The sequence below is a fragment of the Citrobacter sp. Cpo090 genome (assembly GCF_030332665.1).
GTDB lineage: Bacteria > Pseudomonadota > Gammaproteobacteria > Enterobacterales > Enterobacteriaceae > Citrobacter > Citrobacter portucalensis.
Genome location: NZ_JAOWHK010000035.1, coordinates 1 through 115,343 on the forward strand (window position 1 = coordinate 1; position 115,343 = coordinate 115,343).

Annotated in this window: 106 protein-coding genes, 3 tRNA genes and 1 rRNA gene (1 of these 110 running past the window's edge); 60 read left to right on the forward strand and 50 right to left on the reverse strand. The window is 52.3% G+C overall.

The window, feature by feature from the left end; genetic code table 11:
* The first annotated feature begins 86 nt into the window (after nt 1-86).
* Together OGY83_RS18160 and rrf are read left to right on the forward strand one after the other, a co-directional pair.
* Nucleotides 87-162: transfer RNA gene (locus OGY83_RS18160), tRNA-Thr, on the forward strand.
* A 38-nt stretch (nt 163-200) separates the two neighbouring features.
* A 5S ribosomal RNA gene (rrf, locus tag OGY83_RS18165) occupies nt 201-316 on the forward strand.
* A gap of 258 nt (nt 317-574) precedes the next feature.
* Here the strand turns inward: rrf and OGY83_RS18170 are convergent.
* The 7 genes from OGY83_RS18170 to OGY83_RS18200 all read right to left on the reverse strand — a co-directional run bounded on the left by OGY83_RS18170 (nt 575) and on the right by OGY83_RS18200 (nt 9,969).
* On the reverse strand, nt 575-1,333 hold the full coding sequence (locus tag OGY83_RS18170) for an amino acid ABC transporter ATP-binding protein (RefSeq protein ID WP_079938209.1): 759 nt from the start codon (nt 1,331-1,333) through the stop codon (nt 575-577).
* 7 nt (nt 1,334-1,340) lie between these two features.
* Complete coding sequence (locus OGY83_RS18175; protein WP_191235375.1) at nt 1,341-2,444, reverse strand: amino acid ABC transporter permease; 1,104 nt, start codon at nt 2,442-2,444, stop codon at nt 1,341-1,343.
* Between the two features lie 9 nt (nt 2,445-2,453).
* A complete protein-coding gene (locus OGY83_RS18180; RefSeq protein WP_191234598.1) occupies nt 2,454-3,635 on the reverse strand; it encodes an amino acid ABC transporter permease in 1,182 nt (393 codons plus the stop codon).
* A gap of 69 nt (nt 3,636-3,704) precedes the next feature.
* The gene (locus tag OGY83_RS18185) at nt 3,705-4,730 is read right to left on the reverse strand and encodes an amino acid ABC transporter substrate-binding protein (RefSeq protein WP_008785976.1); all 1,026 of its coding nucleotides are present in this window, start codon (nt 4,728-4,730) and stop codon (nt 3,705-3,707) included.
* 461 nt (nt 4,731-5,191) lie between these two features.
* The gene (locus tag OGY83_RS18190) at nt 5,192-5,413 is read right to left on the reverse strand and encodes a lipoprotein (RefSeq protein ID WP_003025292.1); all 222 of its coding nucleotides are present in this window, start codon (nt 5,411-5,413) and stop codon (nt 5,192-5,194) included.
* A 270-nt stretch (nt 5,414-5,683) separates the two neighbouring features.
* The gene (locus OGY83_RS18195) at nt 5,684-8,797 is read right to left on the reverse strand and encodes an efflux RND transporter permease subunit (protein ID WP_123267804.1); all 3,114 of its coding nucleotides are present in this window, start codon (nt 8,795-8,797) and stop codon (nt 5,684-5,686) included.
* 11 nt (nt 8,798-8,808) lie between these two features.
* The gene (locus tag OGY83_RS18200) at nt 8,809-9,969 is read right to left on the reverse strand and encodes an efflux RND transporter periplasmic adaptor subunit (protein ID WP_286636574.1); all 1,161 of its coding nucleotides are present in this window, start codon (nt 9,967-9,969) and stop codon (nt 8,809-8,811) included.
* Nucleotides 9,970-10,384: 415 nt separating this feature from the next.
* Between OGY83_RS18200 and envR the strand changes: the two genes are divergently transcribed.
* The gene (gene envR, locus OGY83_RS18205) at nt 10,385-11,041 is read left to right on the forward strand and encodes an acrEF/envCD operon transcriptional regulator (protein ID WP_126317323.1); all 657 of its coding nucleotides are present in this window, start codon (nt 10,385-10,387) and stop codon (nt 11,039-11,041) included.
* 46 nt (nt 11,042-11,087) lie between these two features.
* On the opposite strand, the gene OGY83_RS18210 is transcribed toward envR, so the two are convergent.
* The 14 genes from OGY83_RS18210 to acuI all read right to left on the reverse strand — a co-directional run bounded on the left by OGY83_RS18210 (nt 11,088) and on the right by acuI (nt 23,283).
* The gene (locus OGY83_RS18210) at nt 11,088-11,252 is read right to left on the reverse strand and encodes a DUF2556 family protein (protein ID WP_003025279.1); all 165 of its coding nucleotides are present in this window, start codon (nt 11,250-11,252) and stop codon (nt 11,088-11,090) included.
* 82 nt (nt 11,253-11,334) lie between these two features.
* On the reverse strand, nt 11,335-12,219 hold the full coding sequence (gene yhdJ, locus OGY83_RS18215; RefSeq protein ID WP_286636764.1) for an adenine-specific DNA-methyltransferase: 885 nt from the start codon (nt 12,217-12,219) through the stop codon (nt 11,335-11,337).
* 88 nt (nt 12,220-12,307) lie between these two features.
* Nucleotides 12,308-12,604: a DNA-binding transcriptional regulator Fis gene (fis, locus tag OGY83_RS18220; protein WP_000462905.1), complete on the reverse strand. Its 297-nt coding sequence runs from the start codon at nt 12,602-12,604 to the stop codon at nt 12,308-12,310.
* A gap of 25 nt (nt 12,605-12,629) precedes the next feature.
* On the reverse strand, nt 12,630-13,595 hold the full coding sequence (gene dusB / locus OGY83_RS18225; RefSeq protein WP_286636575.1) for a tRNA dihydrouridine synthase DusB: 966 nt from the start codon (nt 13,593-13,595) through the stop codon (nt 12,630-12,632).
* 298 nt (nt 13,596-13,893) lie between these two features.
* Nucleotides 13,894-14,670 (reverse strand): carbonic anhydrase, encoded by a 777-nt coding sequence (locus tag OGY83_RS18230; protein WP_286636576.1) that lies wholly within the window; start codon nt 14,668-14,670, stop codon nt 13,894-13,896.
* A 127-nt stretch (nt 14,671-14,797) separates the two neighbouring features.
* The gene (locus OGY83_RS18235) at nt 14,798-15,541 is read right to left on the reverse strand and encodes a carbonic anhydrase (RefSeq protein ID WP_286636577.1); all 744 of its coding nucleotides are present in this window, start codon (nt 15,539-15,541) and stop codon (nt 14,798-14,800) included.
* Nucleotides 15,542-15,678: 137 nt separating this feature from the next.
* Complete coding sequence (gene prmA, locus OGY83_RS18240) at nt 15,679-16,560, reverse strand: 50S ribosomal protein L11 methyltransferase (protein ID WP_079938237.1); 882 nt, start codon at nt 16,558-16,560, stop codon at nt 15,679-15,681.
* A gap of 11 nt (nt 16,561-16,571) precedes the next feature.
* Nucleotides 16,572-18,023, reverse strand: a complete 1,452-nt coding sequence (gene panF, locus OGY83_RS18245; RefSeq protein ID WP_079938238.1) for a sodium/pantothenate symporter — start codon at nt 18,021-18,023, stop codon at nt 16,572-16,574.
* Nucleotides 18,013-18,255, reverse strand: a complete 243-nt coding sequence (locus tag OGY83_RS18250; RefSeq protein ID WP_079938239.1) for a YhdT family protein — start codon at nt 18,253-18,255, stop codon at nt 18,013-18,015. The genes panF and OGY83_RS18250 overlap by 11 nt, the downstream gene beginning before the upstream one ends.
* 106 nt (nt 18,256-18,361) lie before the next feature.
* Complete coding sequence (accC, locus tag OGY83_RS18255; protein ID WP_003828838.1) at nt 18,362-19,711, reverse strand: acetyl-CoA carboxylase biotin carboxylase subunit; 1,350 nt, start codon at nt 19,709-19,711, stop codon at nt 18,362-18,364.
* Nucleotides 19,712-19,721: 10 nt separating this feature from the next.
* Entirely contained in the window at nt 19,722-20,192 is a 471-nt protein-coding gene (accB, locus tag OGY83_RS18260; RefSeq protein WP_003025210.1) for an acetyl-CoA carboxylase biotin carboxyl carrier protein, read from the reverse strand.
* 392 nt (nt 20,193-20,584) lie between these two features.
* Nucleotides 20,585-21,184 (reverse strand): protein-methionine-sulfoxide reductase heme-binding subunit MsrQ, encoded by a 600-nt coding sequence (gene msrQ / locus OGY83_RS18265; protein ID WP_079938240.1) that lies wholly within the window; start codon nt 21,182-21,184, stop codon nt 20,585-20,587.
* Nucleotides 21,185-22,189, reverse strand: a complete 1,005-nt coding sequence (gene msrP / locus OGY83_RS18270; RefSeq protein WP_048236875.1) for a protein-methionine-sulfoxide reductase catalytic subunit MsrP — start codon at nt 22,187-22,189, stop codon at nt 21,185-21,187.
* A 119-nt stretch (nt 22,190-22,308) separates the two neighbouring features.
* Nucleotides 22,309-23,283, reverse strand: coding sequence for an acrylyl-CoA reductase (NADPH) (acuI, locus tag OGY83_RS18275; protein ID WP_123267811.1), 975 nt, complete (start codon nt 23,281-23,283; stop codon nt 22,309-22,311).
* 225 nt (nt 23,284-23,508) lie between these two features.
* Between acuI and csrD the strand changes: the two genes are divergently transcribed.
* From csrD to tldD, 8 genes are all read left to right on the forward strand, one after another.
* The gene (gene csrD, locus OGY83_RS18280; RefSeq protein ID WP_191213838.1) at nt 23,509-25,449 is read left to right on the forward strand and encodes an RNase E specificity factor CsrD; all 1,941 of its coding nucleotides are present in this window, start codon (nt 23,509-23,511) and stop codon (nt 25,447-25,449) included.
* Nucleotides 25,450-25,755: 306 nt separating this feature from the next.
* Entirely contained in the window at nt 25,756-26,799 is a 1,044-nt protein-coding gene (gene mreB / locus OGY83_RS18285; protein ID WP_000913396.1) for a rod shape-determining protein MreB, read from the forward strand.
* A gap of 66 nt (nt 26,800-26,865) precedes the next feature.
* Entirely contained in the window at nt 26,866-27,888 is a 1,023-nt protein-coding gene (gene mreC / locus OGY83_RS18290; protein ID WP_286636579.1) for a rod shape-determining protein MreC, read from the forward strand.
* The gene (mreD, locus tag OGY83_RS18295; RefSeq protein ID WP_003025196.1) at nt 27,889-28,377 is read left to right on the forward strand and encodes a rod shape-determining protein MreD; all 489 of its coding nucleotides are present in this window, start codon (nt 27,889-27,891) and stop codon (nt 28,375-28,377) included.
* A 7-nt stretch (nt 28,378-28,384) separates the two neighbouring features.
* Nucleotides 28,385-28,978, forward strand: coding sequence for a Maf family protein (locus OGY83_RS18300; RefSeq protein WP_079938244.1), 594 nt, complete (start codon nt 28,385-28,387; stop codon nt 28,976-28,978).
* On the forward strand, nt 28,968-30,437 hold the full coding sequence (gene rng, locus OGY83_RS18305) for a ribonuclease G (protein WP_003828822.1): 1,470 nt from the start codon (nt 28,968-28,970) through the stop codon (nt 30,435-30,437). Before OGY83_RS18300 ends, rng begins: the two co-directional genes overlap by 11 nt.
* 111 nt (nt 30,438-30,548) lie before the next feature.
* The gene (gene yhdP / locus OGY83_RS18310; protein ID WP_286636582.1) at nt 30,549-34,364 is read left to right on the forward strand and encodes an AsmA2 domain-containing protein YhdP; all 3,816 of its coding nucleotides are present in this window, start codon (nt 30,549-30,551) and stop codon (nt 34,362-34,364) included.
* A 163-nt stretch (nt 34,365-34,527) separates the two neighbouring features.
* Nucleotides 34,528-35,973, forward strand: coding sequence for a metalloprotease TldD (tldD, locus tag OGY83_RS18315; protein ID WP_003025183.1), 1,446 nt, complete (start codon nt 34,528-34,530; stop codon nt 35,971-35,973).
* 85 nt (nt 35,974-36,058) lie between these two features.
* On the opposite strand, the gene aaeR is transcribed toward tldD, so the two are convergent.
* Nucleotides 36,059-36,988, reverse strand: coding sequence for an HTH-type transcriptional activator AaeR (gene aaeR / locus OGY83_RS18320; RefSeq protein ID WP_003828817.1), 930 nt, complete (start codon nt 36,986-36,988; stop codon nt 36,059-36,061).
* 184 nt (nt 36,989-37,172) lie between these two features.
* On the opposite strand from aaeR, the gene aaeX reads away from it, so the two are divergent.
* From aaeX to OGY83_RS18340, 4 genes are all read left to right on the forward strand, one after another.
* A complete protein-coding gene (gene aaeX / locus OGY83_RS18325; RefSeq protein ID WP_003828816.1) occupies nt 37,173-37,376 on the forward strand; it encodes a p-hydroxybenzoic acid efflux pump operon protein AaeX in 204 nt (67 codons plus the stop codon).
* Nucleotides 37,377-37,383: 7 nt separating this feature from the next.
* Nucleotides 37,384-38,316 carry a p-hydroxybenzoic acid efflux pump subunit AaeA gene (gene aaeA, locus OGY83_RS18330; RefSeq protein ID WP_267448721.1) on the forward strand — a complete coding sequence of 311 codons (933 nt, stop codon included), beginning with the start codon at nt 37,384-37,386 and terminating at the stop codon, nt 38,314-38,316.
* 5 nt (nt 38,317-38,321) lie between these two features.
* Nucleotides 38,322-40,289: a p-hydroxybenzoic acid efflux pump subunit AaeB gene (gene aaeB / locus OGY83_RS18335; protein ID WP_003828813.1), complete on the forward strand. Its 1,968-nt coding sequence runs from the start codon at nt 38,322-38,324 to the stop codon at nt 40,287-40,289.
* 119 nt (nt 40,290-40,408) lie between these two features.
* The gene (locus OGY83_RS18340; protein ID WP_003025168.1) at nt 40,409-40,687 is read left to right on the forward strand and encodes a barstar family protein; all 279 of its coding nucleotides are present in this window, start codon (nt 40,409-40,411) and stop codon (nt 40,685-40,687) included.
* Nucleotides 40,688-40,744: 57 nt separating this feature from the next.
* Here the strand turns inward: OGY83_RS18340 and yhcN are convergent, their stop codons facing one another.
* Both yhcN and argR read right to left on the reverse strand, forming a co-directional pair.
* A complete protein-coding gene (gene yhcN, locus OGY83_RS18345; RefSeq protein WP_003828812.1) occupies nt 40,745-41,011 on the reverse strand; it encodes a peroxide/acid stress response protein YhcN in 267 nt (88 codons plus the stop codon).
* Between the two features lie 376 nt (nt 41,012-41,387).
* The gene (gene argR, locus OGY83_RS18350; RefSeq protein ID WP_003025162.1) at nt 41,388-41,858 is read right to left on the reverse strand and encodes a transcriptional regulator ArgR; all 471 of its coding nucleotides are present in this window, start codon (nt 41,856-41,858) and stop codon (nt 41,388-41,390) included.
* A 436-nt stretch (nt 41,859-42,294) separates the two neighbouring features.
* Here argR and mdh point away from each other — a divergent pair, with 436 nt between their 5' ends.
* A complete protein-coding gene (gene mdh / locus OGY83_RS18355; protein ID WP_008785953.1) occupies nt 42,295-43,230 on the forward strand; it encodes a malate dehydrogenase in 936 nt (311 codons plus the stop codon).
* Between the two features lie 147 nt (nt 43,231-43,377).
* Here mdh and degS read toward each other — a convergent pair whose 3' ends face one another.
* The 3 genes from degS to zapG form a co-directional block, all read right to left on the reverse strand.
* Nucleotides 43,378-44,445 (reverse strand): outer membrane-stress sensor serine endopeptidase DegS, encoded by a 1,068-nt coding sequence (gene degS / locus OGY83_RS18360; RefSeq protein ID WP_123267815.1) that lies wholly within the window; start codon nt 44,443-44,445, stop codon nt 43,378-43,380.
* 89 nt (nt 44,446-44,534) lie between these two features.
* Nucleotides 44,535-45,902, reverse strand: a complete 1,368-nt coding sequence (gene degQ, locus OGY83_RS18365) for a serine endoprotease DegQ (RefSeq protein WP_008785951.1) — start codon at nt 45,900-45,902, stop codon at nt 44,535-44,537.
* A 168-nt stretch (nt 45,903-46,070) separates the two neighbouring features.
* A complete protein-coding gene (zapG, locus tag OGY83_RS18370; RefSeq protein ID WP_003025147.1) occupies nt 46,071-46,469 on the reverse strand; it encodes a Z-ring associated protein ZapG in 399 nt (132 codons plus the stop codon).
* 192 nt (nt 46,470-46,661) lie between these two features.
* Here zapG and zapE point away from each other — a divergent pair, with 192 nt between their 5' ends.
* From zapE to sspB, 5 genes are all read left to right on the forward strand, one after another.
* Nucleotides 46,662-47,789 (forward strand): cell division protein ZapE, encoded by a 1,128-nt coding sequence (zapE, locus tag OGY83_RS18375; RefSeq protein ID WP_032945144.1) that lies wholly within the window; start codon nt 46,662-46,664, stop codon nt 47,787-47,789.
* A gap of 218 nt (nt 47,790-48,007) precedes the next feature.
* A complete protein-coding gene (rplM, locus tag OGY83_RS18380; RefSeq protein ID WP_003025141.1) occupies nt 48,008-48,436 on the forward strand; it encodes a 50S ribosomal protein L13 in 429 nt (142 codons plus the stop codon).
* A gap of 15 nt (nt 48,437-48,451) precedes the next feature.
* A complete protein-coding gene (gene rpsI, locus OGY83_RS18385; protein WP_003025138.1) occupies nt 48,452-48,844 on the forward strand; it encodes a 30S ribosomal protein S9 in 393 nt (130 codons plus the stop codon).
* A gap of 316 nt (nt 48,845-49,160) precedes the next feature.
* On the forward strand, nt 49,161-49,799 hold the full coding sequence (gene sspA / locus OGY83_RS18390; RefSeq protein WP_003025132.1) for a stringent starvation protein SspA: 639 nt from the start codon (nt 49,161-49,163) through the stop codon (nt 49,797-49,799).
* A gap of 5 nt (nt 49,800-49,804) precedes the next feature.
* Nucleotides 49,805-50,308, forward strand: coding sequence for a ClpXP protease specificity-enhancing factor (gene sspB / locus OGY83_RS18395; protein WP_003025130.1), 504 nt, complete (start codon nt 49,805-49,807; stop codon nt 50,306-50,308).
* 55 nt (nt 50,309-50,363) lie between these two features.
* On the opposite strand, the gene dcuC (OGY83_RS18400) is transcribed toward sspB, so the two are convergent.
* Nucleotides 50,364-51,731, reverse strand: a complete 1,368-nt coding sequence (dcuC, locus tag OGY83_RS18400) for an anaerobic C4-dicarboxylate transporter DcuC (RefSeq protein WP_003828798.1) — start codon at nt 51,729-51,731, stop codon at nt 50,364-50,366.
* A gap of 360 nt (nt 51,732-52,091) precedes the next feature.
* Here dcuC (OGY83_RS18400) and nanR point away from each other — a divergent pair, with 360 nt between their 5' ends.
* The 5 genes from nanR to nanQ all read left to right on the forward strand — a co-directional run bounded on the left by nanR (nt 52,092) and on the right by nanQ (nt 56,948).
* Nucleotides 52,092-52,883: a transcriptional regulator NanR gene (gene nanR / locus OGY83_RS18405; protein WP_079938250.1), complete on the forward strand. Its 792-nt coding sequence runs from the start codon at nt 52,092-52,094 to the stop codon at nt 52,881-52,883.
* Nucleotides 52,884-53,017: 134 nt separating this feature from the next.
* On the forward strand, nt 53,018-53,911 hold the full coding sequence (gene nanA / locus OGY83_RS18410) for an N-acetylneuraminate lyase (RefSeq protein ID WP_032945137.1): 894 nt from the start codon (nt 53,018-53,020) through the stop codon (nt 53,909-53,911).
* Nucleotides 53,912-54,020: 109 nt separating this feature from the next.
* The gene (gene nanT / locus OGY83_RS18415) at nt 54,021-55,511 is read left to right on the forward strand and encodes a sialic acid transporter NanT (RefSeq protein ID WP_286636584.1); all 1,491 of its coding nucleotides are present in this window, start codon (nt 54,021-54,023) and stop codon (nt 55,509-55,511) included.
* 97 nt (nt 55,512-55,608) lie between these two features.
* Nucleotides 55,609-56,478: an N-acetylmannosamine kinase gene (gene nanK / locus OGY83_RS18420; RefSeq protein ID WP_286636585.1), complete on the forward strand. Its 870-nt coding sequence runs from the start codon at nt 55,609-55,611 to the stop codon at nt 56,476-56,478.
* A 2-nt stretch (nt 56,479-56,480) separates the two neighbouring features.
* On the forward strand, nt 56,481-56,948 hold the full coding sequence (gene nanQ / locus OGY83_RS18425; RefSeq protein WP_079938313.1) for an N-acetylneuraminate anomerase: 468 nt from the start codon (nt 56,481-56,483) through the stop codon (nt 56,946-56,948).
* A 49-nt stretch (nt 56,949-56,997) separates the two neighbouring features.
* Here the strand turns inward: nanQ and OGY83_RS18430 are convergent, their stop codons facing one another.
* From OGY83_RS18430 to gltB, 4 genes are all read right to left on the reverse strand, one after another.
* Nucleotides 56,998-58,278 carry a cytosine deaminase gene (locus OGY83_RS18430; protein ID WP_079938252.1) on the reverse strand — a complete coding sequence of 427 codons (1,281 nt, stop codon included), beginning with the start codon at nt 58,276-58,278 and terminating at the stop codon, nt 56,998-57,000.
* Nucleotides 58,268-59,518 carry a cytosine permease gene (gene codB / locus OGY83_RS18435; protein ID WP_286636587.1) on the reverse strand — a complete coding sequence of 417 codons (1,251 nt, stop codon included), beginning with the start codon at nt 59,516-59,518 and terminating at the stop codon, nt 58,268-58,270. Before codB ends, OGY83_RS18430 begins: the two co-directional genes overlap by 11 nt.
* 271 nt (nt 59,519-59,789) lie before the next feature.
* Nucleotides 59,790-61,208, reverse strand: coding sequence for a glutamate synthase small subunit (locus OGY83_RS18440; protein ID WP_191213849.1), 1,419 nt, complete (start codon nt 61,206-61,208; stop codon nt 59,790-59,792).
* A gap of 12 nt (nt 61,209-61,220) precedes the next feature.
* A complete protein-coding gene (gene gltB, locus OGY83_RS18445) occupies nt 61,221-65,681 on the reverse strand; it encodes a glutamate synthase large subunit (RefSeq protein WP_286636588.1) in 4,461 nt (1,486 codons plus the stop codon).
* Nucleotides 65,682-66,365: 684 nt separating this feature from the next.
* On the opposite strand from gltB, the gene mnmL reads away from it, so the two are divergent.
* From mnmL to mtgA, 4 genes are all read left to right on the forward strand, one after another.
* A complete protein-coding gene (gene mnmL / locus OGY83_RS18450) occupies nt 66,366-67,295 on the forward strand; it encodes a tRNA modification radical SAM protein MnmL/YtqA (protein ID WP_286636766.1) in 930 nt (309 codons plus the stop codon).
* 195 nt (nt 67,296-67,490) lie between these two features.
* The gene (arcB, locus tag OGY83_RS18455) at nt 67,491-69,827 is read left to right on the forward strand and encodes an aerobic respiration two-component sensor histidine kinase ArcB (RefSeq protein WP_286636590.1); all 2,337 of its coding nucleotides are present in this window, start codon (nt 67,491-67,493) and stop codon (nt 69,825-69,827) included.
* 229 nt (nt 69,828-70,056) lie between these two features.
* The gene (gene elbB / locus OGY83_RS18460; RefSeq protein ID WP_123267823.1) at nt 70,057-70,710 is read left to right on the forward strand and encodes an isoprenoid biosynthesis glyoxalase ElbB; all 654 of its coding nucleotides are present in this window, start codon (nt 70,057-70,059) and stop codon (nt 70,708-70,710) included.
* The gene (gene mtgA, locus OGY83_RS18465) at nt 70,707-71,426 is read left to right on the forward strand and encodes a monofunctional biosynthetic peptidoglycan transglycosylase (RefSeq protein WP_123267824.1); all 720 of its coding nucleotides are present in this window, start codon (nt 70,707-70,709) and stop codon (nt 71,424-71,426) included. Before elbB ends, mtgA begins: the two co-directional genes overlap by 4 nt.
* Before the next feature lie 66 nt (nt 71,427-71,492).
* Here mtgA and npr read toward each other — a convergent pair whose 3' ends face one another.
* From npr to OGY83_RS18520, 11 genes are all read right to left on the reverse strand, one after another.
* A complete protein-coding gene (npr, locus tag OGY83_RS18470) occupies nt 71,493-71,765 on the reverse strand; it encodes a PTS phosphocarrier protein NPr (RefSeq protein WP_003828770.1) in 273 nt (90 codons plus the stop codon).
* A complete protein-coding gene (gene rapZ / locus OGY83_RS18475; RefSeq protein ID WP_003025085.1) occupies nt 71,762-72,616 on the reverse strand; it encodes an RNase adapter RapZ in 855 nt (284 codons plus the stop codon). The genes npr and rapZ overlap by 4 nt, the downstream gene beginning before the upstream one ends.
* Before the next feature lie 45 nt (nt 72,617-72,661).
* Complete coding sequence (gene ptsN / locus OGY83_RS18480; protein ID WP_003025083.1) at nt 72,662-73,153, reverse strand: PTS IIA-like nitrogen regulatory protein PtsN; 492 nt, start codon at nt 73,151-73,153, stop codon at nt 72,662-72,664.
* Nucleotides 73,154-73,236: 83 nt separating this feature from the next.
* Nucleotides 73,237-73,524: a ribosome hibernation promoting factor gene (gene hpf / locus OGY83_RS18485; RefSeq protein WP_003025078.1), complete on the reverse strand. Its 288-nt coding sequence runs from the start codon at nt 73,522-73,524 to the stop codon at nt 73,237-73,239.
* A 22-nt stretch (nt 73,525-73,546) separates the two neighbouring features.
* Entirely contained in the window at nt 73,547-74,980 is a 1,434-nt protein-coding gene (gene rpoN / locus OGY83_RS18490) for an RNA polymerase factor sigma-54 (protein ID WP_286636593.1), read from the reverse strand.
* 46 nt (nt 74,981-75,026) lie between these two features.
* Nucleotides 75,027-75,752, reverse strand: coding sequence for an LPS export ABC transporter ATP-binding protein (gene lptB / locus OGY83_RS18495; RefSeq protein WP_286636595.1), 726 nt, complete (start codon nt 75,750-75,752; stop codon nt 75,027-75,029).
* A 6-nt stretch (nt 75,753-75,758) separates the two neighbouring features.
* Nucleotides 75,759-76,307, reverse strand: a complete 549-nt coding sequence (lptA, locus tag OGY83_RS18500) for a lipopolysaccharide ABC transporter substrate-binding protein LptA (RefSeq protein ID WP_003828759.1) — start codon at nt 76,305-76,307, stop codon at nt 75,759-75,761.
* Complete coding sequence (gene lptC, locus OGY83_RS18505) at nt 76,276-76,851, reverse strand: LPS export ABC transporter periplasmic protein LptC (RefSeq protein WP_191228101.1); 576 nt, start codon at nt 76,849-76,851, stop codon at nt 76,276-76,278. The genes lptA and lptC overlap by 32 nt, the downstream gene beginning before the upstream one ends.
* Entirely contained in the window at nt 76,848-77,414 is a 567-nt protein-coding gene (kdsC, locus tag OGY83_RS18510; protein WP_079938264.1) for a 3-deoxy-manno-octulosonate-8-phosphatase KdsC, read from the reverse strand. Before kdsC ends, lptC begins: the two co-directional genes overlap by 4 nt.
* 20 nt (nt 77,415-77,434) lie before the next feature.
* Complete coding sequence (kdsD, locus tag OGY83_RS18515) at nt 77,435-78,421, reverse strand: arabinose-5-phosphate isomerase KdsD (RefSeq protein WP_199400242.1); 987 nt, start codon at nt 78,419-78,421, stop codon at nt 77,435-77,437.
* A gap of 13 nt (nt 78,422-78,434) precedes the next feature.
* A complete protein-coding gene (locus OGY83_RS18520) occupies nt 78,435-79,412 on the reverse strand; it encodes a calcium/sodium antiporter (protein WP_016154684.1) in 978 nt (325 codons plus the stop codon).
* A 215-nt stretch (nt 79,413-79,627) separates the two neighbouring features.
* Between OGY83_RS18520 and mlaF the strand changes: the two genes are divergently transcribed.
* The 7 genes from mlaF (at nt 79,628) to murA (ending at nt 84,476) form a co-directional block, all read left to right on the forward strand.
* On the forward strand, nt 79,628-80,440 hold the full coding sequence (mlaF, locus tag OGY83_RS18525; RefSeq protein ID WP_003828749.1) for a phospholipid ABC transporter ATP-binding protein MlaF: 813 nt from the start codon (nt 79,628-79,630) through the stop codon (nt 80,438-80,440).
* 7 nt (nt 80,441-80,447) lie between these two features.
* Nucleotides 80,448-81,230, forward strand: coding sequence for a lipid asymmetry maintenance ABC transporter permease subunit MlaE (mlaE, locus tag OGY83_RS18530; RefSeq protein ID WP_003025053.1), 783 nt, complete (start codon nt 80,448-80,450; stop codon nt 81,228-81,230).
* Nucleotides 81,231-81,234: 4 nt separating this feature from the next.
* Nucleotides 81,235-81,792 (forward strand): outer membrane lipid asymmetry maintenance protein MlaD, encoded by a 558-nt coding sequence (mlaD, locus tag OGY83_RS18535; protein WP_003025050.1) that lies wholly within the window; start codon nt 81,235-81,237, stop codon nt 81,790-81,792.
* A gap of 18 nt (nt 81,793-81,810) precedes the next feature.
* Nucleotides 81,811-82,446 (forward strand): phospholipid-binding protein MlaC, encoded by a 636-nt coding sequence (mlaC, locus tag OGY83_RS18540; RefSeq protein ID WP_003025047.1) that lies wholly within the window; start codon nt 81,811-81,813, stop codon nt 82,444-82,446.
* Nucleotides 82,446-82,739 carry a lipid asymmetry maintenance protein MlaB gene (mlaB, locus tag OGY83_RS18545; RefSeq protein WP_003025045.1) on the forward strand — a complete coding sequence of 98 codons (294 nt, stop codon included), beginning with the start codon at nt 82,446-82,448 and terminating at the stop codon, nt 82,737-82,739. The genes mlaC and mlaB overlap by 1 nt, the downstream gene beginning before the upstream one ends.
* 169 nt (nt 82,740-82,908) lie before the next feature.
* Nucleotides 82,909-83,163 carry a BolA family iron metabolism protein IbaG gene (gene ibaG / locus OGY83_RS18550; RefSeq protein WP_003025040.1) on the forward strand — a complete coding sequence of 85 codons (255 nt, stop codon included), beginning with the start codon at nt 82,909-82,911 and terminating at the stop codon, nt 83,161-83,163.
* 53 nt (nt 83,164-83,216) lie between these two features.
* A complete protein-coding gene (murA, locus tag OGY83_RS18555) occupies nt 83,217-84,476 on the forward strand; it encodes a UDP-N-acetylglucosamine 1-carboxyvinyltransferase (protein ID WP_003828741.1) in 1,260 nt (419 codons plus the stop codon).
* 56 nt (nt 84,477-84,532) lie between these two features.
* On the opposite strand, the gene sfsB is transcribed toward murA, so the two are convergent.
* Together sfsB and ispB are read right to left on the reverse strand one after the other, a co-directional pair.
* Complete coding sequence (gene sfsB / locus OGY83_RS18560; protein ID WP_079938265.1) at nt 84,533-84,817, reverse strand: DNA-binding transcriptional regulator SfsB; 285 nt, start codon at nt 84,815-84,817, stop codon at nt 84,533-84,535.
* Nucleotides 84,818-85,038: 221 nt separating this feature from the next.
* Nucleotides 85,039-86,010 carry an octaprenyl diphosphate synthase gene (gene ispB / locus OGY83_RS18565; protein ID WP_286636597.1) on the reverse strand — a complete coding sequence of 324 codons (972 nt, stop codon included), beginning with the start codon at nt 86,008-86,010 and terminating at the stop codon, nt 85,039-85,041.
* Between the two features lie 258 nt (nt 86,011-86,268).
* Between ispB and rplU the strand changes: the two genes are divergently transcribed.
* From rplU to cgtA, 4 genes are all read left to right on the forward strand, one after another.
* Nucleotides 86,269-86,580, forward strand: coding sequence for a 50S ribosomal protein L21 (gene rplU / locus OGY83_RS18570; protein ID WP_003025032.1), 312 nt, complete (start codon nt 86,269-86,271; stop codon nt 86,578-86,580).
* Between the two features lie 19 nt (nt 86,581-86,599).
* Nucleotides 86,600-86,857 (forward strand): 50S ribosomal protein L27, encoded by a 258-nt coding sequence (gene rpmA, locus OGY83_RS18575; RefSeq protein ID WP_003025030.1) that lies wholly within the window; start codon nt 86,600-86,602, stop codon nt 86,855-86,857.
* Nucleotides 86,858-86,984: 127 nt separating this feature from the next.
* Complete coding sequence (locus OGY83_RS18580; protein WP_032945110.1) at nt 86,985-87,950, forward strand: DMT family transporter; 966 nt, start codon at nt 86,985-86,987, stop codon at nt 87,948-87,950.
* A gap of 15 nt (nt 87,951-87,965) precedes the next feature.
* Complete coding sequence (cgtA, locus tag OGY83_RS18585) at nt 87,966-89,138, forward strand: Obg family GTPase CgtA (protein WP_003025024.1); 1,173 nt, start codon at nt 87,966-87,968, stop codon at nt 89,136-89,138.
* Between the two features lie 105 nt (nt 89,139-89,243).
* On the opposite strand, the gene dacB is transcribed toward cgtA, so the two are convergent.
* On the reverse strand, nt 89,244-90,677 hold the full coding sequence (dacB, locus tag OGY83_RS18590; RefSeq protein WP_032945109.1) for a serine-type D-Ala-D-Ala carboxypeptidase: 1,434 nt from the start codon (nt 90,675-90,677) through the stop codon (nt 89,244-89,246).
* A gap of 248 nt (nt 90,678-90,925) precedes the next feature.
* Here dacB and greA point away from each other — a divergent pair, with 248 nt between their 5' ends.
* Nucleotides 90,926-91,402 carry a transcription elongation factor GreA gene (gene greA, locus OGY83_RS18595; protein WP_003025019.1) on the forward strand — a complete coding sequence of 159 codons (477 nt, stop codon included), beginning with the start codon at nt 90,926-90,928 and terminating at the stop codon, nt 91,400-91,402.
* 153 nt (nt 91,403-91,555) lie between these two features.
* Here greA and yhbY read toward each other — a convergent pair whose 3' ends face one another.
* Nucleotides 91,556-91,849, reverse strand: a complete 294-nt coding sequence (yhbY, locus tag OGY83_RS18600) for a ribosome assembly RNA-binding protein YhbY (RefSeq protein WP_003025016.1) — start codon at nt 91,847-91,849, stop codon at nt 91,556-91,558.
* A gap of 125 nt (nt 91,850-91,974) precedes the next feature.
* Between yhbY and rlmE the strand changes: the two genes are divergently transcribed.
* The 4 genes from rlmE (at nt 91,975) to glmM (ending at nt 96,915) form a co-directional block, all read left to right on the forward strand.
* Entirely contained in the window at nt 91,975-92,604 is a 630-nt protein-coding gene (rlmE, locus tag OGY83_RS18605; RefSeq protein ID WP_003025015.1) for a 23S rRNA (uridine(2552)-2'-O)-methyltransferase RlmE, read from the forward strand.
* A 99-nt stretch (nt 92,605-92,703) separates the two neighbouring features.
* Nucleotides 92,704-94,638 (forward strand): ATP-dependent zinc metalloprotease FtsH, encoded by a 1,935-nt coding sequence (ftsH, locus tag OGY83_RS18610; protein WP_003025013.1) that lies wholly within the window; start codon nt 92,704-92,706, stop codon nt 94,636-94,638.
* A gap of 98 nt (nt 94,639-94,736) precedes the next feature.
* Nucleotides 94,737-95,585, forward strand: coding sequence for a dihydropteroate synthase (gene folP, locus OGY83_RS18615; RefSeq protein ID WP_286636599.1), 849 nt, complete (start codon nt 94,737-94,739; stop codon nt 95,583-95,585).
* Nucleotides 95,578-96,915 carry a phosphoglucosamine mutase gene (glmM, locus tag OGY83_RS18620; protein WP_003025008.1) on the forward strand — a complete coding sequence of 446 codons (1,338 nt, stop codon included), beginning with the start codon at nt 95,578-95,580 and terminating at the stop codon, nt 96,913-96,915. The genes folP and glmM overlap by 8 nt, the downstream gene beginning before the upstream one ends.
* A gap of 44 nt (nt 96,916-96,959) precedes the next feature.
* Here the strand turns inward: glmM and dcuC (OGY83_RS18625) are convergent, their stop codons facing one another.
* Both dcuC (OGY83_RS18625) and iadA read right to left on the reverse strand, forming a co-directional pair.
* Nucleotides 96,960-98,426, reverse strand: coding sequence for a C4-dicarboxylate transporter DcuC (gene dcuC / locus OGY83_RS18625; protein WP_194211469.1), 1,467 nt, complete (start codon nt 98,424-98,426; stop codon nt 96,960-96,962).
* A 10-nt stretch (nt 98,427-98,436) separates the two neighbouring features.
* The gene (gene iadA / locus OGY83_RS18630) at nt 98,437-99,570 is read right to left on the reverse strand and encodes a beta-aspartyl-peptidase (protein ID WP_286636601.1); all 1,134 of its coding nucleotides are present in this window, start codon (nt 99,568-99,570) and stop codon (nt 98,437-98,439) included.
* Nucleotides 99,571-99,718: 148 nt separating this feature from the next.
* Between iadA and OGY83_RS18635 the strand changes: the two genes are divergently transcribed.
* The 3 genes from OGY83_RS18635 (at nt 99,719) to OGY83_RS18645 (ending at nt 101,208) form a co-directional block, all read left to right on the forward strand.
* The gene (locus OGY83_RS18635) at nt 99,719-100,612 is read left to right on the forward strand and encodes a LysR family transcriptional regulator (protein WP_286636602.1); all 894 of its coding nucleotides are present in this window, start codon (nt 99,719-99,721) and stop codon (nt 100,610-100,612) included.
* A gap of 167 nt (nt 100,613-100,779) precedes the next feature.
* A complete protein-coding gene (gene secG / locus OGY83_RS18640; protein ID WP_003025000.1) occupies nt 100,780-101,112 on the forward strand; it encodes a preprotein translocase subunit SecG in 333 nt (110 codons plus the stop codon).
* Nucleotides 101,113-101,121: 9 nt separating this feature from the next.
* Nucleotides 101,122-101,208: transfer RNA gene (locus tag OGY83_RS18645), tRNA-Leu, on the forward strand.
* A 197-nt stretch (nt 101,209-101,405) separates the two neighbouring features.
* On the opposite strand, the gene argG is transcribed toward OGY83_RS18645, so the two are convergent.
* Nucleotides 101,406-102,749: an argininosuccinate synthase gene (gene argG, locus OGY83_RS18650; RefSeq protein ID WP_005131837.1), complete on the reverse strand. Its 1,344-nt coding sequence runs from the start codon at nt 102,747-102,749 to the stop codon at nt 101,406-101,408.
* A 334-nt stretch (nt 102,750-103,083) separates the two neighbouring features.
* Between argG and OGY83_RS18655 the strand changes: the two genes are divergently transcribed.
* The 11 genes from OGY83_RS18655 to OGY83_RS18705 all read left to right on the forward strand — a co-directional run.
* A tRNA-Met gene (locus tag OGY83_RS18655) sits at nt 103,084-103,160 on the forward strand.
* 207 nt (nt 103,161-103,367) lie between these two features.
* Nucleotides 103,368-103,820, forward strand: coding sequence for a ribosome maturation factor RimP (gene rimP / locus OGY83_RS18660; protein WP_003024996.1), 453 nt, complete (start codon nt 103,368-103,370; stop codon nt 103,818-103,820).
* Nucleotides 103,821-103,848: 28 nt separating this feature from the next.
* Nucleotides 103,849-105,336, forward strand: a complete 1,488-nt coding sequence (gene nusA, locus OGY83_RS18665) for a transcription termination factor NusA (protein WP_003024992.1) — start codon at nt 103,849-103,851, stop codon at nt 105,334-105,336.
* A 24-nt stretch (nt 105,337-105,360) separates the two neighbouring features.
* Entirely contained in the window at nt 105,361-108,051 is a 2,691-nt protein-coding gene (infB, locus tag OGY83_RS18670; RefSeq protein ID WP_003828710.1) for a translation initiation factor IF-2, read from the forward strand.
* Between the two features lie 149 nt (nt 108,052-108,200).
* Complete coding sequence (rbfA, locus tag OGY83_RS18675) at nt 108,201-108,605, forward strand: 30S ribosome-binding factor RbfA (protein ID WP_003024988.1); 405 nt, start codon at nt 108,201-108,203, stop codon at nt 108,603-108,605.
* Entirely contained in the window at nt 108,605-109,549 is a 945-nt protein-coding gene (gene truB / locus OGY83_RS18680) for a tRNA pseudouridine(55) synthase TruB (RefSeq protein WP_079938270.1), read from the forward strand. Before rbfA ends, truB begins: the two co-directional genes overlap by 1 nt.
* 273 nt (nt 109,550-109,822) lie before the next feature.
* Nucleotides 109,823-110,092, forward strand: coding sequence for a 30S ribosomal protein S15 (gene rpsO, locus OGY83_RS18685; protein WP_000059465.1), 270 nt, complete (start codon nt 109,823-109,825; stop codon nt 110,090-110,092).
* A gap of 246 nt (nt 110,093-110,338) precedes the next feature.
* Nucleotides 110,339-112,471, forward strand: coding sequence for a polyribonucleotide nucleotidyltransferase (pnp, locus tag OGY83_RS18690; RefSeq protein ID WP_008785911.1), 2,133 nt, complete (start codon nt 110,339-110,341; stop codon nt 112,469-112,471).
* Nucleotides 112,472-112,580: 109 nt separating this feature from the next.
* On the forward strand, nt 112,581-113,465 hold the full coding sequence (nlpI, locus tag OGY83_RS18695; RefSeq protein WP_003024982.1) for a lipoprotein NlpI: 885 nt from the start codon (nt 112,581-112,583) through the stop codon (nt 113,463-113,465).
* Between the two features lie 106 nt (nt 113,466-113,571).
* Nucleotides 113,572-113,652, forward strand: coding sequence for a protein YrbN (gene yrbN, locus OGY83_RS18700; protein ID WP_010723222.1), 81 nt, complete (start codon nt 113,572-113,574; stop codon nt 113,650-113,652).
* On the forward strand, nt 113,645-115,343 hold the 5' portion of the coding sequence (locus OGY83_RS18705) for a DEAD/DEAH family ATP-dependent RNA helicase (protein ID WP_079938271.1). Its footprint extends 236 nt past the window's final position; the window shows 1,699 of its 1,935 coding nt (coding positions 1-1,699); it begins with the start codon at nt 113,645-113,647; the stop codon falls past the right edge of the window. Before yrbN ends, OGY83_RS18705 begins: the two co-directional genes overlap by 8 nt.

Here is a 115,343-nt window from a genome sequence, read left to right on the forward strand (position 1 = left end):
CTCAGAAGTGAAACGCCGTAGCGCCGATGGTAGTGTGGGGTCTCCCCATGCGAGAGTAGGGAACTGCCAGGCATCAAATTTAGTGTGCTGATATGGCTCAGTTGGTAGAGCGCACCCTTGGTAAGGGTGAGGTCCCCAGTTCGACTCTGGGTATCAGCACCAGTTTTTCGATTAAAGTTCGGCACTTAGAAAAGAATTTGTCTGGCGGCTGTAGCGCGGTGGTCCCACCTGACCCCATGCCGAACTCAGAAGTGAAACGCCGTAGCGCCGATGGTAGTGTGGGGTCTCCCCATGCGAGAGTAGGGAACTGCCAGACATCAAATAAAAGCGAAAGGCTCAGTCGAAAGACTGGGCCTTTTGTTTTATCTGTTGTTTATCGGTGAGCGCTCTCCGGAGTAGGACAAATCCGCCGGGAGCGGATTTGAACGTTGCGCAGCAACGGCCCGGAGGGTGGCGGGCAGGACGCCCGCCATAAACTGCCAGACACCAAATAAGTGAAAAGGCCATCCGAAAGGATGGCCTTTTTGCGTTTTTATACGGAAAAAAATGCCGGATCTGTATCCGGCATATGGCTTTAATGAATAACCTGCGATAAAAACGCGCGAGTGCGTTCCGATTTGGGGTGAGCAAAAAACTCATCTGGTGGTGCCTGTTCCACAATCTCGCCAAGATCCATAAAGATCACCCGGTCAGCTACTGTGCGGGCAAAGCCCATTTCATGGGTTACACATAGCATGGTCATGCCCGATTGTGCCAGACCTATCATGGTATCCAGCACTTCTTTTACCATTTCAGGATCCAACGCTGATGTGGGTTCATCAAATAACATGATTTTGGGTTTCATACACAGTGAGCGTGCAATGGCCACGCGCTGTTGTTGTCCACCAGAGATTTGCCCGGGATATTTATGCGCATGTTCGGCAATGCGGACCCGCTCAAGGTAGTGCATTGCCAGTACTTCAGCCTCTTTTTTCGGCATCTTTTGCACCCAGATAGGCGCCAGTGTGCAGTTTTGCAAGACAGTTAAATGAGGAAAGAGATTAAAGTGCTGAAAGACCATGCCGACTTCTTGTCGGACGCGCTCAATATTGCGGATGTCTTCATTGAGTTCAATCCCATCCACCACAATGCGTCCTTGCTGATGTTCTTCCAGATGGTTAATACAGCGGATAGTTGTCGATTTACCCGAACCGGAAGGTCCGCATAATACGATGCGCTCTCCCGGTTTTACCTTCAGGTTGATGTTTTTCAGGACATGAAACTGTCCGTACCATTTGTTGACGTTTTCCAGCGTAATCATCGAGTCGGTAGACGGCATTAATAATTGGCTCATAAATTCCTCAGTGCGGTGTACGCCCGGTGTTAAAACGTTTTTCCAGATGCTGGCTGTAACGCGACATGCTGAAACAGAAGATCCAGTAAATCAGTGCGGCAAAAACATACCCTTCCGTCGACATACCCAGCCACGCAGGGTCCACAGTTGCCTGCTGTACGCTACTGAAGAGATCAAACAGACCGATGATGATGACCAGGCTGGTATCCTTGAACAGGGCGATAATCGTGTTAACCAGGCCAGGGATAACCAGCTTGAGGGCTTGCGGAAGAATGACCAGCCCCTGAGTTTTCCAGTAACCTAGCGCCAGTGATTCCGCGGCTTCATACTGACCTTTTGGTAGGGCCTGTAGCCCTCCACGAACCACTTCTGCGACATAGGCCGACTGGAAAAGAATAACGCCGACCAGCGCCCGGATAAGCTTGTCGATACTGGTTCCTTCGGACATAAACAGAGGAAGCATGACCGAGGACATAAACAGAACGGTAATCAACGGTACACCGCGCCAGAACTCAATGAAAATGACGGATAAAACCCGCACGACTGGCATATGGGAACGACGTCCCAACGCCAGTAAAATGCCCCATGGAAGCGCGCCTGCAATCCCCACGGATGCAATAATAAGCGTCAGTGTTAATCCACCCCACTGCCGGGTTTCTACGCGTTCAAGCCCGAAAAAACCCCCGTACATCAGCCACCAGACAACAATCGGATAAATGACTGCCCAGATGGCGATATAACGGCCACGGTGGGGAATGGTTTTCCAGAACATCGGAACAATAGAAACCAGACCAATCATCAGGGCCAGATTTACGCGCCAACGCTGATCGTGTGGATAAAGCCCATACATGAATTGCCCGAAGCGTTCATGGATGAACACCCAGCAGGCTCCCGCTTTGGTACAGTCTGCCCGGGTAGAACCGACCCAGTTGGCCTGAAAGAATACCCAGTTCAACAGTGGCGGGAGAAATGACCAAATCAGCCATACGCATAGCAGGGTGAGCAGGCTATTTGACCAACTGGAGAACAGGTTTTTACGCACCCAGAGTAGGCAGCGGCTTGCCGGGTTACTGCGCTGGCGCGAGGGGTGAGACAGCAGTGCTTTTGTCATCATGGCTCCTTAGCGCTCAATCAGTGCAATACGGCGGTTATAAATATTCATCAGCAAAGAAATACTCAGACTGATGATCAGGTACACCGACATGGTGATGGCGATCGTTTCAATGGCTTGCCCTGTTTGATTGAGTACCGTACCGGCAAACAGTGAAACCATGTCCGGGTAGCCAATGGCGGCCGCAAGAGAAGAGTTCTTGACGATATTCAGGTACTGGCTGGTCAGTGGGGGAATGATGACGCGTAGCGCCTGTGGGATGATTACCTGGCGTAGCGTCACCGGATTTGGCAGACCCAGCGAGCGTGCGGCTTCATGTTGGCCATAAGGAACGGCCTGAATGCCCGCCCGAATAATTTCTGCAATAAATGCCGAGGTATATACCGAAAGCGCCAGAGTCAGTGCTGCCAGTTCGGGAATAAGCACCATACCGCCACGGAAGTTAAAACCACGAAGCGCGGGAATATCCCAGTGAAGCGCAGCGCCAAACATCCACTGTGAAATTACCGGTAAAAGTACGATCAACACCAGAGCCGTGGGCCAGGTCCGACGTAGCTGACCGGTTTTGGTCTGATGCATTCTGTTGAAGCGAAATAATCCGATGGTGACGACGATAGCGATAACGACAGCGGTGCAAAAGGCAAAAAAACCTTCTCCCATTTGCGGGGCCGGAATATAGAGCCCCCGGTTACTCAGGAACATCAAATCCAGCGCGTTAACAGCCTGGCGTGGGCCGGGCAGGTTACGTAATACGGCGAAATACCAGAAAAAGATCTGCAGCAGCGGCGGTATATTGCGGAACGTTTCGATGTAGATCGTCGAGAGTTTTCTCAATAACCAGTTATCTGACAGGCGTGCCAGTCCGAGAAAGAAACCGAGAATTGATGCGAAAACAATACACAATGCAGAAACTAACAGCGTATTGAGCAGACCGACCACAAAGACACGACCATACGTATCGCCTTGCTCGTAATCGATCAAATGCTGGACAATACCAAATCCGGCGCTGCGATCGAGAAAAGAAAACCCCGAGGTAATACCGCTATTGTTCAGGTTATTTATCGTGTTATGAATGAGATAGACCGCAATGCTGATAACCGCAATGACGGCGAGTATTTGAAATAACCAGGCGCGGACCGCAGGGTTAGAAAAGGATAATGATCCTTTTACGGTTGAGCGGCGATGGAACATAAGAAAACCTCAGTAACTATGACTCTGGGCTGAGCGCCGCAGTTGCGGCGCCCGTTACATCACTACGCATTAGCGCACCGGTGGCGCATATTGAATGCCACCGTTATTCCAGAGGTTGTTCTGTCCACGTTTGATCTTCAGCGGACTTTCCGATCCAACGTTACGTTCAAAGATCTCCGAATAGTTACCAACTTGCTTGATAATGTTGTAGGCCCACTTGTTATCAAGCTTCAGATCCTTGCCATAATCCCCTTCTTTACCCAACAGGTGTGCCATATCCGGTGTTGCTGGATTAGCCGCTTTTTCATCGACGTTTTTCGAGTTAACACCCATTTCTTCCGCATTTAGCATGGCGAATAGCGTCCAGCGAACAATGGAGAACCACTCATCGTCCCCACGACGTACGACAGGTCCCAGCGGTTCTTTCGAAATAACTTCTGGCAGGACGATCCACTCCGCAGGATTGCTCAGCTTGATGCGTAGGGCATATAGCTGAGACTGGTCGGAAGCCAGCGTATCGCAACGTCCAGATTCCAGAGCTTTGGCTGATTCATCCGAGCGGTCAAAGGTGACGGGGGTGTACTTCATCTTGTTGGCTTTAAAGTAGTCGGCTACGTTCAGTTCGGTATCGGTTCCCGCCTGAATACAGACTGTCGCGCCATCCAGTTCTTTAGCGCTCTTCAGACCTGCTTTATTGTGGGTAAGAAAGCCAATACCGTCGTAATACGTTACGCCAGTGAAGGACATACCCATACCGGCATCACGAGAAGAGGTCCACGTGGTATTACGAGAGAGCATGTCGACTTCACCAGACTGTAATGCGGTAAAGCGTTCCTTGGCGGTGAGCGGGGTATATTTTACTTTGCTATCATCGCCAAATACGGCGGAGGCCACGCCACGACATACATCAACATCAATACCCGAGAACTTGCCGCTTGCATCGGCGTAAGAAAAGCCAGGCAAGCCGTCGCTGATCCCACATTGCACAAACCCTTTTTTCTTTACGGCATCAAGTGTTGCGCCGGCATGTGCCTGATTTGCAACAGCAAGCAGTACACCGGCCGCAGCCAGGCTGGCGATTATCATCTTTTTCATAGAGCATCCTGTGTGGAGGAATTATTGTTATGGAAACGTTCTGAAAACGTCTTTTACCTGTCTGTGGCTTTGGCCATACTCTTTTAAGCAAAGGTAGTGCCAGTTTTTTTGCGCCTGATTATTCGACGCAATATGCAGAGTGTAGACAGGAAAAAATAAATGCAGCGCCCTGAAGTGGTGCAAAATTGAAACGTAAGCCACATTTCGGCGCAAAAAATTTAAAAATCATACAGGACGCGTGATAACGATTTCTGGCGTTAATATTAATGGCGTGAGAATAATGAATAGAAAATATGGTGTTACGAAAAACAGAAAAAATGCTAATTTCAAATCGTGGATGTGTGAGGGAACTCTATAATAATTTTATTATATGCCTGCTGCTATTAAGCAACGTTTTGTCTTATATGTAGATTTTATGCTTATTGCTAAAAGCGCGGTAATAACCGCGCTTTTAAGATGATTTATTTGGTCAGGGCGACAATCCCAAGCGTCAGTCCGGCAACGGCTGCAGCACCTCCGGCGATGGCTCCGGCTGTTTCCCAGTTATCCTGGGTGGTGCCTTTCATACAGGTATTGGTATGAACCAGGCGCCCCTGATCGTCGTATACAGGTACGCAAGGAGAATCGTGTGCACAGCCAGCCAGGAATGCGGTAAGCAATGCAACTGATATTAATCTTTTCATGGTGTTACCTCAAAATAAGCGTTTCGCTAATTAAGCAAAGACAAACGCTAAGCCATCTGCGAACTCGGTGATTATTTTACCACTTCTTAAAAAAGGACTGACATGAGGAATAATCTCAATTCATGTGGATTGTAAAAATAATGGATAAAAAGAAAGGTTGCAGGTGAGTTTAGAGGGATAGTTTAAATGAAATAAATGGCTATCTTACTAATAAATAAAGAGGAGCATCGTAGGTGAAAAAGGCGTCCGTAGACGCCTTTATTTTACAAATTAATCGTTGTGCCGACTAAAACGCCGTCTTACGACAACAAAGAACACGGGGACGAAGAAGATAGCCAACAATGTTGCGGTCAGCATTCCTCCCATAACACCTGTACCGACCGCATTCTGCGCACCACTACCTGCTCCGTGACTGATAACCAGAGGCATAACCCCCAGAATAAAGGCCAGGGATGTCATCAGGATAGGACGAAGACGCATACGCGATGCCTCCAGCGTCGCTTCAATCAACCCCTTGCCTTCTTTATCCATCAGGTCTTTGGCAAACTCGACGATCAGGATGGCGTTCTTAGCCGAGAGGCCGATAGTGGTTAGTAAGCCAACCTGGAAATACACATCGTTATTCATCCCACGCAGTGATGCAGCTAACAATGCGCCCACAACACCGAGCGGTACAACCAGCATCACTGAGAAAGGTATAGACCAGCTTTCATACAATGCGGCAAGGCAAAGGAAGACAACGATTAGCGAGATGGCATACAGCGCAGGCGCCTGGTTACCCGACAGCCTTTCCTGATAGGACATCCCCGTCCAGTCATGACCAATACCGTTTGGCAGTTTTTCCGCCAGACTTTCCATCAGCGCCATTGCTTCACCGGTGCTTCGCCCTGGTGCCGCTTCGCCCAGTATTTCCATGGATGGCATACCGTTGTAACGTTCCAGACGCGGTGAACCATAAATCCAATGTGATGCACTGAACGCAGAGAACGGAACCATTTCGCCATTGGCACTGCGGATATACAGATTATTGATGTCCGCTGGCAGCATGCGGTATTTTGCATCCCCCTGGACGTAAACTTTCTTCACACGGCCACGGTCAATAAAGTCGTTAACGTAGTAACCGCCCAGCGATGCGGAGATAGTTTCGTTGATATCCGACAGCGATACCCCCAGTGCCTGTGCTTTCTCCTGATCAACATCCAGCTTAAACTGCGGAGTATCTTCCAGCCCGTTAGGACGAACGCGAACCAACAGATCGGGGTGTTTAGCCACCATCCCCAACAGTTGGTTACGTGCTTGCGTCAACGCTGTATGTCCCAGACCGCCCTGATCGATCAGCTCGAAATCGAAGCCGGTTGCGGTACCCAATTCAACAATAGCGGGCATATTGAAGGGGAAGACCAACCCATCGCGGATCTGGCTGAACGCGCGTGTGGCGCGTGCAATGACCGCTTCAACACTATTTTCCTCGCCGCTGCGTTCATCCCAGGGCTTGAGGCTAACGAATGCCAGACCTGAGTTTTGCCCCTGGCCGCTGAAGCTAAAACCGTTAACCGTGAAGACGCTTTCGACGTTAGCTTTCTCATTGGTCAGGTAGTACTGAGTAACCTGATCCAGTACTTTCTGGGTGCGTTCTTGCGTAGCGCCTGCCGGAAGTTGAATCATTGTCATAAATACACCCTGATCCTCCTCAGGCAGGAAGGAGGTCGGCAGGCGCATAAACAGAACTGCCATTCCGATGACGATTACCAGGTAGACGACCAGATAACGCCCGGTTTTACGCACAATACCGCTGACGCTATTGGTGTAGTGATTGACGCTGTGATCGAATTTGGCATTAAACCAGCCAAAGAAACCGCTTTTTTTCTCGTGATGCTCAGCCGATACCGGCTTCAGCAGCGTTGCACAAAGCGCAGGAGTCAGGATCAGCGCGACCAGTACAGAAAGCGCCATGGCGGAAACGATGGTGATGGAGAACTGCCGATAGATAGCCCCGGTTGAACCGCCAAAGAAGGCCATCGGGATAAATACCGCAGACAGCACCATGGCAATACCAACCAGCGCCCCCTGTATTTGCGACATGGATTTTTCCGTCGCCTCTTTGGGCGGCAGATTATCTTCCATCATCACGCGTTCTACGTTTTCCACCACCACTATCGCATCATCGACCAATAGGCCGATGGCGAGCACCATGCCGAACATCGTCAGGGTGTTTATCGAGTAGCCAAACGCGGCAAGTACGGCAAATGTGCCCAACAATACGACAGGTACGGCGATGGTTGGAATGAGCGTTGCCCGGATGTTTTGCAGGAACAAATACATGACCAGGAACACCAGTACGATCGCTTCAAACAGCGTTTTTACCACTTCATGAATGGAGATAGTCACAAATGGCGTCGTGTCGTACGGGTAGACCACCTTCATTCCCTGCGGGAAGAATGGTTGCAGTTCAACCAGCTTGGCTTTAATAGCGTTAGCGGTATCCAGCGCGTTTGCCCCGGTTGCCAGCTTGATCCCAAGACCGGATGCAGGTTTACCGTTAATACGTGCCACGACGTTGTAGTTTTCCCCACCCAACTCGATGCGCGCGACGTCTTTCAGGTGAACAACCGAACCATCGCTGTTCACGCGTAAAGTCACTTTTCCGAACTCTTCAGGGTCTTTCAGTCGCGTTTGCGCAATGATAGAAGCGTTAAGCTGCTGGTTAGGTAATGCAGGCGTCCCCCCTAACTGACCTGCGGCAATCTGATCGTTCTGTACCTTCAACTGATTGATCACATCAACCGGCGTGAGCTGATATTTGTTCAATAAGTTTGCATCCAGCCAGATGCGCATGGCGTACTGTGCACCAAACAGCTGCACGTCACCCACGCCATTCAGACGGCTGATTGAGTCTTTAACGTTCGAAGCGACGTAGTCGGAAATGTCATCCTGCGTGGTTTGTGGGTTGTCAGAAACAAAACCCGCGACCATCAAAAAGCTGCTACTCGATTTCTCGACGCTGATCCCTTGCTGCTGAACTTCTTGCGGCAGTAACGGAGTGGCGAGCTGCAGTTTATTTTGTACCTGCACTTGTGCGATATCGGGATCGGTACCGGACTGGAAAGTCAGCGTAATAGTCACACTTCCGGCCGAGTCGCTGGTGGAAGACATATACATCAGGTTATCGATACCATTCATATTCTGTTCGATAACCTGTGTGACTGTATCCTGAACCGTCTGCGCATCTGCACCAGGGTAGGTGGCAGAAATGGCGACCGCAGGAGGCGCAATGGTCGGGTACTGCGCCACGGGCAGTTGCATGATTGCCAGAGCCCCCGCCATCATCAGAATGATGGCCAGTACCCAGGCAAAGATAGGACGCCTGATAAAAAAGTTAGCCATGTCCGGTTACCTTATTGGGCTTTCGTGGCAGGGGTTTCGGTATCGGCGGTTGCTTTAACCTGAACGCCTGGACGTGCTTTCTGTAAGCCGCTCACGATAACTTTGTCACCCGGTTGCAGGCCTTCGCTGATGAGCCATTTGTCGCCAATGGCTTGTGCGGCAACGACTGCGCGAGACTCAACCTGACTCTTGTCATTGACGACCATTACGGTGGCATCGCCGCGAGGCGTACGCGTTACCCCCTGCTGCGGAACAAGAATGGCATTCGGCTGGACGCCTTCATCAATGCGTGCGCGCACAAACATGCCTGGCAACAGCGTGTGCTGCGGGTTAGGGAACACGGCTCTTAGGGTGATTGATCCAGTGCTTTCATCAACCGTCACATCGGAAAACTGCAAAGAGCCTTTTAGCGGGTATGACTGACCATTTTCCATCACCAGTTCGACAGTACTGCTGGCGCTGTCTTTATGCAGACTCCCTTGTTCAACGGACTGTTTGAGGCGCATAAAGTCGTTACTGGACTGTGTTACGTCGACGTAAATGGGATCGAGCTGTTGAACGGTAGCAAGCTCAGTGGCCTGGCCATTCGTGACTAATGCACCTTCGGTGACGTAAGATTTACCGATGCGTCCGCTAATCGGCGATGTCACTTTGGTGTAGGCCAGATTGATACGCGCGCTTTCGACCGCCGCTTTTGCCGCGATCACGGAGGCATCGGCCTGGCGAGCATCAGCAATTGCCTGATCGTACTCTTGCTGGCTGATGTACTTGGTGCCAACCAATGGCACATAGCGTTTTACCGTTAAATGCGCGATTGCAGCCGCCGCTTCACTCTTCGCCAGTTCACCTTTGGCGCTGTCATAGTCAGCCTGATAAGTCGCGGGATCGATCTGATAAAGTGACTGTCCGGCTTCAATATCGCTTCCCTCAGTGAAATTCCGTTTAAGCACTATCCCGCTGACCTGGGGACGGACTTCTGCAATTCGGAATGCCGTTGTGCGCCCGGGTAATTCGGTCGTTACGGCTAAAGGAGCCTTTTCGACGACATGGACAGTCACCTGCGGCTCTGCGGGATGAGCTTGTGTTTCTCCCTGATCGTTACAACCGGCGAGTAATGCAGCGGAGACGATGATGAATGAGGGCAGGAGTGAAAACCTGGCATTTTTCGTCATTTCTATTCCTTAAAAAACCGAACGCTCGTTATTAACCGGGTAATGCAGGGGCGATAACGCGCACAAGAAAAAAATAATAGTTGGCTATCCTACAAATTATTAGCTTGCGATGTAAGCAATACTTATTTATGGGCGCGATGCACGGCACGTAAAAGCAAAAAAAAGATTAATCGATAGCTGTTTCATTGTGGTGTTAATCGCAATACTATGATGCGCATAAACACAAATTGAAATAAGTATTTGGTTTGTGAATATATTGGTTGTTGATATTTGTTTTGTTTATTCGTGTGCAAAGTCCGTAATAATATTTTTTAGAACTCGTTTAAATAAATGCTAAGTGATACATTTGTTCCGTATCGCAAATATTAGATAAGAAAGTTAATCATTCTCTACTCTACCTCAGACAGTCGGAACCATGGCCAGAAAAACGAAAGCTGATGCCCTCAAAACGCGGCAGCACCTGATAGAAACGGCAATTGTACAGTTCGCCGCACGCGGCGTAAGCAATACGACGCTAAACGACATTGCGGATGCCGCCAGCGTGACGCGTGGCGCGCTCTATTGGCATTTCGAAAATAAAACTCAATTGTTTAATGAGCTATGGTTACAACAACCACCTTTACGCGATCTTATTCAGGAAAAGCTAATTTGTCGTTGGGGTGATAACCCTTTACAGCGATTGCGAGAAAAGTTTGTGGTGGGGTTGCAATATATTGCAGAGAACCCTCGTCAGCAGGCATTAATGCAGATTTTATATCATAAGTGTGAATTTCATAACGAGATGATATCTGAGCAGGCTATTCGCGATAAAATAGGTATCAGTCATCAAAGCATTCGTGATTCCCTACAAAAGTGTGTAGATGACAATCTGATTGCCACCACTCTTGATTTAGATGTCATCATCATTATTTTGCACGGTAGCTTTAGCGGAATTATAAAAAACTGGCTAATGAATCCAGTGAGTTATGATCTATATGGGCAAGCTCCAGTATTAGTTGATAATGTATTAAAAATGTTAAGCCCAGACGGTAGCGTCATGCAATTAATGCAGAGTGAGAACCAGGTCGGATAGTTTTTACAGCCAGAGGCTGAAGGCTGTTGAAGCGTTACCTACAGTGCTATTCGAGGTCGACGCAGTTGACCAGCTTAAGGGGATTCACTGAGTTCATATTCCGGCACTTGTCGTGCTCTGTTGTCATCAGCTCTATCCATTGGATGAGCAGCGCATCAAAAAGAAAAACGAATACCGCAAAAACAACCAGCCACCAATACTTGCGAATCATTCCTAAACCCTGTGTATTCATGCCCAAGCGTGCAGGGAATATACACGAAATTTTTTAGCTGAAAAGCAGACTTACAATGCCTTTACTTTGTTGAAAGATCGCCACTCTTTGCCGTCAATCGACTCTTTTTAGACAGGTTTTTTGTCTTACGTTTTTTCACCTTGGCAAGCTCAATTTCTGAAAAATGAGAACCGATACTCAGTCTTCTGAGCCCCATTTTTACGTATTCAGTATTGATCTCAATCCCGATGAACTTGCGACCCAATTCCACGGCGGTGGCACCGGTGGTGAAGCTGCCGGCAAACGGATCCAACACCCAGTCATCTGGGTTCGAGGATGCCAGAATTATACGCTCCAGGAGGGCTTTGGGTTTCTGGGTGGGGTGGTTTTCGTATTCGTCCATCAGATAGCGAACGCGTGGGAATTCCCAGACATTGCCCGGCACTTTTTTTTGATTGTATGGCTGCGGTGGGTTTTTTCTGTAGTCTATTAGCGCGCGTTTAGCGCCAGTTTTGGCTTCAACCAGAATATCGTCACGATTAAATGTGTAATTTTTCTGATCTTTTACCATCATCAGGATCGGTTCATACATCGAACCAAAGTAATTTTTGGCCTGTACCCCTGAGCTATCGTATGACCACACGATGCGGCTCTTGATAGTAAAAAGCGGGCGGCATTTGAGGTCGATGTACGGCATGTTCTCCGTACTGTTCATGATGTACATGGTGCCGTGCGGTTTGAGAATGCGATGGCACTCGTCGATGCACTCAAACAACCACGCGAGAAAGGTCTCTTCGTCCCAGGATTCCACCATCCCATCAAAGTCTTTCCCGATGTTATAAGGAGGGTCGGCAAAAATGAGTTCGACGCTTTCAGACGGCAGTTTTTTTAGTTCAGTTAGCGCATCACCCAGGATTATCTTTTTAGATTCATCGCCAAAATAGACAGGTTCACATCTCGCGTTCATCGCCAAAGCCTCCCGTGTGACGTCAATAAAAAAGGCGCTTCCCCATGCCGAGTAGCGCCTTTTAAAACAAACATTTAACTGATTAGTATCAGTTCATGCCGTATTTTTTCAGTTTTTTACGCAGCGTACCACGGTTGATGCCCATCATCAGGGCAGCACGGGTCTGGTTACCGCGGGTGTATTGCATCACCATGTCCAACAGGGGCTGTTCTACTTCAGCCAGTACCAGCTCATAGAGATCATTAACATCCTGACCATTCAATTGAGCAAAATAGTTCTTCAGTGCCTGTTTAACCGAGTCACGCAGGGGCTTTTGAGTTACCTGGTCCTGAGAGTTAACGGTAGAAACGGTCAGTACGTCAGAATTTACGCGTTGTTCGAACATAGTTCTGTCAGCTCTTTATTTCTGTTTACGCAAAATTTTCGAAGTATGCCTCCAACGCCGCCAGCTGTTCGCTGGAATCTTCAATGGCGTTGAATGTGCGCCGAAACTGGTCATCCGGAGCGTGTTCCTGGAGATACCAGGATACGTGTTTACGCGCAATTCGGTACCCTTTTGCCTGACCATAAAAGTCGTGCAGTTCCCGAATGTGCGCACAAAGCAAGCGCTTCACCTCTGCCAGAGGCAGCGGGGGCAGCAGCTCCCCAGTGTCCAGATAATGCTGGATTTCCCGAAAGATCCAGGGTCTTCCCTGAGCTGCACGTCCTATCATCAGGGCATCCGCCCCCGTATAGTCAAGTACAGCTCTGGCTTTATGCGGGTCAGTAATGTCGCCATTCGCGATAATCGGAATGGAAACTTTCTGCTTAACTGCCCGAATACTGTCGTACTCAGCATCTCCATTGAACAAACAGGCGCGGGTGCGTCCATGAATGGTCAGAGCCTGAATGCCACAGTCTTCAGCCAGTTGGGCAATCTCTACGCAGTTACGGTGTTCCGGAGCCCAGCCGGTGCGAATCTTGAGTGTGACAGGAACGTCCACCGCATTGACGACCTCGGTTAGTATCGATTTCACTAAATCCGGGTACTGCAAGAGGGCTGAACCTGCGAGCTTACGATTCACTTTTTTAGCCGGACACCCCATATTGATATCAATAATCTGGGCGCCGCTTTCCACGTTAATACGTGCGGCATCGGCCATCTCAACAGGGGCGCTACCGGCAATTTGCACCGTGCGAATTCCTGGCTCATCAACGTGCACCATCCGTAAACGAGACTTGTCACTTTCCCAAACCTGCGGGTTAGAAGACATCATCTCGGATACCGTCAATCCGGCTCCCATCTCATAGCACAGCGTCCTGAATGGTCTGTCAGTGATGCCAGCCATAGGTGCTGCGATCAGGCGATTTCTGAGCTGGTATTGTCCGATGCGCATGAGTTAAGAAATGACCATACTGTGACTGCAAGGCGGCGTATATTACGCATTTTTCGCACGAGATGAAAGGCCAAACTTTGACCAATCCACTGAGGTGGATCAATGAATTGCCGTAAATGTGAACGCATAAAAATATTTAATCATATAAATCATCGCATTATAAAAATGCGTCGATTTTATATACACATATAATTTTGCGTAACTTCTCATTTTTTCTTCAGCAGCAGAAGGTACTGGCAAGATATTCTGCTGAATTAATCAGCAAATTACCTCGCCATTGTGTGATCACTGCCTCATTTTAGTACAGGATCTCGGTATCCACTGAATGGCTGTCCGTGATCTCGCGTTCATTCAACGGCTGCAGCGGGCGATTGTTCGCTGGCCCAACAATGGAGTGAAATTTATCCAACTGTTCGGCTGAAAGAGCAACAGGCGTTTTCAGGATAGCCCATGTGACGCCTTCGGTGCAGGGAGGCGTTGTTAACGAACCACGATACCGCCAGTAGGTTTTATTGTCGGGTAAAAGCTGATTGATATTAACTGGTGAGAAGATGGGCATACTGCTGTCCTCCATGGTTGGAAAGGACTCCCACAAATTTTGAATCGCCTGGTTCGGTTCGCCGACCTCAAACATAACCGCTACGATAGCGATGTCTCCGGATTGATTTTTGTGGAGCAGCTGCAGCTCCAGCGGGTAGGTTTTACCATCGAGGGTATGTTCGCTCGGGGCATGAAAATCAAATTGTTTTAAATAATAAAGCGTTTCATCAATTTCAATAGAATTAGAAGCATAGCTACTCATCGTTGCCTGCAACGTATGGTTAATGCTCCGAAATCTGGTTGGGCCATCGACGTACTGTATGTTGAGCGCGGGAAGACCGAGTTTACTGGCAGTGGTGGTCTGGATGTCTATGGGGGATTGGTTTATGCCTGTCTGGCACGTTGCATACTCGTTGCTAATTTCTCCCCACTGAGCAGGGCCGGTTTCTCCGGTATAGCCCCATGGTGCGGCCAGCGTGGTCAGGGGCATCAGGCATGTTGCCAGTAAAGTTGTGGTAAAACGGTTGAAACGCATGCATACACTCAACGAAAGGCAATATAAAATTAACAAAATCAATTAAATATTATATCTCGATGGGGTGTGTTGCTGTGCTGGTCAATTGTCTGAAAATAGCGTGGTCAGGTAACCACGCCGGAAGGTGTTACTCCACGATCGCGCGACCATTAAGCTGTTGTGTTGGCCGGTTGTTGTTGTTGTGATGCATTGCCTGAGTGAATTTTTTAAGCTGCGCTTCGGAAAGCGTCATTGGGTGTTGCAGGACAATCCAGGTTACGCCTTCGGTGCAGGGTGGTGTCGTCAGGGAGCCGCTGAAGCGCCAGTAGGTTTTATTGGTCGGTAGCAGTGCGTTAAGATCCATCTGAGTGGTTACTTTGACCTCCTGATCCGCTTTTTCAGGCATTGTTGTCCATAGCTTATTCAGTTCTGCATTTTCTCCTCCAACATCGAACATTACCGCGACGACGGCTACATCCCCTTTCGCATCTTTGTGTACCAGATGTGCTTCCATAGCGTAATGTTTGCCATGAACGGTATTTTCACTCGGTGCGTGAAAGTGGAACTGCTGCAGGGTGAATGGCGTTCCATCGAGGGTAACGGTGTTTTTGGTCGAGGTCGTCAGACCCGCCTGGAGGGTATGACCATTGTTGATGAATGTAGTGGGTCCATCAATGTAGTGAACGTTCAGCGGTGGGAGATGCGCTTTAAGCGTAGTGTCGATGTTAATGGGGGATTGGTTCATCCCAGTCTGGCAAGTTTTATACTCCTCGCTGAGTGCGCCCCAGTGTTCAGGAGCGCCTTCCCCCTCATAGCCCCAGTGAGAGGCAAATACCGTTACGGGCATGATGCTTAGGGCCAGTAGCCCTGCCTTACCAAAAGTTGCTTTCATGTAATTCGTCCAATGAATGATAAATTCTTTTTTATATTTTAACTTCAATGAGTTAAGCGTTTATCTTAGCATTGTGACGTTGGCTGGGAGAGACAAAAAAGGGGAAACGTGGCCTACAGAGAGGCCACGAGAAGGGATTATTTTTTCTGGCCGGTAATGCGACACCACTCTTCTTTCTCGATAACCGGATCGAGCGTAAAGAGATCGGCATAGGCTTCACAGACGCTTTCTGCCTGGCTGGCAAGAATACCAGAAAGCCCCAGCAAACCGCCCTCAACGGGCAGCACGCTGATTAACGGAGCCAGTTCACGTAATGGGCCAGCAAGGATGTTGGCGACCACCACGTCGGCTTTCATCGCCTCTGGCTGGTCTTTCGGCAGATAAAGCTCCAGACGCTCAGAAACACCATTACGCTGGGCGTTATCACGGCTGGCCTGAATCGCTTGCGGATCGATATCCACGCCAATGGCTTTCGCCGCACCCAGCTTCAGTGCCGCAATGGCAAGAATGCCGGAGCCGCAGCCAAAGTCGATAACCGTTTTACCGTTAAGATCAAGACCGTCCAGCCATTGCAGGCACAGAGAGGTAGTGGGGTGCGTGCCTGTACCAAACGCCAGACCTGGGTCCAGCATCACGTTGACAGCATTCTCATCCGGGACATCGCGCCAGCTTGGGCAAATCCACAGACGTTCACCAAAGCGCATCGGGTGGAAGTTATCCATCCATTCGCGTTCCCAGTCTTTGTCTTCGAGCTGTTCGATTTTATGCGCGAAGCCTTCACCCAGCAGCGGGTGCTGTTCCAGGGTGGCAACCACTTCTTTCATGTCGGTTTCTGCATCGAACAAGCCGATAACGTCGGTATCACCCCACAGGCGAGTCTCGCCCGGCAGAGGTTCAAATACCGGCGTATCATGCGTATCCTGGAAAGTAATGGAAACGGAGCCCGCTTCCATCAGCGCATCGCTCAACTCTTCAGCGTTGGCACCGGTTGTGTTCAGTTTCAGTTGGATCCATGGCATGGCAAAACTCTTTATTTATCAGTAGTCAATATGGCGACTTGCGGGACGGCAGAACCGAAACGGTTGCCGATCAGGAAAGCCAGCAAGCTTATCAGTAACGAAGGCACAATCGGATGGAAGCCCAGGTACTGAACGTTAAAGGTAGCGAGTACGGCATACAACACGCCGCCGACAATCATCGCGCTCAACGCGCCTGCTGCGTTCGCCCGCTCCCAGTACAGGCCCAGCACCAGCGGCCACAGGAAGACCGCTTCCAGCCCGCCAAACGCCAGCAGGTTAAGCCAGATAATCATCTCTGGCGGTTTCCAGGCGGCCAACAGCAGTAACGCGCCCAGCAGCAGGGTAATCACTGCAGACATGCGCTTGAGTCGGGTTTCGTTTTCCAGCTGTTCCGGGCGAAGGTTCAGGTACAGATCCTTAATGATCGTAGCGGAACTTTGCAGCAATTGGGCATTGATCGTCGACATAATCGCAGCCATCGGTGCGGCGAGGAAAATCCCGGCAGCGACCGGCGGCAGGACTTTGACCATCAGCGTAGGGATAACCAGATCCGGTACCGTCAGGTCAGGGATTACCGCCCGTCCCAGGGCGCCCGCCAGATGCATACCAAACATCAGGATCGCCACTACGATGGTACCGATGATAATACCGCGGTGTACCGCTTTACTGTCTTTATAAGAGATGCAGCGTACCGCCGTATGCGGCAGGCCAATCACGCCAAAGCATACCAGCACCCAGAATGAGGTCATAAACGTGGGTGACAAAATGTCATCAGCGCCCTGCGGCGAGACCAGTTTTGGGTCGATAGTCTGCAGGGTTACCACCGCATTGCTAAGGCCACCGGCAGCATGAACGACGCCGACCAGCAAAACGATAGTACCAATCAGCATCACCATGCCCTGCATGGTGTCGTTCAGTACGCTGGCGCGAAATCCGCCGAACGCCGTATACAATGCGATACTGACGCCAAAAATCAGCAGTCCAGTTTCGTAAGGAATGCCCGCTGCGGTTTCAAGCAAACGTGCGCCGCCAATAAACTGTACGGTCATTGCTCCGACAAAGGCGACTAACAGACTGAGGCTCGCCAGCCAGACCAGCAAACGGCTCTGATAGCGGGCAAACAGCATATCGTTGAGGGTGACGGCGTTGTAACGTCGCGCCAGAATCGCGAATTTCTTGCCGAGAATCCCCAGCGACAGCCAGACGGCAGGCAGCTGGATCATCGCCAACAGAACCCATCCCAGCCCGTATTTGTAAGCGGCGCCAGGACCGCCTATAAACGAGCTGGCGCTAATGTAGGTTGCCGTTAGCGTCATCGCTAACACGACCCCGCCCATGGAGCGGCTGCCAAGGAAATATTCATTCAGGAAGGTACCGGTAACTCTCTTACGCATGGCATAAACTGAGAGACCGAAGACCACCAGAAGATAGGCGACCAGCGGTAAAATAACTTCAAGCTGCATCGTCATCCTCCAACGGAATGTCGCGATAGATAAACTTCACCATCGCCCAGCACAGCACGATAAAAGCCAGCGGCGTTAGCAGGCAGGCCATTTCGAACCAGTGTGGTAAGCCGGTAAAACCCAGCGTTGAATCAGGTAAGTAAGCGGCCACTAACCATGTGACCAGATATAAAAGGGTTAGCCACAGCGCCCAGCGCGCCTCTTTATGGGCCTGAACAAAACGAGCGTCCATTTTTTGTCCCTTGTGGATAAAGAAAGCGGGGATTGTACCTTATGGCACGTGCGGGAGGGGAGAAAAACAAAAGGCCGGAATTTCCGGCCTTTCGGTTAACGCACGCTTACTTTTCCTGAAGTCCGAGTTTTTTCTCCAGGTAGTGGATATTGGTTCCACCGTGCTGGAAGTGCTCGTCATTCATGATACGGATCTGCAGGTCAACGTTGGTTTTGATACCGTCGATGATCAGTTCCTGCAATGCGTTTTTCATACGGGCGATAGCGACGTCGCGGTTTTCACCATAGCAGATCAGCTTACCGATCATTGAGTCATAGTACGGAGGTACGGTGTAGCCTGCGTAAATATGAGACTCCCAACGCACACCAAAACCACCCGGCGCGTGGAAACGCGTGATTTTACCCGGGCTTGGCAGGAAGGTGTTCGGGTCTTCGGCGTTGATACGGCATTCTACCGCATGGCCTTTAACCACAACTTCGTCCTGCTTGATGGACAGCGGTTGACCCGCTGCGATGCGCAGTTGCTCTTTGATCAGGTCAACGCCGGTGATCATTTCGGTTACCGGGTGTTCAACCTGAATACGGGTGTTCATTTCAATGAAGTAGAACTCGCCGTTTTCGAACAGGAACTCGAAAGTACCTGCCCCGCGATAGCCGATATCAACACAGGCTTTGGCGCAACGCTCGCCGATGTAGCGACGCAGTTCCGGGGTAATGCCCGGCGCTGGTGCTTCTTCGACAACTTTCTGGTGACGACGCTGCATGGAGCAGTCACGTTCTGCCAGATAAATCGCGTTACCCTGACCGTCTGCCAGCACCTGAATTTCGATGTGGCGTGGGTTTTCCAGGTATTTCTCCATGTAGACCATGTCGTTATTGAAAGCGGCTTTCGCTTCCGCTTTGGTCATGGAGATGGATTGTGCCAGTTCGGCATCGCTGCGCACGACGCGCATACCGCGACCGCCGCCGCCGCCGGAGGCTTTGATGATAACCGGGTAGCCGATGCGTTTAGCATGGGCGCGGTTAGCGTCCATGTCATCGCCCAGTGGGCCGTCAGAGCCTGGGACGGTTGGTACGCCCGCTTTCTTCATCGCGGTGATTGCAGACACTTTGTCACCCATCAGGCGGATAGTGTCGGCTTTCGGGCCGATGAAGATAAAGCCAGAACGCTCTACCTGCTCAGCAAAGTTGGCGTTCTCAGAGAGGAAGCCATAGCCCGGGTGAATTGCCACCGCGCCGGTGATTTCAGCGGCGCTGATGATAGCCGGGATGTTCAGATAGCTTTTTACGGACGGAGCCGGGCCGATACAGACCGTCTCATCCGCCAGCAATACGTGTTTTAAATCGCGGTCCGCACTTGAATGCACAGCGACAGTCTTGATGCCCAGTTCTTTACAGGCACGAAGAATACGCAGGGCAATCTCGCCGCGGTTGGCGATAACAATTTTATCCAACATGTTCGCCTCGTTATTCGATGACGACCAGCGGCTCGTCAAATTCTACCGGTTGACCACTTTCTACCAGAATCGCTTTAACTACGCCGGATTTGTCGGCTTCGATCTGGTTCATCATTTTCATGGCTTCAACGATGCACAGGGTATCGCCCGCATTCACTTTCTGTCCGATTTCGATGAACGCTTTAGCATCCGGGCTCGGGGTGCGGTAGAACGTACCAACCATTGGGGAGCGTACGATGTGACCACTGATTTCCGCTGCTGCCGGAGCTTCCATACTTGGAGAGGCAGTTTGTGCGACAGCGTTAGACAGAGCTGGTTGCTGCATCACTGGTGCAGCATAAGCCTGTTGCATCATCGGGAAACTTGCAGCTGGCGCTGCACGGCTGATGCGTACAGATTCTTCGCCTTCAGAAATTTCCAGTTCGGAGATGCCTGATTCTTCAACCAGCTCGATCAGTTTTTTAATCTTACGAATATCCATGAGTGGGTTCCGTACTCTTTGTTTAGTGAGATTGTGACAGGCGTTTTACCGCCGTCTGTATAGCATTTTTATAACAGTGAGTGACAAGATGCCACGCATCTCAGGCGCTGCACTGGGTGCTGCTGCCATTAAGTGAGATTGCCAGACTTGTTAGTCATTGTGCGGCTATCTTCTGCCATTTTCGGGTAAAAGACAAAATATACCTTCAATATGCGATTGTCACCCTTTCAGCGCCGTAAAAACGCTACCGGGGATAGCAAAGTCGCACATTATAACTATTTCGTAGCAATTGGCAGCTAAATACTGGTCTTATCAGGGAAGATAATCAACCGTTAACATGTAAAGAAAATCGGATCGTCCGTGTTTTGCAACGCACTGCACATATCGTGAAACTACCGCCACCACTGGCGAAACTTCTTGTAACGGCACGCTAACAGCACCGCAGCGAGCGCTGCATAAATAATCGGTTGAGGGGAGATAATTTTTACCGACCACAGATAATGTATGGGGGCCAGGATCGCCACAAGATAGACGAAGTTGTGCAAATACTGCCAGTTTTTACCCAGCTTTCGCTGTGCAGCCTGCGTAGACGTTAAGGTGAGGGCGAATAATATGACCCAACTGACAATGCCCAATGTTAAATAAGGTCGCGTAATTAATTCCCGCCCTAACAACGCCAGATTATTAATGCCCAGCTCCAGTAACGCGTAGCTGGTTAAATGCAGCGTTGCCCAGGCGAAACACCATAGCCCTAACAGGCGACGTGTGCGTATCAATAATGGCTGTTTAGCGTAGCGCGCGAGTGGAGAGACCAGCAAGGTCGCCAGCAAGAATTTCAGAGCTGTCCTACCGGTAAAGTGCTGGATATCTTTGACCGGATCGGCGCTCAGGCCGCCGTGATTTACCGCCCAAAATAGCCAGATAAACGGCAAAAAACCGGCAAGATGCAAGCAAACTTTTAGCCCGGTAATGTGCTTTGCGGTCAGACGCACTTAAAAATTCTCCTGCAAATTGAGTCCGCGATACAGTGACGCAACCTCTTCGGCATAGCCGTTAAACATCAGCGTGGGCTGACGCTGTACGTCCAGAATACCGCCAGCGCCAATAAAACGCTCAGTGGCCTGGGACCAGCGGGGATGATCGACATGCGGATTCACGTTGGCATAAAATCCGTATTCATTGGGCGCGGCCAGATTCCAGGTTGTCGGAGGGCGTTCGCGCGTGAGTTTGATACTCACGATCGACTTAATGCCTTTAAATCCATATTTCCACGGCACAATTAGGCGGATGGGCGCGCCATTTTGTGGCGGAAGGGCTTTTCCATAAACCCCCACGGTAAGCAGTGTGAGTGGGTGCATCGCTTCATCCAGACGCAGTCCTTCAACATAGGGATACTTCAGCCCGCCGCCAATAAAGCGATCTTTTTGTCCTGGCATTTCCTCCGGTGCGTACAGCGTTTCGAACGCGACATATTTCGCATTGCTGGTGGGTTCCACCTGTGCCAACAGTTTATGTAACGGAAAGCCAATCCATGGGACAACCATTGACCAGGCTTCCACGCAGCGCATGCGGTAAATCCGTTGCTCCAGCGGGAAACGGGTGGTCAAGGTGTCGTGATCGAGAGTGAGTGGTTTGGCGACCTCACCACTGATTTTTAATGTCCATGGATCGGTTTTCAGGCTACCCGCGTTGGCTGCCGGATCCGCTTTGTCGAGACCGAATTCATAGAAGTTGTTGTAGCCAGAAACTTTATCCGCTGGGGTTAAAGGAAGCGAATTTTGCCAGGCGGCGGGCTTGCTGAAATCAAGCGGCTTACCCGCGGGCGCGGGCGGGCGGTCATTGCCCTTAAACCAACTCAGAAGGTCAGCCTGCGCAGAGTGGGGTAAAGACAACGCGGCAGCGCTGATCCCCAATGCTTTCAGCACCTGGCGACGCTGCATAAAAAAAGCCGACTCGTCAGTGACGTCGGCTTCTGTAAATGGACGTAATTTCTTCATAACAGACTCCCGGCTTACGCGTCATAACTGACAGGGGACGCGTAGTTAATATGGCAGGGAGTCTGTAGATGTGCCGCGAAATTTCGTTAATTAAGTGTAAATTTCTGCACCAGTGTCTGTTACTTCACCTTCACCAGCGTACGGCCTTGCACCTGGTTATTGATGATGGCATCGGCGAACTTCGGCGCATCCGCTAGCGTAATTTCTGTTGCCGCCTGAGCATAGAAAGATTCTGGCAGATCCTTAACCAGACGCGCCCAAGCCTCTGCACGGCGTGCCGGCGGGGTCATCACCGAGTCAACCCCTTGCAAACGAACGTTACGCAAAATGAATGGCATCACCGTGGTCGGCAGAGCGAAACCGCCCGCCAGACCGCAGGCGGCAACACAGCCGCCGTAGTTCATCTGCGCGAGGACTTTCGCCAGAACTTTGTCGCCAACGGTATCCACCGCGCCAGCCCACAACTGTTTTTCCAGCGGGCGAGACTCGGCAAACTCATCCCGGCCAAGAATACGGTTAGCGCCCAGGCTCTTCAGATAGTCGTGGGTACTTTCACGGCCCGAAACCGCCGCAACCTGATAACCCAGCTTATGCAGTAACGCAACGGCCGTGCTGCCCACGCCTCCGCTGGCGCCAGTGACAACAATCTCACCGTCTTGTGGACGAATTCCTGCATCTTCAAGCGCCATGACGCAAAGCATGGCGGTAAAGCCAGCGGTACCGATGACCATAGCTTTACGTCCGTCCAGCCCTTGCGGCAAGGCAACCAGCCAGTCGCCTTTCACGCGTGCGCGTTCTGCCAGTCCACCCCAATGATTTTCACCTACGCCCCAGCCGGTCAGTAAAACTTCCTGACCCGCATGAAAACGGGGATCTTCGCTTGCGTGCACGGTACCGGCGAAATCGATACCAGGAATCATCGGAAAGTTACGAATGATTTTTCCCTTGCCGGTGATAGCCAGGGCGTCTTTATAGTTCAGGCTTGACCAGTGGACATCCACCGTCACATCGCCTTCCGGTAGCTGATTTTCGTCGAGGGGTTGAACGGATGCGAGGGTTTTTCCGTCCTGCTGTTCTAAGATCAAAGCCTGCATAACCTGTCCTCAATTCGTATAGTGGATTGGAAAATTAATAATGAAGACTATACTCGCTAATCAAAACATGATGCCGATTCTGCGCAATAAATTGCCAGATATACCTGATTTGGTAGTATGCCCTCACAGTTTGTATAAATTGACGGATTTTGCCTTCAGTTTTGCATTTTAGAGTCGATTTATTACTTTCAGGCCTGTTTCATAACTGTCGGAGTTAACACAAGGATGCGATTAACGACGAAATTTTCAGCTTTTGTCACGCTGCTTACTGGGTTAACGATCTTCGTGACTCTGATCGGCTGTTCGCTGAGTTTCTACAACGCTATTCAATATAAGTTCACCACGCGCGTTCATGCGGTCGCGACGGCGATTGATACGCATCTGGTCTCCAGAGATGTCGTTGCGTTAACCCCGCAAATCGATGAACTGATGGTTTCTGTTGATATCGTGCGCATCGAACTGTTGCAGGGCGAAAACGTGGTGTATGACCACTCACGTACCAGCAGCTACCGACCGGCAGGGACGAACAATCTTTACCGCGAGATTACCGTACCGTTGGTCAAGCATCCGGGCATGTCATTGCGTCTGGTTTATCAGGATCCGATGGGTAACTATTTCCATTCGCTACTGACCACCGCACCGCTCACGATAGCCATTGCTTTCATTATTCTGATGCTCTTTTTGTCTGTGCGCTGGCTTCAGCGCCAGCTTTCGGGTCAGGAGCTGCTGGAGATTCGTTCCACACGTATTTTGAACGGCGAACGTGGGCCGAACGTGCGGGGAACGGTCTATGAATGGCCTGCGCGCACCAGCAGTGCGCTCGATATGCTGCTGACTGAAATTCAAAATGCCCGCGAGCAACGCAGCCGCCTGGATACGCTGATTCGTTCCTATGTCGCACAGGATACAAAAACCGGGCTAAGCAACCGCTTGTTCTTTGATAACCAACTGGCCACACTGCTGGAAGATCAGGAAAAAGTAGGCTCGCATGGCGTCGTGATGATGGTGCGCCTGCCGGACTTTACGCTGCTGCGCGATAGCTGGGGAATCACCCTCGCGGAAGAACAAATCTCGACGCTGATCAATTTGTTGTCGACTTTTATGACTCGCTATCCGGGCGCGTTGCTGGCGCGCTACCACCGTAGCGATTTTGCAATCCTGCTGCCACACCGCACGTTGAAAGAGGCGGAAAGCATCGCTGGGCAATTATTAAAAGCGGTAGATGCGCTTCCGGCTAATAAAATGATCGATCGTGCCGATATGGTTCATATTGGCATTTGCGTTTGCCGTAGTGGTCAGTCGCCAGAGCAAGTGATGGATCATGCTGAAGCCGCCACCCGGAATTCGGTATTGCAGGGCGGAAACAGCTGGTCGGTCTATGATGACTCGCTGCCGGAAAAAGGTCGGGGCAACGTACGCTGGCGAACGCTGATCGAACAGATGCTCAGCCGGGGCGGGCCGAGAATTTATCAAAAGCCTGCGGTAACGCGTGAAGGCCGGGTGCACCATCGGGAGTTGATGTGCCGTATTTTTGATGGCAACGAAGAGGTCATTTCGGCGGAATATATGCCGATGGTCCTGCAATTTGGCCTGGCTGAAGAGTATGACCGTTTGCAGATAAGCCGTCTGATCCTGCTTTTGGGTTACTGGCCGCAGGAAAATCTGGCGATGCAGACAACGGTCGAATCGCTCATTCGCCCACGTTTTCAGCGCTGGCTGCGTGATACGCTGATGCAGTGCGAAAAATCATTACGTAAACGCATAATTATTGAACTTGCTGAGGCAGATGTCTGTCAACATATCAGCCGGTTACAGCCCGTCATCAGATTGATGAATGCGCTGGGCGTGCGTATTGCCGTTACGCAGGCGGGGTTAACACTGGTGAGCACCAGTTGGATCAAAGAGATTAACGTTGAGTTATTGAAGCTGCATCCAAGTCTGGTGAGGAACATTGATAAGCGAACGGAAAATCAGCTTCTGGTTCAAAGCCTGGTGGAAGCCTGTTCGGGAACACCCACGCAGGTTTACGCCACGGGCGTACGTTCGCGTAGTGAGTGGCATACGCTGACAGAACGCGGAGTTGCGGGTGGGCAAGGGGATTTTTTTGCCGCATCACAACCACTTGACACTAACGTGAAAAAATATTCGCAAAGATACTCGGTTTAACCTGCCGTTTAATTTGTTTTCACGTAGAATAACGCGCGCTGTGCCTTCTGGGGGTGTGCTTGCCTGCTCGCCAGGTTGTAACAGCAAACATGCAGGTGAATGACCTTTGACAGGTTGCAAACAAAAGCGAGGAGTGCTGCTGATTTATTCAGCCCTGATGGACTCAGGCCGGTTTTGTAACAAAGGAAACGAACTGCACTAATTTTCACCGTAGCAGATGATTTTTGCGCCTTGTCGCTGCTGCGTGTGGTTGGTAAAGTAAGCGGATTTTGTTTTCCGCCCCAGCTTTCAGGATTATCCCTTAGTATGTTGAAAAAATTTCGTGGCATGTTTTCCAATGACCTGTCCATTGACCTGGGTACCGCGAATACCCTTATTTATGTAAAAGGACAAGGCATCGTATTGAATGAGCCTTCTGTTGTGGCCATTCGTCAGGATCGTGCCGGTTCGCCGAAAAGCGTGGCTGCAGTAGGTCATGATGCGAAGCAGATGCTGGGTCGTACGCCGGGCAATATCGCTGCAATTCGCCCAATGAAAGACGGCGTTATCGCTGACTTCTTCGTGACTGAAAAAATGCTCCAGCACTTTATTAAGCAAGTGCACAGCAATAGCTTCATGCGCCCAAGCCCGCGCGTACTGGTGTGTGTACCGGTTGGAGCAACTCAGGTTGAACGCCGTGCGATCCGTGAATCAGCTCAGGGCGCAGGTGCTCGTGAAGTGTTCCTGATCGAAGAGCCGATGGCGGCCGCGATCGGTGCGGGTCTGCCAGTTTCTGAAGCAACCGGTTCAATGGTTGTGGATATCGGTGGTGGTACCACTGAAGTTGCCGTTATCTCCCTGAACGGCGTGGTTTACTCCTCTTCTGTCCGTATTGGCGGCGACCGCTTCGATGAAGCCATCATTAATTATGTTCGTCGTAACTACGGTTCTCTGATCGGTGAAGCGACCGCAGAACGTATTAAACACGAGATCGGTTCCGCTTATCCGGGCGACGAAGTGCGCGAGATCGAAGTTCGCGGTCGTAACCTGGCTGAAGGCGTTCCGCGCGGCTTTACCCTGAACTCTAACGAGATTCTGGAAGCCCTGCAGGAACCGCTGACCGGTATCGTGAGCGCAGTAATGGTTGCACTGGAACAGTGCCCGCCGGAACTGGCGTCTGACATCTCCGAACGCGGTATGGTGCTGACCGGTGGCGGTGCGCTGCTGCGTAACCTTGACCGTCTGTTAATGGAAGAAACCGGTATTCCAGTTGTTGTTGCTGAAGATCCGCTGACCTGCGTGGCGCGCGGCGGCGGAAAGGCGCTGGAAATGATCGACATGCACGGCGGCGACCTGTTCAGCGAAGAGTAATCGGATGCAGGTTGGGTAGCCCCCGCGGGTTGCCCTTCCGCTCTGATACGAGAATACGCATAGACTATGAAGCCAATTTTTAGCCGTGGCCCGTCGCTACAGATTCGCCTTATTCTGGCGGTGCTGGTGGCGCTCGGCGTTATTATTGCCGACAGCCGCCTGGGTACGTTTAGTCAAATCCGAACGTACATGGATACCGCCGTCAGTCCTTTCTACTTTATCTCAAATGGTCCTCGTGAATTACTCGACGGCGTGTCGCAAACGCTGGCTTCGCGTGATCAACTCGAACTTGAAAACCGGGCGTTGCGTCAGGAGCTGTTGCTGAAAAACAGCGAATTGCTGATGCTGGGGCAATACAAACAGGAGAACGCGCGTTTGCGTGAGCTGCTGGGATCGCCATTGCGTCAGGACGAACAAAAGATGGTGACGCAGGTTATCTCAACGGTTAATGACCCTTACAGCGATCAGGTCGTGATCGACAAAGGGAGCGTTAACGGCGTCTACGAAGGTCAGCCGGTTATTAGCGACAAAGGCGTAGTAGGCCAGGTCGTGGCGGTGGCTAAACTGACCAGCCGCGTGCTGCTGATTTGCGATGCGACGCATGCGCTGCCCATTCAGGTACTGCGTAACGATATTCGCGTGATCGCTGCCGGTAACGGCTGCACAGACGATCTTCAGCTCGAACATCTGCCGGCCAATACCGACATTCGTGTTGGCGATGTGCTGGTCACCTCGGGTCTGGGCGGACGTTTCCCTGAAGGTTATCCGGTTGCTGTTGTTTCTTCCGTTAAGCTGGACACTCAGCGTGCTTATACCGTGATTCAGGCTCGCCCGACCGCGGGTCTGCAGCGTCTGCGCTATCTGCTGCTGTTGTGGGGTGCCGATCGTAATGGCGCAAACCCGATGACGCCGGAAGAAGTTCACCGCGTTGCTAATGAACGTCTGATGCAAATGATGCCGCAAGTGCTGCCTGCGCCAGATGCCATGGGGCCGCCTGCGCCAGTGCCAGCTCCCGCAACAGGTGTGACTCCTGCGCCTGTGGATACCATGCCGCCACAACCTGCTCCGCGTAAGCCGGGAGGACAGTAAGTGGCAAGCTATCGTAGCCAGGGACGTTGGGTGATTTGGCTCTCGTTCCTTATTGCACTGTTGCTGCAAGTCATGCCCTGGCCGGATGACATTCTGGTTTTCCGGCCAAACTGGGTGCTGCTCATCTTGTTGTATTGGATCCTGGCGCTGCCGCATCGCGTAAATGTGGGCACGGGATTTGTGGTGGGTGCCATACTGGATCTCATCAGCGGCTCCACGCTTGGCGTGCGCGCATTGTCGATGAGTATCATTGCTTATCTGGTCGCGCTGAAATTCCAGCTATTCCGAAACCTCGCGCTCTGGCAACAAGCGCTGGTGGTCATGTTGTTATCACTGGTCGTGGATATTATTGTTTTCTGGGCCGAGTTTTTAGTGATCAACGTCTCTTTCAGACCTGAAGTGTTCTGGAGTAGTGTAGTGAATGGTGTGCTTTGGCCATGGCTATTCTTACTGATGCGTAAAGTCCGTCAGCAGTTTGCGGTGCAATAAGGTTGATATGAATACTCTGTATCTTGCTTCAGGTTCTCCACGTCGTCAGGAGTTGCTCGCTCAGCTTGGTGTTACGTTTGAACGACTGGTCCCTGGGATTGAAGAACAGCGACACCCGCAGGAAAGCGCGCAGCAGTATGTTTCCCGTCTGGCGCGCGAAAAAGCGCAGGCAGGCGTAGCGCTGGCACAGCGCGATTTGCCGGTATTGGGTGCGGATACCATCGTTATCCTTAATGGCGAAGTGTTGGAAAAACCGCACGACGCCGCCCATGCCGCAGCAATGCTGCGCAAACTGTCGGGCAAAACGCATCAAGTTATGACGGCCGTGGCACTGGCCGATCGCCAGCACAGTCTGGACTGCCTGGTAGTGACGGAAGTGACATTCAGAGCACTAACCGATGAGGACATCGCAGGCTACGTTGCCAGCGGTGAACCAATGGATAAAGCAGGTGCATACGGTATTCAAGGGTTGGGTGGCTGTTTTGTCAGGAAGATAAATGGCAGCTATCACGCCGTAGTCGGCTTACCGCTGGTAGAAACGTATGAGTTGCTGACCAATTTTAACGCACTGCGTGAGAAAAGGGATAAACATGACGGCTGAATTGTTGGTAAACGTAACGCCATCGGAAACTCGGGTGGCTTACATTGATGGCGGTATTCTGCAGGAAATTCATATTGAACGTGAGGCGCGACGCGGAATCGTAGGCAATATCTACAAAGGTCGTGTAAGTCGTGTACTTCCGGGTATGCAGGCGGCTTTTGTAGATATTGGACTGGATAAAGCCGCATTTCTTCACGCTTCTGACATCATGCCGCACACCGAATGCGTGGCGGGTGAAGAACAAAAACAGTTCACAGTACGCGACATTTCTGAACTGGTGCGCCAGGGTCAGGATCTGATGGTGCAGGTGGTAAAAGATCCGCTGGGAACTAAAGGCGCACGCCTGACGACGGACATCACGCTGCCTTCCCGTTATCTCGTCTTTATGCCGGGTGCTTCGCACGTTGGCGTATCCCAACGTATCGAAAGCGAAACCGAACGCGAACGCCTGAAAAAAGTGGTAGCGGATTACTGCGATGAGCAGGGGGGCTTCATCATTCGCACGGCGGCGGAAGGCGTATGCGAAGAGGATCTGGCTTCGGATGCTGCCTACCTGAAGCGCGTCTGGACGAAAGTCATGGAGCGTAAAAAGCGCCCGCAAACGCGCTACCAGATGTATGGTGAACTGGCACTGGCACAGCGCGTGTTGCGTGACTTTGCCGATGCGCAGCTTGACCGCATCCGCGTCGACTCCCGTCTGACCTATGAGGCGTTACTGGAATTTACGGCGGAATATATCCCCGAGATGACCAGCAAGCTGGAACATTACAGCGGGCGCCAGCCTATTTTTGATCTCTTTGACGTAGAGAATGAAATTCAGCGCGCGCTGGAACGCAAAGTTGAGCTGAAGTCCGGCGGTTATCTGATCATCGATCAAACCGAAGCGATGACCACCGTCGATATCAATACCGGCGCGTTTGTTGGGCATCGTAATCTCGACGACACTATCTTTAATACTAATATTGAAGCAACGCAGGCCATTGCTCGTCAGCTGCGTCTGCGTAACCTCGGCGGCATTATCATTATCGATTTTATCGACATGAATAATGAAGATCACCGCCGCCGGGTGCTGCACTCTCTGGAGCAGGCTCTGAGCAAGGATCGCGTAAAAACCAGCATTAACGGTTTTTCACAGCTGGGCCTGGTGGAGATGACGCGCAAGCGTACACGTGAAAGCGTGGAACATGTACTGTGCAACGAGTGTCCGACCTGCCATGGGCGTGGTACGGTGAAAACGGTGGAAACCGTATGCTATGAAATCATGCGCGAAATCGTGCGGGTACACCATGCATATGACTCCGATCGTTTCCTGGTTTATGCCTCTCCGGCAGTGGCTGAAACCCTGAAAGGTGAAGAGTCACATGCGCTGGCGGAAGTTGAGATCTTTGTCGGCAAACAGGTCAAAGTACAAGTCGAACCGCTGTATAACCAGGAGCAGTTCGACGTCGTCATGATGTAAATCGTGTAGTGGCACCCGCGCATGTAGGCCGGATAAGGCGCAAGCGCCGTCATCCGGCAATATTCACTCAAGGGGTGTGAGTCATATTTTTTGGTAGACAAGGAGAGGCGCGTGAGGCGATTGCCGGGGATATTACTGCTCACTGGAGCCGCATTCGTTGTCATCGCAGCGCTGCTGGTCAGTGGACTGCGCCTTGCGTTACCTCATCTTGATAGCTGGCGTCCGGCCATTCTTGGCAAGATTGAATCCGCCACAGGTCTACCTGTTTCCGCCAGTCAGCTTTCTGCCAGCTGGCAAAATTTCGGCCCTACGCTTGAAGCGCGCAATATCCATGCGCAGCTGAAAGACGGGGGCGAATTTTCGGTAAAACGCGTCACGCTGGCGCTGGATGTCTGGCAAAGTTTGCTGCACATGCGCTGGCAGTTTCGCGATCTCACCTTCTGGCAGCTGCAGTTGCGCACCAATACTCCTATCCAGCGCAGCGAAGGCGGAGATGGAATTGAAACTGACCATCTCAGCGATCTCTTCCTGCGCCAGTTTGATCATTTCGATCTACGCGACAGCCATATCAGCTTTATAACCCTCTCAGGTCAACGTGCTGAACTGGCGATCCCACAGCTAACCTGGCTGAACGGTAAAAATCGGCATCGCGCTGAGGGTCAGGTCAGCCTCTCCAGCCTGACCGGACAGCATGGCGTTATGCAGGTGCGTATGGATCTGCGTGACGACAACGGGCTGTTGAATAACGGTCGGGTCTGGCTGCAGGCCGACGATATCGACGTCAAGCCGTGGCTGGGTAAATGGATGCAGGATAATGTCGCGCTGCAAACCGCGCGTTTTAGCCTGGAAGCATGGATGACGATCAGCAAAGGCGTCGTTTCTGGTGGCGATGTCTGGCTAAAAAAAGGCGGGGCAAGTTGGCTGGGTGAAAATCGTACGCACACGCTCTCCGTCGATAATCTGACGGCGCACATCAGCCATGAAGGGCCGGGCTGGCAATTCTCTATTCCCGATACCCGTATCACCATGGATGATAAACCCTGGCCGAGCGGTGCATTAACGCTGGCCTGGATCCCTGAGCAGGAGGTCGGTGGCGAGAATAACAAACGCAGCGACGAGCTACGCATTCGCGCCAGCAATCTGGAACTGGCCGGGTTAGAAGGGCTACGTCCGATGGCGTCCAGGTTATCGCCTGCGTTGGGTGATATTTGGCGGGCCACGCAACCAAGTGGCAAGATCGATGTGTTGGCACTGGATATCCCGTTACAGGCGACAGAAAAAACCCGCTTCCTGTCCTCGTGGACCGATTTGGCCTGGAAACAGTGGAAGCTGCTGCCGGGGGCAGAACATTTCTCCGGTACGCTTGCTGGCAGCGTTGAAAATGGGGCACTCACCGCCTCGATGAAGCAAGCCAAAATGCCGTATGAAACCGTCTTTCGCGCGCCGCTAGAAATAGAGAACGGTGTGGCGACGCTAAGCTGGCTGAAGAATGATAAAGGCTTCCAGCTAGATGGGCGCAACATCGATGTTAAAGCGAAAGCGGTACGCGCGCGCGGTGGTTTTCGCTATCTGCAGCCCGCCGGTGATGAGCCATGGTTGGGCATTCTGGCAGGCATCAGCACCGACGATGGCTCTCAGGCCTGGCGCTATTTCCCGGAAAACCTGATGGGCAAAGAGCTGGTTGACTACCTCAGCGGCGCTATTCAGGGCGGGGAAGCGGATAACGCCACGCTGGTGTATGGCGGCAACCCGCATCTGTTCCCGTATCTGCACAATGAAGGGCAGTTTCAGGTTCTGGTGCCGCTACGCAATGCGAAATTTGCTTTCCAGCCCGACTGGCCTGCGCTGACCGATCTCAATATCGAACTGAACTTCATTAACGATGGCCTGTGGATGAAGACGGATAGCGTCAATTTAGGCGGCGTGAAGGCCAGTAACCTGACGGCCAATATTCCCGACTATGCAAAAGAAAAGCTGCTGATTGATGCCGATATCAACGGGCCAGGCAAGGCGGTTGGACCTTATTTTGATGAGACTCCATTGAAGGATTCTCTCGGCGCCACTCTGGAACAGTTGCAAATTGATGGTGATGTGAATGCTCGCTTACATCTTGATATTCCGCTAGACGGCTCGCTGGTTACCGCCAAAGGCGACGTCAACCTGCGTAATAACAGCCTGTTTATTAAACCGCTCGACAGCACGCTGAAGAATTTGAATGGTAAATTTAGCTTTATCAACGGCGATCTGAAGAGCGAGCCGATGACGGCGAACTGGTTTAATCAGCCGCTGAACGTTGACTTCTCCACCACCGAAGGGGCGAAAGCCTATCAGGTAGCCGTGAACCTGCAAGGCGACTGGCAGCCAACCCGCATGGGGATTTTACCGGCGCAGGTCAACGATGCGTTAAGCGGCAGCATGGCGTGGAATGGCAAGGTGGGTATCGATCTTCCGTATCATGCCGGACCGACCTACGACATTGAGCTAAAAGGCGACCTGAAGAATGTAAGTAGTCACTTACCTGCTCCGCTAAATAAGGCGGCCGGTGAAGCGTTGCCGGTGAATGTTAAGGCCAATGGTAATCTGCGCAGCTTTGATCTGACCGGTAATGCTGGCAGTAAGAACCACTTTAACAGCCGCTGGTTGCTGAATCAGAAACTGACGCTTGACCGCGCAATCTGGACGTCGGAAAGCCGTACTGTGCCCGCGTTACCCGAGCAGCAAGGCATTGAGCTTAATCTTCCCCCTATGGATGGCGCGCAATGGCTGGCGTTGTTCCAAAAAGGCGCGGCGGATAACGTTGGCACTAATGCCAACTTCCCACAGCGCATCACCGTGCGTACGCCATCGTTATCCCTAGGTGGTCAGCAGTGGAATAATTTGAGTATTGTGTCCGAGCCTGCGAGCAATGGCTCCATCGTGCAGGCGCAGGGCCGTGAAATTAACGCCACGCTGGCGATGCGCAATAATGCGCCATGGCTGGCCAATATTAAGTATCTTTATTACAACCCCAGCACGGCGAAAGCTTCACCGACGAAAGCTGCACTGAATAGTACTCCAGCCTCGCCGTTTTCCGCCGTGGACAACTTCAGCTTCCGCGGCTGGCCGGATCTTCAGTTACGCTGTGCTGAGTGCTGGATGTGGGGGCAGAAATATGGGCGCATTGATGCCGATGTAGCGATTAAAGGCGACACGCTAACGCTGAGCAACGGTCTGTTGGATACAGGCTTTGCCAGACTGACCACCGATGGCGTGTGGGTGAATACGCCGGGCAAAGAGCGAACGTCACTGAAGGGTAAACTGAGCGGTAATAAAATTGACTCCGCTGCCAGTTTCTTTGGCGTATCGACCCCGATTCGTAACTCTTCGTTCAACGTGGAGTATGACCTGCACTGGCGTAACCCGCCATGGGATCCGGATGAAGCTTCGCTGAATGGGATTTTGCGTACCCGGTTGGGCAAAGGTGAGATAACCGAACTCAGCACCGGACATGCGGGGCAACTATTGCGACTGCTGAGCTTTGATGCGTTGCTACGTAAACTGCGTTTTGATTTTAGCGATACCTTCAGTGAAGGTTTCTATTTCGACTCGATTCGCAGTACGGCGTGGATCAAAGATGGTGTGATGCATACCGACGACACGCTGGTGGATGGTCTGGAGGCAGACATTGCGATGAAAGGCTCAGTGAACCTGGTCCGTCGGGAGCTGGATATGGAAGCCATTGTCGCGCCTGAAATTTCTGCCACCGTAGGGGTTGCCGCTGCGTTTGCTGTCAACCCGATTGTCGGCGCGGCGGTGTTTGCTGCCAGTAAGGTTCTGGGACCATTGTGGAGCAAAGTTTCGATTCTGCGCTATCGCATCACCGGTCCGGTCGATAAACCGCAGATTAACGAAGTTCTGCGTCAGCCGCGCAAAGAAAGCCAGCAATGATTTGACGGGGGCGAGTAATTGCCCCAATCTCAGTACAGTGATCTTCTACCGCAGTCCGTAGGCCGGAAAAGGCGTTCACGCCGCCATCCGGCATTGAAGTGCCTGATGGCGACGCTGGCGCGTCTTATCAGGCCTACAACAGAAACTAATGAGTACCAAAACGATGAGTCTGAACCTGGTAAGTGAACAATTGCTAGCGGCGAATGGCCTGAAACATCAGGATCTGTTTGCCATTCTGGGCCAACTGGCCGAACGCCGTCTTGACTACGGCGATCTCTATTTTCAGTCGAGCTATCACGAATCCTGGGTTTTAGAAGACCGCATCATTAAAGACGGTTCTTACAATATCGATCAGGGTGTTGGCGTGCGCGCCATCAGCGGCGAAAAAACAGGGTTTGCCTATGCAGACCAGATTAGCCTGCTGGCGTTGGAGCAAAGTGCTCATGCTGCCCGTACTATCGTGCGTGACAGCGGTGACGGCAAAGTAAAAACGCTGGGAGCGGTTGAGCATCAGGCGCTTTACACCTCGGTTGATCCGTTACAGAGCATGAGCCGCGAAGAGAAACTGGATATTCTGCGTCGCGTTGATAGCGTGGCCCGTGCCGCTGACAAACGCGTCCAGGAAGTCACCGCCAGCCTGACCGGTGTTTATGAACTGATCCTGGTAGCTGCGACCGACGGCACGTTGGCCGCTGACGTTCGTCCGCTGGTACGCCTGTCCGTAAGCGTACAGGTTGAAGAGGATGGTAAGCGCGAGCGAGGTGCCAGCGGTGGTGGCGGTCGTTTTGGCTATGACTATTTCCTCGGCGACCTCGATGGTGAAGTTCGTGCTGACGCCTGGGCGAAAGAGGCCGTACGCATGGCGTTGGTTAATCTGTCCGCGGTAGCGGCGCCTGCTGGTACGCTGCCGGTAGTACTCGGCGCTGGCTGGCCTGGCGTCCTGTTGCATGAAGCGGTCGGTCATGGTCTGGAAGGTGACTTTAACCGCCGCGGTACCTCGGTATTCAGCGGTCACATGGGTGAACTGGTGGCGTCGGAACTGTGTACCGTTGTGGATGATGGCACAATGGCGGACCGTCGTGGCTCTGTGGCTATTGATGATGAAGGCACACCGGGTCAGTACAACGTGCTGATTGAAAACGGTATTCTGAAAGGCTACATGCAGGACAAACTGAACGCGCGCCTGATGGGCGTCGCGCCAACGGGTAACGGTCGCCGTGAATCTTACGCGCACCTGCCGATGCCACGTATGACCAACACCTACATGCTGCCTGGGAAATCCACGCCGCAAGAAATCATCGAATCCGTTGAATACGGTATTTATGCGCCTAACTTCGGCGGCGGCCAGGTGGATATCACCTCCGGGAAATTTGTGTTCTCGACGTCTGAAGCGTATCTGATTGAAAACGGTAAAGTAACCAAACCGGTGAAAGGCGCGACGCTGATTGGGTCTGGTATCGAAGCGATGCAGCAGATTTCGATGGTAGGTAACGACCTGAAGCTGGATAACGGGGTTGGTGTGTGCGGTAAAGAAGGGCAGAGCCTGCCGGTGGGCGTGGGCCAGCCGACGCTGAAGGTGGATAACCTGACGGTGGGTGGTACTGCATAACATCATGATGTATGCCCGATAAGCACCAGTGCCATCGGGCATCTTTTCGGATGCGGCGTCAACGCCTTATCCGGTCGACACTCTTTTATTTCTCTTTTCCCCGGCCGTACATCCCCTGAAAAAGCTGCGCCACATCGACAAAATAATCCGTCAGATAGTTAATCACTACCTGGACCTTGAGCGGCAGTTTGTCTTTTTCGGTATACAGCGCATAGACCGGACGCGGATCCGACTGGTAGCGGGGGAGCAGGATCTCTACTTCACCGCGATTGATCTCATTGATAACCCACATTAGCGGCACATAGGCAATACCCGCGCCCGCGGCCAGCCAGCGCACCAATGTCATCGGATCGTTAGTCACAAAACGACCTTCTGGGATCAGGCGGGTGGAAATTCCTTCCGGAGCGATAAGCTCGAATTCATTATCCGGGCGCACGCTGTATTCCAGCCACGAGTGGTTGCTGAGATCGGCGGGTTTCTCCGGGGCGCCAAACTGTGCGAGATAGCTTTTAGCCGCGCAGACCACCATCGGCATAGCGCCCAGGCGACGTGAAAACAGACTGGAGTCCTGCAACGCACCGACGCGGATAACCACGTCCAGACCATCGGCGATTAAATCCGGTGCCGGGATGCCTGTTACCAGATTTACCGTCAGACCGGGGTATTCCTTCAGCATTGTCGCGGTCAATCCGGCGAGGACATTTTGTGCCATGGTTGAAGAACAACCAATGCGCAGTGTACCGATGGGCGTGTTGTTAAAGGCATAAAGCTGCTCGTGAACATCCTGCGCTTCGTGCAGCATTCTCCGGCAGCCCTGATAGTAAATTTTACCAGCTTCGGTCAGCCCAATGCTGCGTGTACTGCGGTTTAACAGCTTGACCTGTAGCTCATCTTCCAGTTTAGAGACCGTCTGGCTTATCGATGAAACGCTCATTTGTAGCTGTCTTGCTGCGGCGGTGAAGGAGCCCAGTTCGACGACTTTGGCGAACACCGACATACGTTTTAATCGTTCCATTGTTCACTCTGGCTTAAAAGTGATTTAGATCACATAATATAGATAACAGCATAACAGTTACGTTAATATATTATTATTCAAATAACAGCTATGTCGCTCTCGCCTGGCTCACCCTTGCCCTTCTCTGCGGTGACATACGCTAGAAAATCTATCACCTGCACTCTCTTAAGTTACCAAGGTCAACATGAGTCTGTTTCCCGTTATCGTGGTGTTTGGCTTGTCCTTCCCACCGATTTTTTTCGAATTACTTTTGTCACTGGCGATTTTCTGGCTGGTGCGCCGGATGCTGGTTCCAACCGGCATCTATGACTTTGTCTGGCATCCGGCTCTGTTTAACACCGCGCTGTATTGCTGCCTGTTCTATTTAATAACGCGCCTGTTCGTTTGAGGTTGAAGTGAAAACACTAACAAAAAAACTCTCCCGTACGGCCACGACTCTCGTACTGGTCATTCTGGCCTTCATCGCTATTTTTCGCGCATGGGTGTATTACACCGAGTCGCCATGGACACGTGATGCGCGTTTCAGCGCAGATGTCGTCGCTATTGCGCCAGATGTTGCGGGGCTTATTTCCAACGTTAACGTCCATGATAACCAACTGGTGAAAAAGGATCAGATCCTGTTCACCATCGATCAGCCACGCTATAAAAAAGCCCTTGAGCAGGCCGAAGCTGATGTTTCTTATTATCAGGTTCTGGCCCAGGAAAAACGCCAGGAGGCTGGTCGTCGTAACCGCCTGGGCGTGCAGGCCATGTCTCGTGAAGAGATTGACCAGTCAAACAACGTCCTGCAAACCGTATTACACCAGCTTGCGAAAGCACAAGCGACCCGCGACCTGGCAAAATTAGATCTGGAACGTACCGTCATTCGCGCACCAGCTGACGGTTGGGTCACTAACCTGAACGTCTATAGCGGCGAATTTATTACGCGTGGTTCCACAGCGGTGGCGCTGGTCAAGCAGCATTCTTTCTATGTGCTGGCCTATATGGAAGAAACCAAACTGGAAGGCGTTCGCCCTGGATATCGTGCTGAGATCACCCCGCTTGGCAGTAATAATGTCTTAAAAGGCACCGTTGATAGCGTGGCGGCGGGGGTCACGAATGCCAGCAGTACGCAGGATGCAAAAGGTATGGCGACCATTGATTCCAATCTGGAATGGGTGCGTCTGGCGCAGCGTGTCCCGGTGCGAATCCGCCTTGATGAGCAGCAGGGAACTCTGTGGCCTGCCGGGACAACGGCTACCGTTGTCATTACCGGTAAGCAGGACCGTGATGCAAGCCAGGAGTCCTTTTTCCGTAAAATAGCGCACCGCCTGCGCGAGTTTGGTTAATTGCGATGGGTATTTTCTCCATTGCCAACCAGCATATCCGCTTTGCGGTAAAACTGGCATGCGCGATTGTACTGGCGCTGTTCGTTGGCTTTCACTTCCAACTTGAGACCCCGCGTTGGGCTGTGCTGACCGCGGCCATTGTGGCGGCAGGTCCGGCCTTTGCTGCGGGTGGGGAACCCTATTCAGGGGCTATCCGCTATCGCGGCATGCTACGTATTGTCGGGACATTTATCGGTTGTATTGCCGGACTGATCATTATCATCAGCATGATCCGCGCTCCGTTATTGATGATCCTGGTGTGCTGTATCTGGGCCGGTTTTTGTACCTGGATCTCGTCACTGGTGAAGATCGAGAACTCCTATGCCTGGGGGCTTTCGGGCTATACGGCGCTGATCATCGTCATTACCATTCAGGCCGAACCGCTGCTGACGCCGCAATTTGCGCTCGAACGTTGCAGTGAAATTGTGATGGGGATTGTCTGCGCCATTGTGGCCGATCTGCTTTTCTCTCCCCGTTCGATAAAACAAGAGATTGATGTTGAGCTGGACAGCCTGCTGGTGGCGCAATATCAACTGATGCAGTTGTGCATTAAGCACGGCGACAGCGAGGTCGTGGATAAAGCCTGGGGCGATTTAGTCCGTCGTACTGCAGCGCTGGAAGGCATGCGCAGTAACCTGAATATGGAGTCTTCACGCTGGGGGCGTGCTAACCGCAGGCTTAAAGCATTGAACACGCTGTCTCTCACGCTCATCACGCAGTCCTGTGAAACCTACCTTATTCAGAACACCCGACCAGAACTGATCACTGATACTTTCCGCGAGTTGTTCGATACGTCGGTTGAAACGGCGCAGGATGTCCACAAACAGCTGAAGCGGATGCGTCGGGTGATTGCCTGGACCGGCGAGCGCGAAACGCCGGTCACCATATACAGCTGGGCGGGAGCCGCGACGCGCTACCTGCTGCTCAAACGCGGTGTGGTGAGTAATACCAAGATTAGCGCTACGGAAGAAGAGATCCTGCAAGGTGAGCCGGTGGTGAAAGTGGAGTCTGCCGAGCGTCATCATGCGATGGTTAACTTCTGGCGTACCACGCTTTCTTGTGTGCTGGGAACCTTATTCTGGCTATGGACCGGATGGACCTCCGGCAGCGGTGCAATGGTGATGATTGCGGTCGTCACCTCGCTGGCAATGCGTTTGCCAAATCCCCGCATGGTGGCGATAGACTTTATCTATGGGACGTTGGCAGCGTTACCGCTCGGAGCGCTCTATTTCCTGGTGATTATCCCCAATACGCAACAAAGTATGTTCCTACTGTGCCTGAGCCTGGCGGTGCTGGGATTCTTTCTGGGGATTGAGGTACAGAAACGACGGCTGGGATCGATGGGGGCGCTGGCCAGCACCATTAATATCATTGTGCTGGATAACCCGATGACCTTCCACTTTAGCCAGTTCCTCGACAGCGCGTTGGGGCAAATTGTTGGCTGCGTGTTGGCGTTTATCGTTATTCTGCTGGTGCGTGATAACTCTCGTGACAGAACGGGCCGCGTGTTGCTCAACCAGTTCGTGTCGGCGGCGGTTTCTGCGATGACCACCAACGTGGTACGTCGCAAAGAAAACCACCTCCCGGCGCTTTATCAGCAGCTGTTTTTGCTGATGAACAAGTTTCCCGGAGATCTGGCGAAGTTTCGCCTGGCGCTGACGATGATCATCGCGCACCAGCGCCTGCGTGATGCGCCGGTACCGGTAAACGAGGATCTATCCGCATTCCATCGCCAGCTTCGTCGAACTGCCGATCACGTAATTTCAGCAGGAAATGACGACAAGCGCCGACGCTACTTTAGCCAGTTACTGGAGGAGCTTGATATCTACCAGGAAAAATTAATTATCTGGCAAGCACCACCGCAGGTGACCGAGCCAGTAAAACGACTCAGCGGGATGCTGCACAAATACCAGCATGCGCTGGTCAGTAATTAAGAGTTGAAAACCGATGCTAAAAGCGTCGGTTTTTTTATGGCTATACTTACCTGAAAATGCGAGAGACCCTTACATATTGGCGGTCTGTAGAGTGGCTGGCGTCGGGATGGTGGCTATAGATGAACATCTATACATTTGATTTTGACGAGATAGAAGATCAGGGTGATTTCTACCGCGAGTTTACGCGCACGTTCGGTCTGGCGCGGGAAAAGGTGGTTGATTTGGATTCTCTGTGGGAGGTGGTGATCGGCGAAGTCTTGCCGCTGCCGCTGGAAATTGAATTTGTCCATTTGCCTGACAAACTACGCAGGCGATACGGCGCGTTGATTTTACTGTTCGATGAAGCGGAAGAAGAGCTGGAAGGGCAGTTGCGTTTTAACGTTCGCCACTCAATGTAAGACATAAAAAAGCCCCCGGCAGGCGGGGGCAAGTCGTCGGACTTAGACGACGAGGGTTTATTTGTAGAGTTCTGCAGTAGCGTGCCAGTGAGCACCTTCACGGAGTTCGGTGACGCGATAGCTGCTTGCGCCTGCTTTTTCAGCTTTAGCGGCGATGGCCTGACGCATGTCCATTGGTGAACTACCGATCTGAGAGACGGAGACGCTACCGATGGATTGCAGATTCTGTGCTTCTTGTGAGTTCACCTGAGTAACCGCGGCGCTTGCACCGAAGGAGAGAACAGAAAGAAGGCTTAAGGTTGCAATAGTAGTTTTGATTTTCATGATATTTACCTCGTCGAATTCTTTTATAGGGGTCTGCGTTTCGTGATCCTCATCACAAAATCAAGTATACACTAATAACTCGATAAATTAATACCACGCTAATTGTTTCGTTAGGTATTAAGTGTTAAGAAAAATGTTTTTTATAACTAAATGGAATTAAAAATGGAGTTAAAAACACCAGTTGTTAGATAAATATAATAAAATCATGAGCATACAAAATTTTGCAAAATGTGCGTTTTTAAAACTACGTATTCACCACGTGAATGTGTTTTGATGGTTAAACGCACCATTTGTTAAATCAATAGCAGTGAAAAATAGAAGGAAGGGGATGGAAAGAGAGTGTTTTCCCCCGCCGCGAGGCGACGGGGAGGCGGTATTACAGTTCTTGTTCGAACAGTTCCAGAATGGCTTCGTACAGATCTTTTACCGTAAAACCCTTAGCTGGGGTGGTGAAGATGGTATCGTCACCGGCAATCGTACCCAGGATACCTTCCGCTTTCCCCAATGAGTCCAGCAGACGTGCAATCAACTGAGCAGCGCCAGGGCTGGTATGAATAACCACGACCGCATCGTTATAGTCGATATCCAGCACCAGATTTTTCAGCGGACTGGAGGTCGTGGGTACGCCCAGCTCAGCCGGAAGGCAGTACACCATTTCCATTTTCGCATTGCGGGTACGCACGGCGCCAAATTTGGTCAGCATGCGTGAAACCTTGGACTGATTGATATTATCAAAGCCCTGATCCTGCAACGCGAGGACGATTTCGCCTTGAGAGCTGAACTTTTCTTCTTTAAGTAGCGCTTTAAACGCCTTTACTAATTCTTCTTGTTTTGCCGAGCTTCGCATAAGTCACCCGTAATATGGCGGTAGAAACAACATTATTGTGCATACAGATGAATTTTTATGCAAACAGTCTGCCTTGTTCAAGGCTGAAATAATGTTATGAAAGAGCGGAATTTTATCAAATTTCGTTATCAAGAAACATGCCTGTGTCACGGCTCGCAAATAAGGTTAAAAGTAAATTAAATGTTATCAAATTGATGTTGTTTTGAGAGGTGGGTAGGGTATATTGTCAGCACCTGTTGGAAAGTTGCTCTACTGTGTGGGTGGTTTTGAATTACGTAACTTAGGTTTTATTTTACGTAAGTTAAATGCATAAAAGCCAAATTTGCGTGACTACGCATTCTTGACGCGTGGTTGTTGTATTCATTGGATTTGTGAATTAAGGTCGCCGCCGCGGAGCAATAGACATTTTGCTTATCAATATAATAAGGAGTTTAGGATGAAAGTTGCAGTCCTCGGCGCTGCTGGTGGTATCGGTCAGGCGCTAGCATTACTGTTAAAAACCCAACTGCCTTCAGGTTCAGAACTCTCCCTGTACGACATCGCTCCAGTAACACCTGGTGTGGCCGTTGATTTGAGCCATATCCCTACTGCTGTGAAAATCAAAGGCTTCAGCGGCGAAGACGCTACCCCTGCACTGGAAGGTGCTGATGTGGTACTGATCTCTGCGGGCGTCGCACGTAAACCGGGTATGGATCGTTCCGACCTGTTCAACGTCAACGCCGGTATCGTGAAGAACCTGGTGCAGCAAGTTGCTAAAACCTGCCCGAAAGCGTGTATCGGTATCATCACCAACCCGGTGAATACTACCGTTGCTATCGCTGCAGAAGTGCTGAAAAAAGCAGGCGTATACGATAAGAACAAACTGTTTGGCGTGACCACGCTGGACATCATCCGCTCCAACACCTTTGTTGCGGAACTGAAAGGCAAACAACCTGGCGACGTTGAAGTTCCGGTTATTGGCGGCCACTCTGGCGTGACCATCCTGCCACTGCTGTCACAAATTCCTGGCGTAAGCTTCACCGAACAAGAAGCCGCTGACCTGACTAAACGTATCCAGAATGCGGGTACTGAAGTTGTGGAAGCTAAAGCCGGTGGCGGTTCTGCAACCCTGTCTATGGGTCAGGCTGCTGCACGTTTCGGCCTGTCCCTGGTTCGCGCATTGAGCGGCGAAAAAGGTGTGGTTGAATGTGCTTACGTTGAAGGCGACGGCCAGTATGCTCGCTTCTTCTCTCAGCCGCTGCTGCTGGGCAAAAACGGCGTAGAAGAGCGTCAGTCTATCGGCAAGCTGAGCGCGTTTGAACAAAGCTCGCTGGAAGGTATGTTGGATACGCTGAAGAAAGATATCACTCTGGGCGAAGAGTTCGTTAAGTAACGCGAAGAGAGGCCTGCGTGTATTTGTAGGCCTGATAAGCGTAGTACCATCAGGTATTACGAGTTAACGCCCTACGATATGCCTAATAAAAACCGGAGCTAATTGTGCTCCGGTTTTTTTATGGTAAGTGGTCTGCCAGACGTGACGTTAGTTGGTGGCTGGGTATTCCTGGATCGTTACCTGCAGCGTCAACTGTTTGTCATCACGCATCACGACAACGGAGATAACTGAACCTGGTCGAATCTCTGCCACCTGGTCCATCGTTTCCAGCGCAGACACCGCCGGTTTGTTATTGACCGAGATAATCAGATCGTTAACCTGAATGCCTGCCTGCGCTGCCGGACCATCCGGGGCTACTTCGTTAACCACAATGCCCTGAATTTGATCCATCCCGCCGCCCTGAGCATGCAGTGGCGCAATTTCGCGACCGCTGATGCCGATGTAGCCACGAATCACGCGCCCGTCACGAATCAGCTTATCCATGATTTTCGTTGCCAACTGAAAAGGAATGGCAAAGCCGATCCCTTCCGGGGTTTCGCCATCGTTGCTCTTATCAAACGACAGCGTGTTAATCCCCATCAATTCACCCAGTGAGTTGACCAGCGCACCGCCGGAGTTTCCGTGGTTGATGGAGGCATCCGTTTGCAGGAAGTTTTGCCGCCCTGTCGGGTTCAGGCCAATTCGACCGGTGGCGCTGATGATCCCCTGAGTGATGGTTTGTCCAAGGTTGTACGGGTTACCGATGGCGAGTACCACGTCACCAATGTGCGGTACGCGTTTGTTATTAATTGGGATTGTTGGCAGCCCGCCAGTGGCGTTGATTTTTAGCACCGCAAGGTCGGTTAACGTATCAGACCCCACAAGCAGCGCTTCAAATACGCGACCGTCCTGCAATGCGACGATGATTTGGTCGGCATCGTTAATGACGTGCTTATTGGTAATGATATAACCGCGCTGATCCATGATAACGCCTGAGCCGAGCGTGCGGATCTCAAGCTGGTTGTGCGTGGTACTGTTCATACTGCGGTTATAAACGTTCACGACGGCAGGCGCTGCGCGGCGAACGGCCGGGTTATAGCTAGCGGGCGTTTCATCTGCACTGTCGAACTGCGGTGCGCTAAGCGTATTAATTTTTCGCAGAGAGGGCATCGCGGCCAGCAGGATGGCGCCGACGATTAAACCAATCGCGACCGAACGTAAAAGCTTCACAAACATGATGGCGGCGTCATTAATAAAGGGAACGGCAGCAGCATATCACGAGTTTACCGGACATCACACGAGGGGCTGATGTCCGGTTGCATGCGTTAACGCAGGAGCAGGTAAATACTCTCGTTACCGCGCACCACCTGCAGAGCGATAATTGACGGTTTTGCTTCCAGCACTTTGCGCATTTCGGCGATCGAGTTTACGCGATCGCGGTTAACGCCAATAATAACGTCATCTTTATGCAGACCGGCCTGTGCGGCAGGGCTGCTTTTTTCTACGTTATCAATTCTGATGCCTTTGGTGCCGTCTTTTAACTGACCGTCGCTGAGCGTGGCCCCTTGCAACGCAGGCGCAATCATCTCTGCGCTGGCGGACGATGATGTGCTGGTATCGAGGGTGACTTCAACCTCCAGCGGTTTACCGTTACGCAGCAGGCCCAGTTTGACCTTGGTCCCAGGTTCAGTTGTCGCAATGCGTGAACGCAGTTCGGCGAAGCTGTTAAGCGGTTTACCGTTGAGGCTGGTAATGACGTCACCTGATTTCACCCCTGCTTTTGCGGAGCCGGAGTTAGGCAGAACCTCACTGACAAACGCGCCACGCTGTACGTCCAGTTTGAACGCTTTGGCGATGTCGGAAGTCATTTCGGTGCCTTTAATGCCCAACAGACCGCGTTTGATTTCACCAAACTGCATCAGCTGCTGTGCCAGCGTGCGCGCCATGTTGCTCGGGATTGCAAAACCAATTCCGATGCTGCCGCCGCCGGGGGCCAGAATCGCGGTGTTAATACCGATCAGCTCACCGTTCAGGTTGAGCAATGCGCCGCCGGAGTTACCGCGGTTGATAGAGGCGTCAGTCTGAATAAAGTTTTCCAGACCTTCCAGATTCAACCCACTGCGACCCAAAGCCGATACAATGCCGGAGGTGGCTGTTTGACCCAAACCGAACGGGTTACCCACAGCCACCGCGAAATCACCCACGCGGAGTTTGTCCGAGTCAGCAATGGCAATTTGTGTCAGGTTGCTGGGGTGTTGAATTTGTAGCAGTGCGATATCGCTCTGATCGTCGCTGCCAATAAGCTTTGCGTCGAACTCACGCCCATCATTAAGCTGGACGCTGATTTTTTGCGCCTGGTTAATGACGTGGTTATTGGTCAGGACGTAGCCTTTGGCGGCATCAATAATGACCCCTGAACCCAGCCCTTCAAAAGGTTGCGAAGGTTGATCGGGAAGTTCATCACCAAAAAACTTTTTGAACTCTTCCGGGACTTTCTGCCCCTGAGTGGCGGTGCCTTCAACCCTTACGCTCACCACGGCAGGTAACACTTTCTCCAGCATCGGGGCGAGGCTGGGGAGCGCAGCCTGACCGGGAACCTGGCCGGGAATCGACGCTGCGGCCGGGAATGGCGCCGAGAGAGTTAACCCGACACTTAACGCTAATGCACTCAACAGCTGGGTTTGTTTTTTCATGGATCCTGCTCTCGTACCTTGAGTAAACGGAAGATGATTCAAAACAGGTTGATGTTATTGAATTTTCGGTTTGGTCACAATGCGGCTAACGACTAAATAATAGCTGGGACAGGAAGAGAAGCGGAGGGCGCAATTGCTGCGCCCAATAAATTTCTTAACGATGTGCGGTTAGTCGCGCTTTGCGCCGCTACGCAGCAGGCCAGATGCCCCTTCAGAATAGTCACGTGGCATCTGAACCGGCGCCTGATCGTTGCCTGCTTCAGACTCTGCCAGACGGTTACGGAACGGGTTGTTTTCCGGCGACATACCCGGCAGCAGGTTGCTGGAGCTTTTCGCCATGTGCTGGTAAATCTGACGATAATCGTCCGCCATGTTATCCAGCAATTCAGCGCTGCGGGCAAAGTGGCTCACCAGCTCTTCGCGGTACTCTTCCAGCTCAGCTTTATTTTTTTCCAGTTCGTACTGCAATGCCTGCTGTTGGCGTAATTTACGATTACCAAAACGCATGGCTACAGCACCAATAATGATACCGACGACTAACCCAATTAGCGCATATTCCCAGGTCATGAACATCTCCCGTTGTCTTGTGTTTCCGTAGGGTGTTGGCTTTAGGCTCCATGCCTGCGCCTGATTATGCCACTATAACCGCTAATCCCGTAGAAGTGGAATCCCGTGTTTATATCACGTAATGTAGAACGGCCTTTTTTTCGTCAACCGTGAGCGACGGCACATCGATTCTCAAGGAATAACAATAACATCATGCAAAGCTTTTCCCCGACATCGCGTTACCAGCAAGCTCTCAACGACGGCAGTCATCAGCCCGACAATGTACAACTCGAAGCCGTGAATCGACTGGAAACAATTTTCCAGGCGCTTACGACGCCAGCACGTCCTGCGCCGCAGGAGAGTGGACTGATGGCGCGTTTTGGAAAATTGCTGGGCAAGCGTGAGTCGCCGATCAACGCACCGGTGCGTGGCTTGTATATGTGGGGCGGAGTTGGGCGCGGAAAAACCTGGCTGATGGATCTGTTCTACCATAGCCTGCCGGGCGAACGTAAACAGCGTTTGCACTTTCACCGTTTTATGCTGCGCGTGCATGAAGAACTTACTGCCTTACAGGGGCAGAGCGATCCGCTGGAAATCATCGCCGACCGCTTTAAGGCCGAAACGGACGTGCTGTGCTTCGACGAATTTTTTGTTTCTGATATCACCGACGCCATGCTGCTCGGCGGCCTGATGAAGGCGCTGTTTGCCCGTGGCATTACGCTGGTGGCGACCTCCAATATTCCGCCAGATGAGCTGTATCGCAACGGTTTGCAACGCACGCGTTTTCTTCCTGCCATTGATGCCATCAAACAGCATTGTGACATCATGAATGTCGATGCCGGCGTCGATTATCGTCTGCGCACCTTAACGCAGGCGCATTTGTGGTTGTCGCCATTGAATGAGGAAACCCGCCAGCAGATGGATAAGCTCTGGCTGGCATTAGCGGGAACCAAAGGTGAACATGCCCCAACGCTGGAGATTAACCATCGTCCTATGCAAACCCTGGCTGTAGAAAATCAGACGCTGGCAGTGTCGTTCACCACGCTCTGCGTCGATGCCCGGAGTCAGCATGACTACATTGCGCTGTCGCGTCTGTTTCACACGGTGCTGTTGTCTGATGTGCCGGTCATGACTCCGCTGATGGAGAGTGAAGCGCGACGCTTTATCGCATTGGTGGATGAGTTCTACGAACGCCACGTCAAGCTGGTGGTCAGTGCGGCATCACCCCTCTATGAAATTTATCAGGGCGAGCGTCTGAAGTTTGAATTTCAGCGCTGTTTGTCGCGTTTGCAGGAGATGCAAAGCGAAGAGTATCTGAAGCGGGAACATTTAGCCGGTTAAACCTGCCGCAAATCACATAAAGGGGTCGATCTTTGACCCTGACTTCTCTATAATCTTGCGACCCCACGTTACGAGAGAGTTTTTTTCCCAAAACTTTCTATGTGCCGGCATAGGCTATTCGAAGGGGTAGGTTTGCTGGACAATGTCGTGTGAACCTCAACTGACAAAACGTTTGGGTGTTCACCAACGTGTAACTTATTTATTTGGGTAAGCTTTTAATGAAAACTTTTACAGCTAAACCAGAAACCGTAAAACGCGACTGGTATGTTGTTGACGCGACCGGTAAAACTCTGGGCCGTCTGGCTTCCGAACTGGCTCTGCGCCTGCGCGGTAAGCACAAAGCGGAATACACTCCGCACGTAGATACCGGTGATTACATCATCGTTCTGAACGCTGACAAAGTTGCTGTAACCGGCAACAAGCGTACTGACAAAGTGTACTATCACCACACCGGCCACATCGGTGGTATCAAACAAGCGACCTTTGAAGAGATGATTGCTCGCCGTCCTGAGCGTGTGCTTGAAATCGCGGTTAAAGGCATGCTGCCAAAAGGCCCGCTGGGTCGTGCTATGTTCCGTAAACTGAAAGTTTACGCTGGCAACGAGCACAACCACGCGGCACAGCAACCGCAAGTTCTTGACATCTAATCGGGATTATAGGCAATGGCTGAAAATCAATACTACGGCACTGGTCGCCGCAAAAGTTCCGCAGCTCGCGTTTTCATCAAACCGGGCAGTGGTAAAATCGTAATCAACCAACGTTCTCTGGAACAGTACTTCGGTCGTGAAACTGCCCGCATGGTAGTTCGTCAGCCGCTGGAACTGGTCGACATGGTTGAGAAACTGGATCTGTACATCACTGTTAAAGGTGGTGGTATCTCTGGTCAGGCTGGTGCGATCCGTCACGGTATCACCCGCGCTCTGATGGAGTACGACGAATCCCTGCGTGGCGAACTGCGTAAAGCTGGCTTCGTTACCCGTGATGCTCGTCAGGTTGAACGTAAGAAAGTCGGTCTGCGTAAAGCACGTCGTCGTCCTCAGTTCTCCAAACGTTAATTGTACTCTGCTTCGGCAGACGACAATTTGCGAAAAAACCCGCTTCGGCGGGTTTTTTTATCGTTATTTCTCGCCTCAGATCCACGGTAATCCGCTGATTGCCACCTCTTTTTCCCCATTTCAAGAATCGACTCACCACAAAGGTCACAAAATCTGGTAAACTATCATCCAATTTTCTGCCCAAATGTCCGGTATCGTTCATTTTTTGTTTGTATTTTGAACAGTAATGACTTTCCCGAGCCTGGGTGACATCACTTCTGGCTGGCCACTGAGTGGCTGGTAGCAGTAAAAATTCTGAATATACCTGGAGGTTTTCATGGCTGTCGCTGCCAACAAACGTTCGGTAATGACGCTGTTTTCTGGTCCTACTGACATCTATAGCCATCAGGTCCGCATTGTGCTGGCTGAGAAAGGTGTTAGTTTCGAGATTGAGCATGTGGAGAAGGACAATCCACCTCAGGATCTGATCGACCTCAACCCGAATCAGAGCGTACCGACACTGGTGGATCGTGAGCTGACCCTGTGGGAATCTCGCATCATTATGGAATACCTGGATGAGCGCTTCCCGCATCCGCCGCTGATGCCGGTTTACCCGGTTGCGCGTGGTGAAAGCCGCCTGTACATGCAGCGTATTGAAAAAGACTGGTACACGCTGATGAACGTCATCGTGAACGGTTCTGCATCTGAAGCCGAAGTCGCGCGTAAGCGTCTGCGCGAAGAACTGCTGGCAATCGCGCCAGTATTTGGCCAGAAACCTTACTTCCTGAGCGATGAGTTCAGCCTGGTAGACTGCTACCTGGCGCCGCTGCTGTGGCGTTTACCGCAGCTGGGCATTGAATTCAACGGTGCAGGTTCGAAAGAACTGAAAGGGTACATGACTCGCGTCTTCGAACGTGACTCTTTCCTGGCTTCTCTGACTGAGCCTGAACGTGAAATGCGTCTGGGCCGGGGTTAACCTGTATGGATTTGCCACAGCTAACACCACGCCGTCCGTATCTGCTGCGCGCGTTCTATGAATGGTTGCTAGACAACCAGCTCACGCCGCATCTGGTGGTGGATGTGACGCTCCAGGACGTGCAGGTTCCAATGGAATATGCGCGTGACGGGCAAATTGTTCTGAATATTGCACCGCGTGCGGTGGGCAACCTGGAACTGGCTAACGATGAAGTGCGTTTTAACGCGCGCTTCGGTGGTGTGCCGCGTCAGGTGTCTGTGCCGTTGGCTGCCGTTCTGGCAATTTATGCACGTGAAAATGGCGCCGGTACGATGTTCGAACCGGAAGCCGCCTACGACGAAGATGTTGCCAGCTTAAATGATGACGACAACGACGCGTCTGGTTTTGAGAGTGAAACGGTCATGTCGGTCATTGATGGCGATAAGCCTGACAATGGCGATGACAACGATCCGGACGATACTCCGCCACCGCCTCGCGGTGGGCGTCCAGCGCTGCGCGTAGTGAAATAAATAGTGAAATAAAAAACAGGCCCTTTGGGGCCTGTTCTGTTTTCTGGCTTTGGCATCAATAAAACAGCGCGATGGTGGCTACCATATTCACCACAAATCCTACTGCCATCGGGATTGCTGTACGTTTTACCACTTCAAAGGGCGATACGCCGGCAATACCCGATGTCACGACAATTACAGCGGTTATGGGTGACACCGCGCGGGCAAGCGTAGTGGCAAAATGCATCGGCATAATCATTACTACGGCAGGAATATGCAGCCCGGCGGCAATATCCGGAATGAGGCTGGCAAAAGACATAAACGGCGCGTTGCCTGACCCCATGACGATCGCACAGGCGGCAATGACTACAGCCATGATGATCATCACGCCGATGCCGCCAAGACCGGAATGCTCTGCGCCTTTTATTACGGCGTCGACAGTCCCGATAGTCGTCAACCCTTTCGCGAAGATTTCACCGGCGACCACCAGGGTGACAACGTTGGCAAACTGCGTCCCCATGCCGTCAAAAAAAGCCTGCACATCATCCATCGTTTCGCGCAGATTATGTTTATGCAGGAATTCAACAAACATAGTCAGCGTCATGCTCATCAACATCACCACCACCAGATTCAACTCTGCTTTCATTAGTCCCATTTGTGCAAGGGCAAGCGAGCCCAGCATCAGGATCAGCGGCATGACAGGTAGAATGGCGTAATAGAGCGGAGGTACGTTTTCCAGCGTCTTTTGTTCAGCAAATCCGTTGCTTTCCGGTGCGGCTTTTTTGTCAAATTGACGCTGAACGAAAAAATGCGCAATGGCGACGGCGACAATGACACACGACGCGACGGGCAACTGGTATTGAAAGAAGTAGGTGGCGATTTTCATACCCGCAACCTGCGCGGCAAAAATAGAGTTGGTTTCCAGAATGCCCCACTCAATTGACATCGAGGTGGCAATCACCGCGACAGCGGATAAACGACTCACGCCAAGACTGACCAGCGTCGGGAATAGCGTCACCATCAGCAGCATGCCTAACCCGGACGCGCTGGTAATGAACTGCGCCATGATCTGACCAATCACATAGGTGGCGGCAAGCACAACATAGGGTGAGCGGATTAGTTTGAGCGGGCGACTTAACAGACTAACCATCGCTCTGCTGGCTCCCATTCTGTCCATATAACGGGCATAACCACCCACTGCCATGATTGATAACCCCAATCCGGCCGCGCGGTTGGAGAGCATACGCAAAATTTCATTGTAAATATCGACCAGTAGATAGCCACTGCTTTTGTCGTCAGCGACCAACGCGCCGTAGCCCAGCCAGACGCCGCAGATCATCAGAAAGATCCCGGCGGCGGCCAGCACGACCTGTGGTTTGTAGTTTTTGAGGATCAGGTAACCCATCGTTAATAAAACGATGACAGAGATAATGATGCCGAACATTGTTTCACTCCATGCCAGAGAAGAAGATAAATCCGGTAATAACGCTGTTGTCAAAACGGATGTTATATTTTTTTGGGCGTTTTTTATGGAGTGAATATCTTATTTTTAATTCGATGTTTAAATTATTTATCGTTTTAAAATAGATAGTTATGATAATTTATCACGTTAACGTTCATAAATTTCATGAAGATGATATAACGCTATTCAATTAAAAATAGGCGGAAAATATTCGCTTAAAATAATATTGCTGTTACGTATGTTTTCAATAAGCCAGCCGGATCAGATCGTCCATCATTTCACCCTGCTTTCGATCCTGTGTTAGGATAAACCCGCTGTTGTTTGTCACCACGACTTAGCTGAATGGACCCTATGAACGCATTTGATTCGCAAGCTGAAGACTCTCCATCTACCATTGGCCGTAGCTTACGCAATCGCCCGCTGGCGCGTAAAAAACTGTCTGAAATGGTTGAAGAAGAACTGGAGCAGATGATTCGTCGTCGGGAATTTGGCGAGGGCGAACAGTTGCCGTCTGAGCGGGAGCTGATGGCCTTCTTTAACGTGGGCCGTCCTTCTGTACGAGAGGCGCTGGCCGCGTTAAAACGCAAAGGTCTGGTACAAATCAACAACGGTGAGCGCGCCCGCGTTTCGCGTCCTTCAGCTGATACCATCATCAGCGAGCTGTCTGGTATGGCGAAAGATTTCCTCGCACATCCCGGCGGCATTGCCCACTTCGAACAGCTGCGATTGTTCTTTGAATCCAGCCTGGTGCGATACGCTGCCGAACATGCGACGGATGAGCAAATCGACAGACTGGCGAAAGCACTGGAGATCAACAGCCAGTCGCTGGATGACAATACGTTGTTCATCCGTTCGGACGTTGATTTTCACCGCGTACTGGCGGAGATCCCAGGTAATCCCATCTTTATGGCTATCCATGTTGCGCTGTTAGACTGGCTGATTGCCGCCCGTCCGACCGTTGCCGATCAAGAGCTGTATGAGCACAATAACGTGAGTTATCAGCAGCATATCGCTATTGTTGACGCAATTCGCCAGCGCGATCCTGAAGAAGCTGACCGCGCACTGCAAGAACACCTCAACAGCGTTTCCGCGACCTGGCACGCCTTCAGCAAAAGTAAAAAATCGCGTAAGTGATCGCGATCCTGACGATCGTTTAGTGAAGTAGATCGCACTATAAGCGTTCTCTATTGTATTGCTGCTTATTTGATCTGGTATAACAGGTATAAAGGTATGCAGTCAGATAAGACTAATCATCATCAGAGGTCGTTATGGCAAGAGATTTAAAAGGCGTAATGCCAGCGTTGTTAACCCCATTCGATAACCAACAGCGACTGGACATCGAGAGTTTGCGCCGCCTGGTGCGTTTCAACATTGGTCAGGGTGTAGACGGGCTCTATGTCGGTGGCTCAACGGGCGAGGCCTTTGTCCAAAACCGCGTTGAAAGAGAGCAGGTACTGGAAATTGTTGCCGAAGAGGCAAAGGGCAAGGTGACGCTGATCGCCCACGTTGGTACGGTGAGCACCGAAGAGAGCCAACAGCTGGCGAGCGCCGCGCATCGCTACGGCTTTGATGCGGTTTCGGCCGTCACACCGTTTTACTATCCGTTTAGCTTTGAAGAGCACTGCGATCACTACCGCGCAATTATTGATTCCGCTGATGGTTTACCGATGGTGGTCTATAACATTCCGGCGCTGAGCGGCGTAAAACTGACGCTGGATCAGATCAACACGCTGGTAACGCTGCCAGGCGTTGGCGCACTGAAGCAAACTTCGGGCGATCTCTATCAGATGGAACAGATCCGCCGCGCTCATCCCGATCTGGTGCTTTATAACGGTTACGACGAAATCTTCGCTTCTGGACTGCTCGCGGGCGCAGATGGCGGTATCGGTAGCACTTACAACATCATGGGATGGCGCTATCAGGGAATTGTGAAAGCGCTCAAAGAAGGTGACATCCGTACGGCGCAAAAGCTGCAAACCGAGTGCAATAAGGTTATCGATCTGCTTATTAAGGTTGGCGTGTTCCGCGGCCTGAAAACAGTACTGCACTATATGGATGTGGTTTCTGTTCCACTGTGCCGTAAACCCTTTGCTCCGGTAGATGAACGCTTTCTGCCGGAACTGAAAGCGCTGGCAAACCAACTGCTGGCGGAAAAGGCGTAATCACGGGTCGCCGGGGGCGCTTCGCTTGCCCGGCCTGGATTTTTCGACCGTAGGCCGGGTAAGGCAAAGCCACCACCCGGCACAACAACAAAATCATCGGGAGAGTAAAATGAGTACTTCTACCCAGAGCATCCCGTGGTATCGCCATCTCAATCGGGCACAATGGCGGGCATTTTCCGCCGCCTGGCTGGGATATTTGCTTGATGGTTTCGATTTTGTGTTAATCGCCCTGGTGCTGACAGAAGTGCAGGGCGAATTCGGATTGACGACGGTGCAGGCCGCCAGCCTGATCTCGGCCGCCTTTATCTCCCGTTGGTTTGGCGGGTTAATGCTGGGGGCAATGGGCGACCGCTACGGACGCCGCCTGGCAATGGTCACCAGCATCATTCTGTTCTCGGTGGGAACGCTGGCCTGCGGTTTCGCGCCGGGCTACACCACCATGTTTATCGCCCGCCTGGTTATCGGTATGGGAATGGCGGGTGAGTACGGCTCCAGTGCAACCTATGTTATTGAAAGTTGGCCTAAACACCTGCGAAACAAAGCCAGTGGTTTCCTGATTTCAGGCTTTTCCGTTGGTGCAGTGATCGCCGCCCAGGTCTACAGCCTGGTGGTTCCGGTCTGGGGGTGGCGTGCGCTGTTCTTCATCGGCATCCTGCCAATTATCTTCGCCCTCTGGCTGCGTAAAAATATTCCGGAAGCGGAAGACTGGAAACAGAAACACGAAGGCAAAGCGCCAGTGCGCACGATGGTGGACATTCTCTACCGGGGCGAGCATCGGGTAATTAATATTCTGATGACGCTCGCTGCTGCCACCGCGCTGTGGTTCTGCTTTGCTGGCGACCTGCAAAATGCGGCTATCGTGGCGGTCCTGGGGCTGATATGCGCGTTTATCTTCATTAGCTTTATGGTGCAAAGCAGCGGGAAACGCTGGCCGACGGGCGTCATGCTGATGGTGGTCGTGCTGTTTGCCTTCCTGTACTCGTGGCCGATTCAGGCGCTGTTGCCAACCTATCTGAAAACGGATCTGGCCTATGATCCGCACACGGTTGCAAATGTCCTGTTTTTCAGTGGCTTTGGTGCGGCGGTCGGTTGCTGCGTCGGCGGTTTTCTTGGCGACTGGCTGGGCACGCGTAAAGCCTATGTCTGTAGTCTGCTGGCCTCGCAGTTGCTGATTATACCGGTGTTTGCGATAGGCGGTTCAAATGTCTGGGTACTGGGTTTACTGCTGTTTTTCCAGCAAATGCTCGGCCAGGGGATCTCCGGGATCTTACCAAAACTGATTGGCGGCTATTTCGATACCGATCAGCGTGCGGCGGGACTGGGCTTCACCTATAACGTGGGCGCACTGGGTGGAGCGCTGGCTCCGATCATCGGCGCGCTGATTGCCCAACGTCTGGATCTGGGTACCGCGCTGGGATCGCTCTCTTTCGGTCTGACATTTGTAGTGATCCTGCTGATTGGTCTTGATATGCCGTCCCGTGTACAGCGCTGGCTGCGTCCTGAAGCGTTGCGTACGCATGATGCCATTGATGGTCGACCGTTTAGCGGTGCCGTGCCGTTCGGTGGTGACAAAAGCACTATGGTGAAATCCAAAAGTTAATCCAATTGCCCGGTGCTGAACCGGGCAATAGCAGTAAGGGAAGAAATATGTCGTTCTTAGAGCTACAGAGCGCCACCACGATGCAAAAGGCTGCGTCATGACCACGCTGGCGATTGATATCGGCGGCACCAAATTGGCTGCCGCGCTGGTAGACAACAATCTGCAAATCCGCGAGCGGCGTGAACTGCCGACGCCTGCCAGCAAAACGCCGCAAGCGCTGCGCGCCGCGTTACAAACATTGGTTGCACCGCTACAGGGGCGTGCTAATCGAGTAGCGATCGCCTCAACGGGGATTATCCGTGAGGGGGTTTTACTGGCGCTGAATCCGCATAACCTCGGCGGGTTGATGCATTTTCCGCTGACACAAACGCTGGAACAAATCACCGGCCTGCCGACGCTGGCAGTCAATGACGCACAGGCTGCGGCGTGGGCTGAGTACCATGCGCTTGGCGGTGAGTACCGCGATCTGGTGTTTATTACCGTCTCCACCGGTGTGGGCGGGGGAGTCGTCAGCGGTGGGAAACTGCTGACCGGGACTGGCGGTCTGGCTGGGCATCTGGGACATACGCTGGCTGATCCGCATGGGCCGGTGTGCGGCTGCGGGCGTGTGGGCTGCGTTGAGGCGATCGCTTCCGGTCGTGGAATAGCGGCGGCAGCCGAAGGCGCGCTTGCTGTATGCGACGCCAAAGCCATTTTTAACCAGGCCGGACAAGGTGATGAGCAGGCAAGCAGGTTGATCCATCGCTCGGCGCGCACTTTGGCAAGGCTTGTTGCCGATGTGAAGGCCACGACCGATTGCCAGATTGTGGTGATTGGCGGCAGCGTTGGGCTGGCTGAAGGGTATCTGGCGCTGGTGGAACATTATTTGGCACAAGAGCCTTTGGCCTATCACGTGGAATTACTGGCAGCGCATTACCGCCATGACGCTGGATTACTGGGGGCCGCGCTGTTGGCCCAGGGAGAATAATGATGATATCAGATGCGTTGAATTCACTGCCTTCTGCCGGATTACATCCGGTCTTGCAGCAGGCGTTAACGCTTGCCATTGCGGCGAATCCGCAGGAGAAGACGCCTGGGCGCTACACGTTGCAGGGCGAGAATATTTTTATGAATGTCATGCAATTTACAACGCAGAGTCCAGAGCAAAAGAAAGCGGAGCTGCATCAGCAGTACATTGATATTCAGATGCTGTTGTCCGGCGAAGAACGGATTCTGTTCGGGATGTCCGATTCAGCTCGTCAGTGCGAAGAGATGCACATTGAGGATGATTATCAGCTGTGCAGCCAGATTGCCGATGAACAGGCTATGGTACTGAAGCCGGGAAAATTTGTGATTTTTATGCCGGGCGAGCCGCATAAACCGGGTTGTGTGGTGCAGGCTCCGATGGACATCAAAAAGGTGGTAATCAAGGTCCGCGCCAGCTTATTACACACCTGAAGATAAGAGATACCGTGTCGGATATGCTATCCGACACGGTATATAACACCTAACGTTTAAACGTCACCGTTTCTGGCTGCGTCAGATGCAGTGTGGTTTGGCTTGGGACCGTCTCGGCAATGACGCGACCGTGACGAATGGAATAACGGGCAGGCGTCTGGCGACGAACCGCGTCGAACCCATTTTCTGCAGGCAAAATCACCAGATTCGCAGAATTCCCCACGTTCAGACCGTAGTCCTGCAGGTGCAGGGTTTTCGCGCTGTGGGTGGTGACCAGGTTCAGCCCATCGTTAATCTGTCCGTATCCCATCAACTGGCACACGTGTAATCCCATATGCAACACCTGCAGCATATTCGCAGTGCCTAGCGGATACCACGGATCGAAGACGTCATCATGACCGAAGCAGACGTTGATTTCCGCCTCCAGCATCTCTTTGACGCGCGTAACACCGCGACGTTTAGGATAAGTGTCGAAGCGCCCTTGCAGGTGAATATTCACCAGTGGATTTGCGACAAAGTTAATACCGGACATTTTCAACAGACGGAAAAGACGGGAAGCATACGCGCCGTTATAAGAATGCATCGCCGTAGTATGGCTGGCGGTCACACGCTCGCCCATATTGTAGCGATGCGCCAGCGCCGCAACGGTTTCAACAAAGCGGGATTGCTCATCATCGATTTCGTCACAGTGCACGTCGATAAGCCTGTCGTATTTTTGCGCCAGAGCGAAAATCTTATGCAGCGACTCCACGCCATATTCACGCGTGAATTCAAAGTGTGGGATCGCGCCAATGACGTCGGCGCCCAGACGCACGGCTTCCTCTAAGAGCGCCTCACCGTTGGGATAAGAAAGAATGCCTTCTTGCGGGAACGCGACGATCTGTAGCTCTACCCACGGCGCGACTTCTTGCTTCACCTCCAGCATGGCTTTTAGCGCCGTCAACGTAGGGTCGGAAACGTCAACGTGCGTACGAACATATTGAATGCCGTTGGCCATCTGCCACTTCAGGGTCTGCATGGCGCGCGCTTTAACGTCTTCGTGAGTGAGCATTGCCTTACGTTCGGCCCAGCGCTCAATGCCCTCAAACAACGTGCCAGACTGATTCCAGCTCGGCTCGCCCGCGGTTTGCGTAGTGTCCAGATGGATATGTGGTTCAACGAACGGTGGGATAGCCAGACCGCCTTCAGCATCAAGCACTTCACCCTGTGGTAACGTCGCAGTGTCTTGAGGCTCGATACGGCTAAAGCGCCCGTTTTCAATCGTGATTTGCCACAACCCTTCACGTCCCTGTAAACGCGCCTGATGAATGGTGATGTTATTATTCTGCATGGCTGACCTCCGGTGATTTAGCAAGGCTGCGATTTAAAAGGGGATTCAGCAGGATATAGCTGAATACGCCGCCGAGTACGGCGTTGACGGGCACAATACCGGGAATATAGTGACCCGCGGCAATGCCCAGTGCAACGGACAGGATAGCTATCCAGTTTACGGGAATAAATTGCGCTTTGCTGAAGTCGGCATAGCGGCGATGGTTCAGCAGATAGTCAGCGATAATCACCCCACCGATTGGGGGGATCGCTGCCGACAGAAATGTCAGCCAGCCGACAAAGTTATTGTAAAGCCACAGCGCGCACAGTGTGCCGATAATACCGTTAGCCACTGACAGCGTACGGCTGGAAAGGCCGGTAATATTGGCAAATCCCAGACCTGAGGCGTATAGCGCGTTGTCATTGGTAGTCCAGATATTCAAGCCGAGTACCACAATCGCGGGCAGCAGCAGCCCTTGGGCAATCATCACGTCAGAGATATCCGCCTGTCCAACCGCAGCCGCGCCCGCAGCGCCGAAGATGAACATCAAGGAGTTACCAAGGAAAAACGCCACCATGGCGATCAGCACCGCGCCTTTGGCGTTGCGGCCAAAACGGACGAAGTCAGCGGTTAACGTCCCTGCGCTTACAAACGAACCGACCACCAGCGCGAGTGCGGTTGAGAAATTAAGCGGTGTCTGCGGCACTATCGCTTTTAAATGGTCTAAACCGCCGACATCGCTTACCGCCAGCCAGACAGAGTAGCTGCCAAGAATGACGATGGCAGGTACGGCGATGATAGACAAAACGGTCAGTGCCGAGATGCCAAAAAAGATGGTCAGGGTCATCAACAGCCCGGAAACCGCAATCAGGATATTAACGTCAATCCCTGTCGCTTTACCCACCGGGATAGCAAACATGGCCACACCGACGCCAAACCAGCCTACCTGTGTACCGCCTAATAGCAGGGAGGGAAGCCATGAACCTTTCACACCAAATGAGTAACGCGCCAGAAGGTGGGTTGAGAGCCCTGTTTTTGCGCCGATAAAACCGAGAAATGCAGTGTAAAGACCGAGGAGAAGATTACCGAAGAGAACTGCCAGGAAGAAATCATTATAGGAAAGACCGGTACCGAGTGTGCCACCGGTCCACATACTGGCGGAAAAAAATGTGAGCCCCAACATCACAAATGTTAGTGGAATCACGCCTTTCCGCGCCGCCTGAGGGACGGGGCCCTGGCTATAATTGTTGTCCTGCGACACAACGCCTCCATGAATTTTGCCCAAAAAATCCGCCGCATAATATACAGTTCTCAGAATAAAGCAAACGTTTCCGTGTGATATTTTCTTTGTAATTATTCGTGGGGTTAATGGTTTGCTGGTTTTCCTCCGTCGTCAGTGAACCACCGCGTGCGAGTTGAGTTTCCAGCATGGTTTGCGAGCGGCTTTCGAAGAATGATTCCGCATGTATTTTGCGGAGAAATATTGGCTCCCCATCCATCAGCGTCAGGCTGTGGCAGGGGAGCCAGAAGAATTACACTTCCAGGTAGTTCAGGATACCGTCCGCCGCTTTACGGCCTTCGGCAATCGCGGTGACCACCAGATCCGAACCGCGCACGATGTCGCCACCGGCGAAGATTTTCGGGTTGCTGGTCTGGAAGGCGTTGTCGCTGCGCTCTGGGGCAATAATGCGACCCTGAGAATCCAGTTCGACGCTATGTTTTGCCAGCCACTCCATACTGTGCGGACGGAAGCCAAACGCCAGTACCACCGCATCAGCCGGAACAACGTGCTCGGAACCGGCGATAATCTCCGCGCGGCGACGCCCTTTAGCATCCGGTTCGCCCATTTCAGTACGCGCCATTTTCACGCCGCACACTTTACCGTTGGCATTCACTTCCACGCCTAAGGGTTGGATGTTGAACTGGAACTCGACGCCTTCTTCACGCGCATTTTTCACTTCGCGTTTGGAACCCGGCATGTTCTCTTCGTCACGACGATAGGCGCAGATGACGTGTGCAGCGTTCTGGCGAACCGAGGTCCGCACGCAGTCCATCGCGGTATCGCCGCCGCCGAGAACGACGACGCGTTTGCCTTCCATACTGATGTACGGCTCGTCGCTGCTTTCGCCAAAGCCCATCAACTGTTTGGTATTGGCGATGAGGAACGGCAGGGCATCAAATACGCCGGAAGCGTCTTCGTTTTCCAGCCCACCGCGCATCGACTGATAGGTACCTACGCCAAGGAAAACGGCGTCATAATCTTTCAGCAGGGAGTCAAGTTGTACATCGCGGCCCACTTCCACGTTCAATTTGAACTCAATGCCCATACCGGTGAAGATCTCACGCCGACGGGTCATGACTTCTTTCTCCAGCTTGAAAGCCGGAATACCGAAGGTCAGCAGACCGCCAATTTCCGGGTGACGATCAAAGACCACCGCCTTCACGCCGTTACGGGTCAGCACATCAGCACAGGCCAGGCCTGCCGGACCCGCACCGATGATCGCCACACGCTTGTCGGTTTGACGCACGCCGGTCATATCCGGACGCCAGCCCATTTCGAATGCTTTATCGTTGATATAGCGCTCGATGTTGCCGATAGTTACCGCGCCGAACTCATCGTTCAGCGTACAGGATCCTTCACACAGACGATCCTGCGGGCACACGCGGCCACAGACTTCCGGCAGAGTGTTGGTCTGGTGCGACAGTTCTGCCGCTTCAAAAATACGTCCCTCGTTCGCCAGCTTCAGCCAGTTCGGGATGTAGTTATGCACCGGGCACTTCCACTCGCAGTACGGGTTACCGCAGGACAGGCAGCGGTCTGCCTGCGCTTTGGCCTGGCCTTCGGAAAACGGCTCGTAGATCTCAATAAACTCGATCTTGCGGATCTTCAGCGGCTTCTTAGGCGGATCAACGCGCTGCAGGTCGATAAATTGGTATACGTTCTGACTCATTGCTGCTACCCCTTACTGCGCCTGCACACGCAGCTCTGCTGCGCTACGACTACGGTGACCCAACAGTGCTTTCACATCACTGGATTTTGGTTTTACCAGCGCGAATTTCGCCGAGAATGCTGGCCAGTTAGCCAGGATCTCTTCGCCGTGTGAAGAGCCGGTATGCTGTACGTGCTCGGTAATCAAACCGCGCAGGTGTTCCTCGTGGATCGCCAGCGAGTCCACGCTCAGCACTTCTACCAGTTCCGGGTTCACGCGTTTGCGGAATTCACCGTCTTCGTCGAGCACGTAGGCGAATCCGCCCGTCATACCCGCTCCGAAGTTGACGCCCGTTTTTCCGAGAATACAGACGATGCCGCCGGTCATATATTCGCAGCCGTTGTCGCCAATACCTTCAACCACGGTGATTGCGCCGGAGTTGCGTACTGCAAAGCGCTCACCTGCGCGACCCGCGGCAAACAGACGGCCACCTGTAGCGCCATACAGACAGGTGTTACCAATGATGCTCGCCTCATGGCTACGGAAAGCAGAGCCAACCGGAGGACGCACTGCCAGCAGGCCGCCCGCCATACCTTTACCGACATAGTCGTTGGCATCGCCGGTCAGATACAGCTCCACGCCGCCCGCGTTCCACACGCCAAAGCTCTGGCCTGCGGTACCGCTGAAGTGCGCTTTGATCGGGTCAGACGCCAGCCCCTGATCGCCGTGTGTCTGAGCGATATAGCCCGACAGCGACGCACCAACGGAACGGTCGGTGTTGCGGATATCGAACCAGAAGGTTTTGCTCTGGCGCTCGTCGACATACGGTTTCGCCTGCTGTAACAACTGGGCGTTCAGCACGCCGTTATCAAACGGCGGGTTGTTCTCGGTGCAATGCAGCGCTTTACCCGGATGCGGTTCGGCGGTTTCCAGCAGACGAGACAGCTCCAGTTTCTGTTGTTTAGCGGTAAACCCTTCCAGCTCTTTGAGCAGGTCGGTACGACCAATCAGATCCACCAGACGCTTCACGCCCAGTTGCGCCATCAGTTCACGGACTTCGCGGGCGATAAATTCAAAGTAGTTAGTCACTTTGAACGGCAGGCCGTGATAGTGGTTCTTACGCAGTTTGTCGTCCTGAGTCGCCACGCCGGTTGCACAGTTGTTCAGGTGGCAAATACGCAGGTATTTACAGCCCAACGCCACCATCGGACCGGTGCCGAAACCGAAGCTTTCCGCACCCAGAATCGCCGCTTTAATGATATCGACGCCGGTTTTCAGACCGCCATCGACCTGCAGACGAATCTTGTGACGCAGGCCGTTAGCCACCAGCGCCTGCTGGGTTTCCACCAGACCCAGTTCCCACGGGCAGCCCGCATATTTCACGGAGGAGAGCGGGCTTGCGCCGGTGCCGCCGTCGTAGCCAGCAATGGTGATAAGGTCCGCATAGGCTTTCGCCACGCCAGTGGCGATGGTGCCAACGCCCGGTTCGGAAACTAGCTTCACCGAGATCATCGCTTTCGGGTTGACCTGTTTGAGGTCGAAAATCAGCTGCGCTAAGTCCTCGATAGAGTAGATATCGTGGTGCGGCGGCGGGGAGATCAACGTCACGCCCGGTACCGAATAGCGCAGTTTGGCGATGTACGGGGTGACTTTATCACCTGGTAACTGACCGCCTTCGCCAGGCTTCGCGCCCTGAGCGACTTTAATCTGAATAACATCGGCGTTGACCAGATACGCCGGGGTTACGCCAAAGCGACCAGAAGCAACCTGCTTAATCCGCGACACCTTGTTAGTGCCGTAGCGCGCCGGGTCTTCGCCGCCTTCACCGGAGTTCGAGTTACCGCCGATGCTGTTCATAGCTTCGGCCAGCGCTTCGTGTGCTTCCGGGCTTAATGCGCCGATGGACATGGCTGCGGTATCAAAGCGTTTAAACAGTTCGGTTGCAGGTTCGACTTCGTTAATGCTTACGGCTTCATCGCCAGGCGTAATCGCCAGCAGGTCGCGCAGCGTGGCCGCTGGACGCTCATTGACCAGCCGGGCATATTCCTGATAGTCACTGTATTCACCGCTTTGTACCGCCTGTTGCAGCGTGCGCACCACATCCGGGTTGTAGGCGTGGTATTCGCCGCCGTGGACGTATTTGAGCAAACCGCCCTGACTGATAGGTTTACGCGCGAGCCAGGCATGTTTGGAGAGGTTCAGCAGATCCTGCTGGAAGTCGGTAAATCCTGCGCCGCTGATGCGGCTGACCACGCCCTGGAAGCACAGTGCCACGACATCATCGTGCAGACCAACCGCTTCAAACAGCTTCGAGCAGCGGTAAGAGGCGATGGTCGAGATGCCCATTTTGGACATGATTTTGTACAGACCTTTGTTGATGCCGTTACGGTAGTTCAGCATCACGGTCCGGTAATCTTTGGCAATCGCCTGAGTGTCGATCAGCCGTCCCAGCGTTTCATACGCGAGATACGGATAAATGGCCGTCGCGCCAAAGCCGAGCAGGACAGCAAAATGGTGCGGGTCGCGGGCGCTGGCGGTTTCAACGATGATGTTGGCGTCGCAACGCAGGCTTTGTTCTACCAGACGCGTTTGCACTGCGCCCACGGCCATCGGTGCCGGAACCGGCAGGCGGTTTTTCGCGATGTTACGGTCAGAGAGCACCAGCAGCACCGTACCGTTACGCACCATCTGTTCCGCCTTATCGCACAATGCTTTGACGGTCTCTTCGAGCGTGGTTTCGGTCACGTCGAAGGTGATATCGAGGCGGTCAGCGCGATAATGATCCTCTTTCATAGTGGTGAGCTGGGTGAAATCGGAGTACAGCAGGATCGGCGATTTAAAGCTCAGACGGTGTGCCTGACCTTCGGCTTCGCAGAAGACGTTCATCTCACGACCGATGCTGGTGGCCAGCGACATGACGTGCGCTTCGCGCAGTGGGTCGATCGGCGGGTTAGTCACCTGCGCGAACTGCTGGCGGAAGTAGTCATAAATGATGCGTGGCTGGCTGGAGAGCACGGCAAACGGGGTATCATCACCCATTGAACCGACCGCTTCCTGACCGTTTTCACCGAGCACGCGGATCACGGAATCCAGCTCTTCGGCGCTGTAGTTAAACTGTTTCTGGTAGCTGGCGAGGGTGTCATCGTCCAGTTCACGGCTGCCGACCTGATCGTCAGCCAGGTCTTCGAACGGCACCAGGCGGCGGACGTTTTTCTCCATCCACTCTTTGTACGGATGGCGGCTTTTCAGATCGTCATCGGTTTCGGCGGAGTGCAGAATGCGCCCGCTGCGGGTATCGATAACCATCAGCTCGCCAGGGCCGACGCGACCTTTCTCGACGACTTCATCCGGCTGATAATCCCAGATCCCAACTTCAGAGGCGCAGGTAATCAGCTTGTCTTTGGTGATGACGTAGCGCGCTGGACGCAGGCCGTTACGGTCAAGGTTACAGGCGGCAAAGCGGCCGTCGGACATAACAATACCCGCCGGGCCATCCCACGGCTCCATGTGCATGGAGTTAAAGTCAAAGAACGCGCGCAGCTCCGGGTCCATATCCGGGTTGTTCTGCCAGGCCGGCGGCACCAGTAAACGCATGGCGCGGATGATGTCCATCCCACCAGCCAGCAGCAGTTCCAGCATGTTATCCATCGAACTTGAATCTGAGCCGGTTTCGTTAACGAACGGTGCGGCGTCGTGCAGGTCAGGGATCAGCGGCGTCTGGAATTTATAGGTACGTGCGCGTGCCCACTGGCGGTTGCCGGTGATGGTGTTGATTTCACCGTTATGCGCCAGGTAGCGGAACGGTTGCGCCAGCGGCCACCGTGGTACGGTGTTGGTGGAGAAACGCTGGTGGAACAGGCAGATGGCCGATTCCAGACGCAGATCCGCCAGGTCCAGGTAAAAGCGTGGCAGATCCGCCGGCATACACAGACCTTTATAGATATTGACCAGGTTCGACAAGCTACAGACGTAGAAGTCTTTATCGTCCTGGAGGCGTTTTTCGATACGACGACGTGCGATGAACAGGCGACGTTCCATATCACGCGGACGCCAGCCCGCAGGGGCATTGACAAAAATTTGCTCGATACGAGGCAGGGAGGAGAGGGCGATTTCACCGAGAACACCTTCGTTGGTCGGCACGTCGCGCCAGCCGACAATCGACAGGGTCTCCTGCTGTAATTCTTCTTCGACAATGCGACGAGAAGCCGCAGCCAGCTCAGCGTCTTTATTTAAAAAGATCATGCCGACGGCGTAGTTTTTGGCTAAACGCCAGCCGCGCTCTTGCGCCACGATGCGGAAAAAGCGGTCAGGTTTTTGTAACAGCAAACCGCAACCATCGCCGGTTTTACCATCGGCAAGAATTGCGCCACGGTGCTGCATGCGGGCCAGTGCGTGTATGGCGGTACGCACTACCTTGTGGCTAGGTTCGCCTTCTATGTGGGCGATCAGGCCGAAACCACAGTTATCCCTCTCAAGGGATTTATCGTACAACATATCAGTGAACCTCCCCAGGCTCTGCGGGATTCCCATCTGGACCGTTGCGCACGGGCACACCAAGAGCATGGCGACGGGGTTTGCGTGTCATACGCTTACCTCGCATTCGCCCTCTTTATCCTTTTCGCATAGGTCAAACAAGTTTGAGGACTTGCTTCAGAGGGAATCTCAATTACTGCATAAATATGATGAGCAGGCTGCTCATCCAGAAAGCTTCCAGCGGATTTCCACGTTATCGGGAATCCACACACAGGTCAAATGGCAATCTTATTTATGCAAAAATGTGCTATAGGGCGATTAACTTTATGAATATGTTGAAATTTAAGGCTTTTTTACATTGATTTAACGCAAGGGGAATGGAGAGCGAAGTGTGATCTGTCTCACTGTCAGAAAGGCTGTATATCCCCCGTCCTCCCTTTGTTTATCGCTATGCCTGGCATTTTATGCTGGTTTTTGAAGATTTGGCGTCTTAAAGATACTGTTTTTATGCTGAGAGTATAAGAAGATAAAAAAAACAGTCGGATATAAGGAAAAGTAATTTCATTTTGAATGAATGAAATTTCGATTATTTTGATTTGTTATGCAATAAATAAAGGCACGCCAGGGCGATTGATCCAGGTCATCGCCGACTGGGGCAAAAAATGGCAGGCTTTGGCCTCTTTTCAAGGCGCGGTCTACCAGATTATGCAGTTACAGAAATTAGTCAATATGTTTGGTGGGGATCTTTCTCGCCGTTACGGGCAAAAGGTTCATAAACTCACGCTTCACGGCGGCTTTAGCTGTCCAAATCGAGATGGCACCATCGGACGTGGAGGATGTACTTTCTGCAATGTCGCCTCGTTTGCCGATGAAGCGCAGCAGCACCATTCTATTGTCGAGCAGCTTGAGCATCAGGCGCATCTGGTCAATCGCGCGAAACGCTATCTGGCCTATTTTCAGGCTTATACCAGCACCTTTGCTGAAGTGCAGGTGCTGCGTTCGATGTATCAGCAGGCGGTCAGCCAGGCCAGTATCGTCGGGTTATGCGTTGGGACGCGCCCCGACTGCGTGCCGGATGCGGTACTCGATCTGCTTTGCGAGTATAAAGACCTCGGCTATGAGGTATGGCTGGAGCTTGGTTTGCAAACCGCGCATGACAAAACCTTGCACCGTATTAACCGCGGCCATGATTTTGCCTGTTACCAACGCACTACGCGACTGGCACGCGAGCGCGGGCTGAAAGTGTGCTCACACCTGATTGTCGGTCTGCCGGGAGAAGGGCAGACGGAATGTCTGCAAACCATGGAGCGTGTGGTGGAGACGGGGGTTGACGGTATTAAGCTGCATCCGCTGCATATTGTGAAAGGCAGTACGATGGCGAAAGCCTGGGAAGCCGGGCGGCTGAACGGAATTGAACTGGACGACTATACGGTCATCGCCGGGGAGATGATCCGCCATACGCCGCCAGAGGTGATTTATCATCGCATTTCCGCCAGCGCGCGTCGCCCAACGCTGTTGGCGCCGCTATGGTGTGAAAACCGCTGGACCGGGATGGTCGAACTGGATAAGTACCTTAACAAGCACGGAGTGCAAGGCTCGGCGCTCGGTACGCCATGGGTGCAGCCTGAGAACTAACCCTCCGTAGGCCGGATAAGGCAAAGCCGACATCCGGCAATCTGCGCCTGCTTGCCTGATGGCGCTTTGCTTATCAGTCCTACGATGACCTCTCCGCGTTCATTTCACCGATAACCTCCGCATTTCTTGCACAATCTTCAACGTCACGCTGAGAATTGAGTATTATTGTGCCAAGTTGTCGTGAAGGAACCCTCTATGAAGCAAATCCGTATGCTGGCGCAATATTACGTCGACCTGATGATGAAGTTAGGTCTGGTGCGCTTTTCGCTGCTGTTGGCGCTGGCTCTGGTCGTGTTGGCAATTGTGGTGCAGATGGCTGTCACCATGGTGCTGCATGGCCAGGTAGAAAGCATTGATGTCATCCGCTCTATCTTTTTTGGTCTGTTAATTACCCCCTGGGCCGTCTATTTCTTGTCCGTGGTGGTGGAGCAACTTGAGGAGTCCCGGCAACGCCTGTCACGACTGGTACAAAAGCTGGAAGAGATGCGCGAGCGCGATCTCAAGCTCAATGTGCAGTTGAAAGATAATATTGCCCAGCTCAATCAGGAAATTGTTGAGCGTGAAAAAGCTGAAGCAGAGCGCCAGGAAACATTCGAGCAACTGAAGGTTGAAATCAAAGAGCGCGAAGAAGCGCAGATTCAGCTTGAGCAACAGTCTTCCTTTTTACGCTCTTTCCTGGATGCCTCGCCGGATCTGGTTTTTTATCGCAATGAAGATAAAGAGTTTTCCGGCTGTAACCGTGCCATGGAGCTGCTGACTGGCAAAAGCGAAAAGCAGCTGGTGAACTTAAAACCGGCTGACGTTTACTCTCCTGAAGCGGCTGAAAAGGTGATTGAGACCGACGAGAAGGTGTTCCGTCATAATGTTTCGCTCACCTACGAACAGTGGCTGGACTACCCGGACGGGCGCAAAGCCTGCTTTGAAATTCGCAAGGTGCCTTACTATGACCGCGTAGGTAAGCGACATGGTCTGATGGGCTTTGGGCGCGATATTACCGAGCGTAAGCGTTATCAGGACGCGCTTGAGCGCGCCAGCCGCGATAAGACCACTTTCATTTCTACCATCAGCCATGAGCTGCGTACCCCGCTTAACGGCATTGTCGGCTTAAGCCGGATCCTGCTGGATACGGATCTGACCGCGGAGCAGGAAAAATACCTGAAAACAATCCATGTCTCTGCCGTGACGCTGGGGAATATTTTCAACGATATTATCGACATGGATAAGATGGATCGACGTAAAGTCCAGCTCGATAACCAGCCTGTTGATTTCACCAGCTTTATGGCGGATCTGGAAAACCTCTCTGGCCTACAGGCGCAGCAAAAAGGGCTGCGTTTTGTGCTTGAGCCAACGCTACCGCTGCCGCATAAGGTCATTACCGACGGAACGCGTCTGCGTCAGATCCTGTGGAATCTGATCAGCAACGCCGTGAAGTTTACCCAGCAGGGGCAGGTGACCGTGCGGGCGCGCTATGACCAGGGGAATATGCTGCATTTCGAAGTTGAAGATTCCGGGATCGGCATTCCGCAGGATGAGCAGGATAAAATCTTCGCCATGTATTATCAGGTGAAGGACAGCAACGGCGGTAAACCGGCCACGGGGACAGGGATTGGTTTGGCCGTGTCGAAGCGTCTGGCGAAAAACATGGGCGGTGATATTACGGTTTCCAGCCAGGCAGGAAAAGGGTCTATTTTCACGCTGACCGTGCATGCCCCTGCGGTAGCGGAAGAGATTGAAGACGCGTTTGAAGACGATGAAATGCCGCTGCCAGCCCTGAATGTGCTGCTGGTGGAAGACATTGAACTGAACGTAATTGTTGCGCGCTCCGTGCTGGAAAAATTAGGCAACAGCGTGGATGTCGCGATGACCGGGAAAGCCGCGCTGGAAATGTTTACGCCGGGTGAATATGACCTGGTGCTGCTGGATATTCAGCTACCGGATATGACCGGTCTGGATATCTCGCGGGAGCTGACGCAAAAATACGCCCGTGAAGATCTGCCGCCGCTGGTTGCACTCACAGCCAACGTACTGAAAGATAAAAAAGAGTATCTGGACGCAGGCATGGACGACGTGCTGAGTAAGCCGCTGTCGGTTCCGGCGCTAACCGCCATGATCAAAAAATACTGGGATACCCGAAACGAAGAGGAGAGCACTGTGACATCTGAAGAAAGCAGTAAATCGCAAGCGCTGTTAGATATTCCTATGTTGGAACAATACCTCGAGCTGGTGGGACCGAAGTTAATTACCGACGGGCTGGCGGTGTTTGAGAAGATGATGCCGGGATATTTGAGCGTACTGGAGTCCAACCTGACGGCACGGGATAAAAAAGGTGTTGTTGAGGAAGGCCATAAAATTAAAGGCGCAGCAGGTTCAGTGGGGCTGCGTCACCTGCAACAGCTAGGTCAGCAAATCCAGTCGCCAGATCTTCCTGCCTGGGAAGATAACGTTGCTGAATGGATTGAAGAGATGAAGCAGGAGTGGCAGCACGACGTGGCAGTATTAAAAGCCTGGGTGGCGAGCGTGGAAAAAAAATGACCCCGGCTTGACCGGGGTGCGCGAATACTGCGCCAACACCAGGGAAATCGTGGCTGCGCCGTAAATTATTATCATTGTTTACAAGGGCGCAGCCCTAATTTTCAGGCCGCACGCAGTTAAGATAGCAAATCTTAAATAATTTGTTACATGAATCAGTTAAATGTGTGAAGCGTAGCATTTAAATCATAATAACTAATATGTTTCAGCCAGTTGAGAAAGGAGTATCACGATGAAAAAAGTGGGTGTAGTGCTCAGCGGATGCGGCGTGTATGACGGTGCAGAGATCCATGAAACTGTTCTCACGCTTCTGGCCATTGCCCGCAACGGCGCTCAAGCCGTCTGTTTCGCACCGGATAAACAACAAGCGGATGTGATTAATCATCTGACCGGCGAGCCGATGCTGGAAACTCGCAATGTGCTGATTGAAGCCGCACGTATCACACGCGGCGAAATTCGCCCACTTGCGCAGGCAGTCTCATCTGAACTGGATGCGTTGATCGTGCCGGGTGGGTTTGGTGCGGCCAAAAATCTGAGCAATTTTGCCAGTCAGGGCAGTGAATGCCGGGTTGACAGCGATTTAGCCGCGCTGGCGGTGGCCATGCATCAGGCGGGTAAGCCGTTGGGGTTTATGTGCATTGCGCCTGCCATGTTACCTAAAATTTTTGACTTCCCGCTGCGTCTGACCATCGGCACTGATATCGACACGGCAGAGGTGTTGGAAGAGATGGGCGCTGAGCATGTGCCTTGTCCGGTTGATGACATTGTCGTTGATGAAGACAACAAAATCGTCACCACGCCTGCCTATATGCTGGCGCAGGACATCGCTCAGGCCGCGAGTGGCATCGATAAACTGGTATCGCGTGTGCTGGTGCTGGCTGAATGAGAAAAGGAGTTACCGCCTTTCTGCGACGTATCTTTCTGCGGGCGGTGGTTGTCCTCGCCGTATTCTGGGGCGGGGGCATTGCACTTTTCAGCGTGATGCCTGTGCCTTTCTCGGCGGTAATGGTCGAGCGACAGCTGGGCGCATGGCTGTCCGGTGATTTTGGCTATGTGGCGCACTCGGACTGGGTGAGCATGGATGAGATCTCACCGTGGATGGGGCTGGCGGTGATTGCTGCGGAGGACCAGAAGTTTCCCGACCACTGGGGGTTTGATGTCACCGCCATAGAGAAAGCGCTGGCGCACAATGAACGTAATGAAAACCGCATTCGCGGGGCGTCGACGTTATCGCAACAGACGGCGAAAAACCTCTTTCTGTGGGATGGACGAAGCTGGGTGCGTAAAGGTCTCGAAGCCGGGCTAACGCTGGGTATGGAAACCGTCTGGAGTAAGAAACGTATTCTGACCGTCTATTTGAATATTGCCGAGTTTGGCGATGGGATATTTGGCGTGGAGGCGGCGGCGCAACGGTATTTTCATAAACCGGCCAGTCGCTTGAGCCTGTCTGAAGCGGCCTTGCTGGCGGCAGTATTGCCCAATCCTTTGCGTTTTAAGGCGAATGCGCCTTCTGGTTATGTGCGTAACCGCCAGGCGTGGATTATGCGCCAAATGCGCCAGTTAGGCGGTGAGTCGTTTATGCGGGAAAAGAAGTTGTATTAGCGTAGTTATTGCCGGATGCGGCGTAAACGTCTTATCCGGCCTACTGGCTACGTTCTGTGTACTCGATTAATCTTCATCAAACCCTGAATTAAACAGGGCAATCACTGCGGCCAGGGCTTCAACTTCCTGTGGACCCGTGGCTTCAACTTCAATCTGACGCCCTTTGGCTGAATCCAGCATCAGCAGAGCGATAACGCTGTTGGCCTCGGCTTCCGTTCCTTCATCATTACGCAGCAAAACTTCTGCTTCGAAACCCTGCATCAATTCAAACAGTTTCATCGCTGGGCGGGCATGCATGCCCAGCTTATTCGTGATTTCAACGGTTTGCTTCACGGTCATGATTTACGTTTTTCCAGCGTACGATGGCGTGACTGCACGTTTTTACCGCGTGAGCGGAAGTAGTCTGCCAGCTGCTCTGCAATATACACCGAACGGTGTTTCCCGCCGGTACAGCCGATGGCTACGGTAAGGTAGCTACGGTTGTTGGTCTCCAGCATGGGTAACCATAGCTCAAGATAGCTGCGAGTCTGGTAGATAAAATTGTGAACTTCTGTGTGCCTGTCGAGGAACGCGGCGACGGGGCGGTCAAGACCGGTCATTGGGCGCAGCTTCGGATCCCAGTGTGGGTTAGGCAGGAAGCGCACGTCAAAGACGTAATCCGCATCAATCGGGATACCGTGTTTGAAACCAAAGGATTCGAATACCATCGTCAATTCACGTTCACGTTTACCCAGCAGTCGGGTACGTAACATTTCCGCCAGTTCGTGTACGGACATTTCGGAGGTATCAACGATCAGGTCAGCGCGAGAGCGCAGAGGCTCCAGCAAATCGCTTTCCTTATCGATAGCGCTTTCCAGAGACAAGTTCTTGCTGGAGAGCGGGTGTAAACGACGCGTGTCACTGTAGCGACGAATCAGCGTGTTACGGTCAGCATCAAGGAACAGCAGCTGTGGTGAGAAACCTTCAGGCAGATTGTTCATTGCCTGCTCGAAAATCTCCGGGGACTCAGGCATGTTGCGCACATCAATGCTGACGGCCGCAGAAATCTGGCGATCGGCCAGAGTACGAGCCAGATCGGGCAACAGCACTACGGGAAGGTTATCCACGCAGTAAAAACCCATATCTTCCAGCGCACGCAGGGCGACAGATTTACCTGACCCTGAACGACCGCTGACGATCATCAGTACCATGTACTGTTTCTCCTCACAACGACAAAAAAGGATGCCATTGGGTTGTTATGCCTCATCCTGTCCACCTTCGGTGTCCGTGATGATTTGATACAACTCCTGGTCACTTTGCGCGGCGCGCAGACGACGACAGATGGTTTTATCCGCCAAACGTTTTGCGACCAGTGACAACGTATGCAAATGCGTCTTGGTTTGGTCCGCCGGAACAAGCAGAGCGAACAGCAGATCGACAGGTTGATTATCAATGGCGTCGAAGGCGATAGGCGTTTCGAGTTGCACAAACACACCAACCGCGCGCATCGTGTCTTCTTCCAGCTTTCCGTGCGGGATAGCAATACCATTACCGATGCCGGTACTGCCCATTTTTTCACGTGTCAGAATGGCTTCAAATACCACCTGAGAAGGCAAGCTGAGCTGTTTTGCCGCCAGTTCACTGATGATTTCCAGTGCGCGTTTCTTGCTTTGGCAGTGAACGCCTGCGCGTGTACATTCCTGGTTAAGAACAGTGCTCAGTTGTAGAGTCGTATCGTTATTTGTCATAATTTCACCTAAGCGCTAACTGTACAAATGGCCCGTTGTGCTACACAACAGGCCGTCCTGCACCCGCTAACTGCCCGGACAAGTTAGTGCTGTTTCAGTTTATCTTTATGTTTTGTTAACTGCCGAGCCAGTTTATCAATTAAACCGTCAATGGCGGCGTACATATCCTGACCTTCCGCGCTGGCATGAATTTCGCCACCGTTCACATGCAGTGTTGCATCCGAGATATGTGTAACCTTCTCCACTTTCAACACAATATAGACCTGATTAATCCGGTCGAAATATTGTTCGAGCTTGGCAAATTTTGTATTCACAAAATCGCGCAGGGCTTCGGTGATTTCGACGTTGTTTCCAGTGATGTTGAGCTGCATAGTGTCTTCCTTATCGGTTGGGTCAGACCAGCTGTTTGCGCTGGTTAGACGGCGGAATGGATAAAGACTCTCGGTACTTCGCAACAGTGCGGCGCGCCACCATGATACCCTGTTCTGACAGCATAGAGGTTAACTTGCTGTCACTCAGTGGTTTCGCGGGGTTTTCCGCAGCAATTAATTTCTTCACCAGCGCACGGATAGCTGTGGATGAGGCTTCACCTCCGCCTTCAGTGTTAACGTGACTGGAAAAGAAATACTTCAATTCAAAAATGCCGCGCGGACTGTGCAGATACTTTTGCGTGGTCACACGGGAAATGGTCGATTCGTGCATCTCGACGGCCTGGGCGATATCCGCCAGCACCATCGGTTTCATAAACTCTTCGCCTTGCTCAAAGAAGGCTTGCTGTTGCTCCACGATGCAGCGACTGACCCGCAGCAACGTATCATTGCGGCTTTCCAGGCTTTTAATCAGCCATTTCGCATCCTGCAGATTGCTACGAATAAACTGGCTGTCAGCATCGTTGCGCGCGCTATTGCACATGGCGGCGTAGTGCTGGTTAATCTGCAGTCGTGGAATGCTGTCGCCGTTGAGTTCGACCATCCAGCGATCGTTATGCTTACGCACCAGCACATCCGGAATGACGTATTCTGGTTCGCCAGTCTGGATCGACTGTCCAGGTCTTGGGTCCAGCGACTGAATAAGATTGACGGCTTCTTTCAGCACATCTTCTTTCAGCCGGGTCACGCGCATCAGCGTGCGGAAGTCATGGTTGGCTAACAGATCGAGATGATCGCTGATGATCAGGCGCGCTTCTTCCAGCCACGGTGTGGCTTTATCAAACTGCGAAAGTTGGATCAGTAAGCAGTCACGGAGATCTTTGGCGGCCACGCCAACGGGATCAAAGCGCTGAACGCGTTTAAGCACGGCTTCGATTTCGTCCATACCGACGTCGTCATCGCCCATGCTTTCGAGAATATCGTCCAGGGTCACGGTGAGATAACCGGTTTCGTCTACCGCATCCACAATGGATGTCGCAATGGCGCGATCGGTATCCGAGAACGGGGTCAGTTCCACTTGCCACATCAGGTAATCCTGTAGTGATTGCGTGGTCTCACCCTGATACACAGGCAGTTCGTCGTCGATGTAATCTCCGCTGGTGCCCGAAGGCGTCCCGGCGGTGTAAATTTCATCCCAACTGGCGTCAAGCGGCAACTCCTCAGGCATCTCTTTTTGTTCGAGTGCATCTGCGGTGTCGAGGGTTTCGCTATCCTGTTTTTCCTGGGTATCAATTTCGTCGTGAAGATCGGTTTGCTCGAGCAGTGGGTTACTTTCCAGCGCTTGCTGAAGTTCTTGCTGAAGTTCCAGCGTGGACAGCTGCAACAGACGGATAGCCTGTTGTAGCTGAGGCGTCATCGCCAGTTGTTGGCTAAGCCTGAGTTGCAAACCTTGCTTCATGTTCAGAGTTGTTCTCTCCTGCAGTGACGTGAAGTCTTCTACCCTATCAGAGTCTGAAGTCTTCCCCAAGGTATACGCGCTTAACGTGCTCATCCTGCAGTATTTCTGTTGGCGTGCCGTGCGCGATCAGCTGCCCCTGACTTACGATATAGGCGCGCTCACACACTGCCAGCGTTTCGCGGACGTTATGGTCGGTAATCAGCACGCCAAGGCCGCTGTCGCGCAGGTGTTCGATGATCCGTTTGATATCAATAACGGAAATCGGGTCAACACCGGCGAACGGTTCATCCAGCAGGATAAATTTCGGATTAGCGGCCAGTGCGCGGGCGATCTCCACGCGGCGTCGTTCACCACCGGAGAGCGACTGGCCTAAGCTGTCGCGCAAGTGTTCGATGTGGAATTCTTCCATCAGCTCGTTGGCGCGATCTTCGCGCTGCTCGCTGGTCAGATCGTCACGAATTTGCAGTACCGCCATCAGGTTGTCAAACACGCTCAGGCGACGGAAAATCGACGCTTCCTGCGGTAAATAGCCGATGCCGCGACGTGCGCGCGCATGCAGGGGCAGCAGGCTGATGTCTTCGTCATCAATGATGATGTTGCCCGCATCGCGCGGGACAATGCCGACCACCATGTAAAAGGTCGTTGTCTTACCCGCACCGTTAGGACCGAGCAGACCGACGATCTCCCCGGAGTTGACGGTGAGACTGACATCTTCAACCACACGACGGCCTTTATAGGCTTTTGCAAGGTTCTTTGCAGTTAATGTTGCCATAACGAATCAGTTACCTTTTTTCTCTGCCGGAGCCTTGTTTTTGTCCTGCAACTGCGACGGAACCAGAACGGTGGTGACGCGTTTGCCTTTATCGCTGAAGGCCTGCATTTTCTGCTCTTTTACCAGATAGGTGATCTTATCGCCCGTGATGTTGCTATCGAGCTGTTCCAGATACGCCTTGCCGGTGAGAACGACGAAGTCTTTCGCCAGTTCATAGTGCATCTGCGAGGCGTGGCCTTTAACCGGTTTACCGTTGTCCTGCATCTGGTAAAACGTTGCAGGATTGCCATAGCCGTCAATCACTTCTTTGCCGTCTTCACCGCCAGGACGGGTCACGACGACTTTATCGGCGTTAATTTTGATAGTGCCCTGCGTCACAATCACGTTGCCAGTAAACGTCACCACGTTGCCCTGCATATCCAGGGACTGCTGGTCCGATTCAATGTGAATCGGCTGCTCGGTATCGCCGGTGACGGCAAATGCCGGAATGCTGGCGGCCAGAAGTGAGCTGGCAAGTACAAGATTAAGGCTGAGTTTGTTTGTTTTGGATTTCATATGAGGTTCTAACCTTTTCAATCAGCTCGGCGTTCTTGCTGCGTAAGTTGCCGCGCATCTTCAGTCCGCTGGAGTTAAATGTTGTGCCATACAACGTCACCAGATCATCGGAAGTGACGTCTTGTGTCACCAGGTTAATCTGCGCGTTATCGGTCGTAATTCTGCGTAGTTGAGAGTCAGGCACCAGGGCGTTAACCTCAACATGGCCGTACAGATACAGCATCCGATCGTTGGTCAATTTGGCTTTATCGGCCTTGATCGTCCAGGTCGGTACTTTATCCTTATCAAACGTGGTTAATACCGGTTGGGTAAACCACGAAACCGCTTGTTCAGAAAAATATTCAACGTTTTTCGCGATCAAGTGATAGCTCAGGGCGCCTTCCGGACTATACACCAGGGTATCAGTATGTTCGCTCTTATAGGTTGGCTCGTTGTTATTGACGACGACCTGAGCGGTGTCGTCTTTGTCTGCCAGATTGATACCAATCATCACAAGGACAGCCAGCGACAGTAGAATGATAACCCAACGTCTGGTTTTGCTCATATCGATTGCCCTTTGGCCTCGTCCAGTTTGCCCTGCGCCAGGAGTAATAAATCGCAGACTTCACGCACAGCGCCACGTCCCCCATCAATGCGGGTGACATAATCGGCTCGCGGGATCAGCAAAGGGTGGGCATCAGCCACCGCGACGCTTAATCCCACTTTAGCCATCACCGGCCAGTCGATCAGGTCATCGCCAACGTAGGCGACATTCTCCGGCGCGATCGCCAGTTTGCTAAGTAAATCGCCAAAGGCAACCAGTTTGTCTGACTGCCCCTGATACAGGTGGGTGATCCCCAAAGTGGCACAGCGATCTTCTACAAGTTTAGCCTTTCGTCCGGTAATAATGGCAACCTCAATACCGGAAGTGAGCGCACAGCGAATTCCGTAACCATCACGGACGTTAAAAGCCTTCAGCTCTTCACCGTTGTTGCCCATATAAATCAGACCATCAGACAGTACGCCATCCACATCCAGGATCAGCAAACGGATGTTTTCTGCCCGGGTGATAACGTCTGCGCTGACGGGTCCATAACAGGTCGCAAGCGACGCACCTGCTTTACTCATTTTCGTTATCCTTGAGTTTCTTACACTACACCTGCACGCAGCAGATCATGCATATGTAACACACCGAGTAACTGGTCGCCATCAGCAACCATTACCGAGGTGATATGGCGGGACTGCATTAAGTTCAGGGCATCGACGGCAAGAATACCCGGACGCACGCGAATGCCTCCAGGGGTCATTACATCAGCAATGCCTAACTGGCGTACATCAACGCCCATATCGAAGACACGACGTAAATCGCCATCGGTGAAAATACCGTCAATCTTCATGGCATCATCGCAAATGACGGTCATACCGAGATTTTTACGTGTGATCTCAATTAAGGCGTCACGCAGGCTGGCGTTTTTAGTCACATGCGGGATCTCGTCGCCCGTATGCATAATATCGTTAACGCGCAGTAAAAGCTTACGGCCGAGTGCGCCACCGGGATGAGACAACGCAAAATCTTCCGCGGTAAAGCCGCGCGCTTTTAATAATGCCACCGCAAGGGCATCGCCCATCACCAGTGTTGCTGTCGTGCTGCTGGTCGGCGCCAGGCCTAACGGACAGGCTTCCTTGGGCACTTTAACACACAGATGCACATCTGCCGCACGCGCCATACTGCTTTCCGGACGACCTGTCATGCAGATAAGTGGTACATGAAGACGTTTTAATACCGGGATCAGCGCCGCTATCTCATTGGATTCACCGGAGTTAGAGATGGCGATGACCACATCCTGCGGTGAGACCATACCCAGATCGCCATGTGCGGCTTCGCCTGGGTGTACAAAAAATGAGGGGGTACCGGTGCTGGCAAATGTGGCTGCCATTTTCCGCCCGATATGGCCAGATTTCCCCATTCCCATCACCACCACTTTGCCCGGGCAGCTGAATATTTTCTCGCATGCGAGGGTAAAATTTTGGTTGATGTACTGATCAAGCTCCGCCAGGCCTTCACGTTCAATTTCCAGGACTTCCTTGCCTGCTTGCTGAAAGTCAAAACCCGGTTGCAACTCTAAGTGCGACATAATGCGTTTCCAGTTATCCAACGAGAAGTGGCGATAACCAATACAGCATCGCCAGCCATATGATAAAACCGCCGGTCAGCAGCGCACCTGCGCCGCGACCAATCTGGCGCGGACGTCGCCAGCAGAGTAGTGCAAAAATTACGCTCACCAGCAGCATGACGCTATAGTCGCGGGTGAAGGCCATCGGATTGACTTCACCCGGCGTAATCAGCGCCGGTAACCCGAGGACGATAACGATATTAAAAATGTTCGCGCCGATAATGTTACCGACGGCAATATCGTTTTCACCTTTACGCAGACCCGCAATCGCCGTTGCCAGCTCCGGCAGGCTGGTACCAATGGCGACCACTGTCAGACCGATAGTAAGTTCGCTCATGGCGAAATAGTTCGCCAGCACGGTAGCGTTATCCACCACCATACGTGTAGCCATTGGCATGATAATCAGCGCAATGCCCAACCACAAAAATGCGACAGGTAACCCGCCTTCGCGCGGCAGCTCAGCTATCTGCTCACGTGTCAGGCTGTCATTGCCTTGTCGCTCGGCCAGACGGGCGATTTTAACAATGAATAGCAGCCATAGCACGGCCAGAAGCAGAAGAAAGAAACCGTCGCTGCGGCTTAACTGTCCGTCATACAGGACGGATGCAGCTAAAATACTTACCAGCAACATTAGCGGCAGTTCACGACGCAGAACATCAGAATGCACGGTAAAAGGGTGAATCAGCGCCGACAGGCCTAAAATAAGCAGAATGTTGGTGATGTTAGAACCTATGGCGGTCCCGACAGCCAGATCGAGTTGCCCATTCATCGATGCGGCAACAGAGACAATTATCTCGGGTAACGACGTACCAATGCTGACCACGGTCATCCCGATGATAATGGGTGGAATACCGAAGTTTCGACATAAAATGGATGCGGCAAATACCAGACGGTCGGCACCGTAGACCACCAGAAGTAAACCAATTATTAACAGCGCCGTCGCTAAAAGCATCTAAAGTCCTTTCTTCAGGTATACTCGCCGGTCCACTTGAAGGATCTTCTGGAAGCCGTAACGAAGTCTTAATTTTGACTTTATGCGGCTAAAAAGTAAAACAAATGCCAGCTTTCGCTAACCAGGACAGGCAATAATCTGTAAATATGTTGGGTTCAGGGCTAAATTGAGCGCCAAACTCTTCGATCAACGAGGCAATAGTAAAGGATGAATCAATGGGTCAGTCTGTGGCGAATCTAGTCGATATGCGCGATGTCAGCTTTTCCCGGGGTGACCGCTGCATCTTTGATAATATTTCCCTGACGGTACCGCGCGGTAAGGTGACGGCGATCATGGGGCCATCAGGCATCGGCAAAACGACGCTGTTGCGTCTGATTGGCGGACAGATCCCCCCGGATAAGGGCGAGATCCTGTTTGACGGTGAGAACGTCCCGGCCATGTCCCGTTCGCGTTTATTTACCGTGCGTAAGCGCATGAGTATGCTGTTTCAGTCTGGTGCGCTATTTACCGACATGAATGTTTTTGACAACGTCGCGTACCCTCTGCGCGAGCATACGACGTTGCCAGCGCCGTTACTGAAGAGCACGGTGATGATGAAGCTCGAGGCCGTCGGCCTGCGGGGTGCAGCAAAATTAATGCCTTCTGAATTATCCGGTGGGATGGCGCGTCGCGCCGCGTTAGCACGTGCTATCGCGCTGGAGCCAGACCTCATCATGTTTGATGAGCCGTTCGTCGGTCAGGATCCCATCACCATGGGCGTGCTGGTGAAGCTGATTTCAGAACTGAACAGCGCGCTGGGCGTCACCTGCGTGGTCGTTTCCCATGATGTGCCTGAAGTACTGAGTATTGCGGATTACGCCTATATTATGGCGGACAAAAAAATAGTGGCCTACGGTAGTGCTCAGGCACTACAAGAAAATGCCGATCCGCGCGTACGCCAGTTCCTTGACGGTATTGCCGATGGACCGGTTCCGTTCCGTTACCCGGCGGGCGACTACCACATCGATTTACTCAAAACAGGGAGTTAAGCCACCCATGTTGTTAAATGCGCTGGCATCACTCGGACATCGGGGAATAAAAACCCTCAGGACGTTCGGGCGAGCCGGATTAATGTTGTTCAATGCGGTTGTCGGCAAGCCGGAGTTTCGCAAACATGCGCCGCTGCTGATACGCCAGCTCTATAATGTCGGTGTCTTATCGATGCTGATCATTATTGTTTCTGGCGTGTTCATCGGTATGGTGCTGGGGTTGCAGGGATACCTGGTGCTGACGACTTACAGCGCGGAAACCAGCCTCGGTATGCTGGTGGCGCTGTCATTGTTACGTGAGCTGGGACCGGTTGTTGCGGCGCTGCTGTTTGCCGGGCGGGCCGGGTCGGCCTTAACCGCAGAAATTGGCCTGATGCGAGCGACCGAACAGCTTTCCAGTCTGGAAATGATGGCCGTCGATCCACTGCGCCGGGTGATCTCGCCGCGTTTTTGGGCTGGCGTCATTTCATTGCCGCTGCTGACGATTATTTTTGTCGCCGTGGGGATCTGGGGTGGTTCACTGGTTGGCGTAAGCTGGAAGGGTATTGATGCGGGCTTTTTCTGGTCGGCTATGCAAAATGCCGTCGACTGGCGTCTGGACCTGGTCAACTGTCTGATTAAGAGCGTGGTGTTCGCCATTACGGTCACCTGGATTGCATTGTTCAATGGTTATGATGCGATCCCGACCTCTGCCGGGATTAGCCGGGCAACGACACGCACCGTTGTGCACGCCTCTCTTGCCGTTCTGGGGCTGGATTTTGTGCTGACCGCACTGATGTTTGGGAATTGAGTTCATGCAAACGAAAAAAAATGAAATTTGGGTCGGGTTATTCCTGCTGGTTGCGCTGCTGGCAGCGCTGTTTGTGTGCCTGAAGGCAGCGAACGTCACCTCAATGCGTACTGAGCCGACTTACACGATTTATGCGACCTTTGATAATATCGGCGGCCTGAGAGAGCGTTCTCCGGTGCGGATTGGCGGGGTAGTAGTTGGACGCGTATCGGATATCTCGTTAGATCCGAAAACGTACCTGCCGCGTGTGACGCTGGAAATCGAATCGCGTTTTAACCATATTCCTGACACCAGTTCTCTGAGCATCCGTACTTCCGGTCTGCTGGGCGAACAGTATCTGGCATTGAACGTGGGTTTTGAAGATCCTGAGCTGGGAACGTCTATCCTCAAAGATGGCGGTACGATTCAGGACACGAAATCCGCGATGGTGCTGGAAGATATGATTGGTCAGTTCCTTTACAACAGCAACAGTAAAGGTGATGACAATAAGAATTCTGGCGATGCGCCAGCCGCAACTGAAGGCAATAATGAAGCCACTACGCCTGCGGGCGCAACGAAATAATCTCAGGAGAATCGACGTATGTTTAAACGATTGATGATGGTGGCTATGCTGGTGATTGCTCCACTTAGCGCGGCAACCGCAGCAGACCAGACTAACCCGTACAAACTGATGGATGAGGCGGCGCAGAAGACCTTTGACCGTCTGAAAAACGAGCAACCAAAAATCCGTTCCAACCCTGATTACCTGCGTCAGGTCGTCGATCAGGAACTGCTGCCTTATGTGCAGGTTAAGTATGCCGGTGCGCTGGTTCTGGGCCGTTACTACAAAGATGCGACTCCTGCCCAACGTGAAGCCTATTTTGCCGCATTCCGTGAATATCTGAAGCAGGCTTACGGCCAGGCCCTGGCGATGTACCACGGCCAGACCTATCAGATTGCCCCTGAACAGCCGCTGGGTGATGCGACCATCGTACCTATCCGCGTAACCATCATCGATCCAAACGGTCGTCCTCCGGTACGTCTGGATTTCCAGTGGCGTAAAAACTCCCAGACCGGTAACTGGCAGGCGTATGACATGATCGCCGAAGGCGTAAGTATGATCACCACCAAACAAAATGAGTGGAGCGACCTGCTGCGTACCAAAGGTATTGATGGCCTGACGGCGCAGCTGAAATCTATTTCTCAGCAGAAAATCACGCTGGAAGAGAAAAAATAATGACGCAGTCACTCACCTGGACGCGCGAAGGCGACAAGCTGGTGCTGGTGGGAGAGCTGGATCAGGACGTGTTAAATCCCTTATGGGATGCGCGAATTGAGGCGATGAAAGGGGTATCCTGCATCGACCTGAACCAGGTATCCCGGGTAGATACCGGCGGTCTGGCGTTACTGTTGCATCTGATTAATCAAGGCAAGCAGCAGGGAAATAGCGTTTCGCTCACTGGCGTTAACGATAAAGTGTACACGCTGGCGCAGCTTTACAATCTGCCTGACGACGTCCTTCCGCGTTAATTTTTCCAGGCCGGATAAGGTCTTGTGCCGCTATCCGGCAAACCCCCTGAGGGGGATCTGCTACTAAAGCCTTGTCTGATTTATCAGCGAGGCTTTTTGCTTATTTATGACAGCGCCACTTTGCTCTAAGATGTTGGGCTGTTTTCACTATCTGACGAATGAAGAGCCCATGGAAAATAATGAAATTCAGAGCGTGCTGATGAATGCACTCTCCCTCCAGGAAGTCCACGTTTCTGGCGACGGCAGTCACTTTCAGGTTATTGCCGTGGGTGAGATGTTTGAAGGCATGAGCCGGGTCAAGAAGCAGCAATCGGTCTATGGCCCGTTGATGGAGTACATTGCGGACAACCGCATTCATGCCGTGTCGATTAAGGCGTTTACCCCAGCGGAATGGGCGCGCGATCGCAAACTTAACGGTTTTTGAGCTACGGGTGATGTGCCGGTAGCGAAGATAAATTCTTAACAGAGAACAGAATAATGGATAAATTTCGTGTTCAGGGGCCAACCAAGCTCCAGGGCGAAGTCACAATTTCAGGCGCTAAAAATGCCGCACTGCCGATCCTGTTTGCGGCGCTGCTGGCTGAAGAACCTGTAGAGATCCAAAACGTCCCGAAACTGAAGGACGTTGACACCTCGATGAAGCTGCTGAGCCAGCTGGGTGCGAAAGTTGAGCGTAATGGTTCCGTGCACATTGATGCGCGTGATGTGAACGTCTTCTGTGCGCCGTACGATCTGGTGAAAACCATGCGTGCGTCCATCTGGGCGCTCGGGCCGCTGGTTGCCCGCTTTGGTCAGGGCCAGGTTTCACTGCCGGGCGGCTGCACCATCGGCGCGCGTCCGGTTGACCTGCACATTACCGGTCTGGAGCAGTTAGGCGCGACTATCAAGCTGGAAGAAGGCTATGTGAAGGCGTCCGTTGATGGCCGTCTGAAAGGCGCGCATATCGTCATGGACAAAGTGAGCGTCGGTGCGACGGTCACCATCATGTGCGCAGCAACGCTTGCCGAAGGCACCACCGTCATCGAAAACGCCGCGCGCGAGCCGGAGATTGTGGATACCGCGAACTTCCTGATTGCGCTGGGCGCGAAGATCACGGGTCAGGGCACCGACCGTATTACCATCGAAGGCGTTGAGCGTCTCGGCGGTGGTGTTTATCGCGTTCTGCCAGATCGTATCGAAACCGGTACCTTCCTGGTGGCGGCGGCAATTTCTCGTGGCAAAATTATCTGCCGTAATGCACAGCCGGACACGCTGGATGCTGTTCTGGCGAAGCTGCGTGATGCGGGTGCGGATATTGAAGTTGGTGATGATTGGATCAGCCTTGATATGCACGGTAAACGTCCGAAAGCGGTCAATGTGCGTACTGCACCGCATCCGGCGTTCCCTACCGATATGCAGGCTCAGTTCACGCTGCTGAACCTGGTGGCAGAAGGGACCGGCTTCATCACGGAAACCGTGTTTGAGAACCGCTTTATGCACGTGCCTGAGCTGAGCCGTATGGGCGCTCACGCAGAAATCGAAAGCAATACCGTGATTTGCCACGGCGTGGAAACGCTCTCTGGTGCACAGGTTATGGCGACGGATCTGCGTGCATCTGCAAGCCTGGTGCTGGCAGGGTGTATTGCTGAAGGTACGACGGTAGTCGACCGTATTTATCACATCGATCGCGGCTATGAGCGCATCGAGGATAAACTGCGTGCGCTGGGCGCAAATATTGAGCGTGTGAAAGGCGAGTAATCGTCAACGTCTCTTGTAACCCCCAGTTCAGTTGGCCGGGGGTTACAGTTCAATGTTCATTCCGGATTCTTTTTCTCTCTGCGACTCCTCATCATCCGCGTTCTGTCGATGAACTCATGCGTTTTGGCATCGTGATAGCGTGACGGCCAAATCACCCAAGGGTCAGTTCCCAGTGCCTGGGCGATAATCAGCTCACCTTTTGGCCATGGTCTCGTTAACGCATTTGCCAGCGTTGATGAACTCAATCCATTTTTACGTGATTCAGCGGCCATTGAGGTCCCTTTCTTGCGCAGTCCGGCGATGATGTCGGCCGGATGCCAGTCAATCAGTTTGCTTTCCATAAATTCATCTCTCCTTTGGTTAACGACTTACGGTTCCACGATCGGTTGTGGCGACACTATAACGCTCGAAGAACGAATGTTCTAAAATGTTCATGTAAAGTGTGTGCATATTCAGAATATGCCAAGGTTGTGTGAGTTTTTTTGGAGCGGAGGAAATATTTACTAGAACTTATAAGAAAATCCCGTGCAGGGCACGGGATGAGAGAGGATGCAGTAGGGAATTAACGGTCGCGCTGTACGGCGATATGTGCCAGACCAATCAGCGCTTCTCTCCACGGCGTATCAGGCAGCACCTGCAGCGCAGCGATAGCCTTATCAGCCTCTTCTTCTGCACGTTGGCGAGTCCACTCCAGGGAGCCACAGGCGTTCATTGCTTCCAGAACCGGCTCCAGAAGGTGACGACCATTACCTTGCTCAATGGCGCGGCGGATCATTTGCGCTTGTTCTGGGGTGCCGTGGCGCATGGCATGCAGCAGTGGCAGCGTTGGTTTACCCTCGTTGAGGTCATCACCGACGTTTTTACCCAGCTGCTCGCCATCTGCGCTGTAATCCAGCAAATCGTCAATTAACTGGAAAGCGGTACCGAGATAACGGCCATAATCCTGCAACCCTTTTTCTTGTTCTTCGCTACAGCCAGCCAGAATGCCTGAACATTGGGCTGCCGCTTCAAACAAACGCGCGGTCTTACTGTAGATGACGCGCATATAGTTTTCTTCGGTGATGTCCGGGTCGTTGACGTTCATCAACTGCAAGACTTCACCTTCGGCGATGACATTGACTGCTTTCGACATGACTTCCAGCACTTTCAACGAGCCAAGGCTGGTCATCATCTGAAATGCGCGGGTATAGATAAAATCGCCAACCAGCACGCTGGCCGCATTACCAAACGCCGCATTTGCCGTAGCTTTCCCTCGGCGCATGTCTGACTCATCCACAACATCGTCGTGCAGCAGGGTCGCTGTGTGGATAAACTCGATGAGGGCCGCAATCGTAACGTGCGCATTTTCCTGGTAACCAACGGCACGCGCTGCGAGGACGGCGATCATTGGGCGAATGCGTTTTCCGCCGCCGCTAACGATGTAGTACCCCAGTTGATTGATCAACTGAACGTCGGAATTGAGCTGTTCAAGGATTGTTGCATTGACCCCCGCCATATCTTGCGCGGTTAACTCATTGATTTTTTCTAAATTCATCGCAAAAGCCGGGCTTCTCGCCCCGATTACCTTACTGTGTGGGAAGGTAACGTCGGGTTTAGGGTTATAAATATATGCTGATTGTACTGAAAAAACGCCGTAGATAAACGTTACCGTACGTGTTGTGTTTTTTTTCTTCATGTATTGACGGTAGCACTTGTCAAAGGCTCGCGTTTTGCGTAATATTCGCGCCCTATTGTGAATATTTATAGCGCACTCTGAATCATCAAAAAGGTGTGCGCGGAAGCGGAGTTTTTTATGTACGCGGTTTTCCAAAGTGGTGGTAAACAACACCGAGTAAGCGAAGGTCAGACCGTTCGCCTGGAAAAGCTGGACATCGCAACTGGCGAATCTGTTGAATTCGCAGAAGTTCTGATGATCGCAAACGGTGAAGAAGTCAAAATCGGCGTTCCTTTCGTTGATGGCGGCGTTATCAAAGCTGAAGTCGTTGCTCACGGTCGTGGCGAGAAAGTTAAAATTGTTAAGTTTCGTCGTCGTAAACACTACCGTAAGCAGCAGGGCCATCGTCAGTGGTTCACTGATGTGAAAATCACTGGCATCAGCGCTTAAGTTAAGGGGAGCAGATTAAATGGCACATAAAAAGGCTGGCGGCTCGACTCGTAACGGTCGCGATTCAGAAGCTAAACGTCTGGGCGTAAAACGCTTCGGCGGTGAAACAGTTCTGGCTGGTAGCATCATCGTTCGTCAACGTGGTACTAAATTCCACGCTGGTTCCAACGTTGGTTGCGGCAAAGACCACACTCTGTTTGCTAAAGCAGACGGTAAAGTGAAATTTGAAGTGAAAGGCCCGAAAAACCGTAAATTCATCAGCATCGTTGCTGAATAAGTTTTTCGCGTCCCGGTAACGGATAAAAGCCCCGCAACACGTTGCGGGGCTTTTTACATTCGACGGCCGGTAAATACGCTCGTCGCGCCGTGACAACCCGGAAACGAGCCCTTGCAGGGAATACGGCATGAAGCAGCAGGCAGGCATTGGTATTCTGTTAGCACTCACAACGGCAGTATGTTGGGGCGCTTTGCCAATAGCAATGAAGCAAGTGCTGGAGGTGATGGAGCCTCCTACCGTGGTGTTCTACCGTTTTTTAATGGCAAGCGTTGGCCTTGGCGCTATTCTTGCGGTTAAAAAAAAGCTCCCTCCGTTGCGTATTTTTCGCAAAGCGCGTTGGCTGGTGTTGCTGGCTATCGCAACCGGTGGGTTGTTCGGTAACTTCATTCTGTTTAGTTCATCCTTGCAGTATTTGAGCCCAACGGCTTCGCAGGTTATCGGTCAGCTGTCACCGGTTGGTATGATGATTGCCAGCGTCTTTATCCTGAAAGAAAAGATGCGCGGCACGCAGGTGATTGGCGCCATTATGCTTCTGAGCGGCCTGGTCCTGTTTTTTAATACCAGTCTGATCGAAATTTTTACCCGACTCACCGATTACACCTGGGGCGTTATCTTTGGTGTCGGTGCGGCGATGGTCTGGGTGAGCTATGGGGTCGCGCAAAAGGTGTTATTGCGCCGCCTGGCATCACCGCAGATCCTGTTTTTACTGTACACTTTATGTACGATTGCGTTGTTGCCGCTGGCTAAACCCGGTGTCATCACGCAACTCAGCGACTGGCAGCTGGCATGCCTGGTATTCTGCGGCCTGAATACGCTGGTAGGATATGGCGCTCTCGCGGAAGCGATGGCGCGTTGGCAGGCGGCGCAGGTGAGCGCTCTTATCACGCTCACACCGCTGTTTACGTTGTTATTTTCAGATTTATTATCACTGGCCTGGCCCGATTTCTTCGCCAGACCGATGCTAAACCTATTAGGTTATCTCGGTGCGTTTATCGTGGTTGCGGGCGCGATGTATTCCGCCATTGGTCATCGAATTTGGGGCGGTTTACGTAAGCATGAAACGGTGGTTTCGCAACCCCGCTCAGGCGAATGATTTACGGAGAGTAAAATGAAGTTTGTTGATGAAGCATCGATTCTGGTCGTTGCAGGTGATGGCGGTAATGGTTGCGTCAGCTTCCGCCGCGAAAAGTACATCCCAAAAGGCGGTCCGGACGGTGGTGATGGTGGTGACGGTGGTGACGTTTGGCTGGAAGCCGACGAAAACCTGAACACGCTGATCGATTACCGTTTTGAAAAATCATTCCGTGCGGAACGTGGTCAGAATGGCGCGAGCCGTGATTGCACCGGCAAGCGTGGTAAAGACGTTACGATTAAAGTACCTGTTGGTACGCGTGTTATCGATCAGGGCACTGGCGAAACCATGGGCGACATGACCAAACACGGTCAGCGTCTGATGGTCGCTAAAGGCGGCTGGCACGGTCTGGGCAACACCCGTTTCAAATCCTCGGTTAACCGTACTCCGCGTCAGAAAACAATGGGTACGCCGGGTGATAAGCGCGATCTAATGCTGGAGCTGATGCTGTTGGCGGACGTGGGTATGCTGGGCATGCCAAACGCCGGGAAATCGACGTTTATCCGTGCGGTGTCCGCGGCGAAGCCGAAAGTCGCTGATTATCCGTTTACCACCCTGGTGCCGAGCCTGGGCGTGGTGCGTATGGACAACGAAAAGAGCTTCGTGGTTGCCGACATTCCGGGACTGATTGAAGGCGCGGCTGAAGGCGCAGGCCTGGGTATCCGCTTCCTGAAACACCTGGAACGTTGCCGTGTACTGCTTCACCTCATCGATATCGATCCGATTGATGGCTCTGATCCAGTTGAAAACGCCCGTATCATTATTGGCGAACTGGAAAAATACAGTCAGGATCTGGCATCTAAACCGCGTTGGTTAGTGTTCAACAAAATTGATTTGATGGACAAGGCTGAAGCGGAAGAGAAAGCGAAAGCGATCGCTGAAGCGTTGGGTTGGGAAGGTAAATATTACCTGATCTCTGCCGCCAGCCAGCTGGGCGTGAAAGATCTCTGCTGGGATGTGATGACCTTTATCATCGAGAACCCGATTGTTCAGGCTGAAGAAGCGAAACAGCCAGAGAAAGTTGAGTTCATGTGGGATGATTATCACCGCCAGCAGCTCGCTGAAGTCGAAGACGAAGCGGAAGATGACTGGGATGACGATTGGGACGAGGAAGACGACGAAGGCGTCGAGTTCATCTACAAGCGTTAATCGCAATAAAAATCCCGGCCATGTTGCCGGGGTTTTTGTTTCCTGGTATCTCTGTAGGCCGGATAAGGCACGTTAATGCCGCCATCCGGCAATCAAATTACCCATCTAGTTGTTCTGATAAATATCCTTGTACAACCGGCTCTCGAAGCGCACCAACGGAATACGGCGATTACGCTGGTCAGCCGGCTCAACCGCATACCCAGATAAATACTGCACGAATGCCATGCGTTGGCCGCTGGCCGTGGTAATGAAACCTGCAAGGTTATAGACCCCCTGCAGCGAGCCTGTCTTCGCCGATACTTTGCCATCCACACCAGCCTGATGCAGACCCGCACGGTATTGCAGGGAGCCGTCGTGGCCGGCCAGCGGCAGCATAGTGATAAAGTTCAGCTCGTTATCGTGTTGAGCGATGTATTGCAGCACCTGCATCATGGTCGCAGGGGCAATCAGGTTATGGCGGGAGAGGCCAGAACCGTCGGCAATAATGGTGTTGCCGATATCAACACCCGCTTGCTGACGCAAAATCTGGCGCACGGCATCGGAACCCGCCCGCCAGGTGCCCGGCACGTTAAATCGGGCATGACCAATCATACGGAAAACGGTATCGGCAATCATGTTGTCCGATTTTTTCAGCATAATCTTAAGCAGGTCATGCAGCGGCGCCGACTGCTTACTGGCGACCACCGTTCCCGGTTCGTTGACCAGCGTCTGGCGCAGCAGCGTACCGCTGTAGGTTATACCTGCTTGTTTTAGCTCATCTTTGATAATTGCCCCGGCATAGCTGGCACCGTCCTGAATGGCGAACGCCAGCGGCAGCGGATCGGCACGTTGTGGCAGACATCCGGTCAGCGTATAGCGGTTGAGATCGCCGGGAACCACATCCAGTTCACAATATTGCGCTTCCGCAGAACCTCGGGCGAGAGTACGCACCTGGCTGAACATGGTGACCGGGTAATAAGATGCCACGCGAATAAAGGCGAGATCGTTGGGTTTTTGCGCGCTGTAGAGTGAAACCGAGAAACAGTTTCTATCGACAATAGCCGCTGCGGGCGGTGCGCTAAAACACTGCGTCATGTCGTTCCAGGGCCAACCGGGCGCTTTATCATGACTGGCAAAAATAGAGGTGTCGATCAGGACATTTCCGGCAATTTGCGTCACACCTGATTTTTTCAGGGTTGCCACCATATTGCGAATATCCTGGCGTTTTAGCGTCGGATCGGCACCAAATCGTGCCACTAAGTCACCTTTCAATACGCCACCTTCCACGCTGCCTTTAGTCTCAAGCGTGGTGGTAAAACGAAAGTCAGGCCCGAGCTGAATCAATGCCGCCAGCGCGGTGATTACTTTCTGGGTACTGGCCGGCAGCGCCATCTGCTGGCTATGAAAATCAATAGCGGGTGCAGGTGCGCCAACCTTCTGTACCATAAGGGCGAGGTTGGCCCCGGCAGGGAGCTGATTGATATACTCGTCGACGTTCGCAGCCTGAACGCTGAACGCTATACTGGCAGTCAATCCGATGGTAAATCTGGAAAATCGCATAATCTCGCGCTAACAACCTGGAAACAGGCCGTCATACTACGGCGCAACGCCCCAAAAAGTAAACGATGACCCATAAGGAACTCCAGGGTAAAATGATCATCAAATAGAGAATTGTAGCTGACCTGGGACCTTGAGCCCCGGGTCGGTATTTTTTTGCTTCTGACTCTGGCATGACACACGCCAGGGTGGGCTTAGCAGCCGGGGTGAGAGCAACTACCCCCTACAGGAATGTTCAAGAGGTATAACAAATGCAAGCTATCCCGATGACCTTACGTGGTGCTGAAAAACTGCGCGAAGAGCTGGATTTTCTGAAATCTGTGCGCCGTCCTGAAATTATTGCCGCTATCGCTGAAGCGCGTGAGCACGGTGACCTGAAAGAGAACGCGGAATATCATGCGGCGCGCGAACAGCAGGGTTTCTGCGAAGGACGCATTAAAGATATCGAAGCTAAACTGTCCAACGCGCAGGTAATCGACGTTACTAAAATGCCGAACAATGGTCGCGTTGTTTTCGGTGCGACGGTTACCGTTCTGAATCTCGATAACGACGAAGAGCAGACCTGGCGTATTGTCGGCGATGATGAAGCCGATTTTAAACAGAACCTGATTTCAGTGAACTCGCCTATCGCTCGTGGCCTGATCGGTAAAGAGCAGGATGACGTCGTGGTTATTAAAACGCCGGGCGGCGAAGTGGAATATGAAGTGACGAAGGTAGAATACCTGTAATTCGCATCTTGGTTAAGATGTTGATACATTGTAAAGAAAGGAAAAAGGCCGCATAGCGGCCTTTTATCAACGAAGAGAGCGTGGCATTTTGCTCTCCTGCTAGCGGAAAACCCCGCGTTTTACACAAACTTCGTGTGCAACTTTGGGATATTCTTAGCGTGGCAGCGAGATTTTACGTTCTTTAGTCGGGCGATACAGTACCAGCGTTTTGCCGATGACCTGTACATTGCAGGCGCCGGTTTCGCGTACGATAGCTTCCACGATCAAGGTTTTAGTATCGCGATCTTCCGAGGCGATTTTCACCTTGATAAGTTCATGGTGCTCTAACGCTTGTTCAATCTCGGCCAGTACCCCTTCGGTCAAACCATTGTTGCCAAGCATAACTACAGGCTTGAGCGGATGTGCCAGACCTTTCAGGTGCTGTTTTTGTTTAGTACTCAGATTCATCGTATATTTTTGCTTACGTTGGGATTGAAAACGGGTCATTCTACCGCCATCTCCCATATATCACCAAATAGCTGTGTAGAAATTTACACCATTGGTTACGATGAACTGCCCTTTGGGAATGTGAAATGACAGGTAAAAAGCGTTCTGCCAGCTCGAGTCGCTGGCTTCAGGAACACTTTAGCGATAAATATGTTCAACAGGCGCAGAAAAAGGGGTTACGTTCCCGTGCCTGGTTTAAACTTGATGAAATACAGCAAAGTGACAAAATTTTTAAACCGGGGATGACGATAGTTGATCTCGGTGCTGCACCCGGTGGCTGGTCGCAATATGCAGTTACGCAGATCGGCAACACTGGCCGCATTATCGCTTGCGATCTTTTACCTATGGATCCAATCGTTGGTGTGGACTTCCTTCAGGGCGACTTTCGTGATGAATTAGTCCTGAAAGCGTTACTTGAACGCGTAGGTGACAGTAAAGTACAAGTTGTCATGTCTGATATGGCGCCAAATATGTGTGGAACACCGGCGGTGGATATTCCCCGGGCCATGTATCTGGTAGAGCTGGCGCTTGGAATGGCTCGTGATGTATTAGCGCCAGGTGGTAGTTTTGTAGTGAAGGTGTTCCAGGGCGAAGGCTTCGATGAGTATCTAAGAGAGATTCGCTCCCTGTTTACGAAGGTCAAAGTTCGTAAGCCGGACTCTTCTCGCGCCCGTTCGCGTGAAGTGTATATTGTAGCGACCGGGCGTAAACCATAACCGGCAGATTTCAAACGAAAGTTTGAAAGAAACTGGATATAGAGTATCCTGACGCTGTTTTTAACACAGTTGTAATATGAGGTTAATCCCTTGAGTGACATGGCGAAAAACCTAATTCTCTGGCTGGTCATTGCCGTTGTGCTGATGTCAGTATTCCAGAGCTTTGGGCCCAGCGAGTCTAATGGCCGTAAGGTTGATTACTCTACCTTCCTGCAAGAGGTCAATCAGGACCAGGTTCGTGAAGCGAAGATCAACGGACGTGAGATTAACGTTACCAAGAAAGATAGTAACCGTTACACGACCTACATCCCGGTTAACGATCCGAAGCTGCTTGATAACCTGCTGACCAAAAACGTCAAGGTTGTTGGCGAACCGCCTGAAGAGCCAAGCCTGCTGGCTTCTATCTTCATTTCCTGGTTCCCAATGCTGCTGTTGATTGGTGTCTGGATCTTCTTCATGCGTCAGATGCAGGGCGGTGGTGGCAAAGGTGCCATGTCGTTCGGCAAGAGCAAAGCGCGCATGCTGACGGAAGATCAGATCAAAACGACTTTTGCTGACGTTGCGGGTTGTGACGAAGCAAAAGAAGAAGTCGCTGAGCTGGTTGAGTATCTGCGCGAACCGAGCCGTTTCCAGAAACTGGGCGGTAAAATCCCGAAAGGCGTCCTGATGGTCGGTCCTCCGGGTACGGGTAAAACCCTGCTGGCGAAAGCTATCGCAGGTGAAGCGAAGGTTCCATTCTTCACAATTTCCGGTTCTGATTTCGTGGAAATGTTCGTGGGTGTCGGTGCATCTCGTGTGCGTGACATGTTCGAACAAGCCAAGAAAGCGGCACCGTGCATCATCTTCATCGATGAAATCGACGCCGTAGGCCGCCAGCGTGGCGCAGGTCTGGGCGGTGGTCACGATGAACGTGAACAGACGCTGAACCAGATGCTGGTTGAGATGGACGGCTTCGAAGGTAACGAAGGTATTATCGTTATCGCAGCAACTAACCGTCCAGACGTTCTTGACCCTGCGCTGCTGCGTCCAGGCCGTTTCGACCGTCAGGTTGTGGTTGGTCTGCCAGACGTTCGCGGTCGTGAACAGATCCTGAAAGTGCATATGCGTCGCGTACCGCTGTCTCCGGATATCGATGCGGCAATCATTGCACGTGGTACGCCTGGCTTCTCCGGTGCGGACCTCGCGAACCTGGTGAACGAAGCGGCACTGTTTGCTGCTCGTGGCAACAAGCGCGTAGTGTCGATGGTTGAGTTCGAAAAAGCGAAAGACAAAATCATGATGGGTGCGGAACGTCGCTCCATGGTGATGACGGAAGCGCAGAAAGAATCTACCGCGTATCACGAAGCTGGCCACGCGATTATCGGTCGCCTGGTACCGGAACACGATCCGGTGCACAAAGTAACGATTATCCCGCGCGGTCGTGCGCTGGGTGTGACCTTCTTCCTGCCTGAAGGCGACGCAATCAGCGCCAGCCGTCAGAAACTGGAAAGTCAGATCTCCACACTGTACGGTGGCCGTCTGGCGGAAGAGATCATCTACGGTGCTGAACATGTTTCTACCGGTGCGTCGAACGACATTAAAGTCGCGACTAACCTGGCGCGTAACATGGTTACTCAGTGGGGCTTCTCCGATAAACTCGGTCCGTTGCTGTACGCTGAAGAAGAAGGCGAAGTGTTCCTGGGACGTTCTGTAGCGAAAGCGAAACACATGTCCGATGAAACCGCTCGCATTATCGATCAGGAAGTTAAACTGCTGATTGAGCGTAACTATGACCGTGCACGTCGTTTGCTGAACGAAAACATGGACATTCTGCACTCGATGAAAGATGCGCTCATGAAATATGAGACTATCGATGCGCCGCAGATTGATGATCTGATGGCTCGCCGCGATGTGCGTCCGCCAGCGGGTTGGGAAGAACCGGGTTCTTCTAATAACAACTCTGGCAGCACCGGCAAGCCAAGTGCACCGCGTCCGGTTGATGAACCGCGTGCGCCGGACTCTGGCACTATGTCAGAGCAACTGGGCGACAAATAAGTTATCGTTGATGATGACCGTGTTTTAATTGAAAACCCTGGGGCTTGCTCCGGGGTTTTTCTTATCTGCATATTCAAGATTTTACCAGGGATAAAACTATGAAACTCTTTGCTCAGGGTTCTTCACTGGATCTCAGCCATCCGCACGTCATGGGGATTTTGAACGTCACGCCAGATTCTTTTTCCGATGGCGGAGCGCACAACTCTCTGGTTGAGGCGGTAAAACACGCAAACCTGATGATTAACGCCGGGGCGACTATCATTGATGTGGGTGGTGAGTCCACACGTCCGGGCGCGGCTGATGTGAGTGTAGAAGAAGAGTTGCAGCGAGTGATCCCAGTGGTCGAGGCGATTGCTCAGCGTTTTGAAGTGTGGATTTCGGTCGATACCTCAAAACCCGAAGTGATTCGCGAATGCGCCAGAGTTGGCGCGCATATCATCAATGATATTCGCTCTCTCTCTGAGCCTGGAGCGTTGGAAGCCGCTGCGGAGACCGGATTGCCGGTTTGCCTGATGCATATGCAGGGGCAGCCGAAAACCATGCAGGAAGCGCCAAAGTATGAGGATGTTTTTGCTGAGGTAAACCGCTACTTTATTGAGCAAATAGCACGTTGCGAGCGGGCTGGAATCACAAAAGATAAATTGTTGCTCGACCCCGGATTCGGATTCGGTAAAAATCTCACTCACAACTACACATTACTGGCACGTTTGTCTGAATATCATCATTTTAATCTGCCATTGCTGGTTGGGATGTCACGAAAATCAATGGTTGGCCAGTTACTGAATGTGGGGCCATCTGAACGCCTGAGCGGTAGCCTTGCGTGCGCGGTGATTGCCGCAATGCAGGGGGCGCAGATCGTTCGTGTCCATGACGTCAAAGAAACCGTAGAAGCGATGCGTGTGGTGGAAGCCACATTGTCTGCAAAGGAAAAAAAACGCTATGAGTAATCGTAAATATTTTGGCACTGATGGGATCCGCGGTCGCGTAGGCGATGCCCCAATTACTCCTGACTTTGTGCTCAAGCTGGGCTGGGCTGCAGGGAAAGTGCTGGCTCGTCATGGTTCACGTAAAATTATTATCGGTAAAGATACGCGTATTTCTGGCTATATGCTGGAGTCTGCGCTGGAAGCGGGCCTGGCTGCCGCCGGACTCTCAGCTTCATTCACAGGGCCAATGCCAACACCTGCCGTTGCGTATCTGACGCGTGCTTTCCGTGCTGAGGCCGGGATTGTTATCTCCGCTTCGCACAACCCATTCTATGACAATGGGATTAAATTCTTCTCCATCGATGGGACCAAACTGCCGGATGCAGTGGAAGAAGCTATCGAAGCCGAAATGGAAAAAGCGATCACCTGCGTGGATTCAGCTGAACTGGGTAAAGCTACCCGTATCGTTGATGCTGCCGGTCGCTATATCGAGTTTTGCAAAGGCACCTTCCCGAACGAACTGAGTCTGAGTGAGCTTAAAATTGTGGTGGATTGCGCTAACGGTGCAACGTACCACATTGCACCAAATGTACTGCGTGAGCTGGGTGCAAACGTGATTGCCATTGGCTGTGAGCCAAACGGTGTGAACATCAATGAAGAAGTCGGCGCCACTGACGTCCGCGCCCTGCAGGCGCGCGTGATTGCGGAAAAAGCCGATCTGGGGATTGCGCTGGACGGCGATGGCGACCGCGTCATTATGGTTGACCACGAAGGCAATAAGGTCGATGGCGATCAGATCATGTATATCATCGCCCGTGAAGCCCTGCGTCAGGGGCAGCTGCGCGGTGGCGCGGTAGGTACACTGATGAGCAACATGGGCCTTGAGCTGGCGCTGAAACAGCTGGGTATTCCTTTTGCTCGTGCAAAAGTGGGCGACCGCTATGTGCTGGAAAAAATGCAGGAAAAAGGCTGGCGTATCGGTGCTGAAAACTCTGGTCATGTGATCCTGCTGGACAAAACCACCACTGGTGACGGCATCGTGGCGGGCCTGCAGGTGCTGGCGGCGATGGTGCGCAACCATATGAGTTTGCACGACCTGTGCAGCGGCATGAAAATGTTCCCACAGCTGCTGGTTAACGTACGTTACACCGCTGGTAGCGGAGATCCGCTGGAACATGAAAACGTGAAGGCGGTGATGGCGGAAGTGGAAGCGGCTCTGGGTAACCGTGGACGCGTCCTGCTGCGTAAGTCTGGTACCGAACCGTTAATTCGTGTGATGGTTGAAGGTGAAGACGAAGCGCAGGTGACTGAATTCGCCCACCGTATTGCCGATGCTGTGAAAGCGGCATAATCCCGAAGAAAGTGAAAGCCGGAGTCTGAGACTCCGGCTTTTTTTTACTGTACGGCAAGCGGCTGTTTACGTCGGCGCTGCCAGAAGTAACCACCGACCATCAGTAGTACAAGGACTGCCAGCCACGGCAGAACTGCCATTAAATGCCCTGACCGTGCAAAGGTCAGCGCAATCATCAGTAACCAACCGCCCAGCATCGGAATCGCGGTGCGCTTAACAATATCCACGGGCGAGACGCCTGCAATCCCTGCGATAGCAATGATGACGCCGGCAATGGGCGATAGCGTACGACCAATACCCGCAGAGATCTGGATAGGCAACATCATGACCGCGATATCGCTACCGATATGACGGCTGATGTCCGGCACCATGGGGGCGAAGGAGAAAAATGCCGCATTTCCGGAGCCCATCAGCGCTGAAATCGCGAAGGTGATCAGGGTCATCAGCAAGATAATAGAGGCGGCGCTGAGGCCAAATTCACCGGAAAGCGACAATAGAGCGTCGACGGCACCAATGGCTTTCAGTCCGGCGGAAAAGACTTCACCAGCGATAATCAGCGTCACAACGGTGGCAAAAACGCTGCCCATGCTGTCGAAAACCTTTTGTACGCCAGCCATCACCTCGCGCGCCTTGCGATGACGGCAGTACTCACAAACCAGCGTAATAGCGAGGCTTATCAGTACAGCGGTATCCAGCGTGATCTTGAGTGAGCTGAATACTAAATCACTGCACACCAACATCAATACCAGCGGCAGCATGGGCAGAAACAGCCAGGCGATAGGTGCGTCGGGTTCATCAGACGATGTTAATGTCTGCATCTGTTGAGCTGCATTGTCGCCACTTTCCCGACTGTCGAAAAAGCGTTGCACAACAATATGCAGCAGGGCGATAAAAAGAATGACGGGCACAACGATCGGCAACTGATCCTGCACAAAATAGTTCACCACCTCAATGCCTGCGGTTTTGGCGGCGAGAACTGAGTTGCCGGATCCTGGGCCAAACTCAACAGCACAGGTGCTGGCGATAACGGCGGCAACCGCGGCGCGGCTACAGCCAAGACGGGTAAGCAGCGGGTACAGCGTCGCCATCAGCAGCAGGCCCAGTCCGGTGGCGCTGCTGATAAACAGCGACAGGAATTGACCCAGTAGCAGTGCCAGCCCCAGCAGCAGATAAGGCGAGTTCAGGCGTTGCAAAGGACGAGATGTCACCCGAACCAGTACCTGGCTTGCGCCAATGGCCGACATATAGGTGGCAAAACCACCAATCAGCATAATTTGCAGACCGAGGCCGCCGAGTCGTACGCTCAGGGTATCGCGAATAAACTCAAAGGCATCAAAGGGGCCAAATCCGGTGCTCTTTTTCACCAGGCCGCTGAGTGAGGTCATTCCGCTAAAATGCGCGATAAGCAATAGCACAATCCCGGTCAATAACAGTACCGACTGGGGGTGATATTTTTTGAGGATCAGACGTCCGGCAAAAATGATGGCGATTAGCGCCAGTAGTAATGACATTCTTGCCCCCTTACTCGAAGTTGCCGGTAACCAGGCACTCGCCATCCCGCAGCAACGGTTTACCCGCGGCAAACAGATGGGCCAGCGAGAGGTCATCATTGAGTACACAGATATCTGCACGTTCTCCGGCGCAGAGCACGCCCCCGGAAATACCCAGCGAGTGCGCCACGTTTGCCGTCAACATCGCGACCGCCTGTGACACTGGGATCCCCACATCAATCAGACGAGGAAGCAGGTTAAGATTCCCTGCGACCGGTGCCGCACTTAAACCTTCAACGATACCCTGAGCGTTAAAGCGCGGCACGCTGCCATTGCCATCCGAACTGATCGTAATCCGTTCCGCCGGAACCTGGGCTTCGAGTGCGTGGAGAATGGCTTGCTCCTGAGGCATAAAGCGACTGCCACCGGACGTAACATCGATATGGCCGCCGCGATGGGCGAAGGCAATCGCCTGTTCGAACAAGGGCTCAGTTCTCGCAACATGCGTCGGTGAAATATGGTGAATCGGAATACCCGCATCACACAACTCAATAAGTTGCGACATCCCTTCCGGCAGATTCCCCAGGTGCACATGTAGCAAGCCTTTTTTTCCTGCCAGCAGGGAAGCGACGCGAATATCGCTCACTATCCTCAGCAACTCCTGGAAAGAGGGGTAAGAGCCGCGGTGATCGGCGAGAGCGATTTTTACACCAAGAATTGCCGGAATGAAGGCCATATCATCGCGGATTGAGCGCGTAATGGTTGGGCTGGGTACGGCGTAGGCTCCCGTGTGCATAAACGCGCGTAATCCCTCAAGGTTGAGAGACTGCATTTTAGCGTAGAGGTCTTTGGGCGAACGAGAAATAGCATCGGTGCCTAACACGCCAACCACCGTGGTAATACCCGCCTGAATCAGATCGCGCAGCTTGACGGCGGGCGTCCGACTGGCAAATCCGGCTTCGCCACCGCCACCGGTAAGATGGACATGCTGATCGATGATGCCAGGGATAACCCATTTGCCCCGACAATCTATGACCTCGTTGATGCCATCAAACAATGAAATATCTTTTTCTACCGCCACAATTCGGTCGGCATGAATGAGCAGGGAGCAGAGGCCTAAATCCTCAGGAGAAAAAACACGGGCATTGGTCAATAAAGTAAACATAGCGGTCCTGTCAAACGTCGAGGGTGAGAGTCGGCAGGTGAAACGGAATATTGTTGTTATGATGCCCACCATAAAGCCATTACTATAACTATGACTATTACCGATTTGTTATTGGAGGATGCGGTTATGGCATGGCGGAGAGCACAACGTGGATTGTAAGTGGCTGGAAGATTTTCTGGCCTTGAGCCAGCATGGAAACTACTCTCAGGCCGCGGCGCAGCGGCATATTACTCAACCTGCGTTGAGTCGGCGTATAAAGTCTCTGGAAGAGGTGCTGGGCGTACCTTTGTTTGACCGGACAACGACCCCCGTCACGCTGACGCGCTATGGTGAACGCTTTGAACCTTATGCCCGGCACGTTCTCAGCACGTTAACAGAGGCAAGCCATGAGCTGTCGGCGATGACGCCAGCAACGGATAATACGCTGGTGATGGTCAGCCTGCATACGCTGTCGGTGAATATCCTGCCGGATATGATCAACTACCTGCGACAGAGTGAGCCGCAGTTAAACTTTACGGTAAACGCCAGTATCCAGGGGATAGACAACCACTTCAATGCCCTGATGAACCGGCAAATTGATTTGCTGGTGACCTACGATTTACCGTCCGCCCAGCCTGGGCTGGAGATCGCCGGAGGGTTAAAACGTTCCCTATGGCGGTATGAGCGATTTATACCGGTTATTTCAGCCCAGTTGGCTGATGCGCTTAATGTTCCGCATGCTCCGATTCCGTGGCTATGCTACAGCGACTACACCTTTGTCAGACGTATTATTGAGTCGGCAGAACAGCGCGTCCGCCCACGGCTAAAAAAAGTGTTTGAGAGTGGTTTAAGCGAAACGATACGAGAAATGGTGCTGCGCCATATGGGAATGGCCTGGTTACCTGAATCGATGGTGGCGGAAGAGTTGGTTAATCAGCAAATTATTCACTGCTGGCCAGAAAATACAGATCTGATTTGTGAAATCCCCGTTGTGGTTTGGGCGAATCTTGAAGATCAACGTGCCGTTATGCAGAGATGCTGGGAGAAGTTGCTGCGTTTTTGATTGATATGGCGATTTTTTCCGCAGTTGATACAATGCTAACAAATTGCCCTTGCGAAGGTTATTCGCTTTGGTTAGTATTCACACCCGCTTCAGTGGGAAACGGTAAATATTCCCGCTTTAATGGTCGAAGCATTGTACGCGGCAACTCCGCAAGGAACAGGTTGATTATGCACGAAGCTCTTTTAGTAGTTTTCCTTATTGTGGCAATTGGCCTGGTAGGCTTGATCATGCTGCAGCAAGGCAAAGGCGCTGATATGGGAGCCTCTTTTGGCGCAGGCGCTTCTGGTACTCTGTTTGGTTCAAGTGGTTCTGGTAACTTCATGACCCGTATGACAGCTGTATTGGGAACCTTGTTCTTCATCATCAGTCTGGTGCTGGGTAACATGAACAGCAATAAGACCAATAAAGGAAGTGAGTGGGAAAATCTGAGCGCACCGGCGAAAACCGAGCAAACTCAGCCAGCTGCTCCGGCTCAGCCGACCAGCGATATCCCACGCTAAGTATTCTGTACCGAGGTGGTGGAATTGGTAGACACGCTACCTTGAGGTGGTAGTGCCCTAACGGGCTTGTGGGTTCGAGTCCCATCCTCGGTACCAAATTCCAGAAAAAAGACGCTGCAAAGCGTCTTTTTTTTCGTCTGTTATTTGTGGCTGTCCTGTAGGCCTGATAAGCGTAGCGCCATCAGGCGTTGTAATAATGTTGGATGGCGGCGTAGACGCCTTATCCGACCTACAACCCCCCTTTATTCCGCGCATAAAAAAGGCCGCTTGCGCGGCCTTAAGATGGTGAATCTTTACTTCGCCTTATTTTCCAGATTCTCAACCTGCGGCAGGCCGGTTGCGGAAGAGGCGGTCAGCAAGCCAGATTGTGCATAACCAAACAGCTTCTCGCGGGTATCGGTGATATCCAGATTACGCATGGTCAACTGACCGATACGATCGTCCGGAGAGAATACGGAGTCGCCTTTTTCCATCGTCAGACGTTCTGGTTTGTACGTCAGATTGTCAGACACGGTGTTGAGGATTGAGTAGTCATTACCGCGACGCAGTTCCAGCGTGACTTCGCCGGTAATCTGGCTGGCAACCCAACGCTGCAGACCGTCACGCAGCATCAGCGCCTGAGAGTCGAACCAGCGTCCCTGATACAGCAGACGACCAAGCTGGCGACCGTGCGCGTGATACTGCTCGATGGTATCTTCGTTGTGAATACCGGTCAACAGACGCTCGTAGGCGATATGCAGCAATGCCATCCCCGGGGCTTCGTAGATGCCACGGCTCTTCGCTTCAATGATACGGTTTTCAATCTGATCGCTCATACCCAGACCGTGACGGCCGCCGATACGGTTGGCTTCCAGCATCATCTCAACGTCGTCGCTAAAGGTTTTACCGTTCAGCGCAACCGGATGACCCTGTTCAAAACGCACGGTCACTTCTTCTGCCGGGATCTTCACGCTCTCATCCCAGAACTTCACGCCCATAATCGGGTTGACGATTTTGACGCTGGAGTTCAGGAATTCCAGATCTTTTGCTTCGTGGGTCGCGCCGAGCATGTTGGAGTCAGTGGAGTACGCTTTCTCAACGGACATTTTGTAGTCGAAACCACAGGCAATCATAAATTCGGACATCTCATGGCGACCGCCGAGTTCATCGATAAAATCGGTATCCAGCCATGGTTTATAAATCTGCAGTTCGGCGTTGGTCAGCAGGCCGTAACGATAGAAACGTTCAATATCGTTACCTTTATAGGTGCTACCGTCACCCCAGATATTTACGCCATCTTCTTTCATGGCGGCAACCAGCATGGTGCCGGTGACAGCACGGCCCAGCGGGGTGGTATTGAAATAAGTCAGTCCGCCGGTGGTGTTGTGGAATGCACCGCACTGAATGGCAGCGATCCCTTCGGCAACCAGCTGCTTACGGCAATCTACCAGGCGAGCATTCTCAGCACCATATTCCATTGCACGGCGAGGAATGGCGTCATAGTCATCCTCATCCGGCTGGCCCAAATTCGCAGTATATGCATATGGGACAGCCCCTTTTTGTCGCATCCACAGCAGTGCTGCACTGGTGTCCAGGCCGCCGGAGAAAGCGATACCAATACGTTGACCTACCGGGAGATGCTTGAGAATCGTCGTCATAAAATAAAACCCTGCTTGATAGACTGGTGAAGAGGTCGGCTTATTATGCTAATTGCATTTTTATGCAAAATAAATGAGTTTTCATTTAATCATCTTTTCTGGATGACAGGAAGAGTTTAGTGATAATTTCGTTAAATAACGGCGTGGGCGGCATATTTATCTTACTGGGCTAGCGCTGGGCAGCATTCATTGATTTGCATAGTCGTAACAAGGTTGACATAACGCATAGTGAATCAATATACTGTGCGCAGATTTTACGTCCCGTCCTCGGTACCAAATCCCAGCAGTATTTGCATTTTTTACCCAAAACGAGTAAAATTTGCCACGTTTCAGGCGCGGGGTGGAGCAGCCTGGTAGCTCGTCGGGCTCATAACCCGAAGGTCGTCGGTTCAAATCCGGCCCCCGCAACCACTTTCCCTTAGAGTTCTTTTTCAAATATACTGTGAAGACTTAGGCCTTCGTAGCTGGATTTGAAAAAAATTCTTTCGGAAGGTTCTCCGAACCGCAGGTGCGGTTATAGGGTTCAGTTATCTAAAGCCCCGATTTATCGGGGTTTTTTGTTATCTGACTACAGAATAACTGGGCTTTAGGCCCTTTTTTTATGTCTTGGGGGTGGGCTTGTCCACATTAGAGCAAAAATTAACAGAGATGATTACAGCGCCGGTTGAAGCCCTGGGCTACGAACTGGTCGGCATCGAATTTATTCGTGGTCGCACATCCACACTGCGCATCTATATTGATAGTGAAGATGGCATCAATGTTGATGATTGTGCTGATGTGAGCCATCAGGTAAGCGCCGTGATGGATGTCGAAGACCCAATCACCGTTGCCTATAACCTGGAAGTCTCCTCTCCGGGTCTCGACCGTCCTCTGTTCACAGCTGAACACTACGTGCGTTTCCTGGGTGAAGAAGTCACGCTGGTTCTTCGTATGGCGGTACAAAACCGTCGTAAATGGCAGGGCGTTATCAAAGCGGTGGACGGTGAGATGATCACGGTCACAGTCGAAGGCAAAGATGAAGTGTTCGCGCTGAGTAATATCCAGAAGGCGAACCTGGTTCCCCACTTTTAACAGTCTGGATTGAGGTGAAAAGCCCGCGATGAACAAAGAAATTTTGGCTGTTGTTGAAGCCGTATCCAACGAAAAAGCGCTGCCACGCGAGAAAATTTTTGAAGCGCTGGAAAGTGCGCTGGCTACAGCAACAAAGAAAAAATATGAGCAAGAGATCGACGTTCGCGTAGAAATCGATCGTAAAAGCGGTGATTTCGATACCTTCCGTCGTTGGGTAATCGTAGAAGAAGTTACTCAGCCGACCAAAGAAATTACGCTGGAAGCGGCACGCTTCGAAGACGAAAGTCTGAACGTGGGCGAATATGTTGAAGATCAGATTGAATCTGTCACCTTTGACCGTATCACCACCCAGACCGCGAAACAGGTTATCGTACAGAAAGTACGTGAAGCTGAACGCGCAATGGTTGTTGATCAGTTCCGCGAACACGAAGGCGAAATCGTCACCGGTGTGGTGAAGAAAGTAAACCGCGACAACATTTCTCTGGATCTGGGCAGCAATGCTGAAGCTGTGATCCTGCGTGAAGACATGCTGCCGCGTGAAAACTTCCGCCCAGGTGACCGTATTCGTGGCGTTCTGTACTCAGTTCGCCCGGAAGCGCGCGGTGCGCAGCTGTTCGTAACCCGTTCCAAACCGGAAATGCTGATTGAGCTGTTCCGCATTGAAGTGCCGGAAATTGGCGAAGAAGTTATCGAAATTAAAGCGGCTGCCCGCGATCCGGGATCGCGTGCGAAAATCGCCGTTAAGACCAACGACAAGCGTATTGATCCGGTCGGCGCCTGTGTTGGTATGCGTGGTGCGCGCGTTCAGGCGGTTTCTACCGAACTGGGCGGCGAGCGTATCGATATTGTCCTGTGGGATGATAACCCGGCGCAGTTCGTGATTAACGCAATGGCGCCAGCAGACGTCGCTTCTATCGTGGTGGATGAAGACAAACACACCATGGATATCGCGGTTGAAGCCGGTAACCTGGCTCAGGCGATTGGACGTAATGGTCAGAACGTCCGCCTGGCTTCACAACTGAGCGGTTGGGAACTCAACGTGATGACCGTTGATGACCTGCAAGCGAAGCATCAGGCTGAAGCACATGCAGCCATTGATACCTTCACCAAATATCTCGATATCGATGAAGATTTCGCGACTGTTCTGGTGGAAGAAGGTTTTGCGACGCTGGAAGAACTGGCCTACGTGCCAATGAAAGAACTGCTGGAAATTGACGGCCTGGATGAACAGACCGTTGAAGCGCTGCGCGAGCGTGCTAAAAACGCACTGACCACTCTGGCACTGGCCCAGGAAGAAAGCCTCGGTGATAACAAACCGGCTGACGATCTGCTGAATCTGGAAGGATTGGATCGTGAGATGGCCTTCAAACTGGCGGCCCGTGGTGTTTGTACGCTGGAAGATCTCGCTGAACAGGGCATTGATGATCTGGCTGATATCGAAGGGTTGACCGACGAAAAAGCCGGTGAGCTGATTATGGCTGCCCGTAATATTTGCTGGTTCGGCGACGAAGCGTAATAAACTGTAGCAGGAAGGAACAGTATGACAGATGTAACCGTAAAAACGCTGGCTGCAGAGATACAGACTTCCGTAGATCGCCTGGTACAGCAATTTGCTGATGCCGGTATCCCGAAGTCTGCTGACGACTCTGTGTCCGCACAAGAGAAACAAACCTTACTGGCGCATCTGAACCGTGAGAACGGCTCAGCGCCGGATAAGTTGACATTGCAGCGTAAAACGCGCAGTACTCTCAATATTCCAGGTACCGGTGGAAAAAGCAAATCGGTACAAATCGAAGTCCGCAAGACACGCACCTTTGTGAAACGCGATCCGCAAGAGGCTGAACGCCTTGCCGCGGAAGAGCAGGCGCAGCGTGAAGCGGAAGAGCAAGCCCGTCGTGAGGCAGAAGAAGCTGCCAAACGCGAGGCGCAACAAAAAGCCGAACGTGAGGCCGCAGAACAAGCTAAACGTGAAGCCGCTGATAAAGCGAAACGTGAAGCTGCGGAAAAAGACAAAGTGAGCAATCAACAGACCGACGATATGACTAAAACCGCCCAGGCCGAAAAAGCCCGCCGTGAAAATGAAGCCGCAGAACTGAAGCGTAAAGCGGAAGAAGAAGCACGTCGCAAGCTTGAAGAAGAAGCGCGCCGCGTAGCGGAAGAAGCTCGCCGTATGGCGGAAGAAAACGAGAAAAATGGTGTGAATAACGCTGAACCAGTTGAAGACACCAGCGATTATCACGTCACCACTTCTCAGCATGCTCGCCAGGCTGAAGACGAGAACGATCGTGAAGTTGAAGGCGGTCGTGGTCGTACTCGCAGCACCAAAGCAGCGCGTCCGGCGAAGAAAGGCAACAAACACGCTGAATCTAAAGCCGATCGTGAAGAAGCACGTGCAGCGGTTCGCGGCGGTAAAGGCGGTAAGCAGCGTAAAGGTTCCGCTCTGCAGCAGGGCTTCCAGAAGCCAGCTCAGGCCGTTAACCGTGACGTTGTGATCGGCGAAACCATCACCGTTGGCGATCTGGCGAACAAGATGGCGGTCAAAGGCTCTCAGGTCATCAAAGCAATGATGAAACTGGGCGCAATGGCGACTATCAACCAGGTCATCGACCAGGAAACCGCGCAGCTGGTTGCCGAAGAGATGGGCCACAAAGTTATCCTGCGTCGTGAAAACGAGCTGGAAGAAGCAGTAATGAGCGACCGTGATACCGGCGCTGCGGCTGAACCGCGCGCACCGGTAGTGACCATTATGGGTCACGTTGACCACGGTAAAACGTCTCTGCTGGACTACATTCGTTCAACGAAAGTGGCCTCTGGTGAAGCGGGCGGCATTACTCAGCACATCGGTGCGTACCACGTTGAAACTGACAACGGTATGATCACCTTCCTGGACACCCCGGGTCACGCCGCGTTTACCTCCATGCGTGCTCGTGGTGCTCAGGCAACGGATATCGTTGTTCTGGTTGTTGCAGCAGACGACGGCGTGATGCCGCAGACTATCGAAGCTATCCAGCACGCGAAAGCGGCAGGTGTGCCGGTAGTTGTTGCAGTCAACAAAATCGATAAACCGGAAGCGGATCCAGATCGCGTTAAAAACGAACTGTCCCAGTACGGCATCATGCCGGAAGAGTGGGGCGGCGAGAGCCAGTTCGTTCACGTTTCTGCGAAAGCGGGTACCGGTATCGACGAACTGCTGGATGCTATTCTGCTGCAAGCCGAAGTACTGGAACTGAAAGCTGTGCGTAAAGGTATGGCGAGCGGTGCGGTTATCGAATCCTTCCTGGATAAAGGTCGTGGCCCGGTTGCTACCGTCCTGGTTCGCGAAGGTACCCTGAACAAGGGCGATATCGTTCTGTGTGGTTTCGAATACGGCCGCGTTCGTGCGATGCGTAACGAACTGGGTCAGGAAGTACTGGAAGCGGGTCCGTCCATTCCGGTGGAAATCCTCGGTCTGTCCGGTGTTCCGGCTGCGGGTGACGAAGTTACCGTTGTTCGTGACGAGAAGAAAGCCCGTGAAGTTGCACTGTACCGTCAGGGCAAATTCCGTGAAGTTAAACTGGCTCGTCAGCAGAAATCTAAACTTGAGAACATGTTCGCCAACATGACCGAAGGCGAAGTTCACGAAGTGAACATCGTGCTGAAGGCTGACGTACAGGGTTCTGTAGAAGCGATTTCCGACTCTTTACTGAAACTGTCTACCGACGAAGTAAAAGTGAAGATCATCGGTTCTGGTGTAGGTGGTATCACCGAAACCGACGCGACCCTGGCTGCGGCATCTAACGCGATTCTGGTTGGCTTCAACGTACGTGCTGATGCCTCTGCACGTAAAGTTATCGAATCAGAAAGCCTGGATCTGCGTTATTACTCCGTCATCTATCATCTGATCGACGAAGTGAAAGCAGCGATGAGCGGCATGCTGTCTCCGGAACTGAAACAGCAGATCATTGGTCTGGCTGAAGTTCGTGATGTGTTCAAATCACCGAAATTTGGCGCTATCGCAGGCTGTATGGTTACCGAAGGCACGATTAAACGTCACAACCCAATCCGCGTACTGCGCGACAACGTGGTTATCTATGAAGGCGAGCTGGAATCCCTGCGCCGCTTCAAAGATGACGTCAACGAAGTCCGTAACGGTATGGAATGTGGTATCGGCGTTAAGAACTACAACGACGTTCGCGTTGGCGATATGATCGAAGTGTTCGAGATCATCGAGATCAAACGTACCATCGCATAAGGTTGTTCGGGTGTAGGCCGGATAAGGCGTTTACGCCGACATCCGGCAATGTAATGCCTGATGGCGCTACGCTTATCAGGCCTACAGCCTAATCACCGAATTATTTTCAAAAGGGGCTGAATGCCCCTTTTTTGTCTGGAGAATTTATTATGGCGAAAGAATTTGGTCGCCCGCAGCGTGTCGCGCAGGAGATGCAGAAAGAGATCGCACTCATCCTGCAACGCGAAATCAAAGACCCGCGTGTTGGCATGATGACCACCGTATCGGGTGTTGAGATGTCCCGTGACCTGGCATATGCCAAAGTGTTCGTGACTTTCCTCAACGATCAGGACGAAGCGGCCGTGAAAAACGGCATTAAGGCACTGCAGGAAGCCTCTGGTTTTATCCGCTCTTTGCTGGGTAAAGCAATGCGTCTGCGTATCGTGCCTGAGCTGACCTTCTTCTACGACAACTCGTTGGTTGAAGGGATGCGCATGTCCAACCTGGTGACCAGCGTGGTGAAACATGACGATGAGCGTCGTGTGAACCCAGCGGACGACAGCAAGGAGGACTGATGAGTCGTCCTCGTCGTCGTGGTCGCGATATTCACGGTGTCCTGCTGCTGGATAAGCCGCAGGGCATGTCCAGCAATGACGTGCTGCAAAAAGTAAAGCGCATCTACAATGCCAACCGCGCGGGACATACTGGCGCGTTGGATCCGCTGGCGACAGGCATGCTGCCTATCTGCCTCGGTGAAGCGACAAAGTTTTCACAGTATTTGCTGGATTCTGACAAACGCTATCGCGTGGTTGCCCGTTTGGGCCAGCGTACTGATACTTCCGATGCCGATGGGCAGATCGTGCAGGAGCGTCCGGTAACCTTCACCGCAGAACAACTGGCGAATGCGCTGGAGACTTTCCGCGGCGATATCGAGCAGATTCCGTCGATGTATTCGGCGCTGAAGTATCAAGGTAAGAAGCTGTACGAATATGCGCGTCAGGGCATTGAAGTGCCGCGTGAAGCGCGCCCGATTACCGTCTATGAGCTGCTGTTTATCCGTCACGAGGGTAACGAACTGGAGCTGGAAGTTCACTGCTCCAAAGGCACCTATATTCGTACCATCGTTGACGATCTCGGTGAGAAGCTGGGCTGTGGCGCGCACGTAACGTATCTGCGTCGTCTGACGGTCAGCAAGTATCCGGTGGATCGTATGGTCACGCTGGAACACCTGCGTGAGCTGGTCGAACAGGCAGAACAGCAGAACATTCCGGCGGCTCAGCTGCTTGATCCTTTGCTGATGCCAATGGACAGTCCGGCATCGGACTATCCTGTTGTTAATTTGCCTTTAACATCGTCGGTTTATTTTAAAAATGGTAATCCGGTACGGACGACAGGCGCCCCGCTGGAAGGGCTGGTACGCGTGACGGAAGGCGATGACGGCAAGTTTATTGGCATGGGGGAGATGGACGATGAAGGTCGTGTCGCCCCCCGCCGCCTGGTAGTTGAGTATCCTGCATAACGCTCTCTGTCTTGCGATAAAAGGGCGCTGCGAGTAGAATACTGCCGCTTAACGTCGCGTAAATTGTTTAACAATCTACGCGACGTATACACAAAATCATTCGAGCTGCATCAAGGCGGCAAGTCTGAGAATCCTCAGGAGCTTACTTAGGTAAGTGACTGAGGTGAGCGGACGCAGCCAACGCAGAGTCAGTTTGAAGGATAAAGTGTATACACTGGGATAGCTGAATTAGAGATCGGCATCCTTTCATTCTTATCACTTTGGAGTTTTAAAATGTCTCTAAGTACTGAAGCTACCGCTAAAATCGTTTCTGAGTTTGGTCGTGATGCAAACGACACCGGTTCTACCGATGTTCAGGTTGCTCTGTTGACTGCACAGATTAACCACCTGCAGGGCCACTTTGCAGAGCACAAAAAAGATCACCACAGCCGTCGTGGTCTGCTGCGCATGGTTTCTCAGCGTCGTAAACTGCTCGACTACCTGAAACGTAAAGATGTTGCACGTTACACCGCGCTGATCGAGCGTCTGGGCCTGCGTCGCTAATTCTTTCGAGTTTCAGAAAGAGGGGGCCTTCATGGCCCCTTTTTTCCAGCAGATGGCAGCAATTCGCTGGAAACTAATGTATTGTTGCTATGAATGATCTTCCGTTGCAGAGGTTCGCGCGGCTAATGAGAGGCTTTACTCATGCTTATGGGTTAGGGTTGTCATTAGTCGCGAGGATGCGCAGAAGATCGGGTATTAACGATGGCGCAAAAATGTGCCGTCAAAAAATAGAGAAAGGATATTATTTTGCTTAATCCGATCGTTCGTAAATTCCAGTACGGTCAGCATACCGTTACGCTGGAAACCGGCATGATGGCGCGTCAGGCGACTGCCGCTGTTATGGTTAGCATGGATGACACTGCGGTATTCGTTACCGTTGTTGGCCAGAAAAAAGCGAAGCCAGGCCAGGACTTTTTCCCGCTGACCGTTAACTATCAGGAGCGTACCTACGCTGCTGGCCGTATCCCGGGTAGCTTCTTCCGTCGTGAAGGCCGTCCGAGCGAAGGCGAAACCCTGATCGCGCGTCTGATTGACCGCCCGGTTCGCCCGCTGTTCCCGGAAGGCTTCGTTAACGAAGTTCAGGTTATCGCGACCGTTGTTTCCGTTAACCCGCAGGTTAACCCGGATATCGTGGCAATGATTGGTGCATCTGCTGCGCTGACTCTGTCTGGCATCCCATTCAACGGCCCGATCGGTGCTGCTCGTGTTGGTTACATCAATGACCAGTACGTACTGAACCCGACTCAGGACGAACTGAAAGAAAGCAAGCTGGACCTGGTTGTTGCCGGTACCGAAGCTGCCGTACTGATGGTTGAATCCGAAGCTGAACTGCTGAGCGAAGATCAGATGCTGGGTGCTGTGGTGTTCGGTCACGAACAGCAGCAGGTTGTGATTCAGGCGATCAACGAGCTGGCGAAAGAAGCTGGCAAACCGCGTTGGGACTGGCAGCCAGAAGCCGTCAACGAAGCGCTGAACGCGCGCGTTGCCGCACTGGCAGAAGCTCGCCTGAGCGATGCTTACCGCATCACTGACAAACAAGAGCGTTATGCTCAGGTTGACGTGATCAAATCTGAAACCATCGCGACTCTGGTGGCTGAAGACGAAACCCTGGACGCTAACGAACTGGGTGAAATCCTGCACGCTATCGAGAAAAACGTTGTTCGTAGCCGCGTACTGGCAGGCGAGCCGCGTATCGATGGCCGTGAAAAAGACATGATCCGTGGCCTGGACGTGCGTACTGGCGTTCTGCCGCGTACCCACGGTTCCGCACTGTTCACCCGTGGTGAAACTCAGGCGCTGGTTACTGCGACCCTGGGCACCACACGTGATGCGCAGAACCTCGACGAACTGATGGGCGAGCGTACTGACAACTTCCTGTTCCACTACAACTTCCCTCCGTACTGCGTAGGTGAAACCGGTATGGTCGGTTCTCCGAAGCGTCGTGAGATTGGTCACGGCCGTCTGGCGAAGCGTGGCGTACTGGCAGTAATGCCGGAACTGGATAAATTCCCGTACACCGTGCGTGTGGTTTCTGAAATCACCGAATCTAACGGTTCTTCTTCCATGGCTTCCGTATGTGGTGCTTCCCTGGCGCTGATGGACGCAGGCGTGCCGATCAAAGCCGCCGTTGCGGGTATCGCGATGGGTCTGGTGAAAGAAGGCGACAACTTTGTTGTTCTGTCTGACATCCTGGGCGACGAAGACCACCTGGGTGATATGGACTTCAAAGTGGCGGGTTCCCGCGACGGTATCTCTGCGCTGCAGATGGATATCAAAATTGAAGGTATCACCAAAGAAATCATGCAGGTTGCTCTGAACCAGGCTAAAGGTGCGCGTCTGCACATCCTGGGTGTGATGGAACAAGCGATCAACGCTCCGCGTGGCGATATTTCTCAGTTCGCTCCGCGTATCCACACTATCAAGATCAGCCCGGACAAGATCAAAGACGTTATCGGTAAAGGCGGTTCTGTTATCCGTGCTCTGACCGAAGAAACCGGCACCACCATTGAAATCGAAGATGATGGTACCGTGAAGATTGCTGCGACCGACGGTGAGAAAGCGAAATATGCTATCCGTCGTATCGAAGAGATCACCGCAGAGATCGAAGTAGGCCGTATCTACAATGGTAAAGTGACCCGTATCGTTGACTTTGGCGCATTCGTTGCCATCGGTGGCGGTAAAGAAGGTCTGGTACACATCTCTCAGATCGCTGACAAGCGCGTTGAGAAAGTGACCGACTACCTGCAGATGGGCCAGGAAGTACCGGTCAAAGTTCTGGAAGTTGATCGCCAGGGCCGTGTACGTCTGAGCATTAAAGAAGCAACTGAGCAGTCTCAGCCTGCAGGCGAACCGGAAGCTCCGGCAAGCCAGGGCGAGTAAGGTTGCCATTGCCCTCCGTGAAAGCGGAGGGCCTTTAACCCGGCAGGATGCCTTGTTAGCAACCGGGGAACCTGGATGTTCATTCAATCGTTGTCTTCGGGAGTGGGAAATGAAGCCTTTTTTGCGCTGGTGTTTCGTTGCGACAGCACTCACGCTGGCTGGATGCAGTAATTCCGCCTGGCGAAAGAGTGAAGTCCTCGCAGTACCATTGCAACCGACTTTGCAGCAGGAAGTGATTCTGGCACGTATGGAACAAATTCTTGCCAGTCGGGCTTTAACCGATGACGAACGCGCACAGCTTTTATATGAGCGCGGAGTGTTGTATGATAGTCTCGGTCTGAGGGCACTGGCGCGAAATGATTTTTCACAAGCGCTGGCAATCCGACCAGATATGCCTGAAGTATTCAATTACTTAGGTATATATTTAACGCAGGCAGGCAATTTTGATGCTGCCTATGAAGCGTTTGATTCTGTACTTGAGCTTGATCCAACTTACAACTACGCGCACTTAAATCGCGGTATCGCATTGTATTACGGCGGTCGCGACAAGTTAGCGCAAGATGATCTGCTAGCGTTTTATCAAGACGATCCCAATGATCCTTTCCGTAGTCTGTGGCTTTATCTTGCCGAGCAGAAGCTCGATGAGAAGCAGGCTAAAGAAGCGTTGAAACAACGCTTTGAGAAATCGGATAAAGAGCAATGGGGATGGAACATTGTCGAGTTCTACCTGGGCAACATTAGCGAAGCAACGCTGATGGAACGCCTGAAGGCGGACGCAACGGATAACACCTCGCTCGCTGAGCATCTCAGTGAAACCAACTTCTATTTAGGTAAGTACTACCTAAGTCTGGGGGATTTGGACAACGCTACGGCATTGTTCAAACTGGCGGTGGCTAACAACGTTCATAACTTTGTTGAGCACCGATACGCATTGTTGGAATTATCGCTCCTGGGCCAGGACCAAGATGACCTGGCAGAATCGGACCAGCAATAGCTGACGTACACATCAGCCCGTAATCTTTTTTGATTGCCATCACCTTCACGGGTGAGGGCGTTGTTGTTCGTTAATACACCTACTTTGAGCCGGTTCACACTTTTCAATGAAAATTGCAGATCAATTTCATGATGAGTTATGTAGACTGGCCGCCATTAATTTTGAGGCACACGTACTACATGGCTGAATTCGAAACCACTTTTGCAGATCTGGGCCTGAAGGCTCCTATCCTTGAAGCCCTTAACGATCTGGGTTACGAAAAACCATCTCCAATCCAGGCAGAGTGCATTCCGCATCTGTTGGGCGGCCGCGATGTTCTGGGTATGGCCCAGACAGGTAGCGGCAAAACTGCAGCGTTCTCTTTACCGCTGCTCAACAATCTTGATCCTGAGCTGAAGGCACCTCAGATTCTGGTGCTGGCACCGACCCGCGAACTGGCGGTTCAGGTTGCAGAAGCCATGACGGATTTCTCTAAACACATGCGCGGCGTGAACGTGGTTGCCCTGTACGGCGGCCAGCGTTATGACGTGCAATTACGTGCCCTGCGTCAGGGGCCACAGATCGTCGTCGGTACGCCGGGTCGTCTGCTGGATCACCTGAAGCGCGGTACTCTGGACCTCTCCAAACTGAGCGGTCTGGTACTGGACGAAGCTGACGAAATGCTGCGTATGGGCTTCATCGAAGACGTTGAAACCATCATGGCACAGATCCCGGAAGGTCATCAGACCGCTCTGTTCTCTGCAACCATGCCGGAAGCGATTCGTCGTATTACCCGCCGCTTTATGAAAGAGCCGCAGGAAGTACGCATTCAGTCCAGCGTCACTACCCGTCCTGACATCAGCCAGAGCTACTGGACTGTGTGGGGCATGCGTAAAAATGAAGCGCTGGTGCGTTTCCTGGAAGCAGAAGACTTTGATGCGGCGATTATCTTCGTTCGTACCAAAAATGCGACCCTGGAAGTAGCAGAAGCGCTGGAGCGTAGCGGTTATAGCAGCGCTGCACTGAACGGCGACATGAACCAGTCCCTGCGTGAGCAGACTCTGGAGCGTCTGAAAGATGGCCGTCTGGATATTCTGATTGCTACCGACGTTGCGGCCCGTGGCCTGGACGTTGAGCGTATCAGCCTGGTTGTTAACTACGATATCCCGATGGATTCCGAGTCTTACGTTCACCGTATCGGCCGTACCGGTCGTGCGGGTCGTGCAGGTCGTGCGCTGCTGTTCGTTGAGAACCGCGAGCGTCGTCTGCTGCGTAACATCGAACGTACTATGAAGCTGACTATTCCGGAAGTAGAACTGCCGAACGCAGACCTGCTGGGCAAACGCCGTCTGGAAAAATTCGCCGCTAAAGTACAGCAGCAGCTGGAAAGCAGCGATCTGGATCAGTACCGTGCTCTGCTGGCGAAAATGCAGCCGGAAGAAGAACTGGATATCGAAACGCTGGCAGCTGCACTGCTGAAAATGGCTCAGGGCGAACGTCCTCTGATCCTGCCGCCAGATGCGCCGATGCGTCCGAAACGCGAATTCCGCGACCGTGATGACCGTGGTCCGCGCGATCGTAACGATCGTGGCCCGCGTGACCGTAATGACCGTGGTGGTGAAGACCGTCCGCGTCGTGAACGTCGTGACGTCGGTGACATGCAGCTGTACCGCATTGAAGTGGGCCGTGATGACGGTGTTGAAGTTCGTCATATCGTTGGTGCGATTGCTAACGAAGGTGATATCAGCAGCCGTTACATCGGTAACATCAAGCTGTTTGCTTCCCACTCCACCATCGAACTGCCGAAAGGTATGCCGGGCGACGTGCTGCAGCACTTTACCCGTACTCGCATCCTGAACAAGCCGATGAACATGCAGCTGGTTGGCGATGCAGTTCCGC

What these genes read in the sequence shown, in the direction of transcription:
- elbB (WP_123267823.1), top strand. Translation starts at nt 70,057, where the DNA reads ATGAAAAAAGTGGGTGTAGTGCTCAGCGGATGCGGCGTGTATGACGGT.
- zapE (WP_032945144.1), top strand. Translation starts at nt 46,662, where the DNA reads ATGCAAAGCTTTTCCCCGACATCGCGTTACCAGCAAGCTCTCAACGAC.
- yrbN (WP_010723222.1), top strand. Translation starts at nt 113,572, where the DNA reads ATGAAAATTGCAGATCAATTTCATGATGAGTTATGTAGACTGGCCGCC.
- hpf (WP_003025078.1), bottom strand. Translation starts at nt 73,524, where the DNA reads ATGCAGCTCAACATCACTGGAAACAACGTCGAAATCACCGAAGCCCTG.
- aaeR (WP_003828817.1), bottom strand. Translation starts at nt 36,988, where the DNA reads ATGGAACGATTAAAACGTATGTCGGTGTTCGCCAAAGTCGTCGAACTG.
- nanA (WP_032945137.1), top strand. Translation starts at nt 53,018, where the DNA reads ATGGCAAGAGATTTAAAAGGCGTAATGCCAGCGTTGTTAACCCCATTC.
- dcuC (WP_194211469.1), bottom strand. Translation starts at nt 98,426, where the DNA reads ATGTCATTACTACTGGCGCTAATCGCCATCATTTTTGCCGGACGTCTG.
- secG (WP_003025000.1), top strand. Translation starts at nt 100,780, where the DNA reads ATGCACGAAGCTCTTTTAGTAGTTTTCCTTATTGTGGCAATTGGCCTG.
- nusA (WP_003024992.1), top strand. Translation starts at nt 103,849, where the DNA reads ATGAACAAAGAAATTTTGGCTGTTGTTGAAGCCGTATCCAACGAAAAA.
- ftsH (WP_003025013.1), top strand. Translation starts at nt 92,704, where the DNA reads ATGGCGAAAAACCTAATTCTCTGGCTGGTCATTGCCGTTGTGCTGATG.
- mlaC (WP_003025047.1), top strand. Translation starts at nt 81,811, where the DNA reads ATGTTTAAACGATTGATGATGGTGGCTATGCTGGTGATTGCTCCACTT.
- accB (WP_003025210.1), bottom strand. Translation starts at nt 20,192, where the DNA reads ATGGATATTCGTAAGATTAAAAAACTGATCGAGCTGGTTGAAGAATCA.
- murA (WP_003828741.1), top strand. Translation starts at nt 83,217, where the DNA reads ATGGATAAATTTCGTGTTCAGGGGCCAACCAAGCTCCAGGGCGAAGTC.
- OGY83_RS18230 (WP_286636576.1), bottom strand. Translation starts at nt 14,670, where the DNA reads ATGCGTTTCAACCGTTTTACCACAACTTTACTGGCAACATGCCTGATG.
- truB (WP_079938270.1), top strand. Translation starts at nt 108,605, where the DNA reads ATGAGTCGTCCTCGTCGTCGTGGTCGCGATATTCACGGTGTCCTGCTG.
- glmM (WP_003025008.1), top strand. Translation starts at nt 95,578, where the DNA reads ATGAGTAATCGTAAATATTTTGGCACTGATGGGATCCGCGGTCGCGTA.
- greA (WP_003025019.1), top strand. Translation starts at nt 90,926, where the DNA reads ATGCAAGCTATCCCGATGACCTTACGTGGTGCTGAAAAACTGCGCGAA.
- panF (WP_079938238.1), bottom strand. Translation starts at nt 18,023, where the DNA reads ATGCAGCTTGAAGTTATTTTACCGCTGGTCGCCTATCTTCTGGTGGTC.
- zapG (WP_003025147.1), bottom strand. Translation starts at nt 46,469, where the DNA reads ATGACCTGGGAATATGCGCTAATTGGGTTAGTCGTCGGTATCATTATT.
- kdsD (WP_199400242.1), bottom strand. Translation starts at nt 78,421, where the DNA reads ATGTCGCACTTAGAGTTGCAACCGGGTTTTGACTTTCAGCAAGCAGGC.
- rapZ (WP_003025085.1), bottom strand. Translation starts at nt 72,616, where the DNA reads ATGGTACTGATGATCGTCAGCGGTCGTTCAGGGTCAGGTAAATCTGTC.
- nanQ (WP_079938313.1), top strand. Translation starts at nt 56,481, where the DNA reads ATGATATCAGATGCGTTGAATTCACTGCCTTCTGCCGGATTACATCCG.
- mlaD (WP_003025050.1), top strand. Translation starts at nt 81,235, where the DNA reads ATGCAAACGAAAAAAAATGAAATTTGGGTCGGGTTATTCCTGCTGGTT.
- OGY83_RS18520 (WP_016154684.1), bottom strand. Translation starts at nt 79,412, where the DNA reads ATGCTTTTAGCGACGGCGCTGTTAATAATTGGTTTACTTCTGGTGGTC.
- OGY83_RS18580 (WP_032945110.1), top strand. Translation starts at nt 86,985, where the DNA reads ATGAAGCAGCAGGCAGGCATTGGTATTCTGTTAGCACTCACAACGGCA.
- OGY83_RS18175 (WP_191235375.1), bottom strand. Translation starts at nt 2,444, where the DNA reads ATGACAAAAGCACTGCTGTCTCACCCCTCGCGCCAGCGCAGTAACCCG.
- mnmL (WP_286636766.1), top strand. Translation starts at nt 66,366, where the DNA reads ATGCAGTTACAGAAATTAGTCAATATGTTTGGTGGGGATCTTTCTCGC.
- msrP (WP_048236875.1), bottom strand. Translation starts at nt 22,189, where the DNA reads ATGAAGAAATTACGTCCATTTACAGAAGCCGACGTCACTGACGAGTCG.
- mreC (WP_286636579.1), top strand. Translation starts at nt 26,866, where the DNA reads ATGAAGCCAATTTTTAGCCGTGGCCCGTCGCTACAGATTCGCCTTATT.
- nlpI (WP_003024982.1), top strand. Translation starts at nt 112,581, where the DNA reads ATGAAGCCTTTTTTGCGCTGGTGTTTCGTTGCGACAGCACTCACGCTG.
- acuI (WP_123267811.1), bottom strand. Translation starts at nt 23,283, where the DNA reads ATGCAGGCTTTGATCTTAGAACAGCAGGACGGAAAAACCCTCGCATCC.
- mlaB (WP_003025045.1), top strand. Translation starts at nt 82,446, where the DNA reads ATGACGCAGTCACTCACCTGGACGCGCGAAGGCGACAAGCTGGTGCTG.
- mdh (WP_008785953.1), top strand. Translation starts at nt 42,295, where the DNA reads ATGAAAGTTGCAGTCCTCGGCGCTGCTGGTGGTATCGGTCAGGCGCTA.
- mreB (WP_000913396.1), top strand. Translation starts at nt 25,756, where the DNA reads ATGTTGAAAAAATTTCGTGGCATGTTTTCCAATGACCTGTCCATTGAC.
- sspA (WP_003025132.1), top strand. Translation starts at nt 49,161, where the DNA reads ATGGCTGTCGCTGCCAACAAACGTTCGGTAATGACGCTGTTTTCTGGT.
- yhcN (WP_003828812.1), bottom strand. Translation starts at nt 41,011, where the DNA reads ATGAAAATCAAAACTACTATTGCAACCTTAAGCCTTCTTTCTGTTCTC.
- yhbY (WP_003025016.1), bottom strand. Translation starts at nt 91,849, where the DNA reads ATGAATCTGAGTACTAAACAAAAACAGCACCTGAAAGGTCTGGCACAT.
- OGY83_RS18195 (WP_123267804.1), bottom strand. Translation starts at nt 8,797, where the DNA reads ATGGCTAACTTTTTTATCAGGCGTCCTATCTTTGCCTGGGTACTGGCC.
- prmA (WP_079938237.1), bottom strand. Translation starts at nt 16,560, where the DNA reads ATGCCATGGATCCAACTGAAACTGAACACAACCGGTGCCAACGCTGAA.
- OGY83_RS18340 (WP_003025168.1), top strand. Translation starts at nt 40,409, where the DNA reads ATGAACATCTATACATTTGATTTTGACGAGATAGAAGATCAGGGTGAT.
- yhdJ (WP_286636764.1), bottom strand. Translation starts at nt 12,219, where the DNA reads ATGAACGCGAGATGTGAACCTGTCTATTTTGGCGATGAATCTAAAAAG.
- argG (WP_005131837.1), bottom strand. Translation starts at nt 102,749, where the DNA reads ATGACGACGATTCTCAAGCATCTCCCGGTAGGTCAACGTATTGGTATC.
- tldD (WP_003025183.1), top strand. Translation starts at nt 34,528, where the DNA reads ATGAGTCTGAACCTGGTAAGTGAACAATTGCTAGCGGCGAATGGCCTG.
- ispB (WP_286636597.1), bottom strand. Translation starts at nt 86,010, where the DNA reads ATGAATTTAGAAAAAATCAATGAGTTAACCGCGCAAGATATGGCGGGG.
- dusB (WP_286636575.1), bottom strand. Translation starts at nt 13,595, where the DNA reads ATGCGCATCGGACAATACCAGCTCAGAAATCGCCTGATCGCAGCACCT.
- arcB (WP_286636590.1), top strand. Translation starts at nt 67,491, where the DNA reads ATGAAGCAAATCCGTATGCTGGCGCAATATTACGTCGACCTGATGATG.
- nanR (WP_079938250.1), top strand. Translation starts at nt 52,092, where the DNA reads ATGGACCCTATGAACGCATTTGATTCGCAAGCTGAAGACTCTCCATCT.
- sspB (WP_003025130.1), top strand. Translation starts at nt 49,805, where the DNA reads ATGGATTTGCCACAGCTAACACCACGCCGTCCGTATCTGCTGCGCGCG.
- dcuC (WP_003828798.1), bottom strand. Translation starts at nt 51,731, where the DNA reads ATGTTCGGCATCATTATCTCTGTCATCGTTTTATTAACGATGGGTTAC.
- OGY83_RS18180 (WP_191234598.1), bottom strand. Translation starts at nt 3,635, where the DNA reads ATGTTCCATCGCCGCTCAACCGTAAAAGGATCATTATCCTTTTCTAAC.
- rpoN (WP_286636593.1), bottom strand. Translation starts at nt 74,980, where the DNA reads ATGAAGCAAGGTTTGCAACTCAGGCTTAGCCAACAACTGGCGATGACG.
- OGY83_RS18185 (WP_008785976.1), bottom strand. Translation starts at nt 4,730, where the DNA reads ATGAAAAAGATGATAATCGCCAGCCTGGCTGCGGCCGGTGTACTGCTT.
- folP (WP_286636599.1), top strand. Translation starts at nt 94,737, where the DNA reads ATGAAACTCTTTGCTCAGGGTTCTTCACTGGATCTCAGCCATCCGCAC.
- lptA (WP_003828759.1), bottom strand. Translation starts at nt 76,307, where the DNA reads ATGAAATCCAAAACAAACAAACTCAGCCTTAATCTTGTACTTGCCAGC.
- gltB (WP_286636588.1), bottom strand. Translation starts at nt 65,681, where the DNA reads ATGTTGTACGATAAATCCCTTGAGAGGGATAACTGTGGTTTCGGCCTG.
- OGY83_RS18300 (WP_079938244.1), top strand. Translation starts at nt 28,385, where the DNA reads ATGAATACTCTGTATCTTGCTTCAGGTTCTCCACGTCGTCAGGAGTTG.
- OGY83_RS18190 (WP_003025292.1), bottom strand. Translation starts at nt 5,413, where the DNA reads ATGAAAAGATTAATATCAGTTGCATTGCTTACCGCATTCCTGGCTGGC.
- envR (WP_126317323.1), top strand. Translation starts at nt 10,385, where the DNA reads ATGGCCAGAAAAACGAAAGCTGATGCCCTCAAAACGCGGCAGCACCTG.
- rlmE (WP_003025015.1), top strand. Translation starts at nt 91,975, where the DNA reads ATGACAGGTAAAAAGCGTTCTGCCAGCTCGAGTCGCTGGCTTCAGGAA.
- rplM (WP_003025141.1), top strand. Translation starts at nt 48,008, where the DNA reads ATGAAAACTTTTACAGCTAAACCAGAAACCGTAAAACGCGACTGGTAT.
- aaeX (WP_003828816.1), top strand. Translation starts at nt 37,173, where the DNA reads ATGAGTCTGTTTCCCGTTATCGTGGTGTTTGGCTTGTCCTTCCCACCG.
- accC (WP_003828838.1), bottom strand. Translation starts at nt 19,711, where the DNA reads ATGTTGGATAAAATTGTTATCGCCAACCGCGGCGAGATTGCCCTGCGT.
- lptB (WP_286636595.1), bottom strand. Translation starts at nt 75,752, where the DNA reads ATGGCAACATTAACTGCAAAGAACCTTGCAAAAGCCTATAAAGGCCGT.
- dacB (WP_032945109.1), bottom strand. Translation starts at nt 90,677, where the DNA reads ATGCGATTTTCCAGATTTACCATCGGATTGACTGCCAGTATAGCGTTC.
- OGY83_RS18235 (WP_286636577.1), bottom strand. Translation starts at nt 15,541, where the DNA reads ATGAAAGCAACTTTTGGTAAGGCAGGGCTACTGGCCCTAAGCATCATG.
- rng (WP_003828822.1), top strand. Translation starts at nt 28,968, where the DNA reads ATGACGGCTGAATTGTTGGTAAACGTAACGCCATCGGAAACTCGGGTG.
- lptC (WP_191228101.1), bottom strand. Translation starts at nt 76,851, where the DNA reads ATGAGCAAAACCAGACGTTGGGTTATCATTCTACTGTCGCTGGCTGTC.
- infB (WP_003828710.1), top strand. Translation starts at nt 105,361, where the DNA reads ATGACAGATGTAACCGTAAAAACGCTGGCTGCAGAGATACAGACTTCC.
- OGY83_RS18210 (WP_003025279.1), bottom strand. Translation starts at nt 11,252, where the DNA reads ATGATTCGCAAGTATTGGTGGCTGGTTGTTTTTGCGGTATTCGTTTTT.
- OGY83_RS18170 (WP_079938209.1), bottom strand. Translation starts at nt 1,333, where the DNA reads ATGAGCCAATTATTAATGCCGTCTACCGACTCGATGATTACGCTGGAA.
- rpsI (WP_003025138.1), top strand. Translation starts at nt 48,452, where the DNA reads ATGGCTGAAAATCAATACTACGGCACTGGTCGCCGCAAAAGTTCCGCA.
- OGY83_RS18200 (WP_286636574.1), bottom strand. Translation starts at nt 9,969, where the DNA reads ATGACGAAAAATGCCAGGTTTTCACTCCTGCCCTCATTCATCATCGTC.
- rpmA (WP_003025030.1), top strand. Translation starts at nt 86,600, where the DNA reads ATGGCACATAAAAAGGCTGGCGGCTCGACTCGTAACGGTCGCGATTCA.
- iadA (WP_286636601.1), bottom strand. Translation starts at nt 99,570, where the DNA reads ATGTTTACTTTATTGACCAATGCCCGTGTTTTTTCTCCTGAGGATTTA.
- sfsB (WP_079938265.1), bottom strand. Translation starts at nt 84,817, where the DNA reads ATGGAAAGCAAACTGATTGACTGGCATCCGGCCGACATCATCGCCGGA.
- degQ (WP_008785951.1), bottom strand. Translation starts at nt 45,902, where the DNA reads ATGAAAAAACAAACCCAGCTGTTGAGTGCATTAGCGTTAAGTGTCGGG.
- nanK (WP_286636585.1), top strand. Translation starts at nt 55,609, where the DNA reads ATGACCACGCTGGCGATTGATATCGGCGGCACCAAATTGGCTGCCGCG.
- OGY83_RS18430 (WP_079938252.1), bottom strand. Translation starts at nt 58,278, where the DNA reads ATGCAGAATAATAACATCACCATTCATCAGGCGCGTTTACAGGGACGT.
- npr (WP_003828770.1), bottom strand. Translation starts at nt 71,765, where the DNA reads ATGACCGTGAAGCAAACCGTTGAAATCACGAATAAGCTGGGCATGCAT.
- OGY83_RS18440 (WP_191213849.1), bottom strand. Translation starts at nt 61,208, where the DNA reads ATGAGTCAGAACGTATACCAATTTATCGACCTGCAGCGCGTTGATCCG.
- rpsO (WP_000059465.1), top strand. Translation starts at nt 109,823, where the DNA reads ATGTCTCTAAGTACTGAAGCTACCGCTAAAATCGTTTCTGAGTTTGGT.
- argR (WP_003025162.1), bottom strand. Translation starts at nt 41,858, where the DNA reads ATGCGAAGCTCGGCAAAACAAGAAGAATTAGTAAAGGCGTTTAAAGCG.
- ptsN (WP_003025083.1), bottom strand. Translation starts at nt 73,153, where the DNA reads ATGACAAATAACGATACGACTCTACAACTGAGCACTGTTCTTAACCAG.
- mtgA (WP_123267824.1), top strand. Translation starts at nt 70,707, where the DNA reads ATGAGAAAAGGAGTTACCGCCTTTCTGCGACGTATCTTTCTGCGGGCG.
- ibaG (WP_003025040.1), top strand. Translation starts at nt 82,909, where the DNA reads ATGGAAAATAATGAAATTCAGAGCGTGCTGATGAATGCACTCTCCCTC.
- kdsC (WP_079938264.1), bottom strand. Translation starts at nt 77,414, where the DNA reads ATGAGTAAAGCAGGTGCGTCGCTTGCGACCTGTTATGGACCCGTCAGC.
- OGY83_RS18250 (WP_079938239.1), bottom strand. Translation starts at nt 18,255, where the DNA reads ATGGACGCTCGTTTTGTTCAGGCCCATAAAGAGGCGCGCTGGGCGCTG.
- cgtA (WP_003025024.1), top strand. Translation starts at nt 87,966, where the DNA reads ATGAAGTTTGTTGATGAAGCATCGATTCTGGTCGTTGCAGGTGATGGC.
- aaeB (WP_003828813.1), top strand. Translation starts at nt 38,322, where the DNA reads ATGGGTATTTTCTCCATTGCCAACCAGCATATCCGCTTTGCGGTAAAA.
- fis (WP_000462905.1), bottom strand. Translation starts at nt 12,604, where the DNA reads ATGTTCGAACAACGCGTAAATTCTGACGTACTGACCGTTTCTACCGTT.
- csrD (WP_191213838.1), top strand. Translation starts at nt 23,509, where the DNA reads ATGCGATTAACGACGAAATTTTCAGCTTTTGTCACGCTGCTTACTGGG.
- mlaE (WP_003025053.1), top strand. Translation starts at nt 80,448, where the DNA reads ATGTTGTTAAATGCGCTGGCATCACTCGGACATCGGGGAATAAAAACC.
- degS (WP_123267815.1), bottom strand. Translation starts at nt 44,445, where the DNA reads ATGTTTGTGAAGCTTTTACGTTCGGTCGCGATTGGTTTAATCGTCGGC.
- rbfA (WP_003024988.1), top strand. Translation starts at nt 108,201, where the DNA reads ATGGCGAAAGAATTTGGTCGCCCGCAGCGTGTCGCGCAGGAGATGCAG.
- rplU (WP_003025032.1), top strand. Translation starts at nt 86,269, where the DNA reads ATGTACGCGGTTTTCCAAAGTGGTGGTAAACAACACCGAGTAAGCGAA.
- nanT (WP_286636584.1), top strand. Translation starts at nt 54,021, where the DNA reads ATGAGTACTTCTACCCAGAGCATCCCGTGGTATCGCCATCTCAATCGG.
- mlaF (WP_003828749.1), top strand. Translation starts at nt 79,628, where the DNA reads ATGGGTCAGTCTGTGGCGAATCTAGTCGATATGCGCGATGTCAGCTTT.